We start from the raw sequence: 115,343 nt of genomic DNA on the forward strand, positions 1-115,343 counted from the left end.
GGCATCGGCTACGCCTACCTCCACCACGCCGTTGATGACTGCAGCCGGTTGGTCTACTCCGAACAGCTCGCCGACGAACGCAAGGAGACCGCGGCCGCGTTCTGGCATCGAGCGAACGCGTTCTTCGCCGACCATGGCATCACCGTCACCGCCGTGATGACAGACAACGGCTCGTGCTACCGCTCGAGAGTGTTTGCTCAAGCCCTCGGTGACAACATCACCCATGTCCGTATCCGGCCCTACCGGCCGCAAACCAACGGCAAGGTCGAACGGTTCAACCGGACCCTTGCCGCCGAATGGGCCTACGCCCAGACCTACCGCTCAGACGCCGCCCGCGCAGCCACCTACGACGACTGGCTCCATCACTACAATCACCATCGCGCCCACACCGCACTCGACGGATCAACGCCCGCCGACCGCGTTCACAACCTCACGGGGAAGAACACCTAGGGCGTCCGCAGGGCCGATGCGCGGGCTGGGTTGCGCTTCCCCGTTCTGAGCGCGTGACCTCCTAGACTCACCTCATGGCCCGGGACCGCTCGACGCAGGAGACCCCTGCGGACGACCCCATCGTGGCCGACCCGATCGTGGCCGAGCCGCTCGACGGCGACGCGACCGGCGGCCTCGGCGCGGAGCCGCTCGTGGAGGACGCCGAGCCGGAGGAGCCGGACCCGCTGCGTGGCGTCACAGTCATCGATCAGCCCTCGATGCGGGTGCATCGCGTCACCGACCTGATCGCGGCGATCGGCACCGTCGTGGGCGTGGTCCTCGTGCTGCTGCTCGGCGCGTACGGGCACGCCACCACGGAGGGCTTCGCCGAGGACGTCGAGGGCATCGCCGCTGTGCTGCAGCGCCTGCTCGTCGCCCCGGTCAACATCTTCTCCGGCATCGTCACGCTCATCGTGCCCGCCGCGGTCATCATCGATCTGGCCTCGCGCCGCGAGCCACGACGCATCCTCGAGGTGCTCGGCGCCGCCGTCCTCGCGTTCATCGTCACCGTCATCGCGGCGTTCACCACGCTCGAGTGGGGCGCCGACGAGCTCATCGCGAGCCTGTCGGTGCGGGGCTCGGACGGCGAGATGATCGTTCAGCTGCCCGCGTACCTCGCCGCCGTCGCCGCCATGCTCACCGCGGCGGGCCTGCGCACCACGCGCCGCGTGCTCTCGGTGTCGTGGACGCTGCTGTGGGTCGCGTCCGCGGTCGCGTTCGTGTCCGGCATCGTCACGCTTCCTGCAGTGGTCGCGGTCGTGCTGATCGGCCGCTCGTCCGGCCTGTTCCTGCGGTGGCTGCTGGGCTCGACCGCCGACCGCGCGTACGGCGCCGCGCTCGTCGAGGGCATCCGCCGCGCCGGCTTCGACCCGCGCCGCGTGGTGCGCTCGGACACGCACGACGGCTACGAGCCCGAGGGCATCGACGAGGTGTCCGCGGCGCTCGGACGCACCCGGTCGGGACGCGTCTACGACGTCACCACCGTCGAGGGCCACCGCCTCATCACCATCGCTCTCGACGGCGACCGCCACGCGGCCGGCTTCCTCACCAAGCTGTGGAACACCATGCGCTTCCGGGGCATCGATGCCCGCGCGGAGGTCAGCCTGCGCCACTCCGCGGAGTCCACGGCGCTCGCGTCGCACGCGTCACGCACCGCGGGGGTGCGCACGGCCCGGGTCCTCGGCATGAGCCAGGCGCGCGACACGATGATCACCGTCTACCAGCGCCCGCTCGCCACCCGCGCACTGAGTGACATCCCCGACGACGAGGTCACCGACAGCCTGCTGGACGCGGTGTGGGCGGAGGTGCGCAAGGCCAACGAGGCCGGCATCTCGCACCGGTCGCTCAGCGCGGACACGATCCTCGTGGGCGAGGAGGACAGCACCGGCGAGCCCGTCGTGTGGATCACGACGTGGGAGATGGGCGAGGTCGCGGCGCCCGCGCTGTCACGCCGCCTCGACGCCGTGCAGGTCATGGGTGCGACCGCCGCGATCGTGGGCTCCGACCGCGCCGTCGAGGCGGCGTTCCGCGCGCTCGGCGAGGACGTCGTCGAGCAGATCGCGCCGCTGCTGCAGACCATCGTGCTGCCCCGCGAGACGCGCCAGGCGGTGAAGAAGGAGAAGCTGCTGCCGAAGATGCGCTCGAGCATCGTGCAGCGACTCCCCGACGCCGAGATCGAGCAGCAGAACATCGTCCGCTTCGGCTGGCGCACGGTGCTCACCATCGCCGCCGCTGTCATCGCGGTCGCGGTGATCATCGCCGGCTTCAACACCCAGGACGTCATCACCGCGGTGCAGGAGGCCAACCCGTGGTGGCTGCTCGCGGCGCTCGTGTGGGCCATGTTCACCTTCGTGGGCGCGGCCCTCGCGATGATCGCCTTCTCGCCCATCAAGCTGCCGTGGACGCGGGTGCTGCTCGTGCAGGTCGCGGCGGCATACATCGCCCTCGCAGTGCCTGCGGGCATCGGCCCCGCGGCGCTGAACCTCCGACTGCTGACCAAGCGGCGCGTCGCCGGTCCGCTCGCGGTAGCCACCGTCGCGCTGGTGCAGGTGAGCGCGATCGTGGTGACGGTCGGTGGCCTGCTGGTGCTCACGCTCGTCACGGGTTCCGAAGGCACGCTGGCGGCGCTTCCCTCCGGCACGGTCCTGCTCGGCATCGGCATCGTCGTGGCGGTGGTCGTCGCGGCGATGCTCGTGCCCAAGATCCGCCGGTGGGCGCTGGCCAAGATCATGCCGCCACTGCGGCAGACCTGGCCGCGCCTGGTGCAGGTGCTCGGCCAGCCGCTACGCCTGCTGCTCGGCCTGTCCGGCAACTTCGTCCAGACGATCGCCTACGTGGGCGCCTTCTACTGCACGCTCCAGGCGTTCGGCCAGGAGCTCGCGATCATCGACGTCGCGGTGCTGTTCTTCCTGTCCAACGCCGTCGGTGCCGTGGTCCCCACGCCTGGTGGTCTAGGCGCGGTCGAGTTCGCCCTCATCACCGGTTTGACCACGTCCGCGGGCCTGTCCGTCGGCGTCGCGACGTCGGTCGTGATCGTGTACCGACTCATCACGTACTGGGCCCGCATCCCCCTGGGCTACGTCGCGATGCAGTGGCTGCAGCGCAAGGGTGAGCTGTAGGGACTGCAAGTGGTCGCTCCGGTCTGGTACTGGACGCGAGTTGGGCGCTACTACCGGTCTAGTCCGGAGGTTGCTGGGCAATGCAGACGATAGCTGTGGCTTCACCGCGAATCTCAACGACAGAAGTGGGCGCGCTCTAGGCTCACAGCGCTTTGGCATTACGACATAGCTCCAGGCACACAATGAAGGCAAGCGCGTCCCGTCGCGGCGCTGGCCGGTGCCGCAGGCCCGGCCTCTGTAGCGAAGATCGGTGAGGTCTGCGAGGGTGACAAAACTCCGCCAGCTCCAGCGGTCTGGTCGACAGCGTCCATGGCCAACCCGACGCGGAGTCCACGCGCGCTCTTGTGGCGACCTGCTCCTGTATTACGTCAGCGAGCGACCGCCCGGTGTCGTCGAGCGTCTCGACGCCGCGCGCCGACCTACTCGCGTTCACCGCGTTCCCGAATGACGTCTGGACACAGATCTCATCCAACAACCCCGCCGAGAAGCTGAACAAAGAGATCCGCCGATGCACGGACGTCGTCGGCAGACTCGCAACCCGGGAGGCAATCAACCGGCACGTTCGCGCAGCCCGTATGGATCAGACCGACAAGTGGGTCGAGACCATGCGCTACTTCGGACTCGCGACCCGCTCCCGCTGCCGATTCACCACAGTCCCCAGCGACGACCTCGAGGAGGTGACTGAGCCGCTCGCACTCACCGTCTAACGAAGGTACTCGCTACACCATTTGCAGGGACTTGACCCCGGAGACGAGGTCCGGCTCCGATCGAGGTCGAGCCGCTGGCCAGTCGAGCCGGCGCAATGCTCTGTCAGCCGTGCACTTGCCCAAAGGGGCATACGGTGAGCCGCACTGGCTGGCCAAAACTAACTCAGTAGCCTTTGTTGCGTGCAGGCGATCGTAGTCCTGGACACAAACGCTCATGAGGTAGAGCCACCCGACGCTGGGCGACACAGACCCGATTGAGTGGATCGCTCGCGACGGCGCATCGTCGAACCGAACGTGCAGCAACTTAAAGGAGGGCAGCCGTGAGCTTTGACAAGCACAAGTACGACGCATACGGCGTGGATGACATTCAGTTTCTCCTCGATGAGGCCGTCCGGAATCTTCTAGCGTGCCGGGTTGCCCATGCCCGCGCTGAGGAGTTGGCCGCCGCCATCGGAAGCGGCATGTTTGTTCGTCGTGATGTTCGGAGATCGCTTCTGGCCGCTCGACAGTGCAGGGACTGGGCAGAAGATCAGTGCACCCGGGTGACAGGTGAGGCTGAAGAATCACTCGCCAGCGCCCGAAGTGCTGCGTCGCGTGGGGATCTCTCCGGCGCGAGCCTCAGTCTTTCCCATGCACTTAAGGCGGCTCGCAACGCCGCTCGCAACAACCTGCAATTCCTCTCAGGGCTTGAGATCGCGGTGGACTACCTTGAAGGTCACCCCGCTCGACCTCGAACGAACGGCCACTAGGCCCGGGTGCGCCGCCCCAGTTCGAGGCAGATCGCACGCCTAGACCGTTGCGCGTAGCACTCTTGATGCGCATGCGTCGACTGCCAAGGATCCCAAGTGCGTCGGCGTCGTCGACGCTAATAGGGACTTGCTTCGCAGACGGGCTCCGCTTTGGCGAGAAGCTCATCGAGCATCGTCCACGTATCGGACTTCGCGAGGAGATACAGCGCTCAATGGCGTCGTGGACCGTGTCCAGTCGCTGAAGCACGAGCGGGTCGCGAGCCGTGGCCGCGACCGGCAGCACTCCGGTTGGCGAAAGCACGGCTCCAGAACCTGGTGCCTCACCCGACAGGCGAACGCAACCTCGACGCCCTCGGCCCAAAGCCAATCTCCTACTTCGTGACGACGGGCATCGCACCTCTCGACTACATGGCCCCGCGCGACTACGAGACTTGTGATCGTGGTGAGGCCGGCAAGAGGCATTGCCGCGCACGCGGCAACCATTGCATCCGTGGTGTCAGACAACTATCCACAGGCTCCGATCCCGCCGTTACCACGTTGCCTCGGGGTTCGTTCCCTTTGCGCGCGGCAAAGCTTCGGTGTCTGGCGGTCTGCGTTGTAGTCACTAGTCCCGGTACGAACTGCGCACCCACTTGCCGCTTTGGTGGACCGGGAGGGACGCCCCGCTGGCGAGCCCAAGTCCGGCGGTGCCGATGAGCGCCCTGTGCCGTGAATCCGTCGCCTCGCCAAACGGCGCGCAGTCTCATCCTGCGATAGGTCCGGCGCCCTGGAGGCCGTGGGCGGCTCCGGCGAACATCACCGTTTGGTGCGCGCGATCGAGAGCGGCACTACCGCGATCTCGACGTTGCCGACGGCCCTCCAGACGACCGCGCGTGTCGCGCGCTTCACGCGCCTGTCGATCATAGCGACCAGTCGACTGTCGCATTGGCTGGGAGCACACTGTTTACCTCGCTGAATACGCGGACACTATGGAAGGGCCGTTCACCCCCAGAGTTTCCCGCCATGGGATGGGCAGCACGGATGATGCGCCTGTCTGGGACACCCTGGAGTTCGGGGAGAGCTAGCTTCACTGCGTCTCCACCAAGCAGCACAAACACCGCTCGTGAGTTCGCGGAGCTCACGCTGCGAAGGACTTCGCGCGTGAACGGCTGCCAGAAGGCAAGATGTGACCTCGGCACCCTTTCCGCAACGGTCAAAGCAGCATTCAACAGGAGAACGCCCTTCTCCGCCCACTTCGTGAGATCGCCGGAACGCGGCCGAGAGAACGCGATATTCGGGTCGCGTTCTAAGTTCAGAAAGAGTCTATGGAGCGCAGATCGCTTCGCGACACCTCCCGGCTGGGAGAAAGCCAATCCGTCAGCACGCCCGACTGTGTCGTATGGGTCTTGGCCCAGCAGGACCACCCGCACCTGTCCGAATGGTGTGGCACTGAAAGCCCTGAACACTCGGTTTCGATCCGGGAAAACGCGCGCCGTGGTCGAGTAGATCTGCCCTAGGTCCGGAACATGGGGGCCGAGCAACGATCCCCACCGGTCGTGGAGGCGGGAGTAGTCCTGCAATCCACCTAGAGTGCTCGCCACGCGAACTAGCGTATTGCCTTAAGCGCAAGTGTCGCCTGCTACGAGGAGAGGGGGCCGCCCCTAACCCGCCAAGCGCTGCCCCGATAGAGAGGCATGTACTCGGCGCCTTCAGGCCGCCGACCACAGCGAAACATTCTCAGCCGTACCTGAGCAAGTGCTCAACTAGCGATGGGCCTCACAAGTGACACTAAGAATGCAACCGCGGCTGCGGCCTAGCTGCTGCGCTGCGGGTTGACCCGCTTGATCCAGTCGATGAGGTCGTTGCTCGAGCGGGTCTGCAGCCACACGCGCCCCGGGCCGGTGAAGTCGGTGACGAGGCCCTCGCCGCCGAGGATCGTGGACTTCCACGAGCCGGCCTTGCGCACGGAGTACTGGACCGAGTCGTCGAACGCGACCACGTGCCCGGTGTCGAGCGTCAGCGTCTCGCCCTGCTCGAGGGTGACGGACTGGATCGCGCCGTAGGAGGCGAGCAGCAGCTCGCCGGCTCCGGTGCAGCGCAGGAGGATGAGGCCCTCGCCGGAGAAGAAGCTCTTGCCGCCGCCCCACTTCGAGTCGACCTCGATGGACGCGTCGGACGCGATCCACGATCCGGACTGCACGAGCAGCGCACCGGAGCCGGACAGCGTGACCTCCGCCATGTCGCCCGGCAGCGTCGCTGCCACGCCCACCTGGCCGCCGGATCCCGAGTGGAAGTCGTTGACGAAGAAGCTCTCACCGCCGAGCGAGCGCTTGAGGCCGCTCATGAAGCCGCCTCGAGTCGACGTCTCGATGGTGATGTCGCCGCGCGTCATGGCCATCGCGCCCGCCTCGACGCGCACGGAGCCGCCCGGCGGGATGGAGATGGTGCCCATCGCGAAGGCGGGGCCGGAGGTGATCGATACGTCCATGGGGTTCTCCTCGTCGGGGTTGACGTGCTGCAGGGGGGTCTAGGCGTCGCGCCGGCTCATCGCGACGGACGCTGCGATGCAGGCGCCGACCGACCAGGCGAGCAGCACCACCGTTCCGAGCCACGGGCCGATGTCGTCCGGCGTCACGCCGAACGAACCGGCACCGATGATCGAGTCGCCCGCACCGCTCGGCAGGTAGGCCGTGATGTGCGCGAGCCACTGGAGTCCGAAGAGTCCAGCGAAGGGGAGCACCACCAAGAGCCCCACCACCGCGGTCACGGCGATGCCGCTCGAGCGCACGAGCGCTCCGATGCCCACGGCCATGATCGCCGTCATGATGCACACAGCGGGCACCCCAATGAAGATCTGCCAGGTGTGGCCCACGGCGAAGTCGATGGTCGCGCCGACGTTGCCGAACTTCACGAGCGTGGTGACGACTGAGGTGATCATCACCAGGATCGAAACGGCGCCGGCGAAGATGCCGAGCGCAGTCGCCTTCGCAGCGAGCCACAGGTTGCGCCGGGGCACGACCGCGAACGACACGCGGTACATGCCCGAACTCCACTCGCCGGTGGCCTGCAGCGCGGCGTACACGGCGAGGATCACCCACGGCGTGAGGATGCCCTTGGCGCTGGTCACCGCGGTCCACTCGGCCTCGACCCCCGGCTCGGGCGGCGGCTCGCTCGAGGTCGCGAGGATGAAGATGCCCATCGCCACCGACACGATGAGGATCCACCACATGGACCGCATCGTCGTGACCTTGAGGAGCTCGGAGCGCACGGCGCTTCCGTAGCTGAGCTTCGCATTGGCGACGGTGGCGCTCACCGGGCCGCTCCCTGCTGCGAGTCGGCGTGGTATTCGACCGCATCGGCCGTGAGGCGCAGGTACGCCTCTTCCAGGGTCGCGTTGGTCTTGACCAGCTCGTGCAGGTCGAGCCCGGCGCCCACGGCGAGCTGCGCGATGCGCGGCGGCTCAAGCCCGTTCACCACCAGCGCGTCGCTCGTCCGGGTCGCCTCGGCTCCCTCACCCGCGACCAGCGCCGCGAAGGCCTCGTCGTCCGACGTCTTCACCGTCACGGCGCCCGTGGCCGCCTCCGCGGTGAAGTCCGCGACCGAGCCTTGGGCGAGGATCTTGCCCCGGCCGATGACGACCACGCGATCGGCTGTGAGCTGCACCTCGCTCATGAGGTGGCTCGACAGCAGCACGGTGCGGCCCTCCGAGGCGAAGTGGCGAGCGAGGTTGCGCACCCACAGCACGCCGTCGGGGTCGAGTCCATTGACCGGCTCGTCCATGATGAGCGTGGCGGGGTCGCCGAGCATCGCGGTCGCGATGCCGAGGCGCTGTCCCATGCCGAGTGAGAAACCCTTGACGCGCTTCTTCGCCACCGAGTCGAGGCCGGTCATCTGGATGACCTCGTCGACGCGCCTCTCGCCAATGCCGTGGGTCGCGGCAAGAACGCGCAGGTGGTTGCGCGCGGTCCGGCCGGGCGTGACCGACTTCGCCTCGAGGAGCGCGCCCACCACGTGCATGGGTGCCGCGTGGGCCGCGATGTGCATCCCATCGATGGTCGCCGTCCCGGCGTCGGGCCGGTCGAGACCCATGATCATGCGCATGGTCGTGGACTTGCCCGCGCCGTTCGGCCCGAGGAAGCCGGTCACCGAGCCCGCGGGTGCGGTGAAGGAGATGTCGTCGACTGCGCGCTTGGGGCCGTAGGTCTTGGTCAGGCCTGCTACTTCGATCACCGGGGACTCCTTCGTAGGCGGCTGGCATCGACGCTAGCGCAGGGATCGAAACCACGTAAAGAGGAAGGAAAGCGAGTTCCCGAGAACGTCACCTCGACCCGCGGACCCACCCGCGAAAGGACCGAGGGCCCCGCACCGGGAGGCTGGCGATCCGCCCGGGTGCGAGGCCCTCGTGTGAGAGAAGGAAGCGGACGTCAACCGGTGACGCCCACCACCTCGTTGAAGGCGACGCCCGCATCGGCCGTGCGGAACACCTCGCCTCCGACGTAGTCGACGCTCGTGATGGTCCCGGTCGCCGGGTCGGTCACGAACGCCATGCCCTCGACGACCGCGAGCGCCGGGTGGGCGGTCTGCCACTCCTCGGGCACCTCCCACGCGTCGATGACGGGGATCGTCGAGGTCACGTCGCCCGTCGCCGGGTCGATCACGCGCAGCGAGCCGTCGGTGCCGAGCACCAGCACCTCGCCGTCGGTGCCGCGGCGCAGGCCGCGCCAGGTGTAGGTCGCGTCGTCACCCGCGAACGGGTCGACGGTCGTGATGGTCTCGCCCTCGGGGTCGATGAGCGCGATCTCGGACAGGCCCAGCCCGCCCTCGGGGTCGGACTTGTAGTCGCCCAGGACGATGTCGTTGCCGTCCGTGGCGAACAGGTTGCCGATGCGCCCGAAGTCGGTGGGGGACGTCAGCTTGTGGACGTGGTCGCCGTGGAAGACGGCGACGCCGTCCTCGCAGCCGAACGCCACGAGCTCCTCGTCCTCGGCGGTGTGGAAGGCGGTCTCGCCGTGGACGCCGGGGCACTCGTCGGTCGACGCGATGACCTCGCCGTCGAGCAGCGCCTGCGCTCCCGAGCGGGACTCGTCGTCGCCGACGGTCGTGTAGAGCACGCCGGCCCCGTCGATCACGGCCACGCCGTGGTGCGGCGACTCGGCCGTCCACTCATCGATGGCGTGCACGTGGGCGTGCTCGACCATGTCCGCCCACTCGCTGATCTCGACCACGGTGACGTGGCCGGTGCCGTCGTCCCACAGCGCCGCCAGCTCGCCATGCGGCACGACGTGCCCGGGCACCTCGGCCTCGACGATGACGTCCGTGAGCGCCGGCTCGGCGGTGTAGTAGTGGAAGTGATCGCCGTGCGCCTGCGACCAGGTGCCCGCGTCCAGGACGGCCCAGCCGCCGGTCGTGGACACCGCCACGTGGCGGCCGTCGCCGGCGTCGCTCAGGCGGTTGAAGCCGTCGAGCGGAAGATCCGCGACGGTCTCGAGGGATGCCGCGTCGAGCACGACGATCCCGCCGTCGTAGGTCGCGACGATGCGCGGGGTCGCCGAGGCGTTCTCCGACGCGGCGTCCGTGGCCTCGTCGTGGTCGTGCTCGGCCTCGTCATGGTCGGCCTCATCGTGGCCGGCAGCTGCCGTCGTGTCGTCGAGCGGTTCGTCCTCGGTCGCGCACGCGGTCAGTGCGAGCGCGAGCGCCGCTGCAGCGGCCACGGCGGCGGTGCGGGCGGGTCGGGCGGTGGGGAGCATGTGGTCTACCTGGCCCCAGGGGTGGGGCGTCCTTTCGATTCGAGTGGCCGGATCATCCCGGCAGTCGCCACCGTACACGATAACGAGAACGGTTATCAATCGCATGAAGGGAAGCAACCCGTCCGGCGACCGCTCCGCCCCGAATGCAGATCAGCCCCCGCCTAGACTCCTGCCAGGAGAGGACCTTCGTGATTGACCCCACCGCCGCCGCCTACGCGCTGCTCCTCGGCGCCGTCGCCGCCTTCAACCCGTGCGGCTTCGCCCTGCTGCCGGCCTACATCACCGTGCTGGTGACGGGCAGCGCCGATGCGGGCGTCACCCGCGCCGTCGCGCTCCGCCGCGCGGTCGGGTTCGGGCTCGCGATGACCGTGGGCTTCATGGCCATCTTCACCGCGTTCGGCCTGCTGTTCGGGGCGGTCAACGCCGGCCTGCAGGGCTCGATCCTCCCGTACCTGTCGTACGTGACGACCGCCATCGGCGTCGTCCTGATCTGGCTCGGCGTCGTGCTGCTGCGCGGCGGCGAGCTCAAGGGCCCCGGGCTACGCGTGCGCGGCACCGCGCCCGGCAAGGCGTTCTGGTCCCAGGTGGGCTACGGCGCGACGTTCGCGCTCGCCTCGATGAGCTGCACCATCGGCCTCTTCCTCGCGATCGTCGCCCAGGCGCTCGCCGCCACCGGTCCGGTCGGCGCGGTCGCGCCGTTCCTCATCTACGCGGCGGGCATGGGCGCGTCGATCCTCGCGGTGTCGATCCTCGCTGCGGTAGCAGGGTCGTCGGCCGCCTCAGCGCTGCGGTCGAAGACGCCGCTGCTCATGCGCATCGGCGGCGGGCTGATGGTGCTCGCCGGCCTCTACGTCCTCGTGTTCGGCCTCGCCGAGGTCCTGCCGCGCTACGGCGTCACCGCGCTCAACCCGGTCCTCACCACCACCGCGAAGTGGCAGGGCGCGGTGTCGCAGTGGATCGACTCGTGGGGCACCGTCGCGCTCGTGGTGTTCGTGATCGTGATCGCGGCCGCTGTGGTGTGGATCCTCGTCGCCAGCCGCCGCGCGGAGGGGGGACACAGCACCAAGGACGGCAGCAGCGCCGATGCGGTCGCCGTCTCCCGCTCGACGTCACCCGAGCAGGGCGAGGGTTCGCAGGCGCCTGCGGCGCCCCGCATCCAGGTGGCGCCGGCGGCGACCCTCGACGCCGTGCGCGCGGCCGCCAAGTCCGACTGACCCGGCGGCGCCAGACCGGTCACGTGGCGAGCCCACTCGCCCGGCCTACCCGACGACCGTTGCACTGCCACGGCGGCCACCAGGCCAGCCCGCGCATCGGCGCTGCGCACGCTCCACCGCTTCTCAGCACCCCTGCCCTGAACAGCGAAAAGGATCCAACTCACTGCTCCAAGGCCGGGGAACAGCGAGATGGATCCGATTCGCGTGAAAGCGTGGGGTGGCACAGCGTGGGGTGGCGCGGTGCGGGCCGCGCCAGACCGATCAGGTCGCGGCGAGCTGCTCCGCGGCGTCGAGGATGCCCTGCTCGCTCAGCGAACCGGGGATCGACTCGATGGTGCCGTCGTCATTGATGAGGACGAAGGCCGGCTGGTACGAGACGCCGAAGTTCGCCCACAGCACCGCCTCCTCATCCATGATGTGGTCGAAGCCCTCGAGCTCGTAGAACTCGACGAACGCCTCGGCGGCGGCCTGGTCGGAGCGGCCAGGCAGGCCGTAGATCTCGACGCCCTCGGGCAGCTGGGCGCTCGCCGCGGCGACCGTGGGGGCCTCGGCCTGGCACACGGGGCACCAGGATGCCCAGATCCACAGGATCGCGTCGGTGCCCGCGAGGCTCGCGCCGTCGAACTCGCCACCCGCGACCGTGGGCGCGGTCCACTGGAGCTGCTCGGGGACGGCGACCTCCTCGGCCATCGCGTCCTCGGTGGGCTCCCTCTCCATCGCCTCGTCCGTGGGCTCCTTGTCCATGGAGTCCTCCATGGCGTCGTGCGTGGACTCCATCGTGGCCTCGGGCTCGGTGGAGGCGTCCTCCGGTTCGGAGGAGGCGGCGCACGCGGCCAGGGACAGCGCGGCGAGCGAGGTGAGGGCGACGAGACGGGTGGTGTTCAGCATGCTCATGGGAGGCCTTCGGAGTCCGGCGGCGGGCGGATGGGTCCACCCGCCGCCGGGAGACTACCTCAGCACGCCCACGAAGCCGAACGTGAACGAGTGGTCGCCCTGAGGCACCTGATACTCCGGGTGGGTCATGGCGCCCCACGACTGGTCGCCGCCCACGCCGCGCCGCTGCAGCGCGGGGCGCAGCACCGTGCGGTGGATGGGCGGGAGCTCGTTCGGGTGACGGGCGTTCTCGACCTCGAAGGGCGTCCACGGCAGCGCGGACAGCTCCATCGCGTCGCCGTCGACCCTGATGCCGAACCCGGACCCATCGGTGACCTCCGCCCACCGCACGCCGGTGTGGCTGCCGGACTCCTGGGGACGCACGTACGACGTGAGCTGCTCGTGCACGTCGCCGTCCCACACGCCCAGGCGCGCGGCTCCGCGGCGGTCGACGTAGCTCTCGTGCGGACCCTCGCCGTACCAGCGCAGGCGTCGCAGGTCGGCGTCGACGGTGAGCAGGAAGCCGACCTCGGGGGCGTCGGGCAGTCCCTCGCCGGCGCGCAGGTCGACGGTCACCTGGACGTGCCCCTCGCCGTCGACCCGGTAGGTGACGTCCACCTCGCTCGGCGGCACCGTGGGCAGCTCGTACCCGTAGACGATGTCGACCGCGTCGGCGTGACGCACCACCTTGGCGCGCTCGAAGCCCTCGCGTGCCTTGCGGTAGCGGCTCGCGAGCAGCCACTGGCCGTCGCGGAACGGCATCCCCCAGCCACGCTCGTTCGACGTGGGCGCGTGCCAGAAGCTGGGCTGCGGGATGTCCCGCAGCAGCTCGCGGCCACCGTCCGACGTGCGGCCGAACCGGTAGGAGATGAGCCCGCCGTGCAGGCGCGAGAACAGCGCCGAGAAGTGCGGTCCGTGCACGCCGATGTTGTGCGTGGACTCGACCACGCGCGGAGGCGCGGCGGAGACGTGGCGCGAGCGCGCATCGGCCGTCCCGACCACCGCCTGCTCCCAGCCCACCTCGTACCCGGCCGGCGCCCACGGCGTGGATCGCCGTTGCCGGTACGAGACCTCGACGGTGTGCTCGCCGGCCGCGGGCACCGCGAACGGCAGCGGGTAGCGCTCGGTCGTCCCGGGGGCGACGTCGATCGCGAGCGCCTCCTCGCGCAGCGTCACGCCCTCGCGCGCGAGCGTCACGACGGCCTCGAGGTCCGCGGTCGAGGCGAACACGCGCCGGCTGCGCACCTCGAAGAAGTCCTCGCCGATGACGGTCCGCAGCGGCTGGTACAGGTAGCGCACCTCCTGGTACGCGGGCGTGGGGGTGCGGTCGGCGAAGACGATGCCGTTGGCGGAGAACTCCGCGTCGTGCGGCGCCTCGCCGTGGTCGCCGCCGTAGCCCATGTAGTCGACGCCGTAGCGGTCCGTGAGCGGCAGCGCCTGGTCCACGAAGTCCCAGATGAACGCGCCCTGGAACAGCGGCTCGCGCTCCGTGAGGTCCACGTACTTGTCGACCGCGCCGAACGAGTTGCCCATCGAGTGCGCGTACTCGCACAGGATGAACGGCTTGTCGCGGTGCACGCGCAGGTGCTCCTCGACGTCCGCCGCCGGCGTGTACATCTGGCTGGTGATGTCAGTGGTCTCCGGGTGGCGCGGGTCCCAGTGGACGCCCTCGTAGTGGACCGGGCGCGACGGGTCCGCGCCGCGCAGCCAGTCGCCCACCTCGAGCAGCACGCCGCCGCCGAACGACTCGTTGCCCAGCGACCAGATGACGACGCTCGCGTGGTTCTTGTCGCGCTCGAACATGCTCGCCGCGCGATCCATGAGGGCGGCACGCCACTCGACGCGGTCGCCGGGAAGCGACTGCTCGACCGTGAGCTCGCCCTGGATGACCCGGTCCCACATGGCGTGAGTCTCGAGGTTCATCTCGTCGATGACGTACAGGCCGAGCTCGTCGCACAGCTCGTAGAACGCCGTCTGGTTCGGATAGTGGCTGGTGCGCACCGCGTTGATGTTCGCGCGCTTCATGAGGTGCAGGTCCGCGGCGATCTCGTCGCGCGTCATGACGCGGCCGCGGGGGCCGAACTCGTGACGGTTGGTGCCGTAGAACACCACGCGCTCGCCGTTGACCTTGACCTGCGCGTCCTCGATGACGACCTGCCTCAGGCCGATGCGCTGGGGCACCACCTCGGCGACCTCACCCTGGGCGTCGAGCACCTCGATGAGCAGGTCGTGGAGGTAGGGGTCCTCGGCGCTCCACAGCCGGGGGTCCGTCAGCGTCGCGGTGAGGCGGCCGTCGTCACCGCGGGACAGCTCGGTCCCGTCGCCGAGGGACGCGCGAACGGCGCCCTCGCCGTCGAGGTCCACATCCACAGTGATGGTCGCGCTCGCGCGATCCGCGGCGACGGCGGTTCCCACCGTCACGTCCTGGGCGTGCACCGCGGGACGCCGGTAGAGGGTGACGTCGCGGAACAGCCCGTGGAACCGGAAGAAGTCCTGGTCCTCGAGCCACGAGGCCGCCGTCCACCGGAACACCTGCACCGCGAGGCGGTTGGGTCCGTCCACGAGGTGGTCGGTGAGGTCGAACTCCGACGGCGTGAAGGAGTCCGTCGCCCAACCGACGTAGGCGCCGTTGAGCCAGACCGCGACGCCACTCTCGGCGCCGTGGAAGGTCACCGACAGGCGCTCGCCGTCGGCCAACGGCTGGTCCAGGGAGAAGTGCCGGACGTAGCTGGCGACCGGGTTCCATTGCTGCGGCACCTGGCCGGGCTCGAGGTCCTCCGACCCGTCCCAGGGGTACTGCACGTTGGCGTACTGAGGGCGGTCGTAGCCGTGCATCTGCAGGTGACCCGGCACCGGGATGTCGTCCCACCCGTCGACGTCGTGGTCGGGCTGCTCCCAGCCGGCGATGACCATCGACGGGTTCTTGGCGTGATGCACCTTCCACAGGCCGTTGAGGCTCTGCTCGAAGGAGCTCACCCCGGACAGCGCCTCGTCTCGCGAGGCGAACCAGCGGTGGTCGCTGTGCGCCGCAGCGCGGTGCTCGTGGACGTACTCGGGGTCGGTGATACGGGTGGGAACGAAGGTCACTTGACCACTCCAGTGAAGCCTGCGACGAAGGAGCGCTGCAGGACGAAGAAGATGATGATGGTGGGCAGGGAGGTGATGAGCACCGCGAGCATGAGGGCGCCGTAGTCGACGACGTAGCCGCCCGTGAAGTTCGAGATGAGCATCGGCATGGTCTGGTAGTCCGGGTTGACCAGGATCACCTTGGGCCACAGGAAGTTGTTCCACGCCGTCATGAACGTGATGACCGCCGCGGCCGCGTAGGTGGGCTTCATGGTCGGCACGAACATGCGGAAGAAGATCGAGACCTCCTTGAGGCCATCGATGCGCGCAGCCTCGATGATCTCGTGCGGGAAGCTGCGTGCGGACTGCCGGAACAGCAGGATCAGCAGCGGCGTCGAGATCGCCGGGAGGACCACCGCCCAGGTGGAGTTGATGAGCCCGAAGTCCGCGAACAGCTGGAACAGCGGGATCATGGTCGCCGCGAACGGGATCATCATCGCCAGCATGAGGACCCACATGAGGCGGTCCTTGTTGGGCGAGTGATAGACCTCGAAGCCGTAGCCGGCGATCGAGCAGACGACGAGCGCCAGCACCGTGGTCGCCACCGCGTTGAGCGTCGAGTGGTACATGGCGGAGCCGACGTCCTGGAACTCGGTCAGCGACTGCCAGTTCGCGATGAGGTTGGATCCGGGCAGCATGCTCGAGGCGAGCACGTCCTGCGTCGTGTTGGTCGCCGAGACGACCATGAAGTACAGCGGCCCGATCGACAGCAGGGCGACGATGCTGAGGAACACGTACTTGCCTGCCGAGCGCAGCCGCGCGCCCAGGGGCTTCTCGCCGGCCTTCGGCCGTGCGGAGGTGGTCGTCACGTCAGTCACGCTTGTCACCGACCTTCATCTGGATGGCGGCGAGGACGGCGACGATGATGAGGATCACGTACGACAGCGCCGCGCCGTAGCCGAAGTTGGGGTTGTTCTGGAAGGAGACCTCGTAGAGGTAGTGCGACATCGTCATCGTGGTGTTCGCGGGGCCGCCTCGCGTCAGGTTGTACGACTCGTCGAACATCTGGATGGTGCCGTTGGTCGACATGATGACGGTGAGCAGGATCATGGGCTTCATCTGCGGGATCGTCACAGAGAAGAAGGTTCGAATGGGGCCGGCGCCGTCCATCTTGGCGGCCTCGAGGGTCGTCGGGTCGATGTTCTGGAGCGCCGCCAGGTAGAAGATGACGTTGAACCCGGTCCAGCGCCACAACAGGCCCAGGATGATGACCAGGCGCGCCGTACCGGTCTCGCCCAGCCAGTTGATCGGCAGGTCGATGAAGCCCACCCACAGAAGGAAGTCGTTCACCAACCCGTCTGTGGCGAAGATCGTGCGGAACACCAGCGAGTAGGACACCAGCGAGATCGCCGCGGGCACGAAGATCGCCGTGCGCCAGAAGCTCTTCCACCGCAGCCTCGGGTTGTTGAGGATGTTCGCCAGCACGAGCGCCGAGATCAGCATGATCGGCACCTGGATCACCAGGTACAGCAACGTGTTGGTCATCGTCAGCCGGAAGACGTCGTCGTCCAGCATGCGGTCGTAGTTGAACAGCAGCGGGTCGGCCCAGTCCAGGTTGGTGCCGCGACCCGTCTGGAAGGACAGGATCAGCGCCTGGAACATCGGCCAGAACATCATCACGCCGATGAGGACGGCGGCCGGGATGAGGAACGCCCAGCCGGTGAGGCTGCGACGCTTGGCGGCGGGCGACAGCTGACGCTTGGCGCCGCCCTTGTTGCGCTCGGGACGCTTGAGCATCGTCGCGGGGGTCATCGTTGACACAGGAGTCTCCAGGGGGGTTCGGGAGGGGGCCGGCGAACCGGCCCCCTCCCTGCTCGAGATGGACCTAGCTCATCGCGAACTCGACGGTGGCCTGAGCCTCGTCGAGCGCGGCGGCCGGGTCGGTCCCGCCCTTGATCTGCGTGATCGCGACGCCCACGGCGTCACGAGCCTCGTAGTAGTACGCGCCGGTGTTGTTCGCCGGCACGCCTGCGCCGAACGAGATCACGTCGGCGTAGATGGGCTGGCCGCCGAAGAAGTCGACCGGCTGGTTGTAGACGTCGGAGTCACCCGCGGGGATCCAGTTCGCGACCGCGCCGGCGCTCGGCAGGATCGTGTCGTAGAACTCCGTCGAGCCGGCGAAGGTCGTCGCGAGGAAGTCCGCGGCGAGCTCCACGTCAGCGTTGGAGCTGATCGCCCACGACGAGCCGCCGTTGGCGGAGAAGTGGGTCGCGCCGTCGACGGCCTCGATGGCGGGGAGGTTGGTGACCGCCCAGTTGCCGGCCTGGTCCTCGGCCGTCTGGATTGATCCGGAGATCCACACGCCGTTGATGGTGCCCGCGACGCCGCCGTTGACGATGGTGCCGATGTACTCGTCCCACGAGTTGACCTCGAGGTAGATGCCCTTGTCGACCATCTCGTTGTAGACCTCGATCGACGCGTCGAGCGCCGCGTTGTCCGTGATGGTGGGGTTGCCCTCGGCGTCGAACATGCTCTGGCCCGCCGACTGCAGCATCATGAGGATGGTGTCGGGCTCGCCCGCGATGCCCGAGAGCATCGGGGTGCCGGTCGCCGCGAGGACCTCCTCGCCCATCGCGATGAACTCGCTCCACGTGACGTCGGTGAAGTCGTCCACCGTGTAGCCGGCCTCGCCGATGATGTCCGTGCGCAGCGCGTTGATGGCCGTGCCCGAGTCGAACGGCACGCCGTAGTTCGCGCCGTCGACCGTCGAATAGGCGACCACGCCCTCGGGGAACTCCTCGAGGCCGATGCCGAGGTCGGTGATGTCGGTGAAGAGGTCGGGGTAGTTGATCGCGTTCTTCTGGAACGCGTTGTTCTGCATGAGGAAGATGTCGGGCAGCTCGCCGAACTCCTGGGACTGCGCGAGGGTCGTCAGGCGAGGCTGCAGGTCCTCCCACGTCACCTCCTGGATGTCCAGCGTGAAGTCCGGGTGCTCCTGCTGGTAGACCTTCTCGGCCTCCTCCATCGCGTAGATGTTGAACGCGGGGTCCCACGCCCACACGGTGAGGGTGTTGCCACCCTCGCCGCCGCCGGTGTCACCCGACGGGTCGGCGCTGTCGCCGCCGTCGGAGCTCGAGCATGCGGACAGTGTGATGGCGAGGGTCGCTGCTGCCGCCATCGTCATTCCGGTACGGAACTTGGTCATCGGTGACCACCCTTCTGATCGGGTATGGCCCGGGCCTCGAGCGCACCACGTCGAACGCTCACCGGGTCGAACTTCCCCGTGGATGAGAGCCGTCGGCACTGACGGTCACGCGGCGACCACTGTGTCGTCCGGCACTCCCCTTGGGGTTGTTAAGGTAAACATAGCAACCGCGTCTGGAGCGCGGAAGTGCCCCTTGTGTCACGATCCCGTAACGGAAAAGTGACCATTCCGCCGCTCGTAGACGGCCATGGCAACGTCAACACGGCGACAATCCGCGACAGTGCCCCTACAATCCAGGCATGGCGAGCACAGGCGCACGCGGCGGACGCAAGAGGGGACCCTCGATCGCCGATGTCGCGCGCCTCGCGGGCGTCTCGGCCCAGACCGTGTCGCGGGTGTCGACCGGCGCCGAGGCCGTCAAGCCCGAGACCCGCGCCAAGGTCCTGCTCGCGATGGAGCAGCTCGGCTACTCGCCCAACCGGGCTGCCCGCGCCCTGCGCGACGGCCGGTACGGCTCGATCGGCTTCCTGGCCCGCAGGTTCGACCGCACCGGCGAGGCGCTCACCATGGACGCGGTGCTGCGCGCCTGCGAGGCCGAGGACTACTCCGTCACCCTGCTGAGCGCCCATGACACCACGTCGGCCGAGTGGGAGCCGGCGGCCCGCCGCCTGCAGAACCAGACCGTCGACGGCATCATCATCATGCGCGCCGAGGGCGGCGCGGGAGACCCTCTCGCGCTGCCGGCGACCATGCCTGTGGTCGTGTCGGACTCGCGCGCCCACGGACGCTACCCCCGCGTCACGACCGATGAGATGCTCGGAGCGCGTCGCGCCGTCGAGCACCTGCTCGACCTGGGCCACGAGACTGTCCACTACCTCGCCGGGCCCGAGGACTCGGAGCCGGCGCGACTGCGCACCATCGGCTGGCGCGCCGCGCTGACCGATCGCGGTCGCGCCACGCCCGAGCCGATCTGGGGCGACTGGACGCCCCAGTCGGGCTATGCGGCGGGCTCCGCCTTCGCGGCGGACCCGACGGTCACCGCGATCTTCTGCGCCAACGACGAGATGGCCTTCGGCCTGATGCTCGCCCTGCACGCGGCCGGCAAGGACATCCCCGGGGACATCTCCGTGGTGGGCTTCGACGGCATCTCGCTCGGCCGGTACAGCGTGCCGCCGCTCACCACCATCCGTCAGGACTTCCCGCAGATCGGCCGCGAGCTCGTGCGCATGGTGCTGCGACAGATCGGCCAGACGCACCCGCACTCGGTGCCAGACTCGATCGTGCCGCTCGAGCTCGTGGTGCGCGACTCCTCGGCGCCACCGCGCCGCTGAACGACTGAGCCGCCGCGCCGTCGTCCGACGCGCGACTGAGCTGCGCTGCCACCGCGCGGCTGAGAACCGCCTGCTACAGGTCGGGCGCCATGTCGGCGAAGTGCGCGTAGTCCTTCTTGAACGCCACTGCGATGGTGTCCGTGGGGCCCGCGCGGTGCTTGGCGACGATGAAGTCCGCCTCGCCGGGGCGGTTGTCGCGGTCGTACGCGTCGTCGCGGTGGAGCAGGATGACGATGTCCGCATCCTGCTCGATGGCGCCCGACTCGCGCATGTCCGACAGCATCGGCTTCTTCTCGGTGCGCTGCTCGGGGCCACGGTTCAGCTGCGAGATCGCGATGACCGGGACCTCGATCTCCTTGGCCAGAAGCTTGAGCGCGCGGGAGAACTCGGAGACCTCCTGCTGGCGCGACTCGACCTTGCGACCGGAGCTCATGAGCTGGAGGTAGTCGACGACCACGAGCTGCAGGTCATGCTGCTGCTTGAGGCGGCGGCACTTCGCACGGATCTCCATGAGCGACATGTTGGGGGAGTCGTCGATGAACAGCGGCGCCGCGGACACGCTCGCCGCGGTCTGCGCGAGGCGCTCCCAGTCGTTAGGTCCCATGGGGCCCTTGGTGAGGCGCGACAGCTTGACGTTCGCCTCGGCCGCCAGCATGCGCTTGGTGATCTCCTCGCGGCTCATCTCGAGCGAGAAGATGACGGAGGCCTTGCCGTGCTTGATGGAGGCGGCCCGCGCGATGTCGAGGCCCAGCGTCGACTTGCCGATCGCGGGTCGTGCGGCGATGACGATCATCTGGCCGCCCTGCAGGCCGCCCGTGAGGTCGTCCAGCTCGCGGAACCCGGTGGGGATGCCGAGCATCTGGCCGTCGCGGCTCGACGAGGCCTCCACCTGCTCGAGCGTCCTCTCCATGACGTCGCCGATGGACAGGTAGTCGGCGGAGTTGCGGCGCTCGGTGACCGCGAAGATCTCCGCCTGGGCGCCGTCGACGACCATGTCGACCTCACGCCCGTCGGAGTCGTAGCCCATGCCGGCGATGCGGGTGCCGGCCTCGACGAGCCGGCGGAGGATGGACTGCTCGCGCACGAGCCGTGCGTAGTAGCCGGCCGACGCCGCCGACGGCACGATCGCGATGAGCGTGTGCAGGTACTCGGCGCCGCCGATCTTGCCCAGCTGGTTGGTGCGCTGCAGCTCCGCGCTCACCGTCAGCGCGTCCACCGGGTCGCCCGCGTTGTAGAGCTTGACGGCGATGTCGAAGATGGTCTCGTGCGCGGGCTTGTAGAAGTCGTCGGCGCGGACGGACTCGATGACGTCGGCCATCGCGTCCTTGCTCAGGAGCATCGATCCGAGCACGGACTGCTCGGCCTCGAGGTTCTGCGGGGGGAGGCGATCGTAGGTGCTCGACTCGGGACCGTACGAGTCTGGGCCGTATGAGGCTTCGAGCTCCTCGACTGACATGCGCGCTCCCTCTCCCTTCCACGCCGGTGAACCCCGGCTGACGTCAGTGTCTCTCCGGGGACTGACACGCCAACGTAGGGCCCCGGGCGCGTCCGCACAAGTCGGCCCCGAGCGCATCCGTGGACAACCGGTGGAGAACCATGCGACCCGGCGTGGACGACCTGTGAACAACCCCAGGGGCACCATGTGGACAGAAGTGTGGATGAAGCATCCAGATTGTCTCGTGCAGTGCTCTTACCAGCCCTTTCGCGGAAACCAAGCCTGTGGAGGAAGCTCGGGAAGAACTCCTCGGCGTGTCGCACCCCGGCGTGTCGGCCATCCCCAGCCAGCGAGCGCATCGGCCCTCCTCAGACCCCACCGAGCGCCCACCAGGCACGACGCTCTCGAACTTGCGAACGTCGCCGCACGGCGACCCGCCGCGACACTCTCGAACATCCGAGCGTCCGACACCCCGGTGGCGCGCCCGCTTCGAGCGCGGAGCGCGGCGTGTCGCGAGCGAGATGTTCGGAAGTGTCGGGCGCCACGGGCGAATCGAGCACCCGCACCCGGGAACGGCAAAGGCCCCAGCCAGCGGCTCTCCGGGGGAGCCACCGGCCGGGGCCAGTGCGTGAGCGCTACTTCGCGGCGACGACCTGCACGGCGACCGTCGCGGTCACGTCGTCGTGGAGGGAGACCTTCACGTCGTAGCTGCCCAGCGCCTTGATGGGCTGAGCGATGTGGATGCGGCGCTTGTCGACCTTGGCGCGGTCGCCGATCGCCTCGGCGATGTCCGCCGGGGTGATGGCGCCGAAGAGGCGACCGGAGTCGCCCGCCTTCGCCGAGACCTTGACGGGGTTCGCCTGCAGCGAGTCGCGGGCCGCCTGGGCCTCCTCGACGCTGGCGATCTCCTTCTCGCGGCGCGACTTGCGCATCGCCTCGATCTGCTTCTCCGCGCCGGCCGACCACGGGGTGGCGAGCTTGCGGGGAACCAGGTAGTTGCGCGCGTAGCCGTCCTTGACGTCGACCACGTCGCCGGCGACGCCGAGGCCGGAGACCTCGTGGGTCAGGATGAGCTTGGCCATCGTCTAACCCCCGATCAGCGGCCGGAGCCGGCGTAGGGGAGAAGGGCCATCTCGCGGGCGACCTTGATCGCGCGCGCGATCTCGCGCTGCTCCTGGACCGAGACGCCGGTGACGCGACGCGAGCGGATCTTTCCGCGGTCCGAGATGAACTTGCGCAGAAGAGCGGTGTCCTTGTAGTCGACCTTGTCGACCTTGGCCGCCTTGAGCGGGTTCACCTTCTTCCGCGGCTTGCGGATGTCGTGCTTAGCCATGTGAATGAGCTCCTGAGTGGAAAGTGTTTAGAACGGGGGCTCGTCCGACGCGGGGGCCGAGGCCCACGGGTCGTTCGAGGAGCCGCCTGCAGGCGCGGAGGAACCGCCGCCACCGAAACCGCCCTGGCCGCCGCCGGAACCGCCCTGACGCTGCGTACGGTTCACCTTGGCGGTGGCGTAGCGCAGCGAAGGGCCGACCTCGTCGACCTGGATCTCGTTGACGGAGCGCTTCTCTCCGTTCGCCTCCCACGAGCGCGACACGAGGCGGCCGGTCACGATGACTCGCATGCCCTTCGTGAGCGACTCGGCCACGTTCTCCGCGGCCTCACGCCACAGGGAGCACCGCAGGAAGAGGGTCTCGCCATCCTTGAACTCGTTCGTCTGACGATCGAACGTGCGCGGCGTCGAGGCAACGGTGAAGTTGACGACGGCCGCTCCGGACTGGATGAATCGCAGCTCCGGGTCGCCGGTCAGATTGCCGACGATCGTGATGGGAGTCTCGCCTGCCATGTGTGTTCCCCTTGGTTTCGTGTCGTGTGTGGGTTGCAGTCGGGAGTGATCGGCTACTTGGCGTCGGGACGCAGCAGCTTGGTGCGAAGAATGGACTCGTTGAGGCCCAGCTGGCGCTCGAGCTCCTTGGCGGTGGCGGACTCCGAGGTGAAGTTGATCACCGCGTAGATGCCGTCGCTCTTCTTCTTGATCGGGTAGGCCAACCGACGGCGGCCCCAGATGTCGACCTTGTCGACAGTGCCCTTGTCGGTCGTGACCACGTTCAGGTACTTGTCGAGCGACGGCTGAACCGTGCGCTCGTCCACCTCAGGGTCGAGGATGACCATCATTTCGTACTGACGCATCGAATACCCACCTCCTCTGGACTCATGCGGCCACGGACGTTCCGTGGCAGGAGGGTTGATGCTGGCCCGCACGCCATGGGGGCGGCAGGCCATCGACAAGGATACCTTGCGGGGCCTCACCCCGTCATCTCTGTCCACAGGTAGCCTCGTACGCGTGACAGACCTCCGCATCGAGCACTGGGACGACGCCCGCTTCATGGACGCCGCACGCGGCTGGGGCCACCCCGTCCCGATCGAGCAGGCGCCCGCCTGGGACGCCTTCGACCGGGCCGTCGAGGGGCGCTCGCCGTGGCGCCGCCTCGCCGTCCTGAACAGCGCCGATGCGGTCGTCGCCCTCATCTCCCTGTCCGAGTTCGAGGGGCGTGGCTTCACCTACCTGTGGGCCAAGCACGGGCCGATGTGGCCCTCCCGCCCGAGCGCCGATGCGGAGGCGGCGGTGCGTTCCGCGGTGGTCGACTACGTGCGCCGCGAGGCACCGTCGGCCGCGTTCGTGCGCATGCACGCCTGGCACCGGGCGTCGGACCTGCACGAGCTGCTGCAGACCGTCACCTACGACACGACGGTGGTCATCGACCTCACCCGCTCCGAGGACGACATCCTCGCGTCGTTCACCAAGCGCGGGCGGTACAAGACGCGCAAGGTCCTCAAGGACGAGGACATGACGGTGACCGACGAGTCGGGCATGTCGCACGAGGAGTTCGCGGAGCTCTACGAGATCTACCGCGAGACCGCCGAGCGCGACGGGTTCGGCATCTTCCCCATGGACGTCTACACGACGATGATCGACTCGCTCGGGGAGCACGCCCGCGTGTTCGTCGCGCGCCGCCACGACACCGGACCGGAGGGCGACCTGAAGCCGGGCCGCGCCGTGTCGTGGGTCATCGCGCTGGTGCACGATGGCGGCGGCGTCGACTTCTACGCCGGCGGCAACCGCGAGGCGCGCGACACCAACGCGGCGATCCTGCTCAAGTGGCACATCTTCACGACGCTCAAGGCCGAGGGCGTCACCCGGTACGACCTCATGGGCGTCGGCTCGGACCGCGCCCCGCAGCTCGCCGGCGTGGGCGAGTTCAAGCACCAGTTCGGGGACGACGTGGAGATCGACGGCGCGTGGGACGTGCCGGTCAAGGCGCTGCGGTACCGGATGCTGGTGCTCGCCCTGCGGCTCAAGCGCGCGCTGCGCCGCTAGGCCGGCGCCGCCCCGCACGCCACGTCACCCTCGGTGCCGAGTGGACGGGCGAACCAAGCGCGCGCATCGGCGCTGCGAACGCCCGGGGTGCCGGCGGCGACGTCCGTGGCGCCCGCCACCCTGACGCGTCGCCTGTCCCGTCGCCTGTCCCGACACTCCCGAACATGCGCGCGGACGACACCCCGCGCATCGGCCCTCTCCAGGGCGCGAGCGCGGCGTGTCGCGAGCGAGATGTTCGAAACTGTCGAGGGACGCGGAGGTCGGACAGCCCAGGTCGACCCGACCTACGGCACCGTCACGGTGACGGTCGGCGCCGGGGTGGGCGTCGTCACCGGCGGCTCCGGCGTCGTGGTGGACGGCTCGGGGCTCGGCTCCGGCGGGGGCGTGGTCTCGGTCGGCTCCGGCTCGGGCTCCGTGGTGGTCTCCTCGGGCGTGGGCGACGGCGTCGGGCTCGGGTCCTCCGAGGGCTCGATGGTGCTCGCCGTGCCGACGTTCGCGCGCGGCGGGAAGTCCACCACCTCGTAGCCCTCGAGGATCGGAGCCATCATCCACGTCCAGACGCGGGTCGGGATGGTCGACCCCGTGATCTGGTCGAAGCCGCCGAACGGCGTGATCTGCTCGGCGGATCCGTCCTCGCCCACCTGGTACAGCGACACCGCGCCGACGATCTGCGGCGAGAAGCCCACGAACCACGCGGAGCGGTTCTCGTTGGACGTTCCGGTCTTGCCCGCGAGCGGGCGGTCGATGTTGTCGCCGGCGTACGAGCCGGAGCCGAACTTGACGACCTGCTGCATCGCGTAGGTGGTGTCCGCCATGACGTCCTCGGCGAAGACCCGCTCGGCGGTGTCCTCGTGCTCGAAGACGACCTCTCCGGACGAGTCCGACACCGTCTGCACCATGTACGGGTCGGTGCTGATGCCGCCGGCGGACAGCGTCGCGTACGCGGAGGCCATGTCGATCGCGTGGGGCGAGGCCGAGCCGAGCACGTTCGACGGGTTGGCGTCGAGGCCCAGGGTGTCCTCGGGCAGGCCGGCCGTGATCGCGGTCTCCATGGTCGCCTCGGGCGTGACGTCCTCGTTGAGGCCCACGTACGCGGTGTTGACCGAGCTCTGGGTCGCCTTCACGAGGTCGATGACGCCGTACGAGACGCCGCCGAAGTTGCGCACCGGGCGGTCGAAGCCGGGGAACTCCATGTTGTTGTTCGCCAGGTACTCCGACCCCAGGCCGATGCCGCGCTCGAGGCCCGCGATGAGCGCGAACGGCTTGAAGGTCGAGCCGGCCTGCGCGACGTCCTGGGTGACGGCGTTGCGCTGGATCTCGAGGTAGTCCTCGCCGCCGTACATCGACGTGATCGCGCCCGTGGCCGAGTCGACCGTCACCGCGGCGACGCGCAGGTTGTCCGCGTGGTCGTCCGGCATCTCCGCGACGGCGGCCTCGGCGGCATCCTGGTGCGCGGGGATGATCGTGGTCGTGATGCGGTAGCCCAGCGACTCGATCTCCTCCTGGGACACCCCCGTCTGCTCCGAGACCTCGAGCAGCGCCTCGCGCAGGAGGTAGCCCTCGGTGCCCGCGTAGACATCCTCGTTCTGGTACTCGATGGGCTCGGGGAACTCGGTGATGGTGGCGCGCTCCTCGGCGGACAGGAAGCCGCCGTCGACCATGCCGTCGAGCACGTAGTTCCAGCGCTCGACCGCCTTGTCGTGGTCGATGCGCGGGTCCCACGCGCTCGGCGCCGGGATGAGCCCGGCGATCATCGCGGACTCGGAGACGGTGAGGTCGGCCGCGTCCTTGCCGTAGTACTGCTCCGCCGCGGCCTGGATGCCGTAGGCGCCGCGCCCGAAGTAGATGGTGTTCATGTAGTTCTCGAGCACCTCCTCCTTGGGCTGCTCCTGGTCGATCTTGAGCGCCATGAGGGTCTCGTCGATCTTGCCGGTGATGGAGGTGGTGGTCTCGCCCACGTAGTAGCGCTCGACGTACTGCTGGGTGATGGAGGATCCGCCGCGGGTGTTGCCGAGCACCACGGTGTCCCACAGCGCCTTCACCATGCCGGGGATGTTGATGCCCGGGTTGGTCCAGAAGCTGCGGTCCTCGGCAGCGACGATCGCGTTGCCGACGTGCTCGGGCAGGTCCTCGTACGCCACGACCTCGCGGTCGGCGACGCCCAGGCGGCCCAGCTCTGTCTCGCCGTCCGCGTAGTAGAAGATCGAGGACTGCGCCTGGGCGAAGTCGTCGGGCTCGGGGATCTCGAGCTGCATGTAGCGGATGACCAGGCCGATGATGCCGATCAGCGACACCGCGAGCAGGGCGATGAGCGCCCAGATCCCGATGCGCCACAGCCACCGGCGCCAGGCGGGCCAGTCGTCGCGCTTGCTCTTCTTGCCGCCGCCGTTGCCGCCGTTGCCGCCGCCGTTGCCACCCTTGGCAGGCTGCTTCGCGGCGCTGGCCTTCTTGGGCGCCGCGCCGGTGGCGCTCCACGGCGGGATGCCGTTGGCCGGCTTGCCGTTGGTGCGCTGCACGCCGGTCGTGGGGCGGGCAGGACTCTTGCCTGCCGGGGCGCGCGTGCTCCGACGCTGCGGGGTCGTTCGGGAATCGCTCACAGTTCTCTCACCCTAGAAGTCTGGGACGCGGACGGGGGCATCCCGCCCGGGGCGTCGGGCGGTCGCGAGTGACGCGCGCCCGAGCCTGGCTGTACGACCTAACGCGCGAGGCAGGGGTTTTGTCCCCTCCGCCGGCGACGTCTCCCCTGACAGTACGAACCAATTCTGCCCGCGACACCCCGCCGGAGCGCCGATGCGCGGCCTGGCACCGGCGTGTCGTCCACCCTTCTGGTTCGCACTGTCAGCGGGCCGGGCGGTTGCGGCGCGCCTCGCTGCCCGCCGGGAGGCCGTACCGCTCAACACACAGCGGTGACGGGTGAGGATCCTGCGACAGGTGTGCCGTCCCACCACGCACAACAGTCACGCGCGTCCCAGCCGTGTGGTGAGCGGTACGGCGCGCGCCCGGCCCGCCACCCGGCATCGGCGACGTCTCCCCTGACAGTACGAACCACCTCTGCCCGCGACACCCCGACGGAGGGCCGATGCGCGGGCTGGCACCGGCGTGTCGTGCGCCTTTCTGGTTCGCACTGTCGGCGGGACTGCGGGGATGCCGCGTGCGATGTATCGTGGCGATACAACGCTCTGCTACTGTTGCGGACTGCGCTGATCACCCAGGAGACGAGAGGAGCGCCCGTGGCCAAGACCGACGTCCTGTCGCTGGCGATCCTCGGCATGCTCGCGGAGCAGCCGCTGCACGGCTACCAGATCCGCAAGCGCCTGGGCACGGAGCTCGGCCCGTTCCGCGCGCTCAGCTACGGCTCGCTCTACCCCTGCCTCAAGCGCATGGTGGGCGCCGGCCTCATCGCCGCCGACGAGTCCGACGCGGGCCGCGTCTCCGGCTCGAAGCGCTCGCGCATCGCCTACGGTCTCACCGAGGACGGCGAGCGCCGCCTCGCGGAGGAGCTCGCCAACTCGGGCGCCTCGGCGTGGGACGACGACACCTTCGACGTGCGCTTCTCGCTGTTCACCAAGACCGATTCGGCGACCCGCCTGCGCATCCTCGAGGGCCGCCGCTCGCGCCTCTCGGAGCGCCTCGAGGAGGTCAACGAGGGCCTGGCGCGCGTCCGCGAGCGTCACGACGCCTACACCACCGAGCTGCACCGCCACGGACTCGAGCGCGTCGAGCGCGAGGTCGAGTGGCTCGACAAGCTCATCGAGAACGAACGATCCGCGACCCGCGGAGACAACCCCAGCACCGCGTCCGCGGGCAACAACTAAGGAGAAATCATGGCTGCACTTCGCGTCGCCATCGTCGGCGTCGGCAACTGCGCCACGTCGCTCATCCAGGGCGTGGAGTTCTACAAGGACCGCGCGGCTGACGAGTCCGTGCCGGGCCTCATGCACGTCCAGTTCGGCGAGTACCACATCTCGGACATCGAGTTCGTGGCCGCCTTCGACGTGGACTCCCTCAAGGTGGGCAAGGAGCTGGTCGAGGCGACCGAGTGCTCCGAGAACAACACCATCAAGATCTGCGACGTCCCCAAGACCGACGTGCAGGTCCAGCGCGGCCACACCCTCGACGGCCTCGGCAAGTACTACCGCCAGACCATCGTCGAGTCGGACGAGTCGCCCGTCGACATCGTCCAGGTGCTCAAGGACACCGAGGCTGACGTCCTCGTCTGCTACCTCCCCGTGGGCTCCGAGGAGGCCGCGAAGTTCTACGCCCAGTGCGCGATCGACGCCGGCGTGGCCTTCGTCAACGCCCTCCCCGTCTTCATCGCCTCGGACCCCGTCTGGGCCAAGAAGTTCGAGGACGCGGGCATCCCGATCGTCGGCGACGACATCAAGTCGCAGGTGGGCGCGACCATCACGCACCGCGTGATGGCGAAGCTGTTCGAGGACCGCGGCGTGGTGCTCGACCGCACCTACCAGCTCAACGTCGGCGGCAACATGGACTTCAAGAACATGCTCGAGCGCGACCGCCTCGAGTCCAAGAAGATCTCGAAGACCCAGGCCGTGACCTCGAACCTCGAGGGCCCGCTCGCCGGCCTCAAGGACTCGCGCGACGTGCACATCGGCCCGTCGGACTACGTCGCCTGGCTCGACGACCGCAAGTGGGCGTACGTGCGCCTCGAGGGTCGCGCGTTCGGCGAGGTCCCTCTCAACCTCGAGTACAAGCTCGAGGTGTGGGACTCGCCCAACTCGGCGGGCATCATCATCGACGCGATCCGCGCGGCGAAGATCGCCAAGGACCGCGGCGTCGGCGGCCCCATCCTGTCGGCCTCGACGTACTTCATGAAGTCGCCGCCCGTCCAGATGGAGGACACCAAGGGCCGCGCTCAGCTCGAGGCGTTCATCGCCGGCGAGGTCGAGCGCTAGGGAACCAGCAGGCGCCATCGCGCCGCTGCACGCGAAGGGCCGGGTCGTCCGCTGGGGGGACGACCCGGCCCTTCGCTGTCTCTCCCCGCGGAGATACGAAAGTGGGCCCACTTTCATCGTCGCGGCCACGCCACGACACACGTGGGCCCACTCTCGTCGGGCGGAGGGGGAGGCGGACGGACGGCCGATGCGCTCGCTCGGCCCTCCCGCTCGCGTCAGCTGGCAGCCGCGTCCAGGGCCGCGGGGATCGGGGTGTCGCCGCCGACGAGCTCCCACTGGTGGCCCGCGGTGGCGGGCCGGTCGAGGACGTCGGCGATGACGTGCGCGACGTCGGCGCGCGAGATCTGGCCGCGGTCGACCTCGGGAGCGACGCGCACCTTGCCGGCGGCGGGCTCGTCCGTCAGGCCGCCCGGGCGGATGATCGTCCACGCGAGACCCGAGTCGCGCAGCGCCGCGTCGGCGTCGCGCTTGGCCTCGACGTAGGCCTTCCACACCGGCTCGACGTCGTCGGGCAGGCGCTGGTCGACACCGATGGCGCTGACCTGCACGAACCGCTCGATCCCGGCGGCCTTGGCTCCGGCGATCGACTTGAGCGAGCCCTCGAGGTCGACGGTGCGCTTGCGGTCGATGTTGCCGTCGGGGCCGCCGCCGGCCGTGAACACGACGGCGTCGCAGCCGTCGAGCACCGCGGCGAAGTCCGCCTCGGACGCGGACTCGATGTCGAGCCCCTTGGGGTCCGCGCCCATCGCGGCGAGGTCCAGCAGCTGCTGCTGGCCGCGCGCGAGCGGGACCACCTGCTTGCCGCGGCCCACGAGGATGGGGATGAGCTGAAGGGCGACCTTGCCGTGGCCGCCCACGATGGCGATGCGCTGTGGTGTCGTCATCCCTCCACCATGCCGGGCCGCGGCGCCGCGCGCATCCTCGTTCGCGCCGAGCGAGACTGGGAATGCGCCGGTGCGCTCAGAACCTGGGAGTCAGCACCTGAGAGTCAGGGCTTGGGGTCGGGACCGAACTGGTTCGCGCCCTGGGTACCGGGGATGAAGCCGACGACGAAGGTGATGAGCGGGATCACGAGGCCCAGCAGCGAGAAGCCGCCGTGGGCGTTGATGTCCTGGTAGCGACGCCAGTTCACCGCGAGCGTCGGAATGATGAACGCGAGGCCCAGCACGATGCTCAGCACCGTGGCGATGATCGCGAGCCACGACCCCGAGCCCTCGTCCTGGGCGTTCAGGCCCGCGGCGGCCGCCCACAGGAGCACCAGGCCGAGGCCGATGAGGTACAGCGTGATGTGAAAGCCCCAGAACTCGCGCCGGCGCGAGCGACCCGAGAACTGCGCGTACTTGCTGAGACCGATCCGAAAGCCTTCCACGGCATCCTCCCTGATGCGACGCGTGGGCGCGTCGTCGTCACCACGCTAGCCCGCGCATCGGCGCTGCGGGCGGTGCACCGCCGTCAGGCGACGCGCCGGCTCGCGATGAGCGCGACGCCGAGCGCGGCCATCATCGCGCCGCCGGCAGCGCGCACCGACGCGATGCGGCGCGGGGAACGCGCGAACCACCGGCGCGCGCCCGAGGCCGCGAGTGCGTAGGTGCCGTCGCACACGATCGCGATGACGGTGAACACCAGTCCGAGCAAGAGGATCTGCGCCCATGCCGGCCCCGCCGCGGGCTCCACGAACTGCGGCAGCACGGCGGCCACGAAGACCAGCGTCTTGGGGTTCGTCACGCCGACCACGAACGACTCGGCCAGCACGCGACGTGACGAGACCGCGGGAGCCGCGAGCGCATCGGCCGCAAGCACGTCGAGTCCCTCACGGCGGTGCCGCACCGCCTGGACTCCCAGGTAGATCAGGTACAGCCCGCCCGCCATCTTGAGGACGGTGAACGCGACGGCCGAGGCCGCGATGATCGCCCCGACCCCCACCGCGACGAGCACCGCGAAGACCACGAAGCCTCCGGCGTTGCCGACGACGCTGAGGAGCGCCTCGCGGCGGCCGTGCTGGAGGGCGCGGCCGACGATGAACAGGACGCTCGGTCCCGGGATGGCGATGACGACGAACGACAGCGCGGCGAAGGCGAGCAGCGTGTCCCAGTCGATCATGCGCTCAGGCTAGAGCCGTGGGCGAGGTCCCGGGAAGGGGTCGAGCGGGAGCGCGCCTCCTGTGCGGGCGGGTCTACTGCGCGGGCGGGTCGTCGCGTCGAGGCTGGTCCTCGCGCTGTCCGGGGGTCGCCCACACGTCGTCGGAGCTCGCGGGTGCCGAGCCATCGGCAGGCGGCGCGACCGGCGCTTGGTAGCCGGGGTGGCCGCCGGGCGCAGGGTAGGAAGGCGCAGGGTAGGACGGTGCGGCCGGGGGCGCGGGCTGGGCCGGGTTCGTGGGCTGCGCGGGTTGCGCGCCGTAGCCGGGAGCGATCGCGCCGGGCTGCGCGTAGCCGGAAGCGCCATACCCCGGTGCGCCGTACGCGGGAGCCTGCGGGCGCTCGTGCGCCTTCGGGTCCTCGCCCCACCGGTTGGCGCCGCGCTCCGAGTCGAGGAACGCCATGATCAGCGGCACGATGCCGAGACTCGCGAGGTTGAGCCACAGCCAGTGGCCGGTCTGGCCCATGTCGTGCAGTCGACGGGCCCACACGGCGTACGTCGGGATCGCGAGGGCGAGCCACACGACGAACATCAGCACGCCGCCCAGGATGATGAGGCCCCAGCTGATGTCGCCCACCGCGTCCGACGGGACCGAGCCGTCGGGGTTGACCTGCTCGGCGACCGGCACGAAGGCGGCGAACACCAGGACGTAGAAGAGGATCGCGACGGGCAGCGACACGAGCGCGGTGAAGAGGTACCACCACCAGAACTCCGAGCGCCGCGCGCGTCCCGAGAACTCCGCGTACTTGCTGAAGCAGGACTTGGTCGCCGCGCCGAAGCTCATGTCAGGCCTCCGGTCCGCGCTCGAGCTCCTTGGGGTCGGGCCCGTAGCGGTTGGGACCCACCGTGCCGTCGAAGAACGACAGGATGAAGATCACGATCGGCAGGAAGAACAGGAACAGTAGCCACCAGGCCGACTTGTCCTGGTCGTGCAGGCGACGCACCGTCACGGCCCACGTGGGGATCAGCAGGAACAGCGACACCGCCGACGTCAGGCCGATCATGATCCAGCCCGACAGTCGCACGTCCGCCGGATCGAAGGTCCAGCCCTCGTAGGCGTCGCCGAGGGTGACCGCGGTGAACGCGAGCAGCGCGAAGACCACGAGGTAGCCCGTGATGATGAACCACCAGTACTCGCGCCGGCGCGCTCGCTGGTGGAAGTCCGCGTACTGCCCGATCCCCTTGAAGAACCATCCGACTGTCATGCCTGCTCCCTTCCCTGCGGACACCCTATCCGGCGCGAGCCTGCTCGCGGACGCCAACCACCGCATCGGCCCTCCCGCCCCACCCCTAGGCTGTCGCCATGTCCTTCGCGTCCGACCTGCGCCACCTGTGGCACGCGAAGGGCTTCCGACACCTGGCGTACGTGCGGCTGCTGTCGCAGGGCGGCGACGGCATGTTCCAGGTCGGCATCGCCGCGGCGTTCTTCTTCGACCCGACGACGGCGACCACGCCGGAGGCGATCGCGGCCGGCTTCGCGGTGCTGCTCGCCCCGTTCACGATCGTCGGGCCGTTCGTCGGGCCGCTCATCGACCGCTGGCAGCGCCAGCGCATCCTGCTCGTCGGCAACCTCGTGCGGCTCGTGCTCGTGGGCGGGATCCTCGCCCTGCTCGCGCTCGGCGCGCCCCTGTGGACCCTGTACGTCACCGCGCTGCTGACGCTGTCGGTCAACCGCTTCCTGCTGGCCGCGATGACGGCCGGCCTGCCGCGCGTGGTGGCTCCCGAGGACTTGCTCACCGCGAACGCGATCCTGCCGACGCTCGGCACGGTCGCGGCGGCGATCGGCGGCGCGATCGGCGGCGTCGTCACGTTCCTGGCGCCGGACGCCTCCGACGCAGGCCTCGCCAGCGCCGCGCTCGGCTGCTCGGGCCTCGCCTTCGGCCTGTCCTCGTGGGCGACCGTGCTCATCGGCCGTCGCACGCTCGGCCCGGAGAACCCGCTCAAGCGGCTGCGGCTCGTCGCGCAGGTGCGCGAGCTGGGCACCGAGCTCGCCGTCGCGGTGCGCTACCTCCACGCGCGAGTCACGCCGTTCCAGGCGCTCGGCGTCATGGCGGCGCAGCGGCTGCTCTACGGGATTATGTTCGTCGCTTCCATCCTCATCTCGCGCGAGGTGCTCGGCGACCCGGACAAGCCCGAGGAGGCCCTGGGTCGGTTCACGATCGTGGTGGGCTTCGCCGCCGTGGGCTTCGGCCTCGCGGCCGTCCTGACGCCGGTGTTCAAGGAGCGGTTCTCCCGCCACTCGTGGATCGTGCTGTGCCTGTGCGTCGGCGCGGCAGGCCAGGCGCTGCTCGCGATCTCCGCCGAGCCCTGGGCGCTCCTCGGCGCCGCCGTCGTGGTGTCGTTCGCCGTGCAGGGCGGCAAGATCGCCGTCGACACCATCGTGCAGCGCGACACGGAGGACCACGTGCGGGGCCGGGCATTCACGCTCTACGACATGGCGTACAACGTGGCGTTCATCTCGAGCGCCGTGATCGGCGGGCTGCTGCTGCCCGACGACGGCTACTCGCGTCCGCTCATGGCCTCGCTCGTCGTCGTGTACCTGCTGGTGGCCGCGGTGTTCTCCCGTGCCCCTCGCGTGCCGTCCCCGGCGCCCGCGTCTCCCTCCTCTCGGTAGGAAGGGTGCGCGGCTCGCCGCGCCTATACGTGCGGCCTGGTCGGGCAGATCAGTCCTCGACGAGCCCCTGGGGACGCGAACCGCGCGACGGGTTGCCGTCCACGGCGGTCACGGGCGCCGATGCGCGCGCGGCGTCGCGCGCCCGTCCCGTGGGGCCGGCGAGGGCGGCGTTGGCGAGCGACCCGAGCCCGACCACGGCGGTCAGTGCGGCGAACCCCCACTCGCCGCGCAGCGCGGCCAGGACGGCCGCGAGCAGCACCAGGCCGCCGGGCACGGCGGCGAGTCCCACGAGCGATCCGCTCGCGGCGCCCCGCATGATCCGGTGTGCCTTGACGATGAGGAGGACCGCAAAGGCGATCCCCGCGAGGCCGGCCACCGTGATCGCGACCGCGCCCCACAGCCGCGCGCTCTCGGCGCCACCGGGCGCATCGAGCGCCTCCACGGTGAGCGCGACGCCCACGAGCATCAGGGCGCCGGCGGCGAGCGCGCCGGCGCTCGCCGCCACCCAGGTCACGGGCAGCACGGGGTAGGCGCGGATCACACCGTGTCGCCGCGAGGGCATGGCAGCTCCCGCCAAGGCCCACAGCAAGGCGACGGCGCAGGCGAGCACGGCCGCGATGATGCCGGCGACGACCGGGATGGCGACGATGGTGAGCACGGGCTCACGCTACGCGCCTTGGCCCTCCCACCACGCGACGAGCTCCTCGCGCGCGCGCTCGGGAGACAGTGGACCGTGCTCCATGCGCAGCTCGAGCATGTGCTTGTACGCCATGCCGACCTCGCGCCCGGGGCCGATCCCAAGGATCTGCATGATCTCGTTGCCGTCGAGGTCGGGACGGATCGCGTCGATCTCCTCCTTCTCGCGCAGCTCGGCGATGCGCTGCTCGAGGTCGTCGTACGCGAAGGACAGGCGGTCGGCGCGGCGGCGGTTGCGGGTCGTGACGTCCGCGCGGGTGAGCCGGTGGAGCCGCTCGAGCTGGTCGCCCGCGTCGGTGACGTAGCGGCGCACGGCGGAGTCCGACCACCGCGCGTCCACGTAGCCGTGGAAGCGGAGGTGCAGCTCGACCAGGTGCGTGACCGCGGCGATGGTGTCCTTGTCGAACCGCAGCTCCTTCATGCGGCGCCGCGTCATCTTCGCCCCCACCACCTCGTGGTGATGGAAGGAGACGCCCCCGCCCGGCTCGTGGCGCTTGGTGGGCGGCTTGCCGATGTCGTGGAGCAGCGCGGCGAGCCGCAGCACGAGGTCCGGGCCGGGCACGGCGCCGTCCGGCGCGGTCTCGAGGTCGATCGCCTGCTCCACCACGGTCAGGGTGTGCTCGTAGACGTCCTTGTGGTGGTGGTGCTCGTCGACCTCGAGCTTGAGCGCGGGCAGCTCGGGCAGCACGTGCGCGGCGATGCCGGAGTCGACCAGCGCGCCGAGGCCCACGCGGGGCGACGACCCGAGCATGAGCTTGCACAGCTCGTCGCGAACCCGTTCGGCGGACACGATCGTGATGCGGTCGGCGAGCCGGGACATCGCGGAGAACGTCGCCGGCTCGATCTCGAAGCCCAGCTGCGAGGCGAACCGCGCCGCGCGCATCATCCGCAGCGGGTCGTCGCCGAAGGACACCTCGGGCTCGACGGGGGTGCGCAGCAGCCCGCCCGCGAGGTCCGCGAGGCCGCCGTGCAGGTCGACGAACTCGCGCGCCGGCAGTCGCACCGCCATGGCGTTGATGGTGAAGTCGCGCCGCGCGAGGTCGCCGTCGAGCGAGGTGCCGAACGCGACCACCGGCTTGCGGGTCACGCCGTCGTACTCGTCCGCGCGATACGTCGTGATCTCGACGACCAGGTCTCCCCGACGCCCGCCGATGGTCCCGAACTCGCGGCCCATGTCCCAGGTGGAGCGCGTCCACTGCCGCAGCAGGCGCTCCGTCTCGTCCGGCTTGGCCGAGGTCGCGAAGTCGAGGTCGGAGCTCGAACGGCCCAGGAACGCGTCGCGCACGGGGCCGCCGACGAGCGCGATCTCGTGCCCGGCGGCCGAGAACGACTCGGCCAGCTCGATGATCTCGGGCGGGAGCGCGTTCCACAGCAGCTCAGCACGCTGCCGCAGCACGTCGATGGGGGGAGGGGTGTCACTCACGCCCACCATCGTCCCAGATCACCTGCGCGCCGCCCGGACGGCGAGCTCCCTCCTCCACACCGCGCTCCGGAGGCGAAGCGCGCAGAGGACGTTCCTCCAGGAGGTGGGGATAGGCAGAGGGCGGGGCGCCGCTGCCCGGGCCCGCGTCACCGGCTCGTTAGAGTGAGCGCATGTCTCGTCCGTCCGATCCGCGCCCGTCGGCCACCCCCCGGCCGCCCGCGGGTCACGCGCTGCGGCAACGGCGCGAGGCAGCGGCACGGCGCGCCGCGCAGCTTCCCGTCTCGAACGAGACCTCGGCCGGGGGCATCGCCATCCGCGTGGAGAACGGCGTCGCGTTCGCGGCGTGCATCGGACGGCGCAACAGGGCCGGCCGCCTCGAGTGGTGCCTGCCCAAGGGTCACATCGAGGGCGACGAGACCCCGGAGGAGGCGGCGATCCGCGAGGTCGCCGAGGAGACCGGGATCGATGCGGAGATCCTGCGGCCCATCGGCATCATCGACTACTGGTTCACGGGGGACGACCGTCGCGTGCACAAGGTGGTCCATCACTTCCTCATGGAGGCGAAGGGCGGCACCATCACCACCGAGAACGACCCCGACCAGGAGGCCGAGGTCGCGGAGTGGATCCCCGTGAGCGACCTCGGCTCGCGGCTCGCGTTCCCGAACGAGCGCAAGATGGCCTACGTCGCCGCCGAGCTGCTCGCGATCGCGACGTGAGGCGCACGCTCGCGGCGACCGCCCTGGTCGCCGCCATGACGCTCGCGCCCGCGGGCGCTGGATGGTCCGTGCTCGCCGCCGAGGAGGACGGACCCGTCTCGGCGACCGTCGAGGGGTTCGGCCCTGAGGTCCTCTCCCCGGGCCAGTCGCTGTCCGCGGCGGTCACCATCACGAACGCCGCGACCACTCCCGCCACCGACATCTGGGTGGAGATGTGGGTGACGACGGGGCCCCTCAGCAGCGCCGATGCGCTCGGGGACTTCCTCGACAACCCTCACGAGACGTCGTTGCGGGAGGCGGTGCAGGTTCCGGAGCAGCCCGAGCCGGTCGAGGTCGACGAGGAGGCGGACGAGGAGGTCGAGCCCGAGGAGCCCGAGGGCGCATCCATCGTCGGCCGTGGCTCGCTGTCCGTGAGCGTCTCGGCGACGGACGCCGACCTGGGCCTTCCGGCCGACGCCTGGGGCGTCTACGGGCTCGTGATCCAGCTGCGCGCGGGCGACACCATCATCCCGGTGGATGCGCTGCCCGTGACGTGGACCGACGCCGAGGTGCCCGAGCTGGAGCTCGCGGTTCTCGCGCAGGCCACCGGGTCGGACGCCCGCATGGAGGCGGTGCTGGGCGCGTCCGCGATCGAGGGAGTCGCCGTCGCGCTCGACCCGAGCCTCGTGACCAATGCCTTGGTGTTCGACCAGGACCTACTCGAGCGCGAGGTCCTGCCCGTGCCGGCGGGCACGCCCGACGTGACGTCGCTCGCGCACGCCGCCGACGAGCAGATCCTCGCCCAGGCCCTGGCGACCCCGCCCGGGACGACGCTCGGCGGCGTCGACCGGAACGCGTGGATCGCGACGCCCGCCGCCATCGATGCCTTGAGCGTCGGCTACGCCGCGGCCAACGGAGCCGCGGCCTCGATCGCCCTCGCGACCGCCGACGGCCATGCCGAGGCCGCTGAGGGCGGCACGGTGCGCAGCGTCGACGGTGCCACCGTGCTGGTCGCGGACGCCACGCTGAGCTCGACCCTCGAGTCCTACCGACCCGGCACCCCGGCCGCGCGTGCCGTCCTCGTCGCGTACTCGGCGCTCGCGGCGGATGCGGCCGACGGCGAGCCCCTGCTGGTCGCGCCGGGAACGCTGTGGCAGCTGGGTGTCGGCGGGGTGTCCCAGCCGCTCGAGGCCCTCGTCGACGCGCCCTGGACCACGGTCGTGCCGGTCGCCGACCTCATGGGCGCCGACGGCGAGGCGCTCGAGCTCGAGGGGACCCGCGCCACGGAGCAGGATCTGCCGGCGGCGGACATCGAGCAGCTGGGCGACGCGATCGACAGCCTCCGGACCCTCGCGACCACCACCGACCGTCCGGATGCCGCCCTCGCCGACTGGGCCGACCCCGTCGTCCGGGCCGTGCCGCAGGCGATGCGCGACCTGCCCACCGCCCGCGGCGAGCTCGTGAGCGAGGCGCTCACGGCGACGGACGAGACCCTCGCGGGCGTGCGGATCGCGGAGAGCTCAGACCTCAACCTGCTCGCGAACGAGGGAGACATCCCCGTCACGATCGTCAACGAGCTGGACTGGCCCGTGACGGTGACGGTGGACCTGCGCAGCCTGTCGCCCAGCCTCAACGTCCAGGACCGCCCCGTGGTCACCATCCCCGCGCAGCAGGAGCTCGTCGCGCCGGTGACCGTCGAGGCCGTGTCCTCGGGCAACGTCGGCGTGACCGTCATCCTGCGCACCTCGACGGGCGTCGCGGTCTCCGACGCGCAGTCCTTCGACGTGCGCATCCGTGCGGACTGGGGAACCGCGGCCACGGCCGTGTTCTCCGTGCTGCTGGTGCTGCTGCTCATCGCCGGCCTCATCCGCACCGTGCGCCGCGGCCGCAAGGACACCCGCACGAGCCCCCAGCCCGCGCCGGCGACCGCGCCCAGCTCGCTGGACGAGCCGGACGGGTCGGACGGGTCGGATGACGAGCCACGGCCCGACGAACCACAGCCCGACGAACCACAGCCCGGCGAGGACTCGGAGGACGGATCCGTCCGGGAGGCCGATGCGCCCGCTGGGACCCCGCCCCCGTCACCTCGCCGCGCGGACGCCGATGAGTGACCCCAGCCTCCCGGAGGACGCGGCGGGCGAGGACGCCATGAGCGAGGCGCGCGACGACAGGACGCTCGCGGGCAGGCGGCGGCGCTCGCTCGGCCGGTCGACCGCGGTGATGGCGGCCGGCACAGCGACGTCTCGCATCCTCGGCGTGGTCCGCGGCGCCCTGCTGGCCGCGGCGATCGGCGTCAACGCGCCGGCGGCGAACGCGTACGACATCGCCAACAAGCTCCCCAACGCGATGTTCGCGATCCTCGCCGCAGGCGTCCTGAACGCGGCTCTCGTGCCGCAGATCGTCAAGGCGTTCCACCGCCACGGCGGCGAGCGCACGGTGCACCGGATCCTCACGATCGGCGGCGTGGTCACGCTCGTCGCGACGGTCGTGTTCACGCTCACGGCACAGGTGTGGGTGAACCTCTACACCCACGACTGGGACCCAGAGATGATCGCGCTCGCCACCGCGTTCGCGTACTGGTGCATCCCGCAGCTGTTCTTCTACGGGCTCTACACGCTGCTCGGCGGGGTGCTCAACGCGCGTGAGCAGTTCGGCCCGTTCATGTGGGCGCCGGTGCTCAACAACGTCGTCGCGATCGTGGGCCTCGTCGCGTACCTGCTGATCTTCAACCCCTTCGACGAGAACGACATCCTGGGACCGTCCGAGTGGACGCCGGAGATGATCGCGATGATCGGCGGGTTCGCGACGCTCGGCGTCGCCGCGCAGGCGGTCATCCTCATCATCCCGATGGTGCGCGGCGGCTACCACTACCGCTGGCGCTGGCGCGGGCCCAAGGGCGAGCTCACCACCATCGGGCGCATCGCGAGCTGGGCGCTCGGCGCGGTGCTGATCGAGCAGGTGGCGGTCATCGCCGCGACGCGCGTCGCGTCGGCGGCCAACCCGGACGGCACCGCCACCGACATCGCGGGAAACGCCGCCTACTTCTACGCGATGTCGCTGTACCTGGTGCCGCACTCGCTCGTCACGGTGTCGATCGCGACCGCTCTGTTCACCTCCATGGCTCGCCACGCGACCAAGGACGACGTGGACGGCCTGCGCGCCGACCTGTCGAAGGGGCTGCGCAACGTCGGCGTGTTCACCGTGTTCGCGACCATCGCGATGATCGTGCTCGCCCCCTACCTGGTGCGGCTGGTGCTGCCGAGCGTGTCGACCGACGAGGTCACCTCCGTCGCCCAGGTGATGATCGCGATGACGCTGGGCCTCGTCCCCCTCGGCGGCACCGTGCTGTTCAAACGCATGTACTTCGTGCTCGAGGATGCGAAGTCGATCTTCTACATGCACATCCCCATGGCGATCGCGTGGATCGCCATCGCCTACGCCGCGATGGCGCTCACCGAGCCGCAGTGGTGGACCGTGGGCGTGGGCCTCGGACTGGCCGCATCCAACTGGGTGGGGCTCCTCCTGCGAGCCGGCGGCCTGCGCCGCCGCCTGCACGGGCTCGACGGCCGGCGCGTCATGACCGTCCACCTCAAGTCGCTCGTCGCGGCCCTGGTCGCGGGCGGCGTGGGCTGGGTCGGGCTGCGCTTCGCGCCCAGCGTCGGCGAGCTCTCAGGAACCTCGGGCATGGCCACCGCAGCGGTCGTCGTGGTGATCGGCGGGATCCTCATGACGGCCGTCTACGCCGGCGGGCTCGTGCTGTTGCGGGTCCAGGAGGCGAAGGACGCGGCGCGGCCCCTGCTGCGACGCCTCGGCCGCGGTTAACATGGGTCTCCGGAACGACGACAAGGGGTAGAAGGTGCAGGCAGGAGCGACGCTGGGTCGCCGCTTCACCGTGGTCCGCACCGTCGCGCACGACCTGCCCGGAGTCGAGCGCTGGGTCGCCCAGGACGCGCGCCGCGCCGTCGAGGTCAACCTCGACGTGCTCACGTCGCTCGCGCCCAGCGCGGTGCGCCGTGCCGCGGTGCGCGCCGCCCAAGTGCGCGACGCCCGCTTCGCGCGGGTGATCGCCTCGGGGCGCGAGGTCGTCGATGGCGAGCGCGTCACGTACGTGGTGACCGAACGCCCCCGGGGAGTCGACGTCGGCGCGCTCGCCGGCGAGCGCATCGTCCCTCCGGGCGTGACGGCGAGCATCGTCGGCGAGGCCGCCCGCGCCCTCCAGGTCGCGTCGGCCCAGGGCATCCATCACGGCTACCTCCGGCCCGCGTGCCTGACGGTGACGGACGCCGGCCGCGTGGTCGTCGCGGGCCTCGACGCCGACGGCGAGCTCGCCACGCAGGCGAGCCTCGGGCGCGGCTCGACCGAGCAGGCCGACGCGGCCGCGCTCGGCCGCATCCTGCTGGCCCTCATCACCGGCATGGACCCCGCCCAGGTCACGATCGGCGACCTCCCGGCCGGATTGCCGCTCGCGATGGCGGACCTCGCCCGTGCGGCGGTGGCCGGGACCGGCCCGTCCACGCTCGGACAGGTCGCCGATGCGCTCGGGCCGGCCGACGTCGCCGGCCTGCGCCGCCTGCGCGGCACCGTGGGCGCGCTCACCGAGGTGGAGCACGAGGAGCCGCCGCGCTCCTCCGCCGTCGCCATCGGCTCGGGGACCCTCGCGGCCGCGGAGCGCGAGGCGGCCGCCGCCGTCTCCGCCGGGATCGCCGACGCGGTGGTCGCCTACGAGATCGCGGAGGATCACATCGACACGACGGCGATGACCGTCGCGCCCTCCGAGCCGAGCGCTGGGGGACACCGCCGCGACCCCCGCGCGCAGTACGCGACGCCCGAGGAGGCGGCTCAGTTCTCGAAGCGCACCCGCAAGGCCGTCGAGCGCACGCGGGACCAGCCGCTCGGGCTCGACACCTTCGAGGACATCAACGACGAGCAGAACGCCGGCGACGATCGCTCGCTGTGGCAGGCGATGCTCGAGTTCACGCAGCGCCACGTCCCGGAGAACGCGCCTCTCGACGCTGCCGTCGAGCGCGCCCGTGAGCGCGCGGGTCGATCCGGACCCATCAACTCTGGTCCCCTGCTCGTCGGACTCGTGCTCACGGGACTGGTGATCATCGGCTTCGTGGCCTACGAGAACCTCATCGCGCCGTTCGACCCGGGCGACCAGGTGCGGGAGGACCCGGTGCCGGACTACCCATCCTTCACGTACAGCCCGGAGCCGCTGCCGAGCCCATCCGCGGAGTAGGGGTTCACCGAACGCTCATCAGGGCACGTTGGTCTCGGGAAGATCCACCCCCTACCATCTGTTACGCATGCGGGCGCGCTGAGCGCCCGTCACCGACGTGAAGGAAGCACCGTGAGCGACACTCGCACCCTCATCATCGTGGGCTCCGGCCCGGCCGGCTACACCGCCGCGATCTACGCCGCGCGCGCCGGCCTCAAGCCCCTCGTGGTCGCCGGCTCGATCACCGCGGGCGGCGCGCTCATGAACACCACCGAGGTCGAGAACTTCCCCGGCTTCGTCGAGGGCATCCAGGGCCCCGAGCTCATGGAGACCCTCCAGGGACAGGCCGAGCGCTTCGGCGCCGAGATCCTCTTCGACGACGTCACCGAGCTGTCGCTCGAGGGCGACGTCAAGACCGTGACGACCGGCATGGGCAAGACCTTCGAGTCGAGGGCCGTCATTCTCGCGACCGGCTCCGCGTACCGCGAGCTGGGCCTCGAGGACGAGAAGCGCCTGTCCGGCAAGGGCGTGTCCTGGTGCGCGACGTGCGATGGCTTCTTCTTCCGCGACCAGGAGGTCGTCGTGGTCGGCGGCGGCGACTCCGCGATGGAGGAGGCGACGTTCCTCACGCGCTTCGCGTCGAAGGTCACCGTGGTCCACCGCCGCGACGAGCTGCGCGCCTCGAAGATCATGGCGGACCGCGCCAAGAACGACCCCAAGATCGAGTTCGCGTGGAACTCCGAGGTCGCGGGCCTCGACGGCGACGACAAGCTGGCGGGCGTCCGCCTGCGGGACGTCAACACCGGCGAGGAGCGCGTCGTCCCTGCTACGGGCCTGTTCGTGGCCATCGGTCACATCCCCCGGTCGGAGCTCGTGACGGGTGTCGTCGACACCGACGCCGAGGGCTACGTGCTGGTCTCGGGCCGCACCACGGCGACCAACGTCGACGGCGTCTTCGCCTGCGGCGACCTGGTCGACAACCGCTACCGCCAGGCGATCACCGCGGCGGGCTCCGGCTGTGCCGCCGCGCTCGACGCCCAGCACTTCCTCGACGGGCTCGCCGACGCGGAGGCAGCCGACACCGTCGCGACCGAGACGGTCGTCGAGGAGGCGCCTGCCGCATCGGCCCCGTCGACGCCCGTCGCCGCGACCGAGGACTCGTTCCAGGACGAGGTCATCAAGTCCGACATCCCCGTGGTCGTCGACTTCTGGGCCACCTGGTGCGGCCCGTGCCGCGCGGTCGCTCCGCTGCTCGACGAGCTCGCGGAGGAGTACGCCGGCAAGCTCAAGGTCGTGAAGGTCGACACCGACGCCAACCCGCAGCTGGCCGCCGCGTACGGCGTCACCTCGATCCCGACGATGAACTTCTACAAGGGCGGCGAGGTCGTGAAGTCCGTCGTAGGCGCGAAGCCCAAGCCCGCCCTCGCGGCGCTGTTCGACGAGGTCATCGCCTAGTCACGCTCGCGCTTCACGAAGGGGCCGGTGACACCACAGGTGGCACCGGCCTCTTCGCCTTTCTGCACCGCCGATCATGGGAGACTGGCCCGCATGAGCACCCCCGAGCGCCCCGGCACGCGACTGGACCCCTGGTTCGACTCGTACGCCGCACGAGCTCACGCGATGCGCGCCTCGGAGATCCGTGCCCTGTTCTCGGTCGCCAACCGCCCCGAGGTGGTCTCTCTCGCGGGAGGCATGCCCTACATCGGCGGCCTGCCGCTCGAAGAGCTCGCAGAGATGACCAAGCGTCTCGTGCTGGAGCAGGGTGAGGTCGCGCTCCAGTACGGCTCAGGGCAGGGAGACGAGGGGCTCCGCGAGCACATCACCCAGGTGATGGCGCTCGAGGGCATCAGCGCCCATCCGGACGATGTGGTCGTCACCACCGGCTCGCAGCAGGCCCTCGACCTGGTCACCAAGATCTTCATCGACCCCGGCGACGTGATCGTCGCCGAGGCACCCTCCTACGTCGGCGCGCTCGGCGTCTTCCGCGCGCACGAGGCCGAGGTGGTGCACGTGCCCATGGATGCCGACGGACTGGTGCCGAGCGAGCTGGACGCCACCCTCACGCGCCTGCGCGCCGAGGGCCGGCGCGTGAAGTTCCTCTACACCGTGCCCAACTTCCACAACCCCGGGGGAGTGACGCTGTCGCTCGAGCGCCGCCCGCAGGTGGTCGAGATCTGCCAGCGTCACGGAGTTCTGATCCTCGAGGACAACCCCTATGGCCTGCTCGGCTTCGACTCCGAGCCGCTGCCCGCGATGCGGTCTCTCAGTCCCGAAGGCGTGATCTACCTGGGATCATTCTCGAAGACGTTCGCCCCGGGCTACCGCGTGGGGTGGGCCGTCGCTCCTCACGCCGTGCGCGAGAAGCTGGTGCTCGCGTCCGAGGCGGCGATCCTGTGCCCGTCCAACGCCTCGCAGCTCGCGATCCGCACCTACCTGGATCACGCGGACTGGAAGGGTCAGATCAAGAAGTTCCAGGAGCAGTACCGGGAGCGCCGCGACGCCATGATCTCGGCGCTCGAGGAGCACATCCCCGACGCGTCGTGGAACGTGCCCGAGGGAGGCTTCTACGTGTGGGTGCGGCTGCCCGAGGGGCTCGACTCCAAGTCGATGCTCCCGCGGGCCATCACGGCCCGCGTCGCCTACGTGGCGGGCACCGCCTTCTACATGGACGGCTCCGGCTCGACCCACATGCGGTTGTCGTACTGCTACCCGACGCCCGAGCGCATCCGCGAGGGCGTACGGCGACTCGCCGGCGTGGTCGACGCCGAGCTCGAGGCCGTCAGCATCTTCGGCCGCGAGTACCGCCCCGGTGGCGGCACCGTCGACTTCCCGTCTCCCGACCTGGCGTGACGGAGCGCCACCAACGCTTGGAGGACTGACATGGACGTGATGATCCTGGCCGGCGGACTCTCGCACGAGCGGGACGTGTCCGTGCGGTCTGGGCGGCGCGTCGCGGAGGAGCTCCGCGACCGCGGCTTGAAGGTTTCGATTCATGACGTTGACATGAACTTGATTCCCGCTTTGCACGCGAGCCCCGATGCGGTGGTGTGGCCCTTGCTGCACGGCGCGTCGGGCGAGGATGGCTCGCTCCAGGCCCTGCTGGAGCTCGCCGGGTCGCGCTACGTGGGCACGCGCTCCAAGGAGGCGCGCGTCGCGTGGGTGAAGTCGGTCGCGAAGGCCGTCTACGGCCGCGACGGCATCGCGACGCCCGAGTACGTCACGCTGCCGCAGTCCCTGTTCCGTGAGGTCGGTGCCGAACAGGTGCTCGACGCGATCGTCGAGCGCTTCGGCCTTCCCGTCGTCGTCAAGCCCGCGCGTGGAGGCTCGGCCCTCGGCGTCTCGCTCGTCACCGAGCGAGCCGACATGGCTCGGGCGATGGTGCACTGCTTCGCCTACGGGGACACCGCGCTGATCGAGAAGGCGATCGACGGCGTCGAGGTGGCCGTGTCCGTCCTCGGCACGGGCGACGAGGCTCACGCGCTCGCTCCCGTCGAGATCGTCTGCGACGGTCCCTACGACTACGACGCTCGCTACAACCCCGGGCGCGTCGAGTACTTCACGCCGGCCCGTTTGGACGAGGCGTCGACCTCCGCCGTGACCGAGGCTGCCGTCGGAGTCCACCGACGCCTGGGCCTACGCGACCTGTCGCGGATCGACATCATCCTCGATGCCGCGGGCGACGCATACGTCCTCGACGTCAACATCGCCCCCGGCCTGACCGAGACGTCCCTGTTCCCGCAGGCCGCCGTCGCAGGGGGAGAGGACCTCGGCGCGCTGTACGAGCGCATCGTCAAGAGCGCCACGCGCTAGGGCATCGTTCCAGGTAGACGGCCGTTCTGCGGGTCAGAGTGTCTGTGGGTCTGTGGCTCTGTGAGCCGTGGTCGAGGGCGAGAGCTACCGACGCGCCGCGCGGATCTGAGGCCGTCCGGCGGGCGCGGGGTTCGCGCGAGGCTACGGCTGCAGCACACCCGGATCGTTCGGGTCGATGATCCCGACGATGCGGTTGAGGTCCTCGACGGAGGCGAACTCGATGGTCACCTTGCCGCGCGCACGACCGAGCTGAACCTTCACCCGAGTGTCGAAGTGGTCGCCCAGGCGCGAGCCAAGCTCGTCGAGCGCAGCCGTCCGTCCACCCGCTCGGATGGTGCCGGTGGTGGGCTTCTTCGGCCCGTCGACCCCGAGCGTCACGGCCTCCTCCGTGGCGCGCACGGACAGGCCCTCGGCCACGATGCGCTGCGCGAGCACCTCCATGTCGGCCGCGTTCTCCAGGCCAAGCAGCGCGCGAGCGTGTCCCGCGCTGAGCACTCCGGCGGCCACGCGCTTCTGGACGGGTGCCGGCAGCCGGAGGAGCCGGAGGGTGTTCGAGATCTGGGGGCGCGAACGGCTGATCCGCTCAGCGAGCTGCTCGTGCGTGATGCCGAAGTCCTCGAGGAGCTGCTGGTAGGCGGCGGCCTCCTCAAGAGGATTGAGCTGCGAGCGATGCAGATTCTCGACGAGCGCATCGCGCAGCATGTCCGTGTCGTCGGTGTCACGGACGATCGCCGGGATCTGGGCGAGTCCGGCCTCCTTCGACGCGCGCAGACGACGCTCGCCCATGATGAGCTCGTAGCCATCACCGCCGGGGTGGGGGCGGACCACGATGGGCTGGAGGACACCGATCTCCTTGATCGAGCCGACGAGCTCGGCCAGGGCCTCGGGATCGAAGACGTCGCGGGGCTGTCGAGGGTTGGGCGTCACCGCGTGGGGGTCGATGCTGACGAAGCGCGCTCCCGGCACAGGCACCAGCTCGACGTCGTCGCGTGGCTCTGAGCCAGCGAAGAAGACGTCCCGCGGTCGTGCGCGGTCCGCCGTGGCCACCGCCATGCCGGCGTCCATCGCCGAGGGCGCCGTGGAGTCCTGGTCCTCGGGCTCGCTAGGGATAAGCGCTCCGAGACCCCTGCCGAGTCCTCGCTTGGGCTTGCTCACTGGCGTTCTCCTTATGCCGCTGTCGCTGCGCCGCGCACGGCGATCTCGCGAGCGACCGCTGTGTAGGCCACGGCGCCGCTCGAGTGGGGATCATGGGTGATGACGGTCTGGCCGTGCGACGGTGCCTCGGAGACCCTCACGCTACGAGGAATGGTCTGCTCGAGCGTCTGCTGCGGGAAATGCGCCCGCACCTCGCTTGCCACCTCGCGCGCGAGGTTCGTGCGGCCGTCGAACATCGTGAGCACGATGGTCGAGACATCGAGGTCACGGTTGAGGTGCTTGCGCACCATCTCGACCGTCTTGATGAGCTGCGTCAGTCCCTCCAACGCGTAGTACTCGCACTGGATCGGGATGAGGATCTCTTGGGCGACCACCATCGCATTGAGCGTCAGGAGACCCAGGCTGGGCGGGCAGTCGATGAAGACGTAATCGAGCTGCTTGCCCGGGCCCTCCAGGAGCTCGTGCAGCGCGTCGTGGAGGCGAAACTCGCGGCGCACCACGGAGACCATCTCGATGTCCGCGCCGGCAAGATCGATCGTCGCGGGGATGCACCAGAGCGTCGGGATGTCGGGGCACCTCTGCGCCACCTTCGCCATCGGGGTGTCATCGAGCAGCACGTCATAGATGGAGGGCGTTCCCGAGCGGTGGTCCACCCCGAGGGCCGTCGACGCGTTGCCCTGCGGGTCGGAGTCGATCACGAGGACGTTCGCTCCGCGCTTCGCAAGCGCCGCGGCGATGTTCACCGTCGTGGTCGTCTTGCCCACGCCGCCCTTCTGGTTCGACACGGCGAACACGCGCGTCGCCGCGGGGCGCGGGAAGTCGGACTCGGCGAGCTCGCGACGCAGCCGCTCGGTAGCAATCAACTCGTTCGCCAAGGGGCTCCCTTCGTCATCGCCGAGACCGTCGTACGCGTCGGATGTTTCACGTGAAACGGGGGCCGACAGGGCGTCCATCGGTGGGACCGCAGATCGCTGAGACGGCGCGGGCGATGCCGGGGCAGACGTTGCGGCCGGGCCCTGATCCGTCGTCTCGCTCACTCATCGTCCTTCCATGTTTCACGTGAAACGGTCGGCCGCTGAGCGGCACTCCGCACGACTCTACCGCGTCGCGCGCTGTCGATCCCTCTGTGGACAACCGTGGTGGACAACGCCCCTTTCCCGCATAAATCGGCTGTGGATAAGGGTGGGGAGAAAACGGACACATCAAACTCCGCGCGCGGCGCGGGTCCCGCCGGCTACGCGCTGCGGATGAGGCGCACGACGGTGGTGGGCTCGAGTCCATCGAGTGTCGGCGCGCTCTGCACGGTCCCCGTCAGACCGAAGCGCCGCAGCACATACTTGGCGCGCTCAAGCTCGTCGGGGGCCGAGCGACCCTTGAGAAGCGTCATCTCTCCCCGGGCGCTCAAGAGGGGAGCGCTCCACTTCACCAGCTTGTCGATCGAGGCCACCGCGCGCGCCGTGATGACGTCCGCCTCGACGACCTCGCGCACCTCCTCCGCGCGGCCCCTCACGACCGACACGTTGTCGATGCCGCACCGCTCGCATGCCTCGAACAGCCACGTGGTGCGTCGCTCCATCGGCTCGACCAGCACCACTCGGCGCTCGGGGAGCATGGCGGCGATCACCACGCCCGGCAGGCCCGCGCCCGATCCGATGTCGACGATCGTGCCGTCGCCCAGGAAGGGAACCACCGCAGCCGAGTTCAGGATGTGCCGCTCCCACAGGCGCGGCACCTCACGCGGGCCGATCAACCCGCGCAGTACTCCCTGGTCGGCTAGGAGCTCCGCGAAGGCGGCGACGCGCTCATAGGAGTCTCCGAAGTACGCACGCAACTCGGGGGTGCCGTGAAGCGGGTCATCGGAGATGGTCGACGTCTCGCCGCCACCCTCTGCTCCCACGACCTCATCCATGGCGTCCCCTTGTTTCACGTGAAACGTCGGTCAGGACGCCGGCAGCACGACGACGTGACGGTGCGGGTCCTCGCCCTCGGACTCCGACGAGAGGCCCGCCTCGAGCACCACGTCGTGCACGACCTTGCGCTCGAAGGCGTTCATGGGGGAGAGGGAGACGGATTCGCCGGTCTCCTGGACCTTGGCGATGGCCTCGCGGGCCTGCTCGGCAAGGCGCTCACGACGACCCGCGCGGAAGTCGGCGATGTCGAGCATCAGTCGGCTGAGCTCACCGGTCTCGGACTGCACCGCGAGTCGAGCGAGGTCCTGCAGCGCGTCGAGCACCTCGCCGTCCGGGCCGACCAGACGCTTGAGGTCCTGGCTCGGTCCATCTGCGATGATCGCGACCTTGGCGCGGCCTGCCTCGACCGAGATGTCGATGTCGCCGTCCATGTCGAGGATGTCGAGCAGCTCCTCGAGGAAGTCAGCGGCGACGTCCCCCTCGGCCTCGAGGCCCTTGCCGTTGTCGGTGTCGCTCATGACTTGTCCTTGTCTGACGGGGTGTCGTCGCCTTCGGGAAGGTCGACCGTGGATTCTGAGGCGTCGGCCGCAGCGCCGTTGCCCGGAGTCTGTGCAGGGCCCTTCTTGCGCTGGGCTCGTGAACCACCCTTCTTGGGCTGCTGACGCTGGCCGGTCTTGGACGCCTCGATGACGGTCGTGTCGACGCCCGTGCCCTCGATGACCTGACCCTTGCGCTTGGCCTTCTCCGCCTGGCGAGCCTTGAGCTGGCGCTCAGCCTCGGAGCCCGGCGTGGGATTGCGCCTGATGACGTAGAACTGCTGACCCATCGACCACAGGTTGGTGGTGGTCCAGTAGATGAGGACACCCACCGGGAAGTTGGGTCCGGTGATGACGAAGATGAACGGCAGCGCGTACATGAGGATCTTCTGCTGCTGCGCCATAGGGCCCTCGAGCGCCGCGGCCGGCATGTTCTTCTGCGTCAGCTGGCGCTGGGTGAGGAACGTGGTCGCGACCATCGCGACGATCAGGACGGCGGACACGATCTTCGCCGAGGCGCCCTCGGAGCTCAGGAACGTCTCCGACAGCTGCGCGCCGAAGATGGTGGCGTCGTGCGCCTCGCCGGCGAGCTCAGCGGTCAGCAGACCGATGGGCTTGGCCTGGTCGGTGCCCTCGATGCGGTAGTTGAGCACCCGGAACAGCGCGAAGAAGATCGGCGCCTGCACCAGGATCGGCAGACACGAGGCGAAGGGATTCGTCTTGTGCTTGGAGTAGAGCTCCATGGTCTCGCGCGACATCGCCTCGCGAGAGGCCTGGTCCTTCTTGCCCTTGTACTTGTTCTGGATCGCCTTGAGCTCGGGCGCGATCACCTGCATCGCGCGCGACGCCTTGATCTGCTTGACGAACAGCGGGATGAGCATGATGCGGATCGTGACCACGAGGCCGACGATCGACAGCGACCAGGCCCAGCCCGACGCGCTATCCATGCCGAGGGTGGTGAACAGCCAGTGCCACAGCACCATGATGTTCGCCACCACCCACTCAAGGGGGAAGAGGATCGTATCGAGCACAGCGGTCCTTACGTTGTGGTGAGAGACGCGTGGGCGTCGGGGGAAGAGTGACGGTGGCGGCGGAACAGCGGCTCGCCAGTGGCGGGGACATCATCGACCCCGCCGTGGCTCCAGGGATTGCAGCGCAGGACGCGCCACACCCCGAGAGCGAAGCCCTTGATCGCGCCGTGGCGACGCACGGCCTCGAGACCGTACGCCGAGCACGACGGGTAGTACTTGCAGCGCGGTCCGAGCAGGGGAGAGACCCCGAGCTGGTAGATCCGGATGATTCCTATGATTACCAGGCGTGGAACCGCGACGGCGGCTGCGATGACGCGACGCGCGGGGGTCATGCCAGAGCGGCCTTGCGCTGCGCCGTCGCCAGGGCGTCGACCACGTCGCGGCGGAGCCGATCGAAGTCGACGTCCGCGGAACGCGGAAGCGCGCGGATGACGACCGCGGCACCCGTCGGAAGCAGGGGCAGCTGCTCGTGCATGATCGCTCGCAGACGCCTCTTGACGCGGTTGCGGATCACTGCACCTCCCACGGCCTTGGATACAGCGAAACCGGCCATGCTCTCAGCCTGGCCGGTTTGGCTCACGTAGACGACGACGGTAGGCCGGCCGCTCCTGGATCCTTGGCGCATCGCGGCACTGAAGTCCGCGGCCGCCGTCATCCGGGAACGGGCCGGCAGCACCTTACGCCGACAGCTTGTCGCGGCCCTTGCGGCGGCGCGATGCGAGGATCGAGCGGCCCGCACGGGTGCGCATGCGCAGGCGGAAGCCGTGCGTCTTGGCGCGCTTGCGGTTGTTCGGCTGGAAAGTCCGCTTGCTCACGGGTCACTCCACAAAAGTCTTCTGGGTACGGTCAGAACAGCGCACTAACGTTACGCGCGTGCGAGCTCAGGGTCAAATCGCATCGCGCGCATTGGACGCACGCTCCGAACAGGATAGGCTCCACCATCACGGGCTCGCGACCTGTGAGCGACACGCCGCGGGACCGGTAACGAACAGGTGACACTGTCTCAACCGCCTGTGCAGAACCATGTGGACAACGCCGCAGAAGAGGAGCGTCGATGGCCGTTCAGCCCGGCACCGAGTCGATGGACGAGGTGTGGACCCGAACGCTGACGGTCCTGGGAGAGGATCCCGACGTCACGGCGCAGCACCGGAGCTTCATCCGCCTCATCAAGCCTCTGGCGATCGTCGAGAACAACGTCTTCCTCGCCGTGCGCGAGGAGTTCACCAAGAACTACGTCGAGAACACGATCCGCGACCTGGTGACGCGTGCGCTCACCGAGTCGATCGGCCGCGAGGTGCGCATCGCCGTCACCGTCGACGCCTCCGTGAACCCTCCAGAGCCGACCGCCCGCGAGGAGGAGGTCGACGTCGCTCCGCCTCCTCCGCAGCCACGTCGCGAGGTGGCTCCGCCTCCCGCCGCGATCGAGGATCCTCACCTCAACCCGCGGTACACCTTCGACACGTTCGTCATCGGCTCGTCCAACCGTTTCGCGCACGCCGCGGCCCTCGCGGTCGCCGAGTCGCCGGGCAAGACGTACAACCCGCTCTTCATCTACGGCGACTCAGGTCTGGGCAAGACGCACCTGCTCCACGCGATCGGCCACTACACCCGGCACCTCAAGCCTCAGACGCGCGTCCGCTACGTGAACTCGGAGGAGTTCACCAACGACTTCATCAACTCGATCCGCGACGACCAGTCGCTGAGCTTCAAGCGCCAGTACCGCGAGGTCGACGTCCTCCTCATCGACGACATCCAGTTCCTTCAGGGCAAGGAGCAGACGCTCGAGGAGTTCTTCCACACCTTCAACGCTCTGCACAACGCGGGCAAGCACGTCGTGATCACCTCCGATGTGAGCCCGCGCAACCTCGACGGGATCGAGGAGCGGATGAGGACCCGCTTCGAGTGGGGCCTCATGACGGATGTCCAGCCGCCCGACCTCGAGACCCGCATCGCGATCCTCCGCAAGAAGGCCGCCGCTGATGACGTGCAGGCACCGTCGGACGTGCTCGAGTACATCGCCTCCAACATCACCAGCAACATCCGCGAGCTCGAAGGCGCGTTGATCCGTGTGACGGCGTTCGCGGCGCTCAACAAGCAGCCCGTCGACCTCAGCCTCGCGCAGGTGGTCCTCAAGGACCTCATCTCCGACGACGACTCCGAGATCACCGCGTCGGCGATCATCGGCACCACCGCGGACTACTTCGGCATCTCCATGGAGGAGCTGACCGGCACGAGCCGCAGCAGGGTCTACGTCACCGCGCGCCAGATCGCGATGTACCTGTGCCGCCAGCTGACGGATCTCTCGCTGCCCAAGATCGGCGAGCACTTCGGCGGCAAGGACCACACGACGGTCATGTACGCGGTCAAGAAGGTCGAGGACCAGATCGCTCAGCGTCGCCAGATGTACAACCAGGTCAACGAGATCCACGCGCGCATCAAGCAGCAGTCGCGCGGCTGACCTATCACTCGCGCCCACCCGGGTTCAAGGGTGTGGTACGAACTTCACACCTGTGGAAAAACCTGTGAATGCCCGTGGATGGCACGCGTGGTCCACAGGGAACAACTTGTGGAACATCTCGCGGCGGCTGTGAACGACAAGAATTCCTCCACGTCCCGAATGACACGATCCCAGGGCTCGTCCCCAGGGTCCTCACATCCACGATCGCGGGAATACCAGGAATTCTTGTCGTTCTCCCCAGTTTCCACGTCGCCTATGACTACTCCTCACTCTTGTCATTCACGATCCGGCTCATGGGACCTTCATGACGCATTGCGCCCCGGGCCCCGGCCTGTCGCCCAGGCCACTTCCAATGTGGGAGCGTTGGCGTAGTCTGTGCGACAGCAATTGAGGAGCGTCCATGAAATTCTCTGTCGACCGCGACGTGCTGGCCGATGCCGTCGCTTGGGTCTCGCGTGCCGTGCCGGCACGCCCGCCCGTGCCGGTGCTCGCTGGAGTGCGCATCACCGCGGACTCGTCGGGCGAGGTCTCGTTGGCAAGTTTCGACTACGAGGTGTCGGCGCGAGGGACGTTCGCTGCTGACGTCGACCAGGCCGGCGAGGTGCTCGTGTCGGGGCGTCTGCTCAAGGAGATCGCCAACGCGCTCCCGCACAAGCCCGTGGACTTCTCGCTCGATGGCTCGAAGGTCTCGGTGACCTGCGGCGCCTCGCGCTTCACGCTCGCGACCATGCCCGTCGACCAGTACCCGGCGCTGCCCGAGCTCCCGGAGCACTCGGGCACCATCGATGGCACCGAGTTCCAGCGCGCGGTTGCCCAGGTGACGGTTGCCGCGTCGCGTGACGAGACCCTCCCGATCCTCACCGGAGTGCGGATGGAGATCGAGGGCTCGCACATCTCGCTGCTCGCGACGGACCGCTACCGCCTTGCGCTGCGCGAGCTCACCTGGAAGCCCTCCAGCTCGGACGCCTCCGCTGTCGCGCTCGTTCGCGCGCGCACCCTCGGCGACACCGCGAAGGCGCTCGGCGCCGGCGAGGTCACCGTCGCGCTGAGCTCGGGCCAGGGCGTGGACCTCGTCGGGTTCGAGGCTGCCGGGCTCACCACCACGTCGCTGCTCATGGACGGTGACTACCCGCAGGTTCGCCGCCTGTTCCCGGATGAGAGCCCCATCACTGCCGTCGTCAAGACCACCGAGCTGATCGAGGCGACGCGACGCGTGTCGCTGGTCGCCGAGCGCAACTCCGCGGTGCGACTCGCGTTCGACGAGGGTGAGGTCACCCTCGACGCGGGCCAGAGCGATGACGCCCAGGCGTCCGAGGCGCTCGAGTGTGAGCTGTCGGGCGACCCGATCACCGTCGCGTTCAACCCGCAGTACCTGCTCGACGGCCTCGGCGCGCTCAACGCCGAGTACGTGCAGCTGGGCTTCACCCAGGAGACCAAGCCGGTCGAGTTCGTCGGGCTGGACAAGCCGGGCGGCGAGACGCAGTCCGACTTCCGCTACCTCCTGGTTCCCATCCGCATCCAGTCGTAGCGCCGATGCGCGTCACGCACCTGCATCTGGTCGACTTCCGCTCCTATGCGGATCAGGAGATCGAGCTCGGGCCGCGCGTCACCACCCTCGTCGGGCGCAACGGGCAGGGCAAGACCAACGTGGTCGAGGCCGTCCGTTACCTGTCCTCGCTCTCGAGCCACCGGGTGGCAGCGGATGCGCCGCTGATCCGCGCCGGTGCGGAGCGCGCGGTGGTGCGCGCCCGCGTCGAGAAGTCCGGCAGGTCGCTTGCGCTCGAGGTGTCCCTCAATCCCGGCAAGGCGAACACGGCTCGCATCGGCCGCGCGGCGGCCAAGCCTCGCGACCTCCTCGGCGTGCTGCGCACGGTGGTCTTCGCTCCCGAGGACCTCGCCCTCGTCAAGGGTGATCCCGCCGGCCGGCGCGCGTTCATGGATGAGCTGTGCGTGGCGCTCCAGCCTGCGCTCGCCGGTGACATCGCCGACTACGACCGCGTGCTCCGGCAGCGGTCGAGCATGCTCAAGACGGCCAAGAATGCCCGCGGCGACCTGACGATGCTCGACATCTGGGACGAGAAGCTCGCTCACCTCGGCGGTCGCATCCTCGCCGCGCGACTCCGTGCAGTGCGCGCGCTGGCTCCCCACGTCACGGACGCCTACGCGGCCGTCGCCCCTGGCGGCGGCGACTGCTCGATCTCCTACGCGACCGCCCTCGCCGAACAGGACGACTGGGACGAAGAGGCGACGGCCGCCACCCTCGCATCGGCCCTGCTGTCCCGGCTCCAGGAGGTGCGAGCCAAGGAGCTCGAGCGCGGGGTGACCCTCGCTGGACCCCATCGCGATGATTTGGAGGTTCGCCTCGGCGACCTCCCCGCGAAGGGGTACGCGAGCCATGGCGAGTCCTGGTCGTGCGCGCTCGCTCTGCGACTTGGCACGTACGAGCTGCTGACCGAGGACGGCGGACCTGACGATGACGAGGACGGCGAGCCGGTGCTCATCCTCGACGACGTGTTCGCCGAGCTCGACTCGGGCCGCCGCGACGCGCTCGCCGCGCGCCTTGCCGACGCCAGCCAGGTTCTCATCACGGCGGCCGTCGCCTCCGACGTCCCCGCGGCGATGGTCGGCGAGGTGCTGACCGTCGCCGAGGGCCGGGTCAGCAGGGCCGATGCGGAGGCTGGGTCCGATGGCTGACTCGCCCGAGGCGCGTGACGGCACGGGCGGTGACGAGCCGGCGACGCGGAGGCAGGACCCAGCGGCCGCGGCCAAGGCTGGCGCCGACCTGGCGCGGGAGGCGATGGAGCGAGCCCGCGCATCGGCCCGCGAGCGGGGCGCGTATCGGACTGCGCCCAAGGCGGCGCGCAAGGATCGCGACGAGAAGCGCCGCTCCTCGCAGCCGTTCAGCCCGGGTCGGGACCCGGAGCCGATGTCCGATGCCGTGAACGCGCTGCTCCGACGCATGGGGTGGACCGAGCAGATCGAGGTGTCCGGGGTCACGGGTCGCTGGCGGGAGGTCGTGGGCGACCAGATCGCCGACCACTGCGAGCCGCTGAGCTTCGACGAGGGCGTGCTGACGGTCAAGGCGAGCTCGACGGCGTGGGCGACGCAGCTGGGCATCATGTCCGGGCAGATCCGTCACCGCATCAACGAGGAGTTCGGTCGCGAGATCGTGCGCGACCTCAAGGTCCTCGGGCCGACGGCGCGGTCGTGGGTGCGCGGCCAGCGCAGGGTGCCGGGCCGCGGGCCGCGGGATACGTACGGATGAGCGAGTGGATCGAAGGTACGGAGATCGCGCGTGGTGCGACCGCAGTTGTCCGCCGCGGGCGCCCCGGCACCGTAGTCAAGACCATGAACTCGACGGTTCCGGAGATCGTCGCCGAGCTCGAGGTGCGCGGTACTCGGGCGGCCATGGAGGCAGGGTTGCCCGTCGCAGCGCTGCTCGACGCCGACCTCGAAGCGCGTCCGCCGCGGCTCACCCTTCAGCACGTGCCCGGCCAGCACCTCGTCGACCGCGCCAGCGAGATCGGCCACCGTGCAGTCGGTGAACTCCTCGCGGAGCTGCTCGAACTGGTCCACGCTGCCGACCCCGGTGACGCGATCCCTGCCGAGGATTTCCTCGGCCACCAGATCCGGGGCGCGGACATGCCTGAGTCGGTCCGCGCATCGGCGCTGATGGACCTCGAGAGACTCACGGCCGGAGCCGACCGCACGCTGTGCCACATGGATCTGCACTCGCACAACGTCATCTGGGACGACGGCCCTGTCATCATCGACTGGACCAACGCGATGGCCGCCCCTTCGGCCGCGGACCTCGCCAGAAGCCGGCTGCTCCTCGAGACGGAGAGACACTCGGGCCCACCTGAGGCATGGCCGGCCCTGGACGAGGAGCTGGAGGGCCTCACGTCTCGCGCTGAGGCACAGAGGCAAGGCATCCTTTCCGCCTCGCGCGCCTGGGACCGAGTGCTGGCGGCGGCGCGGCTTGACGAGTCGCCGGGGCCTGCAGAGCGCGCCGCTCTACTCGCGGCGCTCGCTGGCTGAAAAACCGCTACCCACGGTTTCTCCCCAAACGGCCTCCAATAGCCCCAGATCGGCCCTAGAACCGTCTAGAATGGACCGCAGTACACCGCGTCCCGTCTGAGGCCGCGAGAGTCCCGTGAAAGGCGAAATCTGTGGCCGAGAACGACGCACAGGCATCTCAGCCTGCCTACGGCGCTGAGAACATCACCGTTCTGGAGGGCCTCGAGGCCGTCCGCAAGCGTCCGGGCATGTACATCGGCTCGACCGGTGAGCGCGGCCTGCACCACCTGGTCTACGAGGTGGTCGACAACTCGGTGGATGAGGCCCTCGCGGGTCACTGCGACACCATCACCGTGACCCTGCAGCAGGACGGCGGCGTGCGCGTCACCGACAACGGCCGCGGCATCCCCGTCGACATCCACCCCACGGAGGGCAAGCCCACCGTCGAGGTCGTCATGACCATCCTGCACGCGGGCGGAAAGTTCGGCGGCGGTGGCTACGCGGTCTCCGGCGGCCTGCACGGCGTCGGCATCTCGGTCGTGAACGCGCTGTCGAAGAAGGTCGAGACAGTGGTGAAGCGCCAGGGCCACGTGTGGTCGCAGACCTTCGCCGACGGTGGCAAGCCCCAGGGCACGCTCATCAAGGGCGACGCCACCGAGGACACCGGCACGCAGCAGACCTTCTGGGCCGACGACGCGATCTTCGAGACCACGGTCTACGACTTCGAGACGCTGCGCGCGCGCTTCCAGCAGATGGCGTTCCTCAACAAGGGACTGTCGATCACGCTGACCGACGAGCGTCCCGAGCACATCTCCGTCTCCGACGACGTCGAGGCCGAGGGCGACGAGGATGCGCCTACGTCGCGCTCGGTCACCTACCGCTACGACGGCGGCCTGGTCGACTACGTCGCGCACCTCAACGAGACCAAGAAGGCCGAGCTCGTGCACCCCGAGGTCATCTCGCTCGAGGCGGAGGACACCGAGAAGAAGGTGTCCCTCGAGATGGCGATGCAGTGGACGTCCGCGTACTCGGAGTCGGTGTTCACCTACGCGAACACCATCGCGACCACCGAGGGCGGCACCCACGAGGAGGGCTTCCGCGCGGCGCTGACCTCGCTGGTCAACCGCTACGCGCGCGACAAGTCGATCCTCAAGGACAAGGACGACAACCTCACCGGTGACGACGTCCGCGAGGGACTCACGGCGGTCATCTCCGTGAAGCTAGGCGAGCCGCAGTTTGAGGGCCAGACCAAGACCAAGCTGGGCAACACGGAGGCGAAGACCTTCGTCCAGAAGGTGGTGGGTGAGCAGCTCACCGACTGGTTCGACGCGCACCCGAACGAGGGCAAGGAGATCATCCGCAAGGCGATGCAGGCCTCGCAGGCGCGCATCGCCGCCCGCAAGGCGCGCGAGGCCACCCGCCGCAAGGGCCTGCTCGAGTCCGGCGGCATGCCGGGCAAGCTGCGCGACTGCTCGTCGAAGGACCCGAGCATCTCCGAGATCTTCCTCGTCGAGGGCGACTCAGCCGGCGGCTCCGCGGTCCGCGGGCGCAACCCCGCGACGCAGGCGATCCTGCCGCTGCGCGGCAAAGTGCTGAACGTCGAGCGCGCGCGCCTCGACAAGGCCCTCGCCAACGCCGAGATCCAGGCGCTGTTCACGGCGTTCGGGTCGGGCATCGGCGACGAGTTCGACCTCGACAAGTCGAGGTATCACAAGATCGTGCTGATGGCCGATGCCGACGTCGACGGCCAGCACATCCGCACCCTGCTGCTCACCGTGCTGTTCCGCTACATGCGACCCCTGATCGAGGCGGGCTACGTCTATCTTGCTCAGCCGCCGCTGTACAAGATCAAGTGGTCCAACGCCGACCACGACTACGTGTTCACCGACCGGGAGCGCGACGCCGTCCTCAAGGATGGCCTCGCGAATGGCAAGAAGATCCCGAAGGACAACGGCATCCAGCGCTACAAGGGTCTGGGCGAGATGGACTACTCGGAGCTGTGGGAGACCACCATGGACCCCGAGACCCGCACCCTTCTTCAGGTCACCATGGACGACGCCGCCCTCGCGGACGAGACCTTCTCCATCCTCATGGGAGAGGACGTCGAGTCCCGCCGCAGCTTCATCCAGCGCAACGCGAAGGACGTGAGGTTCCTTGACATCTGAGATCCACAACCATGGCCGCATCGACCAGGTCGACCTCAATGTCGAGATGCAGCAGTCGTACCTCGACTACGCGATGTCCGTCATCGTCGGTCGCGCGCTCCCGGATGTGCGCGACGGCCTGAAGCCGGTCCACCGCCGCGTCATCTACGCGATGTACGACGGCGGCTACCGCCCGGACCGCGCGTTCTCGAAGTGCACGCGCATCATCGGCGAGGTGATGGGCAACTACCACCCGCACGGTGACTCCGCGGTCTACGACACCTTGGTCCGCATGGTCCAGGACTGGTCGCTGCGCTACCCGCTCGCGGACGGCCAGGGCAACTTCGGCTCGCCCGGCAACGACCCCGCCGCCGCCCACCGCTACACCGAGTCGCGCATGGCGCAGATCGCCATGGAGATGGTGCGCGACATCGACGAGGACACCGTCGACTTCCAGGACAACTACGACGGCCGCACCCAGGAGCCGTCGGTCCTGCCCTCGCGCTTCCCCAACCTGCTGGTGAACGGCTCCGCGGGCATCGCGGTCGGCATGGCCACGAACATCCCGCCGCACAACCTCCGCGAGGTCGCCGACGGCGTGCAGTGGGCGCTCGACCACCCCGAGGCCAGCCGCGAGGAGCTCCAGGACGCGCTCATCGAGCGCATCCAGGGACCGGACTTCCCCACGGGCGCCATGATCCTGGGCCGCAAGGGCATCGAGGACGCGTACCGCACGGGCCGCGGCTCGATCACCATGCGCTCGATCGTCAACGTCGAGGAGATCCAGGGCCGCCAGTGCCTCGTGGTCACCGAGCTGCCGTACCAGGTGAACCCCGACAACCTCGCGCTCAAGATCGCCGAGCTCGTCAAGGACGGCAAGGTCGGCGGCATCGCTGACATCCGCGACGAGACGTCGGGCCGCACCGGCCAGCGCCTGGTCATCGTGCTCAAGCGCGACGCCGTCGCGAAGGTCGTGCTGAACAACCTCTACAAGCACACGCAGCTCCAGGACACCTTCGGCGCGAACATGGTCGCGCTGGTCGACGGCGTTCCCCGCACCCTGCCCATCGACTCGTTCGTGCGCCACTGGATCACCCACCAGATCGAGGTCATCCAGCGCCGCACCGCGTTCCGCCTCGCGAAGGCCGAGCGCGAGGCCCACATCCTGCGCGGCTACGTCAAGGCTCTCGACCAGCTCGACGAGGTCATCGCCCTCATCCGCCGCTCTCCGACGGTCGACGAGGCTCGCGAGGGCCTCATCAAGCTCCTCGACGTCGACGAGGTCCAGGCGAACGCGATCCTCAACCTGCAGCTGCGCCGCCTCGCGGCCCTCGAGCGTCAGAAGATCGAGGCCGAGTATGCCGAGCTGATGGAGAAGATCGAGGACCTCAAGGACATCCTCAGCAACGAGCCGCGTCAGCGCACCATCGTGTCCGACGAGCTCGCCGCGATCGTCACCAAGTTCGGCGACGAGCGCCGCACCGAGATCTCTCCGTTCGACGGGTCCGTCGACATCGAGGACCTCATCGCCGAGGAGGAGGTGGTGGTCACCATCACCCGCGGCGGCTACGCCAAGCGCACTCGCTCGGACCAGTACCGGGCGCAGAAGCGCGGCGGCAAGGGCGTGCGCGGCGCGACCCTGCGCAGCGACGACATGGTCGACCACTTCTTCGTCACGACCACGCACCACTGGCTGCTGTTCTTCACCAACCTCGGACGCGTCTACCGCGCCAAGGGATACGAGCTTCCCGAGGGCGGCCGCGACTCGAAGGGTCAGCACGTCGCGAACCTGCTCGCGTTCCAGCCGGGCGAGGAGATCGCCCAGGTGCTGGACCTCAAGAGCTACGAGGACAAGCCGTACCTGGTGCTCGCGACCAAGCGCGGTCTCGTGAAGAAGACCGACCTCACCGCGTACGACTCGAACCGCACCGGCGGCCTCATCGCGATCAACCTGCGCGACGTGGAGGACGAGGACGGCGAGGTCCACCCCGACGAGCTCGTGTCCGCGCGTCTCGTCGGGCCCGAGGACGACCTCATGCTGGTCTCGCGCAAGGGCCAGTCGCTGCGCTTCCACGCGACGGACGCGGAGATCCGCGCGACCGGCCGCGCGACGTCCGGCGTCAAGGGCATGAGCTTCCGCGGCGAGGATGAGCTGCTCGCGCTCGACGTCATCGACGCGTCCGTGCCGGACGCGGAGGAGCTGGGTGTCTCCGACGCCTCCGACGAGGACGCCGCCGAGGTGGCGGCCGATGCGGGCGGTCCGTTCTCCTTCGTCGTCACCGGCAACGGGTTCGCGAAGCGCACGGCGGTGTCGGCCTGGACGCCCAAGCACCGTGGCGGCCTTGGCGTGAAGGTCGCCAAGCTGACCGAGGAGCGCGGCGACCTCGTGGGCGCGATGCTCGTCGACGAGTCCGACGAGGTCCTCGTGATCATGGCGTCGGGCAAGGTCATGCGCTCGACGGTGTCCGAGGTGCCCGCCAAGGGCAAGGACACCATGGGCGTCACCTTCGCCAAGCCGGCGAAGGGCGACACGATCATCGGCATCGCCCGCAACGTCGAGCGCAAGCTCGACGACGAGGACGAGGCCGGGGAGGCTGCGGAGACCGAGGCCACGGCCGAGTCCGCCGAGACCCCCGCATCGGCGCCCACCCCGGAGTCCTGACCCGCGCGACCCCCGGCGCGCCGAACCGCGCCCGGGGGTGCTGCAGGCTCACCCGAGCCCATCGCCCCGGCCACCATCGGAGCCTGAGCGCGGCAGCGGTGGATCGGTGTCGATCCTCCACGTCGCGCGTCTCTTGATGGTGGGTGAGCGCCGGCCCTAGAGTCATCCCAGGCCGCCGGTCGGCCCAACGAGGGGGTGGGCTGTGGCGGCGGGGAACCTGCTGGGACTTGCGGTGATCGCGCTGTGGGTCGTCGCGATCATCGCGGCGATCGTGGGTGGCATCACGCTGATCGTGCGCCGCCGGCGAGCGCTCGGCATCGGCATCCTCGCGACGGGCGCGATCCTGCTGCTCGCTCCGGTCGCGTGGGTCGCGTGGCTGTTCTACGGACCCGACATGCGGACCACGCTCGAGAGCAACGGCCTCGAACCGAGAGCGGTCTACTTCGAGGCCGACGTGCGCCACGAGCGGCTCGCCTACGACGGCTCGGCCACGCACTTCCGCTACTCGGGCGGTAGCGAGCGCCTCTTCGACGAGCTGTCCGAGGCCTACCCCGAGGGCCGCGTCGACGGTGACGCCTGGATCGTGGCGATCGACGGCACCACCTTCATCGTGGAGCCGTCGCCCGGGCTCGACGGAGGGCCCGTCCAAGCGGACATCTTCCTTCTGACTCCGACGGAAGCGGACTGAGGACCACGGCCGATCAGGAGACCGGCGCGCCCCTGTCCGCTGGAGTCCGCACGAAGCTCAGCAGCACCAGGCCCAGCGCCACGACGGAGATGACGCCAAGCGTGCCCCAGATGGTCGCCCCGAAGATCGTGATGGTCAGCGCCCACATCGCGGGCGCCATGAACGACGCCGCACGCCCGGTCGTCGCGTACAGGCCGAACATCTCGGCCTCGCGGCCCGCGGGCGACACCCGCGCGAGCAGCGAACGCGACGCCGCCTGGGCGGGTCCGACCATGCCCGACAGCAGCAGCCCGCACACCCAGAACACGGAGGTGCCGGCGCCGTGGAAGACGACGATGACGATGCCGGCGCCCACGATCACCGCCAGCGCCAGGATGATCACGCGGCGCGGGCCCCACGAGTCGTCGAAGCGTCCGAAGATGATGGTCGACACGCCCGCGATCAGGTTGGCCGCGATGCCGAAGATGATGACCTCCTGGTCGGAGAACCCGAACGCGACCGCCGCGATGATGGCACCGAAGGTGAACACCCCCGCGAGCCCGTCCCGGTAGACCGCGGAGGCGAGCAAGAACCACAGGGTCGAGCGCGCATCGGCCCACAGGCCCTTGAGGTCGCGCCACAGGATCGCGTACCCGCGCAGCAGGCCGACGGTCGGGCGCTGGGAGCCGCGCGACTCGGGGACGAAGGCGAACAGCGGCCACGCGAAGATCAGCGTCCACACGGCGCAGCCGACCGCGATGAGCCGGTACGCCATCCCGTTCGAGGTGTCCATGCCGAACCAGTCGAACGTGTCGAGCAGCACCACGATGACCAGGGCGACGATGCCGCCCATGTAGCCCAGGCCCCAGCCCAGTCCGGAGACGCGGCCCATGGTGGAGGGCGTCGAGACCTGCACCATCATCGCGTAGTAGTTGACGTTGGCGATCTCCGCGATGATCGAGCCCAGCGCGATGAGGCCGGCTCCCAGCCAGAAGGCGTCGGGCGTCGCCTCGACGAAGTACAGCCCGCCCACGCAGGCGACGAGCAGCAGCGTGGTGACCCCGAGCCAGGACTTGCGTCGCCCGGCGGCGTCCGCGCGCTGGCCGAGCACGGGTGCGAGCAGCGCGACCAGCACGCCGGCGGCGGTGATGCCCCAGCCGAGCGACGCGGTCAGCCCGTCGATGGCGCGGTCGTACTCGGGGTCGCCCTCGCCCAGCGCCGCGATGGCCGGATCGATGAAGCTGTCCGACGTCAGGTACAGCGCCGTGAAGACGAAGGTGATGATGACCGAGTTGAACGGCTGCGTCGCCCAGTCCCACAGGGCCCAGGCCCACACCTGCTTGCGCGGCGCGCGGTCCGCGTCGGGGTGTCCCGGCGCATCCGCGACCGAGGGCAGCACGTCGTCGTGGTCGCTCATGGTCACAGCGTGCCCTACCTCGGTGAACGGTGGGTGGCGGGCGCGCCCGAGGGAAACGCTTGGGTGAGGGCTAGCATCGGAGGATGGAACCGATCAGCGCCGATGCGGTGGCCTCCGAGGGTGCGACGCGCGCGCCTCTCGGCTGGGTCGAGGACGTCCTGCCGGGCTACGAGGCGAAGGACCTGGGTGCGCCGACTGCGTACCCGGCTCGCGCCGATGGCGAGCTCGCCCGCACGCTCGTGCGCCGGGTCGACCTGCCGGAGCAGGTGTGCGGCGTCGCGTTGGTGGTGCACGGCTACAACGACTACTTCTTCGGCGTGCACCTTGCCGATGCGCTCGCTGATGCGGGCTGCGCGGTCTACGCGGTCGACATGCGACGCGCGGGTCGATCGCTGCGCGAGGGCAACCAGGCTCACCACCTCGATCACATCGCCGAGCTGGGCGAGGACATCGGCGACGCGGCACGCGCGGCGGTGGCGGACGCGCACGAACGCACCGGGGCCGACCTCCCCCTCGTCGTGCACGCCCACTCGACGGGCGCTCTGGGGGCAGCGGTCTGGGCGCACGACGCACCGGATCCAGCCCTCGCCGGGCTCGTGCTCGACGGTCCGCTCTTCGGACTGCCCATGACCGCGTGGCAGGCGGCGGCGATGCGCATGGTGCCGAGCCTCGCCCGCGTGCGCCCCCGCCAGGTGGTCGTGCCGGCGCCCTCGCCCTACACGACGGGCCTCATCGAGCGGGGCTGGGACTTCGACACGCGCTGGAAGAGCCCCGCGGGTGTGGGGGCGACGGCGGGGTGGCTCGCGGCGACGCGCGCCGCGCGGCGGCGAGTGGCCGGCGGGCTCGACATCCGTGTGCCGGTCCTCGTGGGCAGCGCCGACTCCACGGGGCCCGACCGGCTCGACAACCCGCGTCACGGAAGCCAGGACACGGTGGTCGACGTCTCCGCGATCGAGGCCTACGCCCCCGGCATCGGAGAAGACGTCGAGCTGCTGGTGGTGCCGGGAGCCATCCACGACCTCGCGCTGTCCGCCGACGAACCGCGCGCGGTGTACCTCGAGGCGGTCCGCGCCTTCGTCATCCGGGTGCTGTCGTGAGCATCGTCGTCGCCTACGGAGGCCACGCCTACGCCGACGCATGGCACGACTTCGCGGGGATCGCCGCTGCCGTGATGCGCCCGCTCGAGCAGTACGGCTCGGTCGACGTCGTCGACGAGATCGAGCGGGCACTCGTGTCGCTGCACCACGACGCGCCCGAGCTGCTGGTGATGTGCGCGGGCATCGGTCCCGACGGCGGGCCGTCGCGCGAGGCGCGCGGCGCGCTCGTGCACTACGTCGAGGGCGGCGGCCGGCTGCTCGCCCTGCACTCCGTCGCGACGTCCTTCGCGGGATGGCACGACTGGGAGCGGCTGCTCGGCGGCCGGTGGGTGCGGGACGTGTCCTCCCATCCTCCCTTCGGCAGCGGAGTCGTGGACGTGTCCGGTGCGGACGCGCGCTCCTTCGAGATCGAGGACGAGTTCTACGAGGATCTTCGCGTCGGCGACGTCGAGGTCATCGCGACGCACGCGGATCGCCCCATCGCGTGGCGGCACGAGGTGGGACAGGGCCGGGTCGTGTACGACGCGCTCGGCCACACGCCGGCGACGTACGACAGCGCTGGCCGGCGGGCGCTGCTGCACGACGAGCTGGTGTGGCTCGGGCTGCGCCCGCGGTCATTCGACGCGAGTGCGGCGTCCGTGGATAAGGTGCAGGAGTGAGCCCTCGCCACCCGTACTTCGACAACGGCGGCAAGCCGGTCGCGCTCGCCCACCGAGGCTTCTCGCTCGAGGGCCTCGAGAACTCGATGAAGGCGTTCCAGGCCGCCGTGGACCTGGGCTATCGCTACCTCGAGACCGACGCGCACGGCACGAGCGACGGCGTCGCGGTGGCGCTGCACGACGAGACGCTCGACCGCACCACCGATGCGACCGGCGCGGTCTCCGAGCGTGACTGGTCGACGGTGCGCAGCGCGCGCATCGGCGGGGTCGAGCCCGTGCCCAAGCTCGAGGACGTGCTCGGGACGTGGCCCGACGTCCGGGTCAACATCGACGTCAAGGAGGTCTCGGGCATCGAGCCCGTCGCCGCGGCGATCGAGCGCACGCGTGCCCACGACAGGGTCTGCCTGGGGTCCTTCTCGGCCGACCGGAGGCGCGCGACGCTGAAGCTGCTGTCGCGGCCCGTCGCCACCCCGGCCGCCGAGCGCGAGGCCATCGCCTGGTGGATCGGCACGTGGTTCGGCGCCAAGGCCGACGCGTCGCTCGGCGACGTGGACGCCCTCCAGATCCCGTGGCGCAACGGCCCCTTCCCCTTCATTGGCCGGCGCCACGTGAAGGCGGCCCACGCCGCCGGTCGCGAGGTGCACATCTGGACCGTGAACCGCCGCGACCACATGGAGCACCTCCTGGACATCGGCGTCGACGGCCTCGTCTCCGACCGCGCGGACATCCTCAAGGACGTCCTCATCGCGCGCGGCCAGTGGGCGTAGCGCCCGCACGCGCGTCGAGCGGTGGCCGGGACCCAGGTCCCGGCCTGCACGCTCGCCCCGTTCGTTGTCCGGGTGATGACCACCTCGCTCCCCCACGCCGGCCGCGGGCCTGAGCGCGCATCGGCCCCACCGGGCCGCGCACCACGCGCCTCCTTTGTTTTGACACAGTCAAAACAAGCGCGTACCGTGGATGCCGTGATCGAGACCACCACCCCCGACGCCGCGGCCTTGCTGCGCGAGGCCGGGCTGCGGGTCACCGACACCCGCGTGGCGGTCATCGCCGCGCTCGCGGACATGCCGCACTCGGGAGCCGATGCGGTGGTCGCCCGGGTCGAGGCCACCCTCCCCACCACGTCGCGCCAGGCCGTCTACAACGTCCTGAACGACCTCGCCGCCGCGGGCCTCGCCCGCCGCATCGAGCCCGCCGGCCAGCCCGGCCTCTACGAGCTTCGCGTGGGCGACAACCACCACCACATCGTGTGCCAACGATGCGGTGCGGTCGCCGACGTCGATTGCGTCACGGGCCACGCGCCCTGCCTGACGCCCAGCCAGACCAGCGGCTTCGACCTCGCCGAGGCCGAAGTCACCTTCTGGGGCATCTGCTCCGACTGCAAGGCCCTCACGGTCGACGCGGTCGTGGCGGCGCCCTGACACGTCCCCTCTGTCAACAAAGGAGTCATCGTGACCGAGAAGTTCACCACCACCAACGCCGGTGCCCCCGTCGCGTCGGACCAGCACTCGCAGACCGTCGGCAACGACGGCGTGACCGCGCTGACCGACCACTACCTGGTCGAGAAGCTCGCCCAGTTCAACCGTGAGCGCGTCCCGGAGCGCGTGGTGCACGCCAAGGGCGGCGGCGCGTTCGGCACGTTCACCGTCACGAACCCCGACATCGCGAACTACACCCGCGCCGCGCTCTTCCAGCCCGGCGTCGAGACCGAGATGCTGGCGCGCTTCTCCTCGGTGGCCGGCGAGAACGGCTCGCCCGACACGTGGCGCGACCCCCGCGGCTTCGCGCTGAAGTTCTACACGACCGAGGGCAACTACGACCTCGTCGGCAACAACACCCCGGTGTTCTTCATCCGCGACGGCATCAAGTTCCCCGACTTCATCCGCTCGCAGAAGCGCCTGCCCGGCACCCACCTGCGCGACAACGACATGCAGTGGGACTTCTGGACCCTGCAGCCCGAGTCCGCCCACCAGGTGACCTGGCTCATGGGCGAGCGCGGCCTGCCCCGCTCGTGGCGCGAGATGCAGGGCTATGGCTCGCACACGTACCAGTGGATCAACGCCGAGGGTGAGCGCTTCTGGGTGAAGTACCACTTCAAGAGCCAGCAGGGCGTGCACGGCCTGTCGATCGACGAGGCCGCGCAGCTCGCGGGCTCGGACGCCGACCACCACATCCGCGACCTCTACGAGCACATCGACGAGGGCGACTTCCCGCGCTGGGACCTCAAGGTGCAGATCATGCCCTACGAGGACGCGAAGACCTACCGCTTCAACCCGTTCGACCTCACCAAGGTGTGGCCGCACGGCGACTACCCGCTGATCGACGTGGGCGTCATGGAGCTCAACAAGAACCCCGAGAACTACTTCGCCCAGATCGAGCAGGCGACGTTCGCCCCGTCGAACTTCGTCCCCGGCATCGGCCCCTCGCCCGACAAGATGCTCATGGCGCGCATCTTCTCCTACGCGGACGCGCACCGCTACCGCGTGGGCACCAACCACGCCGACCTGCCCGTGAACTCGGCGCACGCCGCGAGCCCCCACGGCCACTCGTACGCGAAGGACGGCGCGATGCGCTACTCGTTCGCCTCGTCGGACACCCCGGTGTACGCCCCCAACTCGCGCGGCGGCGCGCACGCCGACGCCGAGCGTGCCGGTGACGCGGGCAACTGGGAGTCGGACGGCTCGATGGTGCGGGCGGCGGCCACGCTGCACGCCGAGGACGACGACTTCGGCCAGGCCGGAACCCTCTACCGCGAGGTGTTCAACGACCAGCAGAAGGCGCACATCCTCGAGCAGATCACCGGCCACGTGGGCGCGGTGAAGTCGGACGACATCCGTGAGCGCGCGATCCAGTACTGGACCAACGTGGACGCGGATCTGGGTGCGGCGCTGCGCGCCAACCTGGCCGACGAGGGCGCGCCGGTCGAGGCCGGCGAGCCGGGCACCGGCTGGGAGCCGGCGAACGTCTGACGGAGAATCCCTGCGATGTAGTCGCGCGAGCCGCCGAGACCTGGCACACTGATGCGCAGGATCTCGGCGGCGAGCGCCGGCGAGCATCGCACCAGCCACCGGCTGTCGCTCTGACGCGACACCACCGGTCATCGACCATCGGCCGGGCCGCCCCACCCCCCTAGGACGGTCCGGCCGATGCATGTCCGCACCTGGCCCCCTCTCCATGAAAATGGACCCACTTTCGTCGACTACTGGCCGTTCTCGATGAAACTGGGCCCACTTTCGTCGGAGGGGGACAGCGACGGGGTCCCGCGGGACCGTTCGGAGGGCCGATGCGGGGGTCGGGTACCCTTGACCCGGCCACAGGCGGCCGCCACGCACGAGCCCGGGCCTTCGCCCGGGCTCTCGCCATGCCAGCGCATCGGCGCTGCTGAACCCCCACCGCCCCCGACCGCACTGGCGCACGGACATCCGCCGCTCCACCCGCCTGCCGAGGACATGATGACTGCCACTCCTGAGAACGACTCCGCCAGCGCATCGGCCGACCGGACCGCTGACCGTACGGCGACCGGTGTGCCTGACGTGACCCACGGTGGTGAGCTGTGGCGGTTGTCGTCGTGGCGGATGCCGCTGTCGCGCTACCGCACCGAGCTGGTGTCGGGACTGATGGTGGCGCTGGCGCTGATCCCTGAGGCGATCTCGTTCTCGATCATCGCGGGCGTGGATCCGCGGGTGGGGCTGTTCGCGTCGTTCACGATGGCTGTGGCGATCGCGTTCCTGGGTGGCCGTCCGGCGATGATCTCCGCGGCGACGGCCGCGGTGGCGTTGGTGGTGGCGCCGCTGGCCCGTGAGCATGGGCTGGACTACCTGATCGCAGCGGTAATCCTCGGCGGGATCCTGCAGGTGCTGCTGGCGGTGCTGGGCATCGCGAAGCTGATGCGGTTCATCCCGCGGTCGGTGATGATCGGCTTCGTCAACGCGTTGGCGATCCTGATCTTCATGGCGCAGCTGCCGCACCTGACGGACGTGTCGTGGGTGGTCTACGTGCTGGTCGCGGTGGGGTTGGCGATCATCGCGTTGCTGCCGCGCCTCACGCAGGTGGTTCCCGCGCCGCTGGTGGCGATCGTGCTGGTGACGCTGGTGACGGTGATCTTCGCGATCGCGGTGCCGACCGTGGGTGACGAGGGTGCGCTGCCCGAGGGCCTGCCGACGCTGTTCCTGCCTGATGTGCCACTGACGATGGAGACGCTGCGCATCGTGTTCCCCTACGCGCTGGGCGTGGCGCTGGTGGGTCTGCTGGAGTCGCTCATGACCGCCAAGCTCGTCGACGACATCACCGACACCCACTCCGACAAGACCCGCGAGGCGTGGGGTCAGGGCGCGGCCAACGTCATCACCGGGTTCTTCGGTGGCATGGGTGGCTGCGCGATGATCGGCCAGACGATGATCAACGTCAAGGCCGGCCGGGCGCGCACCCGCCTGTCGACGCTGGCCGCGGGCATCTTCCTGCTGATCTTGATCCTGACCCTGGGTGACGTGGTCGCGATGATCCCCATGGCCGCGCTGGTCGCGGTGATGATCTACGTGTCGTGGGCGACGTTCGACTGGCACTCGATTCGCCTGTCGACCCTGAAGCGGATGCCGCGTTCGGAGACCGCGGTCATGGTCACGACCGTGGGCGTCGTGGTCGCCACCCACAACCTGGCCTACGGTGTGGTCGCCGGCGTGCTGCTCGCCTCGGTGCTGTTCGCCCGCCGCGTCGCGCACCTCGCGACCGTCACCGGCGCGGAGCCCGTCGACGGCGAACGCCGCTACGAGGTCTCCGGCGAGCTGTTCTTCGCGTCCTCGAACGACCTGTACTCACAGTTCGACTACGCCGGCGACCCCGACCGCGTGGTGATCGACATGAGCCGCTCCCACGTGTGGGACGCCTCCACCGTCGCGGCGCTGGACTCCGTGGTCTTCAAGTACGCCCAGCACGGCAAGGAGGCCCGCATCGAAGGCCTCAACGAAGCGTCCGAGCAGTTCCACGGACGCATGACCGGGCACCTGGGCGCAGGCCACTGACCCACCGCCAGGAGCGCCGATGCGCGTGCTGGGCTCGCGCCGTCAGTCGCCCGGGTGCGCGGCGGCCCGGATGAGGTCGGTCGCCGTCGCGTCCGGCAGGTAGGCGCGCAGGATCGCGACCGTGATCGCCGGCAGGCGCGCCTCGTCCCGGTACAGCAGGTACATGGGCACGTGCTCGGGCTTGAACTTCGCCTTGAACCGCTCGAGGCTCGTGAAGCCGTAGTACGGCTCCATGCGGTCGGCCAGGATGTCGAGCAGCCGCTCGACGCTCGACTCCACCTCGCCCGAGTACGACAGCGGGGCGCACGACAGCGAGATGAACTCGTAGCCCGCCTCCTTGAAGTCGAGGGCGGTCTGAGCGATGAGGAACTCCATCACTCCGCCCATGACGCCGTCGTCGAGGCGACGCTTCATGATGTCGATGGTCCAGCCCACGACGTCGCCGTCGCGGTACACGGGCATCCAGCTGGTCATGCCGTGGACGGTGCCGTCCTCGTCGACCGCGATGTGCATGACGACGTTCGGGTCGGCCGCCTCGTCGAGCCCGCCGAGCGTGAACTCCATCTCGGGCAGCGACTTGTCGCCGGCCCATTGCGCCTCGATGGCCTCGAGCTGGTCCTTGAGTCCGCGCGGCGCCTGCGCGAGCTGCACGGCCCGCATGGTGACGCCCTCGCGGTTCGCGCGGTTGAGCGAGGAGCGCACGTCCTGCCAGGCCTTGCCCTTGAACTCGAGGTCGGGCAGGTGGATGACGGTGTCCTCGGCGACCTGGATCGCCTTGAGGCCCTGCTGCGCGAGCGCCTCGCGCAGGCCCGGGCTGACCGCGAAGTAGGCCTCGCGCCAGCCGCGCGCGCGGCAGTGCTCCGCGAACTCGGTCGCGTGCGCCGCCACGGCGTCCGTGCCGCCCGCCGGATCGCCGAGCACGACCGCCGTGTTGCCCACCAGCTTGAAGCCCCACGCCGCCTCGCCGTCCTCGCTCACCCAGTGCGTGATGCCGGGCCAGCGCGCCATGTAGCCGATGCTCGACATTCCGGTGCGCTCCACCTGCAGCTCGATGAAGCGGTCGCGCGCCTCGGCGACGTTTTCGGGCCTGCGCGAGGTCAGCAGCAGGCCGGCGATCGACACCGCGATGATCGCGTACCAGAGCAGGCCGATCACGGACAGCAGCACGCGCGCCGCGGTGGTCTCCGGCTGCAGACCGTCGTCCGAGTCGCCGAGGATGCGGGAGAACGACGTCGCGAGCGCCTCGCTCCACGTGGGCTGGTGGTCGAACGACGAGCCGAGCGCCATGATCGCGGCCGTGGTGCCGACCATCACGGCGGCCGCGGCGATGCCGATGCGGCGCCAGATCCGCGCCCGCGCACCCTTCGCCCCGCGCACCGCGAAGTGCTTGCGGCCCACGAGCAGGACCACGAAGAGCGCCACCTCGAGGCCGTAGTCCACCCAGAAGCTCGCCGAGGTCTCGCCGACGAGGATGGCGGCGCTGCCGGCGAGCACGACGAAGCCGGTGCCGACGACGACGAACCACCACGCGAAGCGGCTGCCGCGGTGGATGGCGAAGGCCAGCAGCAGCTGGATGATCGCCCAGCCGACCTCGCCGAGCATCGTGTAGTCCGACACCTCGGGGTGGCCGAACGACAGCAGGCCGCCCTCGCCGGGCCACACGCGCGCCAGCAGCGACTGCAGCGCGCTGAACGCGAGGATGATCGCCGCGACGTCGCGCGTCTCCTGCCCGCCCCAGTGCAGCTGCGGGCGCTCGTAGGCGCGTCGCACGGCCCACGGTCCGACCGCCAGGCCCGCGGCGAAGGCCACGGCGTGCGTGAGATCCCAGATCTCTCCCGCCCACAGGATCATCGCGATCGAGTACAGGATGCCGATGAGGCGCACGCGCCGGCGCCACAGCAGCGGCAGCGCGGCCGTCATCGCGCCGATCGCTCCGAACGCCATGTTGGAGGCGCCCACGTCGAGCACGTCGCCGAGCTCCTGGGCCCACTCGAGGGAGGTCCCCTGGAGCGACCAGAGGATGCCGGCGACGGTCAGCACCGCGACGATGTGGCATCCGACCGTGACGGCCGCCATGCGCAGGAATCCGTAGCGGCTCTCGAGGAACCCGGCGCCGACCACGAAGAGCCCGATGATGAGCGGGTACATCCACGGTGTGGGGCTGATGAGCACGCCGCCGAGGATCGTCCACCAGCGGCCCTCCTCGAAGGCCGGCAGTCCCCAGCCCCACGTGTCGAGCAGCCCGGAGTCCTCCGCGGGCGTCCACAGGGCGCCCGAGACGATGCCCCCCACGAGGATGAGCGCGGACAGCGCGAGCGTCCCCGGTGCGGACCGCACGAGGGCCCAGATGCGGGCGACGAGCGAGGGCTCGGAGGCCTCATCGTCGGCGACGGACGGCGTGGCAGGTGCGTTCCCCATGGTGACAAGGTACCGAGCCGAGGGGGCAGCGTGACGGACAGGCGCGCATCGGCCCTCACCTGGGACTCTCGCCAATGCCGCGCGACTCAGGTACCGTGGTGCGAACCCTCGGCCAGCGCCGGTGACGATGCCCGGCGACGCATGAGCACAGGCCTCAAGTACCCTTGACACATTGTCCACGCGTGCGCGTGGGCGAGGAGGAGATGTCATGAACGCGGACAACCGCGCATCGTCGGGCACCAGCTCGACCTTCACGCCGCAGCCGGCGAGCGACGGCGCGGCCGCCGGGCGTCCGCAGCGTTCGTCGTTGCGTCCGATCACCGGCGAGATGCCGACGTCGGGTCAGCAGGCGACCTCTCCGTACGCCGCACCCGCCCAGCAGCCCGCCTCCGGCTCCCAGTCGACCGCGAGCACGCAGGCGCCGGCTCGCTCCCCCTTCGCCCCCGTGAATGCCCCCACGTCCGCGCCGTCGGCGGCGCCCTCGCAGGCGCCCACGACCGGGAGCGAGCCCACCACCGCGACGCCGCCCACCACGGGCACCCAGCCCACGACGGGCGCGCAGCCCGTGACCGGCGCGCAGCCGACGACGGGTTCCCACCCGGTGTCGACCGAGCAGGCCGCCGGCGAGCAGCACTCGTTCCTCGGCGGCGCGACCGTGGGCGCCACGGTCGGTGCCGGCTTCGACAAGCTCAAGGGCTTCGCCGTGAAGGCCAAGGACGACCTGACGGCGGGCGACGACATCGCCGCGTCGACGCACAAGGGCGGCCCCCGCAAGGCCCGCGTCCTCGTGTCGCGGATCGACCCGTGGTCCGCGCTCAAGATGGGCTTCCTGCTGTCGGTCGCGCTCGGCATCATGACGGTCGTCGCGGTCTACGTGATCTGGTCGACCATGAACAGCCTCGAGCTGTTCGCGCTCGCGAACGACTGGGTCCAGGAGCTGTTCACCACCGAGAGCCAGGTCAACATCCTGCCGGCCTTCGAGCTCAACAAGTGGATCGCCGGCGCGACCCTCGTCGCGGTCGTCAACGTGGTGCTGCTCACCGCGCTGTCGACGCTCGGCGCGCTGCTGTACAACACCGTGTCGAAGGTCGTGGGTGGCGTCTACGTCACCCTCACCGACGACTGATCGCGGCCACCACCCCGCGGCGAGGCGGCCGGTTTTGTTCGGCGCCCGCGCGTGGGGTATCGTTGGTCGCCGCGGCTTTAGCCGCAACGGGCCCATAGCTCAGGCGGTTAGAGCGCTTCGCTGATAACGAAGAGGTCGGAGGTTCAAGTCCTCCTGGGCCCACCGAGGTGGTCGAATGAAGAAGATCGTCGTCCTCGCCGCAGTGATCGCGGCGGTCGCGCTGGTGTACGGGTCGCTTGCCCGTGACGCGAAGCGCGACATCTGGGATGATGTTCACCACGAGTTCTGATCCCACTCGCTGGGGGCCTTGGCGCAATTGGTAGCGCACCTGCTTTGCAAGCAGGGGGTTATGGGTTCGAGTCCCATAGGCTCCACCATCTGACCGCGGACGCCGTGCCTGTGGAATACAGGGCGCTGGCCCGCCTCCCGGCTATCGTCTGACCATGACAGCGACTGCCTACCTCACCGGGTTCGGGCGGTACCTGCCGGGCGATCCTGTCGACAACGACGGCATCGTCAGTCGCCTCGGAGGCGACGACCGCGTCACGGACCGCATCCGCCGCATGGTGCTCGAGGAGAACGGCATCCGTCAGCGCCACTACGCGCTCGACGAGCGCGGCGAGCCCACCGAGCTGAACGAGGAGCTCGCCGTGAAGGCGCTCCGCGCCGCCCTCGACGACCGCGGCATCGACGCCCGCGACCTCCGGATGCTCGCGTGCGCGACCACCATGGGCGACGCCCTCGTGCCGGGGTTCGGGTCGATGGTCCACGGCCGCCTGGGCGGAGGGCCGATGCAGGTGCTGACCGCCCAGGGCGTGTGCGCCTCGAGCCTCGCCGCCCTCGACGCGGCGGCCGCGAAGATCCGCCTGGGCGACCACCCGGTCGCCGCGGTGGTCGGCTCGGAGCTGCCCAGCCGCAGCCTGCGCCAGCGCCGCTTCGACGGCGTGAACGCGCGCATGGACTCCCACTTCCTGCGGTGGATGCTGTCCGACGGCGCTGGCGCCGCCATCGTCGAGTTCCAACCCCACCCCACCAAGGCCTCCCTGCGGATCGACTGGGTGCGCCACGTGTCGCTCGCGCACGACCACGAGGTCTGCATGCGCTCCGGCATGGACGGCCTCGAGGCCGTCGTGGGTGCCACGTGGCAGGACGTGGACATCGCCGATGCGCAGGCGGCCGGGATGTTCGTCCTGCGCCAGGACATCGGCGTTCTCGACCAGCTCGCCGAGGCGGGCATCAGCCAGTTCGAGGAGCTGGTCGACACGGGGCTCATCGACATGCGCAGGCTCGACCACGTGGTGTGCCACTACAGCACCAACCGCTTCCGGGACCTCGCGTTCGAGGGCATCCGCCGCCGGATCCCGACCCTCGACACGGACCGCTGGTTCTCGAACCTCGAGACGCGCGGCAACACCGGCACCGCGAGCATCTTCATCGCGCTGGAGGAGGCCTGGCACGACGGGCGCTTCCGGCCTGGCGAGACCGTGCTGCTGGCCGTGCCCGAGTCCGCGCGGTTCTCCTTCGCCTTCGCCCACCTGACCGTCGTCGCGCCTCCGGGCGCACCAGCGGCGGCGCCCACCCGGGGCGTCGCGGCGTCGGCCGTCACCGCATCGGCCGACACGCCGTCGACCGCGCCCCACGAGCAAGGAGCCTGACATGACCGCCACCTCCGCAGCGCCCGCCACCGCGAGCCTCGCCGAGCGCCTCGCCACCGTGTGGGACGCCTTCGACCGCCGCCTGGAGGAGGTGCCGATCCTGCGGCGCCTCGCCGAGGGCACCGTGACCATCGAGGACTACCGGCGCCTGCTGTTCAACCTCCGCCAGCAGGTGGTCGACGGCTCGCCGTGGATCTCGCGGGCCGCAGCGAGCTTCGACATCGACCACTTCGCGCTGCGCACCGCGGCGATCAGCCACGCGCAGGAGGAGCACCGCGACTACCTCATGATCGAGCGGGACTACGTGGCCGTGGGCGGCACGCTCGAGGAGCTGCGCGCCGGCCGCAAGAACATCGGCTCCGAGGCGCTGTCGGGCTACATGTTCCACGCCGCCTCGCAGCCCAACCCCGTGGGCCTGCTGGGCGCGATGTTCATCATCGAGGGGCTGGGCGCGCAGCGCGCCGCCGGCTGGGCGCGGCGCTTCCAGGAGGTGCTGGGGCTGGCCGACAACCAGGTGCACTTCATGGTCTACCACCAGGAGGCGGACAGCGAGCACACCGGCAACCTCGAGGCGATCCTCACCTCCGGGATGATCGACGACGAGGCGGCGGACCAGATCGTCCGCTGCGCCGAGGTGGTCGCGCGGCTGTACGTGCTCCAGCTCGAGGAGTTGGACAGCTGACGTGAGCGCCTCGCCCCGCTCCGACCCGAGCATGTGGGACGCCGTCCACGCGGATCCGTCGGTCCCGCTGGACCGCGCGGTGGTGAGCCAGATCATCGACGATCAGCGCCGGCTGTCGCGGCGCTGGCTCTACCCGGTGGTACGGATCCTGTCGCGGGTCGCGATCGCGCTGGTCTCCATCGTCAAGCGCGTGCTGCCCTTCCGCTGGATGCCGCTGGCGATGATGGACTGGCTGTGCGTGTGGTTCCTGCGTCGCGGGGTGTCTCCCGACGCGGTCGACCTGTTGCTGCGGCACTTCGTGATCGAGACCAACCTCGTCAACTTCATCATCCGCAACACCCCGGTCGACATGGAGCCGGTGACGCTCCGCCCGACCACCCTCGCCGGCCTGGGCGACCAGGCCGTCGTCGAGCACGACGTCAACGTGTACGACGTCCTCATCGCGCTCGACCACGTGGATCTCACCCGGCCCGAGCAGCTCGACTTCGCGCAGCTCGACATCCCGGCGCTCGACGCCGAGCGGGGCCGGCGGCGCCTGTTCCGTCTCGACATCCAGACGGCGCTGTGCCTCATGAACATCCCGTTCGCGATGGCGCTCACCGTCGAGGAGTACCGCCGTGCGGTGCACTCGATCCGCTTCGACGACTCGTTCCTGGAGATCCTGTCGCTGGTGTGCGACGACACCACCTTCCGCCACTGGAAGATGGGCGGCATGAGCCTGTGGATGGACTCCAACGTCGACGTGCCGCAGATGGTCTACCGGCATGCGCTGGTCTGCGAGTACGCGCACGCCCACCTCGTGAAGCTCGCGCGGGGCGCCTACCCGCGCGACACGGACGTCGCCTTCGACTGAGCCCGCTTCCCGGGCGACGAGCCGGCGGCCTGGCACGATCTGACGTGTGAGCCTCGACCCGCCCCCCGCGCTCGACGCGGGACTCGACCTTCCCTACCTCGTCTACGGGACCCTGCGGCCCGGCGGCTCCAACGTGCACCGCGTCGAGCGGCACGGCGCGACGCACGAGGGCCGTGTGGTGCTGACGGGCTTCACCATGCTCGACTCTCCCCGCGGATACCCGTACATCACCCCCGGACGCGCCGACCAGCGGATCGTCGTGGACGTCGTGCGGCCGCCGGCCAGCGCATCGGCGCGGCTGCGGCTGCGACGCGACCTCGACGCCCTCGAGGACTTCGTCATCGGCGGCACGGTGAACAACTACGAGCGGGTCGCGACCGCGTTCGATGACCCGATCGAGGGGCGCCGATGCTGGGGCTGGCTCTACGTCGCCGGCGCCGGAGCGCTCATCGACGGTCTGCCGGAGATCGCGTCGGGAGACTGGTTCGTGCGCTGAGGCGCACGTCCGCGGGCGTGGGTGGATACGGTGAGGAGACCCAGCCGAGCGACCGGTCGACGCCCTTGCGCCACTGGGCCAGCTCTGCCTCGCGCTGCTCCTCGCCGAGCGCGGGCTCCCAGCGCCTGCCCTCGCGCCACAGCTCTCGGAGCTCGTCGAGCCCGGACCAGAACCCGACCGCCAGGCCCGCGGCGTACGCGGCGCCCAGCGCCGTGGTCTCGGACACTTCGGGTCGCACGACGGGAACGCCCAACGCGTCGGCCTGCACCTGCATGAGCAGGTCGTTGACCACCATGCCGCCGTCGACCTTGAGCTCGGTCAGCGGGACGCCGGTGTCCGCGACCATCGCGTCGAGCACCTCGCGCGACTGCCACGCGACGGCCTCGAGGGCCGCGCGGGCGATGTGATCGTGCGTGGTGAAGCGGGTGATGCCCAGCAGCGCGCCGCGAGCGTCCGGCCTCCAGTGCGGCGCGAGCAGTCCGGAGAACGCCGGGACCAGCACCACCCCGCCGGCGTCGTCGACGCGACGTGCGAGCGTCTCGACCTCGGCCGCCGAGGCGATGATGCCCAGCGAGTCGCGCAGCCACTGCACGAGGGACCCGGTCACGGCGATCGAGCCCTCGAGCGCGTACGCCAGCTCGCCCGAGTCGAGCTCGTAGGCGACCGTCGTGATGAGGCCGTTGTCGGAGAACACGGGCTCGCCGCCCGTGTTGAGGAGCACGAAGTTGCCCGTGCCGTAGGTGTTCTTCGACTCGCCCTCGCGGAACGCCGCCTGGCCGAAGGTCGCCGCCTGCTGGTCGCCCAGCACCCCGGTGATGGGCACCTCGCGCAGCAGGCTCGACTGCGCCGCGCGACCGAAGGCGTCGGAGGACCGCCGGATCTCGGGCAGACACGCCCGCGGCAGCCCGAACACCTCGAGCATCTCGTCGGACCAGTCGCGGGTCCTGAGATCCATGAGCAGGGTGCGGCTCGCGTTGGTGACGTCCGTGGCGTGCACGCCGCCCTGGGGCCCGCCGGTGAGGTTCCACAGCACCCAGCTGTCGATGGTGCCGCACAGCAGCTCGCCGCGCTCGGCGCGGGCCTGGCCGTCCTCGACGTGGTCGAGGATCCACCGGAACTTGGACGCCGAGAAGTAGGCGTCGAGCGGCAGGCCGGTGGTCTGGACGAAGGCGTCCCGACCGTGGCGCTCGGTGAGCTCGTCGATCGCCGGCTGGGTACGGGTGTCCTGCCAGACCACGGCGTTGTACGCGGGCTCGCCGGTCGCGGGGTCCCACACCACCGCGGTCTCGCGCTGGTTGGTGATCCCCACGGCGGCGACGTCGTGGCGCGTGACGCTCGCCTTCGCCATCGCGAAGCCCACGGCCTCCCTGACGTTCTCCCAGATCTCCAACGGGTCGTGCTCGACCCAGCCGGGCTCGGGGAAGTGCTGGCGGTGCTCGAACTGTCCCGAGGCGACCACCGTGCCGCGCGCGTCGAAGACGATCGCCCTGGTGCTCGTCGTGCCCTGGTCGATCGACACGATGTACGTCACATCAGCTCCCTTGCGTCGCGTGCTCGTCGCGTGACTCACCTGGCAACCTACGCGGCGCCGGGTGCGCGTGCCAACGGCGTGCACCGATGTGCACCGGGCGTGTGTCTCGGCGCCGCCCGGATGCTCAGCTGCTCGCGATGAGCCCGCGCGCGAGCGCCTCGTCGACCACCAGGTCCGTCACCAGCCCGCCGGCCAGCGCGCCGCGCACGCCCGCGAGCTTCTGCGGCCCCGAGGCGACGCAGACGCGGCGCGGCACTCGCCGCAGCGTCGACAGGCGCGGCCCCGAGCTGCGGGCGTTGAGCGCGATGCCGTCCGACGAGCCGTCGCCTCGGTAGAACACGGTGGCGACGTCGCCCACCGCCTTGTCGTCCTTGAGGCTGCGGAAGTCGGCCGTGCTGAGGTAGCCGCCGATGTAGACCTGGCTCGGCACCTCCGCGAACGGCGAGCCGATGCCGAAGATCGCGACGTCCATGCGTGCCTGGAGGTCGAGCAGGCGCCGGATCGACCGCTCCTTCCATAGCGCGACCTTCGTCGCGGGATCGTCGAAGAACGCGGGGACCGGGAACTGCTGCACGCGTGCGTGGTAGGCGCGGCCGAAGCGCCCGAGGATCTCCGACGAGTACTCGATGCCGGTGCTCTGGGTGTTGCCGGCCCCGTTCATCTGCACGACCGAGGTGTTGCGCGTGGGCCGCGACGGCAGGTGCTTGCTGATCGCGCTGAGCGTCGAGCCCCACGCCACGCCGACGACCATGTTCGAGTCCACGAAGCCGCTGAACAGACGCGCGGCATGGATGGCGACGCGCTCGAGGCGCTCGACGTCGCTCACGACGTCCGGCACGGGGATGATGTGCGCCCGCACCCGGTGACGGTCGGAGACGCGTCGCTCGAGCTCCCCCACGTGCAGGTCCGGCGTGTGCACCTGGATCTCGACGATCCCGGACTCGCGGGCGTGGGCGAGCAGGCGCGAGATCGACGACCGCGAGGTGCCGAGCTCGCGCGCGATCGCCTCCATCGTCTGGTCCTGCATGTAGTAGAGCTGGGCGGCGCGCAGCGCGATCTGCGCCCGCCGGGCATCGGGGCTCTCATCGCGCATCGTCGCCTCCTTGCACATTCGTGCACTCGCGTTGCACCGAGGGTCAACGCCTCCTGATCATAGACATGTGGAAGAGCAGACGAACGACCTCGACGGCGTCCAGGCGGCGCCCGCCACGATCGCGCCCAGCCCCAACCCCAGCCCCAGCCCTCGGCTCGGCGGCGACGACCGCACGACGGTGCTCATCATCGGCGGCGGCATCAACGGCATCGCGACCTTCCGCGACCTGTGCCTGCAGGGTGTCGACGCGATCCTTGTCGAGCGCGGCGACCTGTCCTCGGGCGCGTCCTCGGCGTCGAGCCACATGGTGCACGGAGGACTGCGCTACCTCGAGAATGGCGAGATGCGCCTGGTCCAGGAGTCGGTGCGCGAGCGCAACGCCCTGCTGCGCACCGCCGCCCACCACGTGCGCCCCCTGGCCACCACCATCCCGCTGCGCCGGACCTTCTCGGGCATCGTCGCGGCTCCGCTGCGTGTCCTGCGCCATCGGCCGTCCGCCGGCACGGAGCGAGGCGCGCTGCTCGCGAAGCTCGGCCTCACCCTGTACGACTCGTACTCGCGGCGCACCGGCCGGCTGCCGCGCCACGAGTTCGACGGCCCGCGCCGCACCCACGAGCGCTTCCCGGCGATGGCCGACGACATCCGCTACACCGCGACCTACTACGACGCCTCCGTCGGCCAGCCCGAGCGGGTCGCGGTCGACCTGGTCCTCGACGGACTCGCCGCCAACCCTCGCTCGCGGGTCCTCACCTACACGGAGGCGGTCGCGATGGGCGCGGACGGCGTCCGGGTGCGGGACCTGCTCACCGGCACCGAGGCCTCCCTCGACGCGGACGTGATCGTCAACGCCTCGGGACCATGGGCCGACCTCACCGGCGCGGCCCTCGGTCGCCCGTCGGCGTTCATGGGCGGCACCAAGGGATCCCACATCGTCGTCGACAACCCGGCGCTGCTCGACGCGACCAACGGCCACGAGATCTTCTTCGAGCACCCCGACGGGCGCATCGTGCTCGTGTACCCGCTGCACGGCCGCGTCATGATCGGCACCACCGACATCCCCGCCGACCCCCGCGAGCCCGCCCGGTGCACCGACGAGGAGGTGGACTACTTCCTCGAGCTCGTGGGGCTCGTGTTCCCGGACATCCCGGTGACGCGCGAGCAGATCGTCTACCGCTTCGCCGGGATCCGGCCGCTGCCCGCCGCCGGGGACGCCAAGCCGGGCGCGGTCTCGCGCGACTATCGCGTCGAGCGCGAGCAGGACGCGTCGGGTCGCGAGCTGGTGACGATCGTGGGCGGCAAGTGGACCACCTTCCGCGCCCTGGGCGAGCGCGTCACGGACGAGATCCTGGGCGTCCTCGACCTGCCGCGCCGGCGGCACACGCTGCGCGAGCCCATCGGCGGCGCGAAGCGCTACCCGCGCGGCCCCGAGCGGCGCGCCGCGTGGCTCGACGAGCGCCTGGCCGGCGTGCCCGAGCCGCGCCGCGAGGTGCTCTTCGCCCGCTACGGCACGCGCGCGCAGCAGGTCGCCGAGCACTGCGCCGCGGGTCCCGACGAGCCCATCGCCGGCACCGAGCTCACGGCCCGCGAGGTCGACTTCCTGGCCCGAGCCGAGCACGTCCGTCGCGTCGACGACGTGCTCCTGCGGCGCACGACCCTCGCCTTCACGGGTCGCGTCACCGCGGCGGTCGTCGACAGGACGGCCGATGCGCTTGCCGGCACCCTCGCCTGGTCGCCCGAGCAGCGGGCGGCCGAGGTGGAGCGGGCCGTCGCGGTGCTCGAGGACGCCCACGGCGTGCGCCTCGGGAGCACGGCGACGTGCGGCGGTCCGCGCGACTGAGCGAGGCAAACCCGCGGTGAACGCGGGCCCCCGCGCGTGACGCGGCGCTGAACGTCGTGTGAAACTCCGGCGATCGGGCCCGGCGGAGTTTGACCAGGGCCCTCCGAGAGGCTGGCATGGGCGCGTCCGGCGCCGGCGGAGACGCCGCCGGGGTCGCCAAGGAGCCGACGCGCGATGTTCTTCCGAGCCGTACTCGCCCCCCTCCCGCCCCGCCACCTGTTCCGCCGCACCGCTGCGGTGGCGCTCGCGACCCTCGCCGCGACGACGGCGACGTCGCTCGGGGCCCCGGCGAGCGCATCGGCGCTGCTGCCGTTGCGGCCCATCCCCGAGCCCGAACGCTTCGACCCGATCGTCCAGGTGACGGAGATCGCGGCGGACAGCGCGAACATCGCCGGGACCGATGCCTACGAGTTCATCGAGGTAGTCAACGCGTCGGACGCGCCGCTCGACTGGGCGGACTTCGCGGTGCGCTACGTGACGCCGCTGGCCGACCTGTCGACACGGACGCACCACCACTGGCCGACCGTCGGCGCGAGTCCCGTGCTCGAACCCGGGGACGCGCTCGTGCTGTGGGTGCGCACCCCCGCGAACGCGGCGCTCACGGTCCCCGACTTCAACGCCGCGTATGGCACGTCGCTCGTGGCCGGCGCGAGCATCGTCGGGGTCGAGGGTCCGGGCATGGCGAACGGCGCCATGCGCGGCATCGAGGTGGTCACGCGGGCGGGGCTGTCGGTCTCCCGGGCGTACTACAACCTGGACGGCGACACGGACACGGCGAGCGGCCGCGGCATGCACTACGGGCACACGGCCGATGCGCACGCGCCCCAGCCCTCCCGTGGGCTGAGCGCGGCGTCGCCGGGGGTGGTGGACCCGTCGCAGACCGGCCCCGCCGTCGCGCCGCCGCCGGCGGGAGACCCGCCGATGCTCGCTCACGAGCCCCGTCAGGCGTTCGTCCCGGGCAGGCCCGTGGAGCTCGAGGCGTGGTCCGAAGACGACGGCCTGCTGCGCGGGCTGGTCGTGGAGTGGTGGAGCGACCTCGACCCCGAGGTGCGCGCGCGCCGCCTCGAGACGGACGAGCTGGGGATCGCCCACATCACCCTCGGCGCCTCGGAGACCATGGCCCGCGAGGAGATCCACTACCGCATCACCGCGACGGACGGCTTCGCCGAGACCGCGACCGAGGTGCACACCATCGTGAGCGCCGCCGACTCTCCCGCGGTGACGCTGCGCCACGTCGACTCGTCCCCCGCCGAGGCCGCGCCGTGGGTGGCCTCCGAGGCGATCCAGCCGGTGATGATCCGGGACGCGTCGCGCGACGGGGCGGCCGTGACCGGCACCACGACGGTGGTGGCATCCACGGTCCTCGACGAGCCGCTGGCTCTCAGCGTCGACGGCGCCGACGTCGCCGCCGAGCCGGCGCTCGCGCACGAGCCGATCCTCGCGTTCGAGGCGACCCTCACCGACGACTACTTCCGCAACGGCGTGATGCTCGGTGACCGCGTGCTCGGCGTCTTCGATGTGGGCACCTACGGCGACCAGCGGACCATCGAGACCCGCGTGCCCCTCACGGCGGTGCGTCCGGGCGAGCCGTTCACGGTGTCGATCGTGTCCGGCACCAAGGCCGCCACCGGCCCGGACTCCCACGAGGGCAACGACGACTTCGCCGTGAGCGACGTGCGGCTGGTCCTCCCCGACGGAGGCGTGGTGCGACCGGTGCAGGGGCGCGACCCGAGCGCGTGGGTCGCCGTCGGCGACGGCGCCCGGGCGACCGATGCGCTCGCGGCTACCTTCGTCGTCCCCGCCTCCGCGTTCACGGCGGTCGCGTACTCGTGGGAGACCGGCGACGGCGCGGATGGGCCGCACCGGGTCACGGCGCGCGCCGGCAGCGCCGAGGCGACGCTGGGCCTTGAGGTGGACAACACCGCGCCCGTGCTCGCTCCCTCCATCGTCGCCGGGACCACCATCCGCGGCGAGGTGGAGCTGGACGTCGTGGCGAGCGATGCCGGCTCGGGAGTCGACGAGGTCGCGGCGACGCTCGATGGCCGCGCGGTCACGCTGCCGGTCACGGCGTCGTCGCTGACCGGGGAGCCCGGCGATCACGTGCTCACTGCGACGGCCACCGATCGCGAGGGCAACGCGGCGTCGGTGACGGTGCCGTTCTCGGTGCCGCACGAGCTTCCCGCGATCTCCGCGACCGGCGAGGAAGGGTCGCTCCACGCGACCGCCACCGACGTCGAGGGCGACGCGGTGGAGGTGACGTTCGCGCGCGGCCGGGCGCTCGCGCTCGGCGCGGAGGTGACGGTGTCCTCCGGCACCACTCCTGACGCTGCGGCCGTGGACCGGCCCGAGGCGCGGGCAGCATCCACCGCGGAGTTCGAGGCGCTCGCGGCACCGGGTTCCGGGGTCGTCGCGGTCGAGGCGGACGGCGGCCTGCCGTACCAGCTGGTCGAGGCGCGGGTTCCGGCCGGGTCGGAGGCGGCGAGCGTGCGGCTGCGGTGGGACGGCACCGCCAACGCCGGCGCGCGCGTGACGCTGCGGGTGCTCGACGCCGCGGGCCAGGCGTGGGTCGAGGCGGACTCCGTCGTCACGCCCGCGGGTGACGGCCAGCAGGACGTCGCGCTCGACGGCGTGGTGAGCGTGGGCGACCACGCGCGCGACGGCGTGGTGACCGCGCTCGTCCAGCACTCGGACGGGTACGCCGGGGCCGACCTTACGACGCGGGAGAGCGCGGTGGCCCCTCACCACCCGGACGACACCCCGCGCGACCAGTACGACTTCACCATCGCGTGGGAGTCGGACACCCAGTACTACAACGCCCGCGCGGACATCTTCGACCGGCAGCTGTCCATCCACGACTTCCTGCTCGAGCGGCGCGAGGCGCTCAACCTCCAGTACATGGTGCACACCGGCGACATCGTCGACCTGTCCGCGGACGAGGCCCAGTGGCTGCGCGCGGAGGAGGCCTACGCCCCGCTCGACGAGGCCGACCTGCCGTACGGCGTGCTCGCCGGCAACCACGACGTCGACCAGCAGACCAACGACTACACCGACTTCTCCCGATGGTTCGGCGACCAGCGCTTCGCGCATCGGCCCTGGTTCGGCGGCTCGCACGAGGACAACCGCGGCCACTACGACCTCGTCACCGCCGGCGGCGTCGACCTCATGTTCGTCTACATGGGCTGGGGCGCCGCGGACGAGCAGATCGCGTGGCTCAACGAGGTGCTCGCGCGTCACCCCGAGAGGGTCGCGGTGCTCGCGCTCCACGAGTACATGCTCACCACCGGCGGCCTGGGCATCATCCCGCAGCGCATCCACGACGAGGTGGTGGCGACCAACCCCAACGTCCGCATGGTGATGAGCGGGCACTATCACGACGCCTTCACGCGGCTCGATCGCTTCGACGACGACGGCGACGGCACGCCCGACCGGGCGGTGACGTCCATGCTGTTCGACTATCAGGACCTGCCGAACGGCGGCGAGGGCTACCTGCGACTGCTCCACTTCGACAACGACGGCCAGCGCATCCTGGTGCGGACCTACTCCGACCACCTCGAGGACTACTCCGCGGTCCACCCCTCGCTGTCGGACCACCACCAGGAGTTCGAGATCCCCTACGCGCAGGCGGGCATCACGGTGTCGCCCAAGGTCCTGACGGCCGATGCGGTGCGTGTCGACGTCCTCACCGACGAGGTGATCGCGGAGTTCAGCGACGTCGCGTCCGGCAGCTCGGTCAGCGCCGAGGGCGAGGCGGTCGCCGCCGCGTGGTACGCCCGCGCCGAGGACCCCTATGGCGCGGTCGCGTACAGCGAGGTCGTGACTCCCGCGGCGGTGACGGTCGCGCAGCCCGTGCCGCAGCGCACGCCCTGACGCGCTCTCGGACGCCTCGAGAGAGCGCGAACGCCCCGGCCGAGGCCGGGGCGTTCGCGCTGCTACGGGTGCGCCGCAGCTACTTCTTGGTGGTGCCGCCGGTCTTCTTGGCGGTGGACTTCGCGGCGGAGGTGGTCTTCTTGGCCGCCTCCTTCGCCGCGTCCTGGGTGTCCTCCCAGACGTCCTCGGCATCGTCGATGGTGCTCGCGGCCGCCGCGTTGGCGCGGTCGCGGGCCTCGTCGACGGAGTCCTTGATCTTCGAGACCTCGGTGGTGGCGGACTCGCGCACCTTCGAGGCCGAGGCACCGGCCTGGTCGGCGAGCTTCTTGCCCTGCTCCACGGCGGTCTCCTTGACGCGCTCGTAGGCGGGGCCAGCCTGCTCCTTGACCTTGTCGTACGCCGGTCCGGCCTGCTCCTTCACCTTCTCGTAGGTGGGGCCGGCCTGCTCCTTGACGGCCGCGGCGGCAGCCGTCGCCGCCTCGCCCGCCTTCTTCGCGGCCTCGAGGGCGGCGTCGGTGGCCTTGTTGACGTTGTCGCGGAGCTGCTGCTTGAAGTCGCCCTCGCCCGTGAGCTCCCACTCGTCGTCCTCGCCGGCCCACTCGTCGCGGCCCGGGTCGCGACGCGCCCACACGACGAGCGCCGCCGCGGCGGCACCGGCGAGCACGATAGGGATGAGGATCTTGCCGACGGAGCGACCCTTGGGCTCGTCGTCCTGAGCGGCGTGCTCCACGGCGCCGATGGCGGCGGGGATCGCGGCTCCGACGATCGCCGCGTGCGCGATGTCCGCCCACTGCGTTGCCTTGTCGCCGGCCTTGCGGACGTACGGCTCAGCCTTGGCCGCGCCCTGGTGATACGCCTTCTTCGCGCGTGGCGTGGCCCATGCCTTCGCCTTGTCGTACTGGGGGCCGGCCCAGTCCTTGGCCTTGTCGTACTGGGGTCCCGCCCAGGCCTGCGCCTTGGCGGCGGCGTCCTTGGCGTGGACTGCTGCGTCCTGCGCCGCGGCCTTGGCGCTCGCCGCGGCCTCCTCGGCTTGCGCCCTGTACTTGTCGACGTCCTTGGTCAGGTTCTTCTTCCGTCCCACTGGGGGGCCTCCATCCGTGTGCACGGTCTTCCTGATCCTTCATCTTGTCACTTACGAGGTAGGAACGCGAGAGACGTGGGAGAATGTTCCGCATGATCGCAACCCTTGAGACCACCGCAGGCGACATCCGCATCGAGCTGCTCCCCAACGACGCCCCGGCCACCGTGAAGAACTTCGTGGGCCTCGCCACCGGCGAGAAGGAGTGGGTCGACCCCGAGACGGGCGACAAGAGCACCGAGCCCTTCTACAACGGCCTGGTGTTCCACCGGGTCATCTCCGGCTTCATGATCCAGGGCGGCTGCCCCGAGGGCACCGGCACCGGCGGTCCCGGCTACACCTTCGACGACGAGATCCACCCGAACAACCAGTTCTCGGAGCCCTACCTGCTCGCCATGGCCAACGCCGGCAAGCGCCTCAACCCCATCACCGGCAAGCCCGCGGGCACCAACGGCTCGCAGTTCTTCATCACCGTGGCGCAGACCCCGCACCTCAACCAGGGCCACACCATCTTCGGCAAGGTCGCTGACGACGAGTCCAAGGCCGTCGTCGACAAGATCGCCACGACCCCGGTCGACGGCCGTGACCGTCCCCTCGAGGACGTCATGATCACGGGCGTCTCCATCGCCTGAGGCCTTCGTGACCGACCAGCCGGGGGCGCAGGCCGCGCCCACCTGCCCGCGCCACCCTGACCGCGTGTCGTATGTGCGCTGCCAGCGGTGCGAGCGGCCCGCGTGCCCCGAGTGCCAGCGGCCCGCCCCCGTGGGCGTGCTGTGCGTGGACTGCCTCAAGCAGGCGCAGTCCCAGGCGCGCCCGGTGCGCTCCCGGCTGGGGTTCACGGCGACGGCCGGCCCGCCGCTCGCGACGTACGCGCTCATCGCGATCAACGTCGCGGTCTACTTCCTGGGCCCGGTGATCCTCGGTGACGCCTTCCCGGGCTCGTGGGCGCTGTGGCCCGACGCGACCCCGGTGGACGTGGCGCGCTACATCGACGTGGGCGACGAGTGGTACCGCTGGATCACCGCGGGCTTCATCCACTTCAGCATCCTGCACATCGGCATGAACATGCTCGCACTGTGGCAGCTCGGCCAGGTGCTCGAGCCCGCGCTCGGCCGGTGGCGCTTCCTCGGGCTCTACGCGGGCTCGCTGATGGGCAGCTCGGCGGCCGTCGAGATCATCGGCACGGGCGGCAGCCTCACCGCGGTGGGCGGCGCCTCAGGCGCGATCTTCGGCCTCATCGCGGCCTACGGCATCATCCTCAAGCGCCTGCGTCTGCCGTACACGCAGGTGCTCGTCATCGCCGCGATCTTCATCGGGGCACCGCTGCTGTCCGACCTCATCCCGGGCTTCGGGTTCTTCTCGGGCCTGTCGTGGCAGGGTCACCTCGGCGGCGCCATCGCCGGCGCGGCGATCATGCTCGTCATGTTCCGCGGCGTCGACCGCCGCGAGAAGGCGGCACGGGCGTCCTAGCCGGCGAGCGCATCGGCCCTCCGCAAGGACGGCCCGGCGGTGCCGTCCCGCCGCTCGCCGCGCCCTGCCCCGTCCCTCACCCCTCGCCCCTCCCGACACTTCCGAACATCTCGCGAGGCGCAGCTCGGCGTGTCGCCGCGATCGCGGCTCTGACACCCGCGTGTCGCGCGCCAGATGTTCGGAACTGTCGGAGGGGCCTGCGGAGGTACGGACAGCGGGCCGATGCGGTCGCCGGCTCTCCCCAGCCCCATCCCCAGTGTGAATAACACGGGTGTAGTTATCCCCACCGCTGTCCACAACGGGGGATAACTACAGGGGTGTAACTCGGTGCGGAGGCGCTACTTCCAGCGGGTGAGCAGCACCATCGACGCGGCCATGAAGGCGAAGCCGACGAGCAGGTTGAGGTCGCCGATGGGCGCCGGCCACTGGCCCTTTGAGATGTAGTAGACGACGATCCACGCGGGGCCGATGATCAGCAGCGTCAGCGCCGTGGGCAGCAGCCACTTGGGATTCTCGGTCTCGGCCTTGCCGAGGTTGCGAGGGGCCTTGTAGACCTGCTTGTCGTCGTCACGCTTCTTGTTGAGGGCCACGGTGCTGCTCCATGCTCTGCTGACGCCCGGCGAACGGGCCTTCCTGGGGACAAGGGTACCCATCACCAGGCTTGCCGCTCAGCACGAGGGGTTCAGCGGCGACAGGCGCTCGCGTACGCTGGATCCACGATGAGCGCCCCCACGTCGAGCCCCGCGCCCGCGGACGAGCGTCCCCCCGCCCACGCGGGCAGGTCCCGCCCGCGCGTGAGCGTGCTCGGGATCCTGGGCGAGCTGCTCATCCTCGCCGGAGCCCTGCTGGGCCTCTTCGTCGTGTGGCAACTGTTCTGGACGGACATCCAGGGCGAGCGTGCGCAGCGCGAGGTCGTGGAGAGCCTCGACTGGGTGGAGCCCGACGTCGTGAGCGGCATCACCGCGGACGAGGCGAGCGGCCCGGAGACCATCCCGGACGAGCTCAAGCGCACCGACGACCCGCCGGCCATGGACTACCCCGAGTTCGTCGAGACCTTCGCGACCTTCATGGTGCCGCGCTGGGGCGAGGACTACGTCAAGCCCATCACCGAGGGCGTGACGCGAGCCGACGTGCTCGACCCTCTGGGCATCGGCCACTACCCGGACACGGCGCTGCCGGGCGAGATCGGCAACTTCGCGATCTCGGGGCACCGCACCACGTACGGCAAGCCGTTCGCGGACGTCTCCGAGCTCGAGGAGGGCGACTCGCTCATCGTGCAGACCGAGGACGCGTGGTTCGTCTACCACGTCGAGTCGTGGGAGATCGTGTGGCCCACGCAGGTCGAGGTCATCGCACCCACCCCCGACCAGCCCGGCGTCGAGCCCACCGAGCGGTACATCACGATGACCACCTGCCACCCGAAGTTCTCCGCGGCCCAGCGCTGGGTCGTGCACGGGACCATGGACTACTGGGCGCCCGTCGGCCACGGCGTGCCCGAGGAGCTGCTGGAGGTGCCGGCATGATCTCGTCGTGGATCTGGAACGCGCTGCCGGGGCCCGCGCTCGTGCGGCTGCTGATCCTGCTGGTCGTCATCGCGGCCGTGGTGCTGGTGCTGTTCGAGTACGTGTTCCCCTGGGTGTCGGAGTCGCTGGCCCTGCAGGAGCAGAGCGTGGAGGAGTCATGACCCGGATCCTGGTGATCGACAACTACGACTCGTTCGTCTACACGATCGTGGGCTACCTGCGGCAGATGGGTGCGGAGACGGTCGTGGTGCGCAACGACGCCGTGGCCGATGCGGGCGACGTCGACGAGTACGACGGCGTCCTGGTCTCGCCCGGCCCTGGCACCCCCGCCGAGGCCGGCGCCTCCAACGACGTCATCCGCGAGTGCGCGCGCACGGGCACGCCCATGCTCGGCATCTGCCTGGGCCACCAGGCGCTCGCGGAGGTCTACGGCGCGGTCGTCTCGCACGCGCCCGAGCTCATGCACGGCAAGACCTCGTCGGTGACCCACGAGGGCGGCTCGGTGCTGGTGGGCCTGCCCTCTCCGTTCACGGCGACGCGGTACCACTCGCTCGCCGTCGAGACCCCCACGGTCCCCGACGAGCTCGAGGTCACCGCGTCGACCGCCAACGGGATCATCATGGGCCTCAAGCACCGTGACCTGCCGCTCCACGGCGTGCAGTTCCACCCCGAGTCGGTGCTCACCGAGGGCGGGCACCGGCTGCTCGCCAACTGGCTCGAGGTGTGCGGCATGCCCGACGCCGAGGGCCGCTCCGCGGGGCTGTCCCCGCTCGTGCGGCAGTAGGGCTGCCAGGCCGGCACGCGCATCGGCGCTGCGGGTGCGGGTGCGTGCCGTCGCGCGCCCGAGCCGAAGTAGAGGGACTTCGGGCAGGTGCGCCCGCAGAATGCGCTGGCCCGGCACTCGCAAAGGCGGGTTTCGCGGACTTGCCGTCGATTCCGTTGCGGAGGGACGGGCCCTACAGCCAGCCGTTCCACTCCACGATGAGCAGCACTGTCACGAGGAAGCCCACCGGCTGGTTGAGCCACAGGAACGTGCGCCAGCCGCGGTTGGCGTCCTCGCAGGTGGCGTCCGTGACGTTCCAGAACCGCGCGACCGACGCGGCGTACGCGAGTGGGAGCACCGCCGCGAGCACGCCGGGCCACGGCAGGAACAGCAGCAGGGCGGACGCGGCGACGTAGAGGACGACGGCAAGCCGGGTGGTCGCGCGCGCGCCGATCACGGTCGCGACCGAGCCGATCCCGCCCTCGCGGTCGGCGCGCACGTCCTGCACCGCGCCGAAGGCGTGCGAGGCCATGCCCCACAAGACGAAGGCCGCCCAGATGGGCCACACGGCCGGGTCGGCCAGCGACACCCCCGCCAGCACGAGGGCGTAGAGCAACGGGCCGACGAAGTGCAGCGCGGACGTGACCGAGTCGAGGAACGGCTTCTCCTTGAACCGCAGCCCCGGCGCCGAGTAGGCGACCACGCCGAACAGCACCAGCCCCAGCGTGAGCAGCGCCGCCAGGTCGCCCTGCGTCGCGAGCCACACCGCGGGCGGGATCACCGTGATGGCACTCGCCCACAGGATGCCGCGGTGGATGCGGGCCGCGGCGGCGCGGTCGCGGATCACGTCGCCCTCGACGCCGCCCTTGCGGGGGTTGGCGAGGTCGGACTCGTAGTCGAACACGTCGTTCACGCCGTACATCAGCAGGTTGTACGGGATGAGGAAGAACAGCGTGCCGACCACGAGTACCGCGTCGACCTCGCGCGTGGCCATGAGGTAGCCCGCGGCGAAGGGGTAGGCGGTGTTGATCCAGGAGATGGGGCGCGAGGCGCGCACGATCGCGCCGATCATGCGGCGTCCTCCTGGCTCCCCTTACCCGTGGAGGGCCGATGCGCGGGCTGGGCCTTCCCGCCCCGCCGCCCGAGCAGCTCCCACAGGGTGGGCACGAGCATCACCGCTCCGAGCGTGTAGGCGAGGTCCTCGATGGGCGCGATGGGCATGCGGACGCCGCTGATGAGCGACGAGTCGTAGTCGACGATTCCGGTACCGACGATGACGTTGTCGAACACCACCGTGAGCACGATCAGGCACAGCGCGCTGAGCGCGAGCGGCGCGAACGGCAGGCGGCGCAGGACGGGGACGGTCGCGAGGGCGAGCAGCGCGAGCACCGCGACGGAGAGGATCACGTAGGTCACGGCGCCTCCACCGCCGTTCGCTGGCCTCGGCGCCGGCGTGCGTGCCAGCGCGAGAACGCGAGCCACAGCAGCAGGGTGTTGTACGTCAGCAGCGTGAGGAATGCGACCTCCTCGACGGGCACCTCGGGCGCGATGACCCAGCCCGACAGGTACGGTGCGTCGCCGATGAAGAAGATCCCGAGGCTCACCCCGAGCAGGTCCCACACCAGGAAGAACGCGATCGCGAGGCCCAGGGTGACGAGGGTGCGGCGCGCGTCGGAGAACAGCGCGACGCGGTAGCGCCAGTCGAGGATGCCGAGCCCCAGCAGGCTCACGGCGAGCGCCGTCAGGTACAGGTAGGACGTCACGGGGCCGCCTGGGACGTCGCGCCGGCGAGGGCTCGCGCCAGGTCGCCGAGGCCGTCGCGCCGCTGGGTCCGCGCGAGGAAGCCCTGCGGCAGCGGTGCCGGCAGTGGGCTCACGCCCTGGGCGCCGAGCAGGCGCTTGGCGACCAGCTCGGCGGAGATGAGGCAGATGGGCACGCCGATCCCGGGCGCGGTGGACGCGCCGGCGAAGAGCAGGTTGTCGACCTTGGCGGAGACGTTGCTCGGTCGGAACATCGCGGACTGCGCGAGCGTGTGCTCGAGGCCGAGAGCGCCGCCCTGGAAGGCCGACAGCGACGTGGCGAAGTCCGAGGGCGTGAGCATCGCCTTGACCGAGGTTCGGGAGCGCAGGTCCGGCACGCCCGCCCAGGCGCCGACCTGGTCCAGGTAGCGGGCCGCGTGGTGCTCGAGGCCGGCACGGGACGTCGCCGTGGCACCGAGCGAGGGGTCCGCGGGGAACGGCACGAGCATCACGAGGTTCTCGTGGCCGTCGGGAGCGGTGGAGGGGTCTGTGGCGGTGGTGCGCGACACGTACACGGACGCCGGATGCGGCACGGTGCGCTCGGTCATGATCGAGCGGAAGTTCGCCTCCCAGTCGCGCGTGAAGAACAGCGAGTGATGCTCGAGCTCGGGCAGCTCGCCCTCGACCCCAGCCATGACGAGCAGCGCGCTGACGCCGGGACGCATCCGCCGCCACGAGGATGAGGGACGCGTGCGCCACGGGGCCTCGAGCAGCTGGGTCTCCGTGTGGTGGAGGTCCGCGGTCGACACCACGGCATCGGCGTCGTAGGACACCCCGGATCGCAGGCGCACGCCGGTCGCGCGGCCAGACTCGACCGTGATGCGGGCGACGTCGGCGTCGGTGACGATGCGCACGCCCTCGTCTCGCGCGGCCGTGGCGAGGGCGTCGATCACGGCATACAGACCGCCGCGTGGGTAGCGCACGCCGTCCACCAGGTCGAGGTGGCTCATGAGCTGGAACAGCGACGGAACGCGGTCGGGCGCCGAGCCCAGGAACACCGCGTGGTAGCCGAGCAGCTGACGCAGGCGCGGGTCGGCAACCTTGGACGCGATGGCGGAGCCGAGCGTGCGCGTCAGCAGCGGTGCCAGCTGCGGCAGCCGCTTGAGCACCGAGGCGTCCGCTAGCGAGAGGGGGTTCTCGAAGGTCGTGTAGAGGAACCGGTCAAGCGCGAGGCGGTACAGCTCGGTCGCGTGGCGTGCATAGTCAGCGACCGCACTACCATCGCCGGGGCTCATGGCCTCGAAGGCCGCCCAGTTGGTCTCGGGGGAGGAGGTGACGTCGAGAACCTCGGCCGCGCGCGCATCGGCGCTCTCGAAGAACACCCGGTAGCGGGGGTCGAGGTCGATGAGGTCGAGCTCGGTGTCGACGCTGCGTCCCAGCAGGGAGAAGAAGTGCTCGAACGCCTCGGGCATGAGGTACCAGGACGGACCGGTGTCGAAGGTGAAGCCCTCGACCTCGAGGCGGCCGGCCCGACCTCCGACGCGCGAGTGTCGCTCGAGCAGGGTGACGTCGGCGCCTCCGCGGGCGAGCAGCGCCGCGGTCGCGAGGCCGCTCACGCCGCCGCCGATGACGACCACGCGGTCGCCGGCGCGCGCGCTCATGCCGTCGCCGCCGTCGTCGACCCCGGCGTCGCGGCTCCGCGGTGCGCGAGGTTGCGCGCGGCGAGCACGAGCTTGGTCTGGTTCGGGACGCGGATGCGCCGCCCCGCCAGCTCGGAGGCAGGCGTGGCGGCGATGCGGTCGAGCAGCCGCTCGTAGATGTCGACGGTGGTGCGCACGCCCACCTGCGCGCGCCGCGGGAGCCGCGCGAGCGGGCCGCGTGCGGCGTCGAGGTCCGCGCGGCAGTCCGCGACAAGCTCCGCGAGCCGATGGTCGGTCAAAGACGAGGCCGTGACGCCAGGGAAGTAGCTCCGGCCCAGCTCGGCGGTGTCCGCGCCCAGGTCTCGCAGGAAGTTGACCTTCTGGTAGGCGGATCCGAGGCTGCGCGCCCCGGCGCGCAGCTCCGGGTCAAGGGGCCGCGGCCCGGTGCTCGTGTTGACGAACACCGCGAGGCACATCTCGCCCACGACCTCCGCGGAGCCGTGGATGTACGCGGCGAGCGAGGCCTCATCGTGCTGGGTACGCAATAGGTCCATCCGCATCGACGCAAAGAACGGGTCCACGAGCTCGCGCTCGATGCCCACGGCCCGGGCGGTAGATCCGAAGGCGTGGGCCACGAGGTTCGTGGAGAACGACCCGCCCATCGCGCGTTCGACCTCGGCCTCGAAGCCGTCGAGCAGCGTCGCGGCGTCGGGCCCCTGGTACGTGTCGACGATCTCGTCGGCGACGCGCACCATGGCGTAGACGGATTCGATGTGGCGTCGCTGCGCGCGCGGCAGGAGGCGCGTGCCGAGGCCGAAGGAGGTCGAGTACCGGCTGATCACCTGCGCCGCGGCGGCCTGCGCCGCCTCGTCGTAGAGCTCCAGGGAGGTGTCCTGCGCGGGGTGAGCCACGGCTTCTGGTGTCCCCGAGTCAGGTGTCCCCGGGTCAGGCGCCGCGGTGTGAGTCGGCTCTGCGTCACGCGTCCCCTCAGGCGCCGTGCTGCCGCGGCGACGCCTCATGACGCGCGGCCGTCCAGCGCGTCGACGAGGCCGAGCAGGTAGCCGCTGAGCGGCGCCGGGACACGCTCCCGCGCGATGCGGGAGGCCTGGCGGGCGTGCTGGCGCGCGATCGCGAGCACCCGTCCGCGGGCCCCGGTCTCCTCCAGAACCTCGCGCACCTGAGCGGCGCCGTCCTCATCGAGATCCTCGGACCCGACGTGGCGGTCGAGGACCTCGAGCTGCGCCGGCGACGCCGCGGCGTACGCCTGGCGCATGAGCTCCGTGCGCTTGCCGGCGCGCAGGTCGGACAGGTTCGACTTGCCCGTGACCTCGGGGTCGCCGAACACCCCGAGGTCGTCGTCGACCAGCTGGAAGCTGAGGCCGAGCGAGGTGCCGATCCGCTCGAGGTGGGTGATCATCGTCGGGTCCGCGCCCGCGATCGTCGCGCCCGCGAGCAGCGGCACCACGCACGAGTACGTGGCCGTCTTGAGCTCCGCGACCGTCAGCGGCTCGGCCTCGTCGACCGGGGTGATGTCGCCGCACATGTCGAGCAGCTCGCCGGCGATGGTGGCGCGGATCGCGCGCGTCACGAGCTCGAGGCACGCCAGCCGGTGGTGCGCGGGCAGGTGGGACCGGGCGATCATGTCGTAGGTGCTCGACAGCGCGAGGTCGCCGCTGAGAAGCGCGGCGGTGAGGACGTGGTCGTCCTCTCGCGCACCCGGCAGGCCGTGGCCCGAGAGCTCGGCCCGCCGCGAGCCCGCCACGTTGGGCCGGCCGCGCCGCACCTCGTCGTGGTCGAGGATGTCGTCGTGCACGAGCATCGCCGTGTGGAGCATCTCCATCGCCGCGGCGACGGGCACGATCGCGTCGGTGTCCTCGCCGCCAAGCCCGGTGTACGCCGCGAGGGTCAGCGCGGGGCGGAGGTTCTTGCCGCCCGTGAACTGCTCGCCGAGGCGGTGCCACAGGCGGGCGTACTCCTCGCCGGCCTGCGGCAGCGCGGTGGGCACGCCTTCGACGTGCGCGGTCAGGGCCGCCTCGACCAGGGCGAGGCGGGCGTCGACGGACGCCTGGAGGTCCTGGGGGGTCATCACCGGTGACATGGTGCCTCGGTCAACACGTCGCGAAGTCGTCGGCATTCCCGGCCGGCTTGGTCGCTGAAGTCCACGTGCGCATCGTCCCTCTCCCTGGTTCCGAGCGCGCTGGCTGCGCGCCCCTCACCCCTACTTCCGTCCGAGGGAGGGGTTTGGATGCACCCGTTCCGAAGAACTTCTCCGTGCACCCGCAGGTGCGCGGCTGAGCAGGCGCCGATGCGCGTGACGCCTGTCATCGAGCGTTACGGCGACGGGGCGACGGTGGGTTGCGGCTGCGGACCCTTCGACAGGACCAGCGTCACCTGGGTCCCCGGCGCCACCTGGGTGCCGCCGTTGGGGTTCTGCGAGATGACCGAGCCCGAGGGCACGTTGTCGTCGAACTGCTCCGCGCCGTAGGTGAAGGTCAGGCCCTGCGTGCCGAGCTGGCGCTCGGCCTCCGACTGGCCCAGCCCGGTGACGTCGGGGACGGCCACCGTGGACGGCGCCGTGGCGACCTCCATCTGCACCGTCGAGCGCTGCGGGACCTTGCCGGGGCTCGGGTTCTGGCTGAGCACCGTGCCGGCGGCGACCGAGTCGTCCTCCACATCGGTGAAGTCGGGGATGAGGCTGAGGTCAGCGAGGGCGGCGCGTGCGGCATCCTCGTCCATGCCGACGAGGTCCGGAAGCTCGACCTGGCCGCTCGACACGTACAGCACCACGGACGATCCGCCGGGAACCTCGGTGCCCTCCTCAGGGTCGGTCCGCGTGACGCGGTCGGCCTCGAAGTCGGGGTCGTCCTCGGTCTCGACGCGCGAGACGGTGAGGCCCGCGGCCTCGATGCGCTGGATCGCGGTCTCCTGCTCGAGGCTGCGCACGGAGGGCACCTCGACGGACTCGGGCCCGGCGGAGACGAACAGCGTCACGGTGGGCGGGCCGTCGGACGGTGCGGCGGCGGCCGCGCTCATGGCGAGCGCCATGGCCTCGCCCTCCTCGGTCCACGTGAGCTCCGTGCCGACCTCGGGGTCGGTGCGGGTCACGAGGCCCTCCTCTTGCTCCGTGCTGGCCTCCTGCTGGGTCTCGACGACGAAGCCCAGCTCCTCGAGGGCGGCTCGGGCCTCGGGCTCCTCCATCCCGACCACGTCGGGGATGGTGGCCGACTGGGTCTCGACCTCGTCCCCGCCGGAGTCGCGCATGAACAGCCACAGGATGAGGATGATGGCGAGCAGCGCGGCGACGCCGAGCGAGATCCACAGGATCATCTTGCGGCGGCGGGCGTCCTCGTCGTCCACGAGGTCGTGCTCGTCGGTGACGGTCACGGCCGAGGACTGGGGCGGCGGCACGGAGGCCGGCGCGTCGGAGCCGACGGCGGCCCAGGGGGCGCCAGCGGACGTCATCACCTGGGTCTCGCCTGTGACGGGCGCATCGGTCACCGGCATCGCCTGGGTGGGCTGGTCCACGAGGGGGTTCTCGCCGGTGTTGGCGCTCGCGGCGGCCGCGGCGGCGACGCCGGCCGCGCCCGCGCCGAAAGCCGCCGAGCCGACGGCGATCGCACCGGTCGAGGGGCTCAGCGGGGCGCCGCCCATGACCGCGCGCAGGTCGCCCAGGAACTCCTGTGCGGTCGCGTAGCGCTGGTTGCGGTCCTTGGCGAGCGAGCGCAGCACGACCTGGTCGAGCTGCGGCGGCACGTCGGACGCGAACGAGGACGGCTTGGGCGCCTCCTCGCGCACGTGCTGGTACGCGACGGAGACGGGGGAATCGCCCACGAACGGCGGGCGGCCGGTGAGCAGCTCGAACAGCAGGCAGCCCACGGAGTACAGGTCGGAGCGGGCATCGACGGTCTCGCCGCGGGCCTGCTCGGGGGACAGGTACTGCGCGGTGCCCACGACGGCCTGCGTCTGGGTCATGGTGTTGCCGGCGTCCGCGAGGGCGCGGGCGATGCCGAAGTCCATGACCTTGACGGCGCCCGTGGGGGTCAGCATGACGTTGGCGGGCTTGATGTCGCGGTGGACCAGGCCCGCGTGGTGGGCGTAGTCGAGCGCCGTGAGGACGCCCGTCGCGATCTCGATGGCCTCGTCGATGGGAGCGGCGACGTCGCCCTTGAGGATGTCGCGGACCGTGTGGCCCTCGACGTACTCCATGACGATGAACGGCACGGCCTGCGGCGCCCCGCTGGGGCTCGTCGAGGTCTCCTCGCCCGTGTCGTACACGGCGACGATCGCGGGGTGGTTCAGGCCTGCAGCCGCCTGCGCCTCGCGGCGGAAGCGGGTCTGGAAAGAGGGGTCGCGCGCGAGGTCGGCGCGCAGGATCTTGATGGCGACCGTGCGTCCCAGGCGCGTGTCGTAGCCGATGTGCACCTCGGCCATGCCGCCGCGGCCGATGAGCTCGCCGACCTCATAACGGCCGGCCAGGATCTTCGCGTCGTCAGTCATCAGTCCTTCAGTCTCCCCAGTTCTGGGCGGTCTTCGGTGGTCATTGTCCCACTGATCGTGCGGAGCGCCCGCGAGGCGGGGCATCCGGGCGTGGGCGGTACTCCTTGGGCGCGATGCTCGGTGGCATCGTGCGCCCGGGGCGTCCTCGGGTGCGGGTTCCCTCCGAGGGGGACGATGCGCTGGTCGGGTCGACCGTCGCAGCCGTGGGTGGGGTGAGGGGGGCGCCGGGTTCGCGCAGCCTCAGTGAGGTCAGGCGCTCGAGCAGCGCGGGCGCGGTGCGCGGCCGCTTGCGCGGGTTCTTCTCGAGCAGGTCCTCGATGAGCCGCGCGAGGTCGGGCGACACGGTCTGCGGCAGCGCCGGGACGGGCTCGTTGACGTGCGCGATCGCGATGTCGACCGCCGTCGCGGCGGTGAAGGGACGCTTGCCCACCACCGACTCGTACGCGATGATCCCGAGCGCGTAGAGGTCCGACGCGGGCGTCGCCGGCTTCCCGAGCGCGAGCTCCGGGGCGAGGTACTGGGCGGTGCCCATCACCATGCCCGTCTGGGTGAGGGTGGTCTGGTCCATCGAGCGCGAGACGCCGAAGTCGGTGATGCGCACCACGTCGCCCTCGGCGATCAGCAGGTTGCCCGGCTTGATGTCGCGGTGCATCACGCCGGCGTCATGTGCGGCGCTGAGGCCCCGCGTGGTGCCCACCATGATCCGCACGAGGCGGTCCTCGGCGAGGGTCCGCTCGCGCTCGATGACGGTGGACAGCGGCTCGCCCTCCACGAGCTCCATGACGAGATAGGCGGTGCCCTCCTGGTCGCCGTAGTCGAAGACCTGGGCGATGTTCTCGTGGGCGAGGCCGGCGGCGTTCTTCGCCTCGTTGCGGAAGCGCTTGAGGAACGTCTCGTTGGCCGCGGCGCCCTCCTTGAGGACCTTGACCGCGACGGGACGGTCGAGCTCGGAGTCGGTGCCGCGCCACACCTCGCCCATGCCGCCCACGGCGAGCAGGCTCGTGAGGACGTAGCGCCCGCCGAGGGTGGTGCCGGAGGAGATGCTCACAGGTCGCCCTCCGCATCGAGGCGCAGCGCCTCCTGCATGACGGCCTTCGCGATGGGCGCGGCGAGCGAGCCGCCCGTGGACCCGGTCTGGCCGGCGCTCTCCTCGACGATCACGGCGAGGGCGACGACGGGGTCCTCCGCTGGGGCGAAGGACACGAACCATGCGTGCGGCGGCGTGTCCCGCCCGGTCTCCGCGGTGCCCGTCTTGCCCGCGACCTCGACGCCGCTGATCGCCGCCGCGCGGCCCGAGCCGTTGCTCACCACCTCGACCATCATGTCCTGGAGGTCGTCGGAGTCCGCGCGCGTCATGGACTCCCGCATGACCTCGGGCTCGGTGGTGGAGATGACCTTGAGGTCGGGCGCGCGGACCGTGTCGACGAGGTAGGGGGTCATGAGCGTGCCGTCGTTGCCGATCGCCGCGGCGACCATCGCCATCTGCAGCGGCGTGGCGCGCACGTCGTACTGACCGATCGAGCTCATCGCGACCTGCGACTCGTTCGGGTCCTCGGGCAGGCGCGAGGCGGTCACCGGCAGCGGGATGTCGAGGGGCTCGCCCCAGCCGAAGGCCTCGGCCTTGCGCTCGAGCACACCCCAGCCCAGGGTCATGCCGAGGTCCGCGAAGGCCGTGTTGCAGCTGATGCGCAGCGCGTCCTGGAGGGACATGTGGCCGTCCGCCGCGCACGCCTCGCCGCCGTAGTTGCCGATGGTCGCGGTGGTTCCCGGCAGCTCGAGCTCCTGCGGCGCGTACAGCTGGGTGTCCGGCGTGTAGCCCGCCTCGAGCGCGGCCGCGGAGACCACGAGCTTGAACGTCGAGCCCGGCGGGTAGGTGTCGCCGCCGATGGCGCGGTTGATGAGCGGACCGTCCTCGCGCGCGAGGAGCTCCTCGTAGGCCGAGTTCACCTCGCCGGTGTCGTGGCTCGCGAGCACCGTCGGGTCGTACGTGGGGCTCGTGACCATCGCGAGGATCGCGCCCGTCTCTGGGTCGAGGGCGACGACGGCGCCGGCGCGGTCCCCGAGCTGCTCGGCGGCGACCTGTTGGAGCGAGCCCTTGAGCGTGGTCTCGACCGCGGCGCCCTGCTGCTGCTCGCCGGAGAACAGGTTGCCCAGCCGGGTCCAGAACAGCTCGTCGGCGTTGCCGCTGAGGAGCTCGTTCTCGGTCTGCTCGAGCCCCGAGCGGCCGTAGACGATCGAGTAGAAGCCGCTCGCGGAGGCGAACAGCGGGCCGTCGGCATAGGTGCGCTGGTAGTTGAAGCTGTCGTCGCTCGGGGTCGACCACACCACGGCCTCGCCGTCGACCACGATGGGGCCGCGGAAGTTGCCGTACTCGCGGTACAGGGTGCGCACGTTGCGCGGGTCCTGGTTGAGGTCGTCGGCGTTGATCACCTGGATCCACGACGCCGCGCCCATGAGGGCGAGGAACAGCAGCAGCACGATCACGGTCAGCCGGCGCGCGGGCTCGTTCATGGGCCCACCTCCTGCGAGGAGCGCCGCGCCTGGTCGGAGATGCGCAGGAGCAGGCCCACCACGATCCAGTTGGCGAGCATGCTCGAGCCGCCGTAGGCGAGCCAGGGGGTCGTCAGGCCGGTCAGCGGGATCACGCGGGTGACGCCGCCGACGACGATGAAGACCTGCAGGGCGAGGGCGAACCCCAGGCCGGCGGCGAGCAGCTTGCCGAAGCCGTCGCGCACGCCGATCGACATGCGGAACGCGCGCTGCACGATGATGAGGTAGAGCGCGAGGATCGCCATGAGACCGGTGAGGCCCAGCTCCTCTCCGAGCGACGCGATGATGAAGTCGGACTCCGCGTACGGCACGAGGTCGGGACGTCCCTCGCCCAGGCCGGTCCCGAACAGCCCGCCCGAGGCCATGCCGAACAGGCCGCCCACCAGCTGGTACGACGTGCCCGACGAGTACACCTCAGGGTCGAGGGCGTGCAGCCAGCCGTCGTAGCGCGCGCGCACGTGCGGGAAGATGACGCCCGCCGCGACGGCGCCCACCGCGAACAGGGCGAGCCCGGTGATCACCCACGAGATGCGCTGCGTCGCGACGTAGAGCATGCCGAGGAAGATCCCGAAGAACAGCAGCGAGGCGCCGAGGTCGCGCTCGTAGACCATCAGCAGCAGCGCCGCGGCCCACACCACGAGCAGCGGGCCCATGTCCCGCGGGCGCGGGAAGCGCAGCCCGAGGAACTTGGGCCCCGCCAGCGCCAGGGTGTCGCGGTTGGTGACGAGGTAGCCCGCGAAGAACACGACCATGGCGATCTTCGCGAACTCGCCCGGCTGGAGCGAGCGCCCCAGCACGGAGATCCAGATGCGGGCGCCGTTGATCTCGACGCCGAGGCCGGGGACCAGCGGCAGGAGGTACAGGACGAGGCCGACGATGCCCGCGGTGTAGGTGAAGCGGCGCAGCTTGCGGTGGTCGCGGATGATGAGGATCACGACCATCGCGAGCACCACGCCCGCGATGCTCCAGCCGATCTGCGCGGTGCCGAAGTCGGTGTCGCGCCCGCGGTACTGCGCGTACGCGAAGTCGATGCGACGGATCATCGCGAGCCCCACGCCGTTGAGCGCGAAGACCGCCGGCAGCAGCACCGGGTCTGCCTGGGGGGCGTAGCGACGCAGGATGATGTGGCACGCGACCATGAGCACCGCGGCTCCCAGCGCGTACCAGCCCAGCGTCGACAGCACCAGGAAGTCCGCGTGATAGTCGACCAGGGCGCGCGACAGGACGATGATCGACCACGCCACGGTGAGCAGGCCGAGCTCCGCTCGACGCCCTGCCCGGACCTCCAGCTCTGCGACGGTGGCCACTTAGGCGTCCGCCTCGAGCGCGTCGACCACGCTGTAGGCGTCCTCGAGGCTGCCCGCGCGGATCGTCGCGTCGATGCGCGACTGCTGGTACGGCGGGAGGCGGTCGAGCGGGACGTCGGTGCGCTCGATCAGCGTGTGCAGCTCGACGACGGGCAGCTCCTGAGGGATGCCGCGGAACACCGCGACGTTGCCGTCATCCTGGCCCACGTAGTACTGGTTCTGCGTCCACGCGTACGCGCCCCACGCGCCGCCTGCCACGACAAGCAGCGCGACCAGCGGCAGCACCCAGGGCCGAAGCCGGGGCCACAGGCGCTCCCATCGGGAGGGCTCCTCGTCGTCGTCGGCCTCGGCCGGGGCGGACAGGCGGGCGGCCTTCGCGGCTGCGCTGGTGCCGCCCGCGGAGGGGCGGTGACGGTCGCGTGCGGCGGCGCCCACGATCTGCGACGAGGTCGCGGGCCCCACCCCGTCGGGGGAGGCGTCGATGTCGACCACGTCGGCCACCACACAGGTGACGTTGTCGGGAGCCCCCGCGGCCAATGCCAGGGCGACGAGCGCATCGGCGCAATCGCCGGGGTCCTCGACCTCGCGGAGACTCTCGAGGAGGGTGTCGCGGCTGACGACGCCCGACAGTCCGTCGGAGCACAGCATCCACCGGTCGCCCGGGCGGGTCTCGCGCACCGAGATGTCGACGGGGACGTCGGCATCGACGTCCCCGAGCACGCGCAGCAGCATCGAGCGCTTAGGATGATGCTCGGCGTCGGCGGCGCTGATGCGGCCGGTGTCGACGAGGTGCTGGACGAACGAGTGGTCGGTGGTGACCTGGTCGAGCGAGCCGCCGCGCAGCAGGTAGGCGCGGGAGTCGCCGATGTGCGCCATCGACAGCGTCGAGCCCGCGCGCAGCAGCGCGGTCACCGTGGTGCCGAGGCCGGACAGCTCGGGGTCGTTCTGGGCGCGGCCGACGATGTCGGAGTGCGCCTCGGCGATCGCGGCCTTGAGCTCGTCGAGCGCCTCGTCGGGGCCGTGCGACTCGCCGTCGAGGGCGGCCAGCCGGCCCACCGCGATGGACGACGCGATGTCGCCGCCCGCGGCGCCGCCCATGCCGTCGGCGACCACCAGCAGGTGGGGCCCGGCGTACGCGGAGTCCTGGTTGTTGGCGCGGATCAGCCCCACGTCCGAGCGCGCGGCGAAGTGGAATCCCAGGAACACGTCAGCCCCTCAGCTCGACGGTCGTGGCTCCGAGGCGCAGTTTGTCGCCTCGCTTGAACGGCATCGGGTCGTCCACCCGCTGGTTGTCGAGGAAGGTGCCGTTCGTGGAGCCGAGGTCCTCGACCTTCCAGCCGCCGTCCTCCGGGAAGATGCGGCAGTGCTTGGCGGAGCAGTAGTCGTCGTCGATGACGAGCGTGCACGTGGGCGACCGGCCGACCAGGATGGGTGCGCTGCCCAGCGGGATCGTGGTGCCCTTGAGCGTGCCGGTGGTGACGGCCAGGTGCGCGGCCGCCTCGTCGCGCGTCGAGATCGAGCCGGTGCGGATGCCGGTCGCGGAGCGCGACGGCGCGGCCACCTTGTCGGTGCGGCCCTCGGACTTGCGCGCCTGCCGGCCCTTGCCGCGCGTCGTGACGCGCGTGCCGTACAGGTCGGCGCGCAGCACCCCGATCGCGGCGAGCACGAGCGCCCACAGCAGGATGAGGAACCCGAACCGCAGCAGGGTGATCGAGATCTCGCTCATGCGGTTACAGGTCCTCGTCCACCGGGAGGCCGTCCCAGTACATGATCGCGGTGCGGCCCACCTGGACGGCGTTGCCGTCCACGAGGGTGACCTCGGTGATGCGCTGGCCCTCGACGAGGGTGCCGTTGGTGGAGCCCAGGTCCGTGAGGATGGTGCCCTGCTCGGTGACCTCGAAGCGGCAGTGCTGGCGGGACACGCCCGTGTCGTCCACGACGATGTCCGCCTCGGAGCCGCGGCCGATGACCGTCATCTCGCCGGTGAGGTAGTAGCGCTCGCCGTCGATGTCGAGCAGCGGGTAGCGGGAGTTGTGGTCCTGGCTGGTCACGGGCGCCACGGGCCCGCGCGTGGACTTGCTGCGCACCGCGAGGCGGCCGGTCGACAGCGACTCGTCGAGCTTGAACTCGACCTTCACGCCGCCCACGAACGAGTAGCGCTGCCGCTCGGCGTGGTCGCGCAGGGCGTCCTCGAGCTCGCGCGCCAGCACGTCCGCACCCCACTGCTCGATGCTCTCGTGGTCCGTGGTGCTCAGGGACACGGAGTACTCATTGGGCACGACGGTGCGCGACCGGTCGACAGCGGCCGCTCGCGCGTCGCACTCCCGCCTGACCGCGCCCGCGATCTCGACCGGCTTCACGCCTGACTTGAAGGTCTTGGCGAACGCGCCTTGCATCACGTTCTCCACGCCCTTCTCGAACCGATCGAGGACTCCCATACCCGGAATCGTAACGGCCCTGTCTCTCGTGCTAAAGTTGCCCGGCGCGCGCGAGTGGCGGAACGGCAGACGCGCTGGCTTCAGGTGCCAGTGTCCGAAAGGGCGTGGGGGTTCAAATCCCCCCTCGCGCACAAAGAGCGAAGGCCCCCTTCCAGGTGACTGGGAGGGGGCCTTTCGCGTGCACGGGACTTCTCGGCGCCGCAGCAGCTCACCAGCCCCGGTCCTCGCACCCACCACGATGGGGACGTGAACGCGCGGCGTGGAAGCGCGCGCGAGCCCCGCCGGCTTTCAACCGGTTGCTCGCCGTCGGCGCCTCGTGACCAAATCGTTACTCGCGGAAGCGCAAAAGCGGCTTGGCAAGCGGTTGGCAAAACACTCGATCGTCAGTTACTCTCGCTGAGTCAGGCCACGTGCTGTGTGGGTTCGACCGATCGCGAGGACCATTGTGATCCTTACGAGGTCGGCCACTTCACGGCGACAGAGACTGTGTGGCTTGATCCGGCATCGATCAGACAAAGGAGTTACGAATGCGGATCAACTCATCGCCAGCCCGGCGCGTACGCGCCGGAGTTGTTGCAGTCGCCGCGGCAGCCGTTCTTGTGACGAGCGCTTGCTCGGGTGCATCCGACGACGCAGAGGCCAACGGCTCGACCGAGCCGGAGGCAACGTCCGACGCACCGACGACGCTGACCGTTGCTGTCTCCCGACAGCCACAGGGATTCGACACCATCAACCTCTCGAACGGTACCGACGCGCTCGTGTGGTCGGCGATCTATGACCGCCTCATCGTGCCCGGCGACGACGGACTGCCCGTTCCGGCGGCCGCTGAGTCGTGGGAGTACTCGGAGGACGGCCTCGTCCTCACGCTCCACCTGCGCGACGGCATGACGTTCTCCAACGGCGACCCGGTCGTCGCCGCCGACTACAAGGCCACGCTCGACCTGCTCATCTCGACCGCGGGACCGCTGTCGGGCGAGGTGGGCTCCGTGTCGTCCGTCGAGGCACCCGACGACTCGACGATCGTCATCAACTTCTCGCAGCCGGACGCGTCGTTCCTCGACAGCCTGAGCAAGGCGATCGGTGCCATTGCGAACGACACGACGATCGCTAACGAAGACGCGCCCACCAACCCGGTCGGCTCGGGCGCCTACACGCTTGACCCCGATGCCACCGTCGCCGGGTCTCAGTACGTTCTCAACAAGCGCGAGGACTACTGGAACGCCGACGCGTACCCGTTCGAGACGGTCACCGTCAAGGTCATCGCAGACTCGACCGCGCTGGAGAATGCACTCAAGTCCGGTGAGATCAACGTCGGGGACGTCATCTCCGGCACCCTCGACGAGTCGTCCGGGATCACGGCTACCGAGGTTCCGGGTGCGGGACTCCAGAACCTCAAGATCCTCGATCGCGAGGGCACGATCGTCCCCGCTCTCGCGGATGTCCGCGTTCGCCAGGCGATCAACTACGCCATCAACCGTGACGCGATCGTCGAGGGCGTCTCCCAGGGGCGTGGAGAGCCGGTTGCGCAGATCGCGTTCCCTGACACCAGCGTCTACGTCGAGGAGCTCAACGACACCTACCCGTACGACCTCGAGAAGGCGAAGGAGCTGATGGCCGAGGCTGGTTACGCGGATGGCTTCGCGGTGACCATGCCGAGCATCATCTACTCGCAGACCCTTGACCCGGTCGTGGGACAGGCGCTCGCTGACATCGGCATCACCGTCACGTGGGACTCGATCCCGGCTCAGAACACCGGCCAGGCGATCCTCTCCGCCCAGTACCCGATGGCGATCTGGCCCGACGGCTACGCCGGCCCGGCGCGACTCTTCGGCAACCAGTACACCGAGAACGCCTTCCAGAACCCGTTCCACACCACGGACGACGAGCTGACCGCACTGCTCAACGACCTGGCCACGACGGTCGATCCCGAGGCGCAGATCCCCCTTGCCAAGGAGGTCAACGCGTGGGTCGTCGAGAATGCCTGGGACGCGCCCATCCTGAACTCGAGCCGCCTCATCGGTGTGCACGAGGGCTACGCGTACACAGGCACGACCACCAACAGCTTCCCCTCCGTCGCCCTCTACGGGGTGGCTGAGTAGCCTGTTGAAATCGGGGGTGGGAGCGCCCACGGGCGCTCCCACCCCGGAATCACCACAAGCCGAGGCCTCTCACCATGCTCCTGTACTCCGCGCGCCGACTCCTTGCCGGCTTCGTGCTGTTCGTCATCGTCGCGTTCATCACGTACTGGCTCCTGAGCTTCTCGTTCGACAGCGTCATCGCTGCTCGACTGGGCGCAAGTGCCACCCCCGAGACCATCGCCGAAGTGCGAGCGGACTATGGACTCGACCGCCCAGTGGTGGTCCAGTACGTCGACTGGCTCGCTGGCGTGTTCCAGGGGGACCTCGGCCGGTCGTTCTATACCCAAGAGCCGGTGATCGACGCGATTCCGCCGCGCCTGTTCGTCACGCTCTCCATCGTGGTGCCGGCGCTCATCATCGCGACCATCATCGCGGTGTTCCTCGGCACCTTCGCCGCCTCGCGAGGCGGCGGTGCTGACAAGGCTGCGCAGGGCGTCATGCTCTTCGGCTACCTGGTCCCGAACCTCCTCATCGCGATCCTCCTCACGGTGGTGCTCGCGATCAATCTGGGATGGCTGCCCGCCACCGGATACGTCAGGTTCGGCGACGATCCAGCGGGTTGGCTCAAGTCGATCACCATCCCGGTCATCGCCCTGTTCATCGGCGGGGCAGCGAACATCGCCAACCAGGTGCGCGGAACGATGATCGACGAGCTCCGCAAGGATTACGTTCGCACGCTCCGCACGCGCGGCGTCTCAGCTCGGACTGTTGTGTACAAGCACGCACTGCGCAATGCTGCCGGGCCCGCGCTGACGGTGTTCGGGCTCACCTTCATCAACATGTTCGGCGGCGCGCTGATCATCGAACAGGTCTTCGCCTTGCCTGGCTTCGGAACCTTCAGCTTCAACAGTGCGCTCCAAGGAGACTTCCCCGTTCTCATGGGTCTGACCGTGTTCGGTGTCGGAATGACGGTGACCATCAACCTGCTGACTGACCTTGCCAACGGCTGGCTCAACCCGAAGGCGAGGATCTACGCATGACCGCCATTCCTAGCGACAGCACCTCGGTGGTGCCGTCGGAGACTGATGCCGAGACCCGCAAGGGCGCAATCGCGCGCCTGGTGCGCGATCCCCAGGCGGTGATCACGGGCTCGATCTTGATCCTCATGATCATCGCGGGCTTGCTGGCGAACGTGATCGCCCAGCACGATCCGAACGAGGCGAACCTCTACGTCGTCAACGCACCTCCGGGAACCGAGGGATACCCGCTCGGCGCCGATCAGGCAGGGCGGGACATTCTCGCAAGGCTTCTCCACTCGATCAATACTGCGGTGGTCTCCGCCCTCATCGGCGCGAGCGTCGCGCTGGTCATCGGCACTGCCTTCGGTCTGGTGGGCGGCTACTTCGCGCGGCTCCGCAGCATGACCGAGTGGACATTCACGCTGATCATGACGTTCCCGGGCATCCTTCTGCTGATCCTCCTCATGCCGCTGACCGGCGGAGACTACCGCGCGACGATGCTGATCTTCGGCGTGCTCTTGTCACCCGGGATCTACCGCATCGTGCGCAACATGACCGTCGGCGTGAGCCGTGAGCTCTACGTTGACGCGGCGAAGGTTTCGGGAGTGACGAGCTCGAGGATCCTTCGCCGCCACGTGCTTTCGGTGGTGCGGGGACCCATCGTCATCGCCACCGCCTTCCTCTGCGGCACGGCGATCTCGACTCAAGCAGGACTTGCCTTCCTCGGAGTCGGGTCACTGAGCATCCCCTCCTTTGGAGCGATGATCTCCGAGGGCTTCCGCAACATCGGCCTCGCGCCGACCCAGTACTTGTGGCCCGCGCTCACCCTGGGCGTCATGAACGCGTGCATCGTCCTCTTTGGCAATGCACTCCGCGACACGCTCCAGGGGGCGCAGCCCAAGCCGCAGAAGATCTCTGTCGCGCACCTCGCGGAAGGCTTCGAGGCAGAGTCTGGACCGAACGCTGCTCCGGCGCTGCTGTCGATCCGAGACCTCGGCATCGCCTACCCGTCGCCGTCGGGAGAGCTGAACGAAGTTGTCCGCGGAGTATCGCTCGACCTCAAGCCCGGTGAGACTGTTGGACTCGTCGGCGAATCGGGATCGGGCAAGACCCAGACTGCCTTCGGCGTGCTCGGCGTCCTTCCGAACGAAGCGATCGTGACGCGCGGCTCGGTGCGCGTCGACGGGACCGAGATTCTCGGCGCCCCGGAGTCAACGCTCCGCAAGCTCCGAGGGGACGTCATCGCCTACGTGCCCCAGGAGCCGATGTCCAATCTCGACCCGGTGTACACGGTGGGGAGCCAACTCGTCGAGGGCATCCGTGTCGCCACCGGCGTCTCGAAGCGCGAGGCGAAGGTACGGGCTCTTGAGCTGCTCGAGAGAGTCGGCATCCCCGACCCGCAGCGGACCTTCAAGTCCTACCCCCATGAGATCTCGGGCGGAATGGCTCAGCGAGTGCTGATCGCGGGAGCGGTTGCGACCGAGCCGAAGATCCTCATCGCCGATGAGCCGACGACCGCGCTCGACGTGACCGTGCAGGCAGACATCCTCGACCTGCTGCGGGACCTGCAGCAGGAGATGGGGATGGGGATCATCCTGGTGACGCACAACTTCGGAGTCGTGGCAGACATCTGCAGTCGCATCTGCGTCATGAAGGAGGGCGAGGTCGTCGAGTCCGGCGAGGCCGTTGACGTCTTCGCGGACCCGCAGCACGAGTACACGTCGATGCTTCTCAACGCGATCCTTGACGAGGACACCGTTCGAACCGATCCGCCCGTCGCCGTGGGCCAGACGTCTGGAGGAGCCTCACGATGACCACTCCACTTCTCGAAGGGCGAGACCTCAAGGTCTCGTATCCCGTGCGTGGCTTCCGCAGGAAGCCGATCGAGATCGTCCACGGGGTCGATTTCTCCGTCGCCCCAGGCGAGACTCTTGGCATCGTCGGCGAATCCGGCTCGGGCAAGACGACCATCGGACGCGCCATCCTCGGGCTCGCGCTCGTGACCGGCGGCTCCGTCACCTTCGATGGTCGGGACATCAGCCACCTCGGGGGCGCAGCACGGCGTGCGCTTGCCAAGGACATTCAGGTCGTCTTCCAGGACCCTTACAGCTCCCTCAACCCGTCGCTGACGATCGGTGCGACGCTCGCGGAGCCACTGATCGTCCAGGGCTGGAGCAAGGAGGCCGCGACCAAGCGGGTTCTGGAGCTTCTCGACCGCGTCGGTCTTCCCAAGAACGCTGCGGCGCGCTTGCCGCGCGAGTTCTCCGGTGGACAGCGCCAGCGCGTCGCGATCGCCCGTGCGCTCGCCCCCGAGCCTCGACTCATCGTCTGCGACGAGCCGGTGTCGGCTCTCGACCTCTCGACGCAGGCGAAGGTCATGGAGCTTCTGCTCGATATCCAGCGAGACATGGGCGTCGCCTACCTGTTCGTCTCGCACGACCTTGCGGTGGTGCGGCACATCTCTCACCGCGTCGGCGTCGTCTACGACGGCGAGATCGTCGAGCAGGGGCCCGTGCGCGAGGTGACCGAGCAGCCGGAGCATCCCTATACGCAACGGCTGTTGCTTGCGGCCCCGATCGCGGACCCGCTCCTTCAGGAGAAGCGGCGCGCGGAGCGCGCGCGCCTGCGCCAAGTGCAGCACAACCAGGACGTGCAGGCCGGCGCGGCGTAGGGATGAGCGCGATCGGCGCGGGAGAACCCGGCAGACTCGTCGGTCCAGAGCTCCTCCCGGAGGTCGGCGGTGAGGGCCCGCGCCTGGCCTCTCGGGATCGGCTGTCCCGCCGGGAGGTGATCCTTGTGGTACTCGCCACGTTCGGCACCGGCATGGCGCTCATCACCCCGTTGGTCTTCACCCTGCCACTTCTCGTCGCAGCGATCGATCCGAGTCGGACGCACCTGGTCGGTGTCGTCGTCGGTGTCGGCGCCGCGTTCTCTGTTCTCGCAGCACCCCTTGCTGGATCGCTGTCTGACTCGTCACGACTGCGATGGGGCCGTCGCCGTCCCTTCGCTGTCATCGGCGCCCTCATCGGAATCGTGTCGATCCCGTTGATGGCCCTCGCGCCCAACCTGGCAATGTTGACCGGGGGATGGGTTCTCTCGAGCATCGGTTGGGGCACGGCGGGCGCGTCGGTGATGAACCTGGTGGCAGATCGCGCCGCCCCCCAGCAGCGCGGGCGGGTCTCGGGCGTCAGCGCGGCAGCGATGCAGATCGCGGCTGTCGCGGGCGTGATGCTCGCGAACACGGCGGGCAGCAACACCGCGCTGATGGTGGTGCTCCCCGCGCTGGGAGGGCTCCTGGGCGTGGGGGCCTTCATGTGCGTGTCGGATCCGACCTCGGTGGGCGCCATCGCCCTCACCTGGCGACGGCTGTTCGCGAGCTTCGTGTTCTCGCCGCGACAGTATCCGGACTTTGCTTGGCTCTGGCTCGGTCGGTTCGTCTTCTTCTCAGCGATCTCGCTCACCACGGCGTACACCACGCTCTTCTACGCGCAGCGGCTGGAGATCGAACTCACGAGCATTGCGAGCATCGTCGCCGTGACGAGCGGCGTTGGCGTCATCGCGGCCGCCGCTGGAGCTCCGCTCGGTGGCCTCCTCGCCGACAAGTGGGGCCGAAAGCCTCTCATCGGCTCAGCCATCGCGATGTTCTCGGCCGGGTCGCTCGTGCTCGCCGGTGCGCATTCGCTCGAGGCGATCGTGGTTGGTTCGCTGATCAATCAACTGGGTCTCGCGGCAGCCGGCGCCGCCATGCAGGCATTGCTCCTCGACGTCCTGCCAAACGGTGGTGCTGAGGCGGGGCGCTACCTCGGAGTCGCCGCGTTCTCGCAGAAGCTTCCGCAGGCCGGCGCGCCGCTCGTCGCTGCTGGCCTCCTCTCCGTCCAAGGAGGCGAGAGTGGGTACGGGACGCTGTTTGTCGCAGCGGCCGTTCTCGCCGTTCTCGGCGGCGCGTGCATGGTCTTCAAGGTCAGGGTTCACGCCTGACGGCTGCGAGGAGGGGCGCCGTCTCAGCGCGAGCGCAAGCGTGAGGATTCGGGCGACTGGCGGGCCGCCGCGGGCCTCAGCGGGGCCTCCTTCCGCCTCTTTTGGCAACCGATTGACAAGTGTCGGGTCCAGTGATTGAATCGACGTGGCTTTCCACCCCGCGGGCGCGACCATACGGCCGCTTTCTGCCGGGGGTGGGTTCCACGACCTGCGGTGCGCTGCGGCAGTCGCGTCCAATGCCGGACTGGGGCTTCGGGCGCACGCGGCAACCACCGTCCGATCGAACCGATGTGCGCTGGAGCGCACCGACAGGGAGTCACGATGTCAGCGGTCTTTCCTCCTCAGTTCCTCTGGGGTGCCTCGACGGCGCCTCACCAGATCGAGGGCAACAACGTCAACAGCGACTTCTGGGCAAACGAAGGACGCCACCCCGGGATGGAGCGCAGCGGCGATGCGTGCGACAGCTACCATCGGTTCGCCGAGGACATGCAACTGCTTGCCGAAGCCGGCTTCAATAGCTACCGCTTCGGAATCGAGTGGGCTCGTATCGAGCCGGTGCGAGGCACCTTCTCAAATGCTGAGCTGGCGCACTACAGGCGGATGATCGACACCGCTAAGGAGCTAGGGCTCGAACCGGTGGTCACGCTCCAGCACTTCACGACACCCCGGTGGTTCGCGGAGGATGGTGGCTGGCTCGCAGCGGACGCGCCGGAGGTCTTCGGCGCATACGTCGAACGGGCGTGCTCAATCCTCGGTGACGTGAACTGGGTCGCCACGATCAACGAGCCGAACATGCTGGCCATGATGGCTTCGATGGCCCAGCTCATGGCATCGGCGCAGGCTTCGGATTGGCAGAGCCCCACAGTCGAGCGAACCGCGGAGAACGACGAGGAGGCTGCCCCGTCGCGCCCGTCCGTGCTGCCGGATCCGGATCCCGAGATTGGCCGCCGGCTCATCGCCGCACATGAGGTAGCACGAGACGCCGTGCGCCGCCTCACCTCGGCGAAGGTGGGTTGGACCGTAGCGAACGGCGCCTTGGTGGCGCGGCCCGGATGCGACGACGTGTTGGAGCGTGTTCAGCACGTGCGTGAGGACATGTACCTGGAAGCGTCACGAGGCGACGACTTCGTTGGCGTCCAGTCCTACTCGAGCCAATGGGTGGGCCCTGACGGCGTCGAGCCGCACCCTCCGCACCCCGACAACACCCTCGTCAACACGGCGTACCGCCCAGACGCACTCTCGATCGCCGTGCGCCACACCGCAGCGGTGACAGGCGGTACCCCGATTCTCGTGACCGAGAACGGGATCGCTGTCAGCGATGATCGGCGCCGCATCGCGTACACGTCCGAGGCACTCGAGGGCCTCGCTGAGACGATGCGCGACGGCGTCGACGTGCGTGGCTACCTTCACTGGTCGCTCCTCGACAACTTCGAGTGGGGCCACTGGGAGCCTACGTTTGGACTCATTGCCGTGGACCGCGAGACGTTTGTGCGTACGCCAAAGCCGAGCCTGGAGTGGCTTGGCCAGGTAGCGCGCACCGGCCAGGTCGGCTGACGTGGCCAGCACGCTACCGTTCCCGGTTGAGGCGTTCGTGCCCGTGAAGCGGGAGCCTATGCACTCCGTCCGGCGTGAGGGCTCGGTGAGTCTGGATGGCGCGTGGGACTTTCAGCTCCTCAGCCACCCAGCACAGGAATGGGGCGAGTGGGGCACGACCGAAGTGCCGAGCCTGTGGACCATGCAGCAGCCGGCGGATCCGCCCCACTACACCAACGTCCCCATGCCCTTCGATGAGGTGCCCCCCACTGTGCCGGAGCGCAATCCGACGGGGCTCTACCGCCGGAGCTTCCGCGCAGAGCGCCGCGATGGCCGTCGACTGATCCTGCAGGTCGGTGGTGCGGAGAGTGTGCTCCACGCCTTGGTGAACGGAAACCTCGTAGGCTCAAGCACCGACTCTCACCTCGCAGCCGAGTTCGACATCACGGACGCGCTTGTCGACGGCTTGAACGAGCTCGTGCTCGTCGTCGTCAAGTTCAGCGCGGAGAGCTACCTCGAGGACCAGGACCACTGGTGGCACGGCGGCATCAGCCGTTCTGTCTCGCTGATCGACGTCCCCGAGGTGCGGCTGGCCGACGTCGACATCACAGCCGACTGGGATCACACGACGGCGCGTGGCAGCCTCTCGGTCAGGGTTGCCACGCACGGATTGGCGCACCTCCGCGAAAGCGGCTGGGAAGTTGAGGTCGAGGCGCTCGACGAGAGCGCCGTCGTACCGGTCGCTGCGCGGCAGGACGCGCAGACGCTGCCGCGTGGAGTTGATGACCGCTCTGTGCGCCCTGAACCGCGGTTCCCCCCCGACATGATGGACATCCTCAGCATCTACGCCGCTGGCGGTGAGGTGCCCGAGTCCGCCATGCCGATGATTCGCGCCTTCGGGCAGACGGCGCAGCATGACGCCAAGGCGGGTGAGGCTGCCTATCATCGCGCAGACGTGCAGGTTCAGCCGTGGACTGCCGAGACGCCGCACCTCGAGCGTGTCGACGTGCGCCTGCGAGCGCCATCCGGAGTCGTCGTCGACACGGCCACCTACCGTGTGGGCTTCCGACGGGTCGAGGTCGTGGGCCGCGACCTTCTGGTCAACGG

General features: G+C 69.9%; 100 protein-coding genes and 3 tRNA genes (1 of these 103 running past the window's edge). 53 read left to right on the top strand and 50 right to left on the bottom strand.

Annotation, left to right across the window (positions count from 1 at the left end; all coding sequences use genetic code 11):
• From B7K25_RS11580 to B7K25_RS13610, 4 genes are all read left to right on the top strand, one after another.
• Positions 1-450 (top strand): integrase core domain-containing protein (locus tag B7K25_RS11580; RefSeq protein WP_144018994.1); only part of this gene is annotated, 450 nt, incomplete at its 5' end.
• A 74-nt stretch (positions 451-524) separates the two neighbouring features.
• On the top strand, positions 525-3,107 hold the full coding sequence (locus B7K25_RS11585) for a lysylphosphatidylglycerol synthase transmembrane domain-containing protein (protein ID WP_084106231.1): 2,583 nt from the start codon (positions 525-527) through the stop codon (positions 3,105-3,107).
• 293 nt (positions 3,108-3,400) lie between these two features.
• Positions 3,401-3,814, top strand: a complete 414-nt coding sequence (locus B7K25_RS14040; RefSeq protein WP_084106232.1) for a transposase — start codon at positions 3,401-3,403, stop codon at positions 3,812-3,814.
• 320 nt (positions 3,815-4,134) lie between these two features.
• A complete protein-coding gene (locus B7K25_RS13610; RefSeq protein WP_144018995.1) occupies positions 4,135-4,563 on the top strand; it encodes a hypothetical protein in 429 nt (142 codons plus the stop codon).
• A gap of 899 nt (positions 4,564-5,462) precedes the next feature.
• On the opposite strand, the gene B7K25_RS14045 is transcribed toward B7K25_RS13610, so the two are convergent.
• From B7K25_RS14045 to B7K25_RS11615, 5 genes are all read right to left on the bottom strand, one after another.
• Positions 5,463-6,143, bottom strand: a complete 681-nt coding sequence (locus B7K25_RS14045) for a uracil-DNA glycosylase (protein WP_084106233.1) — start codon at positions 6,141-6,143, stop codon at positions 5,463-5,465.
• A 212-nt stretch (positions 6,144-6,355) separates the two neighbouring features.
• Positions 6,356-7,030: a TIGR00266 family protein gene (locus B7K25_RS11600; RefSeq protein ID WP_084106234.1), complete on the bottom strand. Its 675-nt coding sequence runs from the start codon at positions 7,028-7,030 to the stop codon at positions 6,356-6,358.
• A gap of 39 nt (positions 7,031-7,069) precedes the next feature.
• Positions 7,070-7,855: a hypothetical protein gene (locus B7K25_RS11605; protein WP_084106235.1), complete on the bottom strand. Its 786-nt coding sequence runs from the start codon at positions 7,853-7,855 to the stop codon at positions 7,070-7,072.
• Positions 7,852-8,772, bottom strand: coding sequence for an ABC transporter ATP-binding protein (locus B7K25_RS11610; RefSeq protein ID WP_084106236.1), 921 nt, complete (start codon positions 8,770-8,772; stop codon positions 7,852-7,854). Before B7K25_RS11610 ends, B7K25_RS11605 begins: the two co-directional genes overlap by 4 nt.
• Positions 8,773-8,966: 194 nt before the next feature.
• Positions 8,967-10,289: a hypothetical protein gene (locus B7K25_RS11615; RefSeq protein WP_084106237.1), complete on the bottom strand. Its 1,323-nt coding sequence runs from the start codon at positions 10,287-10,289 to the stop codon at positions 8,967-8,969.
• Positions 10,290-10,477: 188 nt separating this feature from the next.
• Between B7K25_RS11615 and B7K25_RS11620 the strand changes: the two genes are divergently transcribed.
• Positions 10,478-11,503 (top strand): cytochrome c biogenesis CcdA family protein, encoded by a 1,026-nt coding sequence (locus tag B7K25_RS11620; RefSeq protein ID WP_159450197.1) that lies wholly within the window; start codon positions 10,478-10,480, stop codon positions 11,501-11,503.
• A 261-nt stretch (positions 11,504-11,764) separates the two neighbouring features.
• On the opposite strand, the gene B7K25_RS11625 is transcribed toward B7K25_RS11620, so the two are convergent.
• The 5 genes from B7K25_RS11625 to B7K25_RS11645 all read right to left on the bottom strand — a co-directional run bounded on the left by B7K25_RS11625 (position 11,765) and on the right by B7K25_RS11645 (position 18,647).
• Positions 11,765-12,397, bottom strand: coding sequence for a redoxin domain-containing protein (locus tag B7K25_RS11625; protein ID WP_084106239.1), 633 nt, complete (start codon positions 12,395-12,397; stop codon positions 11,765-11,767).
• A gap of 54 nt (positions 12,398-12,451) precedes the next feature.
• On the bottom strand, positions 12,452-15,463 hold the full coding sequence (locus B7K25_RS11630) for a glycoside hydrolase family 2 TIM barrel-domain containing protein (RefSeq protein ID WP_084106240.1): 3,012 nt from the start codon (positions 15,461-15,463) through the stop codon (positions 12,452-12,454).
• Positions 15,460-16,311: a carbohydrate ABC transporter permease gene (locus tag B7K25_RS11635; RefSeq protein ID WP_234988228.1), complete on the bottom strand. Its 852-nt coding sequence runs from the start codon at positions 16,309-16,311 to the stop codon at positions 15,460-15,462. Before B7K25_RS11635 ends, B7K25_RS11630 begins: the two co-directional genes overlap by 4 nt.
• Position 16,312: 1 nt before the next feature.
• Positions 16,313-17,254: a carbohydrate ABC transporter permease gene (locus B7K25_RS11640; RefSeq protein ID WP_234988230.1), complete on the bottom strand. Its 942-nt coding sequence runs from the start codon at positions 17,252-17,254 to the stop codon at positions 16,313-16,315.
• A 73-nt stretch (positions 17,255-17,327) separates the two neighbouring features.
• Positions 17,328-18,647, bottom strand: coding sequence for an ABC transporter substrate-binding protein (locus B7K25_RS11645; protein WP_084106241.1), 1,320 nt, complete (start codon positions 18,645-18,647; stop codon positions 17,328-17,330).
• Positions 18,648-18,946: 299 nt separating this feature from the next.
• Here B7K25_RS11645 and B7K25_RS11650 point away from each other — a divergent pair, with 299 nt between their 5' ends.
• On the top strand, positions 18,947-19,978 hold the full coding sequence (locus tag B7K25_RS11650; RefSeq protein WP_084106242.1) for a LacI family DNA-binding transcriptional regulator: 1,032 nt from the start codon (positions 18,947-18,949) through the stop codon (positions 19,976-19,978).
• Between the two features lie 73 nt (positions 19,979-20,051).
• On the opposite strand, the gene dnaB is transcribed toward B7K25_RS11650, so the two are convergent.
• From dnaB to rpsF, 5 genes are all read right to left on the bottom strand, one after another.
• A complete protein-coding gene (gene dnaB, locus B7K25_RS11655) occupies positions 20,052-21,434 on the bottom strand; it encodes a replicative DNA helicase (protein ID WP_084106243.1) in 1,383 nt (460 codons plus the stop codon).
• Positions 21,435-22,048: 614 nt separating this feature from the next.
• Positions 22,049-22,495, bottom strand: a complete 447-nt coding sequence (gene rplI / locus B7K25_RS11660) for a 50S ribosomal protein L9 (RefSeq protein ID WP_084106244.1) — start codon at positions 22,493-22,495, stop codon at positions 22,049-22,051.
• A 14-nt stretch (positions 22,496-22,509) separates the two neighbouring features.
• Positions 22,510-22,746, bottom strand: coding sequence for a 30S ribosomal protein S18 (gene rpsR / locus B7K25_RS11665; protein ID WP_084106245.1), 237 nt, complete (start codon positions 22,744-22,746; stop codon positions 22,510-22,512).
• Between the two features lie 27 nt (positions 22,747-22,773).
• Positions 22,774-23,256: a single-stranded DNA-binding protein gene (locus B7K25_RS11670; RefSeq protein WP_084106246.1), complete on the bottom strand. Its 483-nt coding sequence runs from the start codon at positions 23,254-23,256 to the stop codon at positions 22,774-22,776.
• Between the two features lie 53 nt (positions 23,257-23,309).
• The gene (rpsF, locus tag B7K25_RS11675) at positions 23,310-23,600 is read right to left on the bottom strand and encodes a 30S ribosomal protein S6 (protein WP_084106247.1); all 291 of its coding nucleotides are present in this window, start codon (positions 23,598-23,600) and stop codon (positions 23,310-23,312) included.
• Positions 23,601-23,754: 154 nt separating this feature from the next.
• On the opposite strand from rpsF, the gene B7K25_RS11680 reads away from it, so the two are divergent.
• Positions 23,755-24,789, top strand: a complete 1,035-nt coding sequence (locus B7K25_RS11680) for a peptidoglycan bridge formation glycyltransferase FemA/FemB family protein (RefSeq protein WP_159450198.1) — start codon at positions 23,755-23,757, stop codon at positions 24,787-24,789.
• Between the two features lie 284 nt (positions 24,790-25,073).
• Here the strand turns inward: B7K25_RS11680 and B7K25_RS11685 are convergent, their stop codons facing one another.
• The gene (locus B7K25_RS11685) at positions 25,074-27,386 is read right to left on the bottom strand and encodes a transglycosylase domain-containing protein (RefSeq protein WP_144018996.1); all 2,313 of its coding nucleotides are present in this window, start codon (positions 27,384-27,386) and stop codon (positions 25,074-25,076) included.
• A gap of 633 nt (positions 27,387-28,019) precedes the next feature.
• Here B7K25_RS11685 and B7K25_RS11690 point away from each other — a divergent pair.
• The gene (locus tag B7K25_RS11690) at positions 28,020-28,604 is read left to right on the top strand and encodes a PadR family transcriptional regulator (RefSeq protein WP_234988232.1); all 585 of its coding nucleotides are present in this window, start codon (positions 28,020-28,022) and stop codon (positions 28,602-28,604) included.
• Positions 28,605-28,613: 9 nt separating this feature from the next.
• Entirely contained in the window at positions 28,614-29,705 is a 1,092-nt protein-coding gene (locus tag B7K25_RS11695; protein ID WP_084106250.1) for an inositol-3-phosphate synthase, read from the top strand.
• A 215-nt stretch (positions 29,706-29,920) separates the two neighbouring features.
• Here B7K25_RS11695 and B7K25_RS11700 read toward each other — a convergent pair whose 3' ends face one another.
• From B7K25_RS11700 to B7K25_RS11720, 5 genes are all read right to left on the bottom strand, one after another.
• Positions 29,921-30,589, bottom strand: coding sequence for an SDR family oxidoreductase (locus B7K25_RS11700; protein WP_084106251.1), 669 nt, complete (start codon positions 30,587-30,589; stop codon positions 29,921-29,923).
• A gap of 104 nt (positions 30,590-30,693) precedes the next feature.
• Positions 30,694-31,074: a DUF805 domain-containing protein gene (locus tag B7K25_RS11705; RefSeq protein WP_159450199.1), complete on the bottom strand. Its 381-nt coding sequence runs from the start codon at positions 31,072-31,074 to the stop codon at positions 30,694-30,696.
• An 83-nt stretch (positions 31,075-31,157) separates the two neighbouring features.
• Positions 31,158-31,805 carry a LysE family translocator gene (locus B7K25_RS11710; protein WP_084106253.1) on the bottom strand — a complete coding sequence of 216 codons (648 nt, stop codon included), beginning with the start codon at positions 31,803-31,805 and terminating at the stop codon, positions 31,158-31,160.
• A 73-nt stretch (positions 31,806-31,878) separates the two neighbouring features.
• Positions 31,879-32,625: a DUF805 domain-containing protein gene (locus B7K25_RS14000; protein ID WP_084106254.1), complete on the bottom strand. Its 747-nt coding sequence runs from the start codon at positions 32,623-32,625 to the stop codon at positions 31,879-31,881.
• 1 nt (position 32,626) lies between these two features.
• Positions 32,627-33,046: a DUF805 domain-containing protein gene (locus B7K25_RS11720; RefSeq protein ID WP_084106255.1), complete on the bottom strand. Its 420-nt coding sequence runs from the start codon at positions 33,044-33,046 to the stop codon at positions 32,627-32,629.
• A gap of 98 nt (positions 33,047-33,144) precedes the next feature.
• On the opposite strand from B7K25_RS11720, the gene B7K25_RS11725 reads away from it, so the two are divergent.
• Positions 33,145-34,455 (top strand): MFS transporter, encoded by a 1,311-nt coding sequence (locus tag B7K25_RS11725; RefSeq protein WP_084106256.1) that lies wholly within the window; start codon positions 33,145-33,147, stop codon positions 34,453-34,455.
• 49 nt (positions 34,456-34,504) lie between these two features.
• Here B7K25_RS11725 and B7K25_RS11730 read toward each other — a convergent pair whose 3' ends face one another.
• Both B7K25_RS11730 and B7K25_RS11735 read right to left on the bottom strand, forming a co-directional pair.
• On the bottom strand, positions 34,505-35,113 hold the full coding sequence (locus B7K25_RS11730) for a hypothetical protein (protein WP_084106257.1): 609 nt from the start codon (positions 35,111-35,113) through the stop codon (positions 34,505-34,507).
• A 9-nt stretch (positions 35,114-35,122) separates the two neighbouring features.
• Complete coding sequence (locus B7K25_RS11735) at positions 35,123-36,583, bottom strand: CCA tRNA nucleotidyltransferase (protein ID WP_084106258.1); 1,461 nt, start codon at positions 36,581-36,583, stop codon at positions 35,123-35,125.
• Positions 36,584-36,744: 161 nt separating this feature from the next.
• On the opposite strand from B7K25_RS11735, the gene B7K25_RS11740 reads away from it, so the two are divergent.
• The 7 genes from B7K25_RS11740 to B7K25_RS11765 all read left to right on the top strand — a co-directional run bounded on the left by B7K25_RS11740 (position 36,745) and on the right by B7K25_RS11765 (position 46,297).
• Entirely contained in the window at positions 36,745-37,290 is a 546-nt protein-coding gene (locus B7K25_RS11740) for an NUDIX hydrolase (protein WP_084106259.1), read from the top strand.
• A complete protein-coding gene (locus tag B7K25_RS13760) occupies positions 37,287-39,380 on the top strand; it encodes a DUF6049 family protein (RefSeq protein WP_159450200.1) in 2,094 nt (697 codons plus the stop codon). Before B7K25_RS11740 ends, B7K25_RS13760 begins: the two co-directional genes overlap by 4 nt.
• Entirely contained in the window at positions 39,373-41,091 is a 1,719-nt protein-coding gene (gene murJ, locus B7K25_RS11745; protein ID WP_159450201.1) for a murein biosynthesis integral membrane protein MurJ, read from the top strand. Before B7K25_RS13760 ends, murJ begins: the two co-directional genes overlap by 8 nt.
• Positions 41,092-41,125: 34 nt before the next feature.
• Entirely contained in the window at positions 41,126-42,508 is a 1,383-nt protein-coding gene (locus tag B7K25_RS11750; RefSeq protein WP_084106261.1) for a hypothetical protein, read from the top strand.
• 111 nt (positions 42,509-42,619) lie between these two features.
• Positions 42,620-43,942: a thioredoxin-disulfide reductase gene (gene trxB, locus B7K25_RS11755; RefSeq protein ID WP_084106262.1), complete on the top strand. Its 1,323-nt coding sequence runs from the start codon at positions 42,620-42,622 to the stop codon at positions 43,940-43,942.
• A 93-nt stretch (positions 43,943-44,035) separates the two neighbouring features.
• Complete coding sequence (locus B7K25_RS11760) at positions 44,036-45,337, top strand: PLP-dependent aminotransferase family protein (RefSeq protein WP_084106263.1); 1,302 nt, start codon at positions 44,036-44,038, stop codon at positions 45,335-45,337.
• Between the two features lie 153 nt (positions 45,338-45,490).
• Complete coding sequence (locus tag B7K25_RS11765) at positions 45,491-46,297, top strand: ATP-grasp domain-containing protein (RefSeq protein WP_234988234.1); 807 nt, start codon at positions 45,491-45,493, stop codon at positions 46,295-46,297.
• Between the two features lie 141 nt (positions 46,298-46,438).
• Here the strand turns inward: B7K25_RS11765 and B7K25_RS11770 are convergent, their stop codons facing one another.
• From B7K25_RS11770 to rpmH, 8 genes are all read right to left on the bottom strand, one after another.
• The gene (locus B7K25_RS11770) at positions 46,439-47,452 is read right to left on the bottom strand and encodes a ParB/RepB/Spo0J family partition protein (RefSeq protein ID WP_234988236.1); all 1,014 of its coding nucleotides are present in this window, start codon (positions 47,450-47,452) and stop codon (positions 46,439-46,441) included.
• A gap of 11 nt (positions 47,453-47,463) precedes the next feature.
• Positions 47,464-48,327: a ParA family protein gene (locus tag B7K25_RS11775; protein WP_371328306.1), complete on the bottom strand. Its 864-nt coding sequence runs from the start codon at positions 48,325-48,327 to the stop codon at positions 47,464-47,466.
• Between the two features lie 359 nt (positions 48,328-48,686).
• Complete coding sequence (rsmG, locus tag B7K25_RS11780) at positions 48,687-49,361, bottom strand: 16S rRNA (guanine(527)-N(7))-methyltransferase RsmG (RefSeq protein WP_084106267.1); 675 nt, start codon at positions 49,359-49,361, stop codon at positions 48,687-48,689.
• A gap of 30 nt (positions 49,362-49,391) precedes the next feature.
• Complete coding sequence (locus tag B7K25_RS11785; protein ID WP_084106268.1) at positions 49,392-49,880, bottom strand: R3H domain-containing nucleic acid-binding protein; 489 nt, start codon at positions 49,878-49,880, stop codon at positions 49,392-49,394.
• Positions 49,877-50,929, bottom strand: a complete 1,053-nt coding sequence (gene yidC / locus B7K25_RS11790) for a membrane protein insertase YidC (protein ID WP_084106269.1) — start codon at positions 50,927-50,929, stop codon at positions 49,877-49,879. Before yidC ends, B7K25_RS11785 begins: the two co-directional genes overlap by 4 nt.
• An 8-nt stretch (positions 50,930-50,937) precedes the next feature.
• On the bottom strand, positions 50,938-51,261 hold the full coding sequence (gene yidD / locus B7K25_RS11795) for a membrane protein insertion efficiency factor YidD (RefSeq protein WP_084106270.1): 324 nt from the start codon (positions 51,259-51,261) through the stop codon (positions 50,938-50,940).
• The gene (rnpA, locus tag B7K25_RS11800; RefSeq protein WP_371328307.1) at positions 51,258-51,584 is read right to left on the bottom strand and encodes a ribonuclease P protein component; all 327 of its coding nucleotides are present in this window, start codon (positions 51,582-51,584) and stop codon (positions 51,258-51,260) included. Before rnpA ends, yidD begins: the two co-directional genes overlap by 4 nt.
• Before the next feature lie 22 nt (positions 51,585-51,606).
• Complete coding sequence (rpmH, locus tag B7K25_RS11805) at positions 51,607-51,744, bottom strand: 50S ribosomal protein L34 (RefSeq protein ID WP_084039018.1); 138 nt, start codon at positions 51,742-51,744, stop codon at positions 51,607-51,609.
• Positions 51,745-51,983: 239 nt separating this feature from the next.
• On the opposite strand from rpmH, the gene dnaA reads away from it, so the two are divergent.
• From dnaA to B7K25_RS11845, 8 genes are all read left to right on the top strand, one after another.
• Positions 51,984-53,387: a chromosomal replication initiator protein DnaA gene (dnaA, locus tag B7K25_RS11810; RefSeq protein WP_234988238.1), complete on the top strand. Its 1,404-nt coding sequence runs from the start codon at positions 51,984-51,986 to the stop codon at positions 53,385-53,387.
• Between the two features lie 400 nt (positions 53,388-53,787).
• On the top strand, positions 53,788-54,915 hold the full coding sequence (gene dnaN, locus B7K25_RS11815) for a DNA polymerase III subunit beta (protein ID WP_084106272.1): 1,128 nt from the start codon (positions 53,788-53,790) through the stop codon (positions 54,913-54,915).
• A 5-nt stretch (positions 54,916-54,920) separates the two neighbouring features.
• Positions 54,921-56,081 carry a DNA replication/repair protein RecF gene (recF, locus tag B7K25_RS11820; RefSeq protein ID WP_084106273.1) on the top strand — a complete coding sequence of 387 codons (1,161 nt, stop codon included), beginning with the start codon at positions 54,921-54,923 and terminating at the stop codon, positions 56,079-56,081.
• Positions 56,074-56,652, top strand: coding sequence for a DUF721 domain-containing protein (locus B7K25_RS11825; protein WP_084106274.1), 579 nt, complete (start codon positions 56,074-56,076; stop codon positions 56,650-56,652). The genes recF and B7K25_RS11825 overlap by 8 nt, the downstream gene beginning before the upstream one ends.
• The gene (locus B7K25_RS11830) at positions 56,649-57,425 is read left to right on the top strand and encodes a phosphotransferase (RefSeq protein ID WP_084106275.1); all 777 of its coding nucleotides are present in this window, start codon (positions 56,649-56,651) and stop codon (positions 57,423-57,425) included. Before B7K25_RS11825 ends, B7K25_RS11830 begins: the two co-directional genes overlap by 4 nt.
• Positions 57,426-57,556: 131 nt before the next feature.
• A complete protein-coding gene (gyrB, locus tag B7K25_RS11835) occupies positions 57,557-59,569 on the top strand; it encodes a DNA topoisomerase (ATP-hydrolyzing) subunit B (protein WP_084106276.1) in 2,013 nt (670 codons plus the stop codon).
• A gap of 46 nt (positions 59,570-59,615) precedes the next feature.
• Positions 59,616-62,210 carry a DNA gyrase subunit A gene (gyrA, locus tag B7K25_RS11840; RefSeq protein WP_084106366.1) on the top strand — a complete coding sequence of 865 codons (2,595 nt, stop codon included), beginning with the start codon at positions 59,616-59,618 and terminating at the stop codon, positions 62,208-62,210.
• A 202-nt stretch (positions 62,211-62,412) separates the two neighbouring features.
• Positions 62,413-62,898, top strand: a complete 486-nt coding sequence (locus B7K25_RS11845; protein ID WP_084106277.1) for a hypothetical protein — start codon at positions 62,413-62,415, stop codon at positions 62,896-62,898.
• 13 nt (positions 62,899-62,911) lie between these two features.
• Here B7K25_RS11845 and B7K25_RS11850 read toward each other — a convergent pair whose 3' ends face one another.
• The gene (locus tag B7K25_RS11850; protein WP_084106367.1) at positions 62,912-64,294 is read right to left on the bottom strand and encodes an MFS transporter; all 1,383 of its coding nucleotides are present in this window, start codon (positions 64,292-64,294) and stop codon (positions 62,912-62,914) included.
• Between the two features lie 83 nt (positions 64,295-64,377).
• Here B7K25_RS11850 and B7K25_RS11855 point away from each other — a divergent pair, with 83 nt between their 5' ends.
• From B7K25_RS11855 to B7K25_RS11880, 6 genes are all read left to right on the top strand, one after another.
• A complete protein-coding gene (locus B7K25_RS11855) occupies positions 64,378-65,391 on the top strand; it encodes an alpha/beta hydrolase (RefSeq protein ID WP_084106278.1) in 1,014 nt (337 codons plus the stop codon).
• Positions 65,388-66,050 (top strand): ThuA domain-containing protein, encoded by a 663-nt coding sequence (locus B7K25_RS11860; protein ID WP_084106279.1) that lies wholly within the window; start codon positions 65,388-65,390, stop codon positions 66,048-66,050. The genes B7K25_RS11855 and B7K25_RS11860 overlap by 4 nt, the downstream gene beginning before the upstream one ends.
• Positions 66,047-66,817: a glycerophosphodiester phosphodiesterase family protein gene (locus B7K25_RS11865; RefSeq protein WP_084106280.1), complete on the top strand. Its 771-nt coding sequence runs from the start codon at positions 66,047-66,049 to the stop codon at positions 66,815-66,817. The genes B7K25_RS11860 and B7K25_RS11865 overlap by 4 nt, the downstream gene beginning before the upstream one ends.
• Before the next feature lie 198 nt (positions 66,818-67,015).
• Complete coding sequence (locus tag B7K25_RS11870; RefSeq protein ID WP_234988261.1) at positions 67,016-67,468, top strand: Fur family transcriptional regulator; 453 nt, start codon at positions 67,016-67,018, stop codon at positions 67,466-67,468.
• Between the two features lie 30 nt (positions 67,469-67,498).
• Positions 67,499-69,016: a catalase gene (locus B7K25_RS11875; protein ID WP_084106281.1), complete on the top strand. Its 1,518-nt coding sequence runs from the start codon at positions 67,499-67,501 to the stop codon at positions 69,014-69,016.
• A gap of 606 nt (positions 69,017-69,622) precedes the next feature.
• Positions 69,623-71,065: a SulP family inorganic anion transporter gene (locus B7K25_RS11880; protein ID WP_144019000.1), complete on the top strand. Its 1,443-nt coding sequence runs from the start codon at positions 69,623-69,625 to the stop codon at positions 71,063-71,065.
• Between the two features lie 42 nt (positions 71,066-71,107).
• On the opposite strand, the gene B7K25_RS11885 is transcribed toward B7K25_RS11880, so the two are convergent.
• Positions 71,108-73,483 carry a bifunctional lysylphosphatidylglycerol flippase/synthetase MprF gene (locus B7K25_RS11885; RefSeq protein ID WP_084106282.1) on the bottom strand — a complete coding sequence of 792 codons (2,376 nt, stop codon included), beginning with the start codon at positions 73,481-73,483 and terminating at the stop codon, positions 71,108-71,110.
• A gap of 208 nt (positions 73,484-73,691) precedes the next feature.
• On the opposite strand from B7K25_RS11885, the gene B7K25_RS13875 reads away from it, so the two are divergent.
• The 7 genes from B7K25_RS13875 to B7K25_RS11920 all read left to right on the top strand — a co-directional run bounded on the left by B7K25_RS13875 (position 73,692) and on the right by B7K25_RS11920 (position 78,295).
• Positions 73,692-74,609, top strand: a complete 918-nt coding sequence (locus B7K25_RS13875; RefSeq protein ID WP_234988240.1) for a DUF3566 domain-containing protein — start codon at positions 73,692-73,694, stop codon at positions 74,607-74,609.
• 88 nt (positions 74,610-74,697) lie between these two features.
• Positions 74,698-74,771 (top strand) — tRNA-Ile (locus tag B7K25_RS11895).
• Between the two features lie 139 nt (positions 74,772-74,910).
• Positions 74,911-74,986 (top strand) — tRNA-Ala (locus tag B7K25_RS11900).
• A 66-nt stretch (positions 74,987-75,052) separates the two neighbouring features.
• Complete coding sequence (locus B7K25_RS11905; protein ID WP_084106283.1) at positions 75,053-76,264, top strand: 3-oxoacyl-[acyl-carrier-protein] synthase III C-terminal domain-containing protein; 1,212 nt, start codon at positions 75,053-75,055, stop codon at positions 76,262-76,264.
• 1 nt (position 76,265) lies between these two features.
• A complete protein-coding gene (locus B7K25_RS11910; RefSeq protein ID WP_084106284.1) occupies positions 76,266-76,946 on the top strand; it encodes an iron-containing redox enzyme family protein in 681 nt (226 codons plus the stop codon).
• 1 nt (position 76,947) lies between these two features.
• Positions 76,948-77,799 carry a hypothetical protein gene (locus B7K25_RS11915; protein WP_084106285.1) on the top strand — a complete coding sequence of 284 codons (852 nt, stop codon included), beginning with the start codon at positions 76,948-76,950 and terminating at the stop codon, positions 77,797-77,799.
• Between the two features lie 46 nt (positions 77,800-77,845).
• Positions 77,846-78,295: a gamma-glutamylcyclotransferase family protein gene (locus B7K25_RS11920; RefSeq protein WP_084106286.1), complete on the top strand. Its 450-nt coding sequence runs from the start codon at positions 77,846-77,848 to the stop codon at positions 78,293-78,295.
• Here B7K25_RS11920 and glpK read toward each other — a convergent pair.
• On the bottom strand, positions 78,246-79,826 hold the full coding sequence (gene glpK / locus B7K25_RS11925; RefSeq protein ID WP_084106287.1) for a glycerol kinase GlpK: 1,581 nt from the start codon (positions 79,824-79,826) through the stop codon (positions 78,246-78,248). The genes B7K25_RS11920 and glpK overlap by 50 nt on opposite strands.
• A 124-nt stretch (positions 79,827-79,950) precedes the next feature.
• A complete protein-coding gene (locus B7K25_RS11930; protein WP_144018997.1) occupies positions 79,951-80,919 on the bottom strand; it encodes a sugar-binding transcriptional regulator in 969 nt (322 codons plus the stop codon).
• Positions 80,920-80,986: 67 nt separating this feature from the next.
• On the opposite strand from B7K25_RS11930, the gene B7K25_RS11935 reads away from it, so the two are divergent.
• Positions 80,987-82,756, top strand: a complete 1,770-nt coding sequence (locus B7K25_RS11935) for a glycerol-3-phosphate dehydrogenase/oxidase (protein ID WP_084106289.1) — start codon at positions 80,987-80,989, stop codon at positions 82,754-82,756.
• A 174-nt stretch (positions 82,757-82,930) separates the two neighbouring features.
• Complete coding sequence (locus tag B7K25_RS11940) at positions 82,931-86,623, top strand: metallophosphoesterase (protein WP_084106290.1); 3,693 nt, start codon at positions 82,931-82,933, stop codon at positions 86,621-86,623.
• Between the two features lie 79 nt (positions 86,624-86,702).
• On the opposite strand, the gene B7K25_RS11945 is transcribed toward B7K25_RS11940, so the two are convergent.
• A complete protein-coding gene (locus B7K25_RS11945) occupies positions 86,703-87,704 on the bottom strand; it encodes a hypothetical protein (RefSeq protein ID WP_084106291.1) in 1,002 nt (333 codons plus the stop codon).
• A gap of 92 nt (positions 87,705-87,796) precedes the next feature.
• Here B7K25_RS11945 and B7K25_RS11950 point away from each other — a divergent pair, with 92 nt between their 5' ends.
• The gene (locus tag B7K25_RS11950) at positions 87,797-88,333 is read left to right on the top strand and encodes a peptidylprolyl isomerase (protein WP_084106371.1); all 537 of its coding nucleotides are present in this window, start codon (positions 87,797-87,799) and stop codon (positions 88,331-88,333) included.
• Between the two features lie 7 nt (positions 88,334-88,340).
• On the top strand, positions 88,341-89,171 hold the full coding sequence (locus tag B7K25_RS11955; RefSeq protein WP_084106292.1) for a rhomboid family intramembrane serine protease: 831 nt from the start codon (positions 88,341-88,343) through the stop codon (positions 89,169-89,171).
• 338 nt (positions 89,172-89,509) lie between these two features.
• Here the strand turns inward: B7K25_RS11955 and B7K25_RS11960 are convergent, their stop codons facing one another.
• Entirely contained in the window at positions 89,510-89,761 is a 252-nt protein-coding gene (locus B7K25_RS11960) for a cell division protein CrgA (protein ID WP_234988242.1), read from the bottom strand.
• 129 nt (positions 89,762-89,890) lie between these two features.
• Between B7K25_RS11960 and B7K25_RS11965 the strand changes: the two genes are divergently transcribed.
• The 3 genes from B7K25_RS11965 to B7K25_RS11970 are packed head-to-tail and all read left to right on the top strand — an operon-like array spanning position 89,891 to position 91,478.
• Entirely contained in the window at positions 89,891-90,694 is an 804-nt protein-coding gene (locus B7K25_RS11965) for a class E sortase (protein WP_084106294.1), read from the top strand.
• Positions 90,691-90,855 (top strand): hypothetical protein, encoded by a 165-nt coding sequence (locus tag B7K25_RS13765; RefSeq protein ID WP_159450202.1) that lies wholly within the window; start codon positions 90,691-90,693, stop codon positions 90,853-90,855. The genes B7K25_RS11965 and B7K25_RS13765 overlap by 4 nt, the downstream gene beginning before the upstream one ends.
• Positions 90,852-91,478, top strand: a complete 627-nt coding sequence (locus B7K25_RS11970) for an aminodeoxychorismate/anthranilate synthase component II (RefSeq protein ID WP_084106295.1) — start codon at positions 90,852-90,854, stop codon at positions 91,476-91,478. Before B7K25_RS13765 ends, B7K25_RS11970 begins: the two co-directional genes overlap by 4 nt.
• A gap of 172 nt (positions 91,479-91,650) precedes the next feature.
• Here B7K25_RS11970 and B7K25_RS11975 read toward each other — a convergent pair whose 3' ends face one another.
• The 13 genes from B7K25_RS11975 to B7K25_RS12035 all read right to left on the bottom strand — a co-directional run bounded on the left by B7K25_RS11975 (position 91,651) and on the right by B7K25_RS12035 (position 105,628).
• Positions 91,651-92,529 carry a prenyltransferase gene (locus B7K25_RS11975; protein WP_084106296.1) on the bottom strand — a complete coding sequence of 293 codons (879 nt, stop codon included), beginning with the start codon at positions 92,527-92,529 and terminating at the stop codon, positions 91,651-91,653.
• Entirely contained in the window at positions 92,526-92,873 is a 348-nt protein-coding gene (locus B7K25_RS11980; protein ID WP_200807957.1) for a lycopene cyclase domain-containing protein, read from the bottom strand. The genes B7K25_RS11975 and B7K25_RS11980 overlap by 4 nt, the downstream gene beginning before the upstream one ends.
• Positions 92,870-93,220 carry a lycopene cyclase domain-containing protein gene (locus B7K25_RS11985; RefSeq protein WP_084106297.1) on the bottom strand — a complete coding sequence of 117 codons (351 nt, stop codon included), beginning with the start codon at positions 93,218-93,220 and terminating at the stop codon, positions 92,870-92,872. The genes B7K25_RS11980 and B7K25_RS11985 overlap by 4 nt, the downstream gene beginning before the upstream one ends.
• Positions 93,217-94,857: a phytoene desaturase family protein gene (gene crtI / locus B7K25_RS11990; RefSeq protein ID WP_084106298.1), complete on the bottom strand. Its 1,641-nt coding sequence runs from the start codon at positions 94,855-94,857 to the stop codon at positions 93,217-93,219. Before crtI ends, B7K25_RS11985 begins: the two co-directional genes overlap by 4 nt.
• Entirely contained in the window at positions 94,854-95,747 is an 894-nt protein-coding gene (locus B7K25_RS11995) for a phytoene/squalene synthase family protein (RefSeq protein ID WP_234988244.1), read from the bottom strand. Before B7K25_RS11995 ends, crtI begins: the two co-directional genes overlap by 4 nt.
• 104 nt (positions 95,748-95,851) lie before the next feature.
• Positions 95,852-96,922, bottom strand: a complete 1,071-nt coding sequence (locus tag B7K25_RS12000; protein ID WP_234988262.1) for a polyprenyl synthetase family protein — start codon at positions 96,920-96,922, stop codon at positions 95,852-95,854.
• 245 nt (positions 96,923-97,167) lie between these two features.
• Complete coding sequence (gene pknB / locus B7K25_RS12005; RefSeq protein WP_200807958.1) at positions 97,168-99,333, bottom strand: Stk1 family PASTA domain-containing Ser/Thr kinase; 2,166 nt, start codon at positions 99,331-99,333, stop codon at positions 97,168-97,170.
• Positions 99,334-99,373: 40 nt separating this feature from the next.
• A complete protein-coding gene (locus B7K25_RS12010) occupies positions 99,374-100,381 on the bottom strand; it encodes a serine/threonine-protein kinase (RefSeq protein ID WP_234988246.1) in 1,008 nt (335 codons plus the stop codon).
• The gene (locus B7K25_RS12015) at positions 100,378-101,844 is read right to left on the bottom strand and encodes a penicillin-binding protein 2 (RefSeq protein WP_084106301.1); all 1,467 of its coding nucleotides are present in this window, start codon (positions 101,842-101,844) and stop codon (positions 100,378-100,380) included. The genes B7K25_RS12010 and B7K25_RS12015 overlap by 4 nt, the downstream gene beginning before the upstream one ends.
• Positions 101,841-103,190 (bottom strand): FtsW/RodA/SpoVE family cell cycle protein, encoded by a 1,350-nt coding sequence (locus B7K25_RS12020; RefSeq protein WP_084106302.1) that lies wholly within the window; start codon positions 103,188-103,190, stop codon positions 101,841-101,843. The genes B7K25_RS12015 and B7K25_RS12020 overlap by 4 nt, the downstream gene beginning before the upstream one ends.
• Positions 103,191-104,396, bottom strand: a complete 1,206-nt coding sequence (locus B7K25_RS12025) for a PP2C family serine/threonine-protein phosphatase (RefSeq protein ID WP_084106303.1) — start codon at positions 104,394-104,396, stop codon at positions 103,191-103,193.
• Between the two features lies 1 nt (position 104,397).
• Entirely contained in the window at positions 104,398-104,916 is a 519-nt protein-coding gene (locus B7K25_RS12030) for an FHA domain-containing protein (protein WP_084106304.1), read from the bottom strand.
• Positions 104,917-104,920: 4 nt separating this feature from the next.
• Positions 104,921-105,628 (bottom strand): DUF3662 and FHA domain-containing protein, encoded by a 708-nt coding sequence (locus B7K25_RS12035; RefSeq protein ID WP_084106305.1) that lies wholly within the window; start codon positions 105,626-105,628, stop codon positions 104,921-104,923.
• Positions 105,629-105,676: 48 nt separating this feature from the next.
• On the opposite strand from B7K25_RS12035, the gene B7K25_RS12040 reads away from it, so the two are divergent.
• The 8 genes from B7K25_RS12040 to B7K25_RS12075 all read left to right on the top strand — a co-directional run.
• Positions 105,677-105,759 (top strand) — tRNA-Leu (locus tag B7K25_RS12040).
• Positions 105,760-106,227: 468 nt separating this feature from the next.
• A complete protein-coding gene (locus B7K25_RS12045) occupies positions 106,228-107,727 on the top strand; it encodes an ABC transporter substrate-binding protein (protein ID WP_159450204.1) in 1,500 nt (499 codons plus the stop codon).
• A 74-nt stretch (positions 107,728-107,801) separates the two neighbouring features.
• A complete protein-coding gene (locus B7K25_RS12050) occupies positions 107,802-108,746 on the top strand; it encodes an ABC transporter permease (RefSeq protein ID WP_084106307.1) in 945 nt (314 codons plus the stop codon).
• The gene (locus B7K25_RS12055; protein ID WP_084106308.1) at positions 108,743-110,539 is read left to right on the top strand and encodes a dipeptide/oligopeptide/nickel ABC transporter permease/ATP-binding protein; all 1,797 of its coding nucleotides are present in this window, start codon (positions 108,743-108,745) and stop codon (positions 110,537-110,539) included. Before B7K25_RS12050 ends, B7K25_RS12055 begins: the two co-directional genes overlap by 4 nt.
• Positions 110,536-111,396, top strand: a complete 861-nt coding sequence (locus B7K25_RS12060) for an ATP-binding cassette domain-containing protein (protein ID WP_084106309.1) — start codon at positions 110,536-110,538, stop codon at positions 111,394-111,396. The genes B7K25_RS12055 and B7K25_RS12060 overlap by 4 nt, the downstream gene beginning before the upstream one ends.
• Before the next feature lie 2 nt (positions 111,397-111,398).
• Positions 111,399-112,703 carry an MFS transporter gene (locus tag B7K25_RS12065; protein WP_084106310.1) on the top strand — a complete coding sequence of 435 codons (1,305 nt, stop codon included), beginning with the start codon at positions 111,399-111,401 and terminating at the stop codon, positions 112,701-112,703.
• Positions 112,704-113,024: 321 nt separating this feature from the next.
• A complete protein-coding gene (locus B7K25_RS12070; RefSeq protein ID WP_084106311.1) occupies positions 113,025-114,257 on the top strand; it encodes a glycoside hydrolase family 1 protein in 1,233 nt (410 codons plus the stop codon).
• A gap of 1 nt (position 114,258) precedes the next feature.
• Positions 114,259-115,343, top strand: partial view of a glycoside hydrolase family 2 TIM barrel-domain containing protein gene (locus tag B7K25_RS12075; RefSeq protein WP_200807960.1) — the 5' portion only. It continues 1,927 nt past the right edge of the window; only the first 1,085 of its 3,012 coding nucleotides appear in the window; it begins with the start codon at positions 114,259-114,261; its stop codon lies off the right edge, out of view.

The organism is Demequina sp. NBRC 110056, from assembly GCF_002090155.1.
Taxonomy (GTDB): Bacteria; Actinomycetota; Actinomycetes; order Actinomycetales; family Demequinaceae; genus Demequina.

Coding starts and splice junctions, on each gene's coding strand:
- B7K25_RS11585 (WP_084106231.1), top strand. CDS start 525: ATGGCCCGGGACCGCTCGACGCAGGAGACCCCTGCGGACGACCCCATC.
- B7K25_RS11600 (WP_084106234.1), bottom strand. CDS start 7,030: ATGGACGTATCGATCACCTCCGGCCCCGCCTTCGCGATGGGCACCATC.
- B7K25_RS11615 (WP_084106237.1), bottom strand. CDS start 10,289: ATGCTCCCCACCGCCCGACCCGCCCGCACCGCCGCCGTGGCCGCTGCA.
- B7K25_RS11625 (WP_084106239.1), bottom strand. CDS start 12,397: ATGAGCATGCTGAACACCACCCGTCTCGTCGCCCTCACCTCGCTCGCC.
- B7K25_RS11640 (WP_234988230.1), bottom strand. CDS start 17,254: ATGACCCCCGCGACGATGCTCAAGCGTCCCGAGCGCAACAAGGGCGGC.
- B7K25_RS11645 (WP_084106241.1), bottom strand. CDS start 18,647: ATGACCAAGTTCCGTACCGGAATGACGATGGCGGCAGCAGCGACCCTC.
- B7K25_RS11650 (WP_084106242.1), top strand. CDS start 18,947: ATGGCGAGCACAGGCGCACGCGGCGGACGCAAGAGGGGACCCTCGATC.
- dnaB (WP_084106243.1), bottom strand. CDS start 21,434: ATGTCAGTCGAGGAGCTCGAAGCCTCATACGGCCCAGACTCGTACGGT.
- rplI (WP_084106244.1), bottom strand. CDS start 22,495: ATGGCCAAGCTCATCCTGACCCACGAGGTCTCCGGCCTCGGCGTCGCC.
- rpsR (WP_084106245.1), bottom strand. CDS start 22,746: ATGGCTAAGCACGACATCCGCAAGCCGCGGAAGAAGGTGAACCCGCTC.
- B7K25_RS11670 (WP_084106246.1), bottom strand. CDS start 23,256: ATGGCAGGCGAGACTCCCATCACGATCGTCGGCAATCTGACCGGCGAC.
- rpsF (WP_084106247.1), bottom strand. CDS start 23,600: ATGCGTCAGTACGAAATGATGGTCATCCTCGACCCTGAGGTGGACGAG.
- B7K25_RS11695 (WP_084106250.1), top strand. CDS start 28,614: ATGGCTGCACTTCGCGTCGCCATCGTCGGCGTCGGCAACTGCGCCACG.
- B7K25_RS11700 (WP_084106251.1), bottom strand. CDS start 30,589: ATGACGACACCACAGCGCATCGCCATCGTGGGCGGCCACGGCAAGGTC.
- B7K25_RS11710 (WP_084106253.1), bottom strand. CDS start 31,805: ATGATCGACTGGGACACGCTGCTCGCCTTCGCCGCGCTGTCGTTCGTC.
- B7K25_RS14000 (WP_084106254.1), bottom strand. CDS start 32,625: ATGAGCTTCGGCGCGGCGACCAAGTCCTGCTTCAGCAAGTACGCGGAG.
- B7K25_RS11720 (WP_084106255.1), bottom strand. CDS start 33,046: ATGACAGTCGGATGGTTCTTCAAGGGGATCGGGCAGTACGCGGACTTC.
- B7K25_RS11725 (WP_084106256.1), top strand. CDS start 33,145: ATGTCCTTCGCGTCCGACCTGCGCCACCTGTGGCACGCGAAGGGCTTC.
- B7K25_RS11735 (WP_084106258.1), bottom strand. CDS start 36,583: ATGGTGGGCGTGAGTGACACCCCTCCCCCCATCGACGTGCTGCGGCAG.
- B7K25_RS11740 (WP_084106259.1), top strand. CDS start 36,745: ATGTCTCGTCCGTCCGATCCGCGCCCGTCGGCCACCCCCCGGCCGCCC.
- murJ (WP_159450201.1), top strand. CDS start 39,373: ATGAGTGACCCCAGCCTCCCGGAGGACGCGGCGGGCGAGGACGCCATG.
- B7K25_RS11760 (WP_084106263.1), top strand. CDS start 44,036: ATGAGCACCCCCGAGCGCCCCGGCACGCGACTGGACCCCTGGTTCGAC.
- B7K25_RS11765 (WP_234988234.1), top strand. CDS start 45,491: ATGAACTTGATTCCCGCTTTGCACGCGAGCCCCGATGCGGTGGTGTGG.
- rsmG (WP_084106267.1), bottom strand. CDS start 49,361: ATGGATGAGGTCGTGGGAGCAGAGGGTGGCGGCGAGACGTCGACCATC.
- B7K25_RS11785 (WP_084106268.1), bottom strand. CDS start 49,880: ATGAGCGACACCGACAACGGCAAGGGCCTCGAGGCCGAGGGGGACGTC.
- yidD (WP_084106270.1), bottom strand. CDS start 51,261: ATGACCCCCGCGCGTCGCGTCATCGCAGCCGCCGTCGCGGTTCCACGC.
- rnpA (WP_371328307.1), bottom strand. CDS start 51,584: ATGACGGCGGCCGCGGACTTCAGTGCCGCGATGCGCCAAGGATCCAGG.
- dnaA (WP_234988238.1), top strand. CDS start 51,984: ATGGCCGTTCAGCCCGGCACCGAGTCGATGGACGAGGTGTGGACCCGA.
- dnaN (WP_084106272.1), top strand. CDS start 53,788: ATGAAATTCTCTGTCGACCGCGACGTGCTGGCCGATGCCGTCGCTTGG.
- recF (WP_084106273.1), top strand. CDS start 54,921: ATGCGCGTCACGCACCTGCATCTGGTCGACTTCCGCTCCTATGCGGAT.
- B7K25_RS11825 (WP_084106274.1), top strand. CDS start 56,074: ATGGCTGACTCGCCCGAGGCGCGTGACGGCACGGGCGGTGACGAGCCG.
- B7K25_RS11830 (WP_084106275.1), top strand. CDS start 56,649: ATGAGCGAGTGGATCGAAGGTACGGAGATCGCGCGTGGTGCGACCGCA.
- gyrA (WP_084106366.1), top strand. CDS start 59,616: ATGCAGCAGTCGTACCTCGACTACGCGATGTCCGTCATCGTCGGTCGC.
- B7K25_RS11850 (WP_084106367.1), bottom strand. CDS start 64,294: ATGAGCGACCACGACGACGTGCTGCCCTCGGTCGCGGATGCGCCGGGA.
- B7K25_RS11855 (WP_084106278.1), top strand. CDS start 64,378: ATGGAACCGATCAGCGCCGATGCGGTGGCCTCCGAGGGTGCGACGCGC.
- B7K25_RS11880 (WP_144019000.1), top strand. CDS start 69,623: ATGCCGCTGTCGCGCTACCGCACCGAGCTGGTGTCGGGACTGATGGTG.
- B7K25_RS11885 (WP_084106282.1), bottom strand. CDS start 73,483: ATGGGGAACGCACCTGCCACGCCGTCCGTCGCCGACGATGAGGCCTCC.
- B7K25_RS13875 (WP_234988240.1), top strand. CDS start 73,692: ATGAACGCGGACAACCGCGCATCGTCGGGCACCAGCTCGACCTTCACG.
- B7K25_RS11905 (WP_084106283.1), top strand. CDS start 75,053: ATGACAGCGACTGCCTACCTCACCGGGTTCGGGCGGTACCTGCCGGGC.
- B7K25_RS11910 (WP_084106284.1), top strand. CDS start 76,266: ATGACCGCCACCTCCGCAGCGCCCGCCACCGCGAGCCTCGCCGAGCGC.
- B7K25_RS11930 (WP_144018997.1), bottom strand. CDS start 80,919: ATGCGCGATGAGAGCCCCGATGCCCGGCGGGCGCAGATCGCGCTGCGC.
- B7K25_RS11940 (WP_084106290.1), top strand. CDS start 82,931: ATGTTCTTCCGAGCCGTACTCGCCCCCCTCCCGCCCCGCCACCTGTTC.
- B7K25_RS11950 (WP_084106371.1), top strand. CDS start 87,797: ATGATCGCAACCCTTGAGACCACCGCAGGCGACATCCGCATCGAGCTG.
- B7K25_RS11965 (WP_084106294.1), top strand. CDS start 89,891: ATGAGCGCCCCCACGTCGAGCCCCGCGCCCGCGGACGAGCGTCCCCCC.
- B7K25_RS13765 (WP_159450202.1), top strand. CDS start 90,691: ATGATCTCGTCGTGGATCTGGAACGCGCTGCCGGGGCCCGCGCTCGTG.
- B7K25_RS11970 (WP_084106295.1), top strand. CDS start 90,852: ATGACCCGGATCCTGGTGATCGACAACTACGACTCGTTCGTCTACACG.
- B7K25_RS11975 (WP_084106296.1), bottom strand. CDS start 92,529: ATGATCGGCGCGATCGTGCGCGCCTCGCGCCCCATCTCCTGGATCAAC.
- crtI (WP_084106298.1), bottom strand. CDS start 94,857: ATGAGCGCGCGCGCCGGCGACCGCGTGGTCGTCATCGGCGGCGGCGTG.
- B7K25_RS12000 (WP_234988262.1), bottom strand. CDS start 96,922: ATGACCCCCCAGGACCTCCAGGCGTCCGTCGACGCCCGCCTCGCCCTG.
- pknB (WP_200807958.1), bottom strand. CDS start 99,333: ATGACTGACGACGCGAAGATCCTGGCCGGCCGTTATGAGGTCGGCGAG.
- B7K25_RS12015 (WP_084106301.1), bottom strand. CDS start 101,844: ATGAACGAGCCCGCGCGCCGGCTGACCGTGATCGTGCTGCTGCTGTTC.
- B7K25_RS12030 (WP_084106304.1), bottom strand. CDS start 104,916: ATGAGCGAGATCTCGATCACCCTGCTGCGGTTCGGGTTCCTCATCCTG.
- B7K25_RS12035 (WP_084106305.1), bottom strand. CDS start 105,628: ATGGGAGTCCTCGATCGGTTCGAGAAGGGCGTGGAGAACGTGATGCAA.
- B7K25_RS12050 (WP_084106307.1), top strand. CDS start 107,802: ATGCTCCTGTACTCCGCGCGCCGACTCCTTGCCGGCTTCGTGCTGTTC.
- B7K25_RS12055 (WP_084106308.1), top strand. CDS start 108,743: ATGACCGCCATTCCTAGCGACAGCACCTCGGTGGTGCCGTCGGAGACT.
- B7K25_RS12060 (WP_084106309.1), top strand. CDS start 110,536: ATGACCACTCCACTTCTCGAAGGGCGAGACCTCAAGGTCTCGTATCCC.
- B7K25_RS12065 (WP_084106310.1), top strand. CDS start 111,399: ATGAGCGCGATCGGCGCGGGAGAACCCGGCAGACTCGTCGGTCCAGAG.
- B7K25_RS12070 (WP_084106311.1), top strand. CDS start 113,025: ATGTCAGCGGTCTTTCCTCCTCAGTTCCTCTGGGGTGCCTCGACGGCG.